9 protein-coding genes (2 of these 9 running past the window's edge) are annotated in these 115,343 nt (G+C 72.3%); all 9 read left to right on the top strand.

What is annotated here, in order from left to right; translation table 11 throughout:
* Positions 1–14,921, top strand: the 3' portion of a protein-coding gene (locus ACT1U9_RS06100; protein ID WP_444537351.1) for a type I polyketide synthase. Its footprint begins 9,550 nt before the window's first position; 14,921 of the gene's 24,471 nt are visible here — the last part of the coding sequence; its start codon lies off the left edge, out of view; the stop codon is at positions 14,919–14,921.
* 89 nt (positions 14,922–15,010) lie between these two features.
* Complete coding sequence (locus ACT1U9_RS06095) at positions 15,011–25,198, top strand: type I polyketide synthase (RefSeq protein ID WP_444537350.1); 10,188 nt, start codon at positions 15,011–15,013, stop codon at positions 25,196–25,198.
* 24 nt (positions 25,199–25,222) lie between these two features.
* Positions 25,223–45,325 (top strand): type I polyketide synthase, encoded by a 20,103-nt coding sequence (locus tag ACT1U9_RS06090; protein WP_444537349.1) that lies wholly within the window; start codon positions 25,223–25,225, stop codon positions 45,323–45,325.
* 98 nt (positions 45,326–45,423) lie between these two features.
* Positions 45,424–50,367 (top strand): type I polyketide synthase, encoded by a 4,944-nt coding sequence (locus ACT1U9_RS06085; RefSeq protein WP_444537348.1) that lies wholly within the window; start codon positions 45,424–45,426, stop codon positions 50,365–50,367.
* Between the two features lie 331 nt (positions 50,368–50,698).
* Positions 50,699–66,169, top strand: a complete 15,471-nt coding sequence (locus ACT1U9_RS06080) for a type I polyketide synthase (protein WP_444537347.1) — start codon at positions 50,699–50,701, stop codon at positions 66,167–66,169.
* Between the two features lie 79 nt (positions 66,170–66,248).
* The gene (locus ACT1U9_RS06075) at positions 66,249–82,406 is read left to right on the top strand and encodes a type I polyketide synthase (RefSeq protein WP_444537346.1); all 16,158 of its coding nucleotides are present in this window, start codon (positions 66,249–66,251) and stop codon (positions 82,404–82,406) included.
* Between the two features lie 199 nt (positions 82,407–82,605).
* Entirely contained in the window at positions 82,606–92,232 is a 9,627-nt protein-coding gene (locus ACT1U9_RS06070; protein WP_444539021.1) for a type I polyketide synthase, read from the top strand.
* 64 nt (positions 92,233–92,296) lie between these two features.
* Positions 92,297–114,640, top strand: a complete 22,344-nt coding sequence (locus ACT1U9_RS06065) for an SDR family NAD(P)-dependent oxidoreductase (protein WP_444537345.1) — start codon at positions 92,297–92,299, stop codon at positions 114,638–114,640.
* A 78-nt stretch (positions 114,641–114,718) separates the two neighbouring features.
* Positions 114,719–115,343, top strand: partial view of a type I polyketide synthase gene (locus tag ACT1U9_RS06060; RefSeq protein WP_444537344.1) — the 5' portion only. The gene runs 5,705 nt beyond the window's last position; the window shows 625 of its 6,330 coding nt (coding positions 1–625); it begins with the start codon at positions 114,719–114,721; the stop codon falls past the right edge of the window.

Here is a 115,343-nt window from a genome sequence, read left to right as displayed (position 1 = left end):
CGGCCACGTTGATCTACGACTACCCGACGTCGGCCGCGCTCGCGGAGTACCTGCGCGACGAGTTGGTCGGCAGTGTGCGGGTCGCCGACACCCTGCTGCCCGGTGTGGCCACGGCTGTGGACGACGATCCGATCGCGATTGTGGCGATGAGCTGCCGGTTCCCCGGCGGCGTACGCACCCCGGAAGATCTCTGGCGCCTGCTCTCGACCGGCACGGACGCGGTCGCCGGATTCCCGGCGGACCGTGGCTGGGACCTGGAGCGGCTCTACAGCTCCGACCCGGACCAGCCGGGCACCTCGTACACCCGTGAGGGCGGTTTCTTCGACGGCGTGGCGGAGTTCGACCCGGCGTTCTTCGGAATTTCGCCGCGTGAGGCGCTGGCGATGGACCCGCAGCAGCGGCTGCTGCTCGAAACGTCCTGGGAGGCGTTCGAGCGGGCGGGCATCGACCCCTCGTCGGTGCGCGGCAGCCAGGCCGGTGTGTTCGTCGGCACCAACGGCCAGGACTACCTCTCCCTCGTCACGCGCGAGGCGGACGGCCTCGAAGGCCACGTGGGCACCGGCAACGCGGGCAGCGTCATGTCCGGCCGGGTCTCCTACGCGCTCGGCCTGGAGGGTCCGGCGGTCACGGTCGACACGGCGTGCTCGTCGTCGCTGGTCGCCCTGCACTGGGCCATCCAGGCGCTGCGGCAGGGCGAGTGCTCGATGGCGCTGGCCGGTGGTGTGACCATCATGTCGACGCCCGAGAACTTCATCGACTTCAGCCGACAGCGGGGTCTTGCGGTCGATGGCCGTATCAAGGCGTTCGCGGCGGGTGCGGACGGTACGGGCTGGGGCGAGGGTGTCGGCATGCTGCTCGTCGAGCGGCTGTCCGACGCGCAGCGCAACGGGCACCCGGTGCTCGCCGTGGTCCGTGGTTCCGCGATCAACCAGGATGGTGCGAGCAACGGCCTCACGGCTCCGAACGGCCCCTCCCAGCAGCGGGTGATCCGTGCGGCTCTGGCGAGCGCGGGCCTGTCGGCTGCGGACGTGGACGTGGTGGAGGCGCACGGTACGGGTACGAGGTTGGGTGACCCGATCGAGGCGCAGGCGCTGCTGGCCACGTACGGTCAGGACCGCCCGGCCGATCGGCCGCTGCTGCTCGGCTCGATCAAGTCGAACATCGGCCACACCCAGGCTGCCGCCGGTGTCGCGGGCATCATCAAGATGGTTCTCGCGATGCAGCACGGCGAGTTGCCGCAGACCCTGCACGTGGACGCGCCGACCCCGCACGTGGATTGGACTGCGGGCGACATCGCCCTGCTGACCGAGCAGGTGGCATGGCCGGAGACCGGTCGTCCCCGCCGGGCGGGCATCTCGTCCTTCGGCATCAGCGGTACCAACGCCCACACGATCATCGAGCAGGCCCCCGAGGCGGTGGAGACGGCCCCGGCCGATGACACGGCGCCCGGCGCCTTGCCGTACCTCCTCTCGGGCAGGAGCTCGGAGGCTCTGCGTGCCCAGGCGGCGGCGCTGCGCGCCCACCTGGAGACCCCGCAGGCCGTACCCGGCAACGCCCCCCGAGCCGTCGACCTCGCCTTCTCGCTCGCCACGGCGCGCGCGCACCTCGACCACCGTGCGGTGCTGACCGCCGACGACCAGCAGGAACTCGCCGACGTACTGGCACTACTGGCCGCAGGCGAGCCCGCACCCGGCACCACCACCGGGGTGGTGGGCGACGGCCGCACCGCGTTCCTGTTCACGGGTCAGGGCAGCCAGCGGCTCGGCATGGGCCGTGAGCTGTACGACACCTGCCCGGTGTTCGCGGATGCGCTGGACGAGGTCTGTGCGCACATCGACACGCACCTCGAAGTCCCGCTGGCGGATGTGCTGTTCGGGGACGATGCGGGTCTGGTGGATCGTACGGAGTTCACTCAGCCTGCGTTGTTCGCGGTTGAGGTGGCGTTGTTCCGGCTGGTGGAGTCGTGGGGTGTGAAGCCCGACTTCCTGGCCGGTCACTCCATCGGTGAAATTGCCGCCGCGCATGTGGCGGGTGTGTTCTCGCTCCAGGATGCCTGTGAACTGGTCGCCGCGCGTGGCCGGTTGATGCAAGCGCTGCCGACGGGTGGCGTGATGATCGCGGTGCAGGCGTCGGAGGACGAGGTGCTTCCGTACCTCACCGACGGTGTGTCCATCGCAGCCATCAACGGTCCGCAGTCAGTGGTCATCGCCGGTGACGAGGACGCGGCGCTCAAGATTGTCGCGCAGTTCCCGGACCGTAAGTCGAAGCGGCTGACGGTCAGTCACGCGTTCCACTCGCCTCACATGGACGGCATGTTGGACGCGTTCCGTGAGGTTGTGGCGGGGCTGTCGTACGAGTCGCCCCGCATCCCGGTCGTCTCCAACCTGACCGGTGCTCTGGTCTCCGACGAGATGTCGTCCCCCGACTTCTGGGTACGTCACGTCCGCGAGGCCGTACGGTTCCACGACGGCATCCGAACCCTCGAAGCGGCCGGTGTCACCACCTACCTCGAACTGGGCCCCGACGGAGTTCTCTCCGCCCTCGCGCAGGAGTGCGTGACCGGCGAGGACGGTGTCTTCGCAGCCGCCCTGCGCTCCGGCCGCTCCGAGGCCGAGACCGTCGCCACGGCCCTTGCGCAGGCGCACGTCCGAGGCACCGCCGTGGACTGGCAGGCGTACTTCTCCGGCAGCGGAACCCGTCGGGTCGACCTGCCCACGTATGCCTTCCAGCGGCAGCGCTACTGGCCCAGCGCGTCGGCTCTCGCCTCCGGCGACCCGGAGGCCATCGGGCTCGGCGACGCCGGGCACCCCCTGCTCGGCGCCGCGGTGGCTCTCGCGGACTCCGAAGGGGTGCTCTTCACCGGGCGGCTGTCGCTCGATACGCATCCCTGGCTGGCCGACCACACCATCCTCGGCAGCGTCCTGCTGCCTGGTACAGCCTTCGTCGACCTGGCGATCCGCGCCGGTGACCAGGTCGGCTGCGACACGGTGGAGGAGCTGACGCTCCAGGCGCCGCTCGTGCTGCCCGAGCGGGGCGGCGTACAGCTCCAGTTGGTCGTCGAGGCGCCCAGTGGGCCCGGACAGCGGCCGTTCAGCGTGCACTCGCGCCGACCGGACGCCCTCGCGGAGGAGCCCTGGACGCGTCACGCCTCCGGCGTGCTGGCCTCCGGTGCGCCCGGTGGGGCCGCGCGGCAGGACCTGACCGAATGGCCGCCGTCCGGAGCCGTACCGGTGGACGTGCGGGGGCTGTACGAGGAGCTGGCCGAAGGCGGTGTCGCGTACGGGCCGCTGTTCCAGGGGCTCACCGCGGCCTGGCGCCGGGACGGTGAGCTCTTCACCGAGGTGACGCTCCCCGGCGAGGCACGCCGCGAGGCGGCGCGCTTCGGTCTGCACCCCGCCCTGCTGGACGCGGGTCTGCACGCCATCGGGTACGGCGACGGCGAGCAGACCGATACCGGTGCGCTCCTGCCGTTCGCATGGTCGGGTGTCTCGCTGTACGCGTCGGGAGCGTCGTCGCTCCGGATGCGGCTGACCCCGCACACCCTCGGCGACCCGCACACCGTGGCGCTGCTGGTGGCGGACGAGACCGGGCGTCCGGTGGCCTCGGTGGAGTCCTTGACCCTGCGCACGGCCTCGGCCGACCAGGTGCGCGCGGCCGACGGCGGGCACCTGGAGTCGCTGTTCCGCGTCGAGTGGCTGCCCGTGGTGGGCCCGCGTGCCACCGCGACCGGTCAGCGGTGGGCCGTACTGGGCCGGGACACGCTGGGCCTGGCCGTGACGGGCGCGCAGGTGACGGAGTACGCCGACGTGGCGGCGCTCGGTGCCACCCTGGCGGCCGGCGAGGCGCTGCCCGATGCCGTCTTCGTACCGCCGGCCGGCGCGCCGCAGAAGGACGCCGGCACCGTCGCCTCGGTGCACGCCGCCGTACAGGGCGCGCTGAGTGCCGTGCGGGAATGGACGGCGGACGAGCGGTTCGCCGGGACGCGGCTGGTGTGGCTGACTGCGGGTGCCGTCGCCACGGAAGCCGGTGCGGGTGTGGCGGACCTGGCGGGCGGTGCCGTACGCGGTCTGCTGCGTTCGGCGCAGTCGGAGAACCCGGGGCAGCTGCTCCAGATCGACCTCGATGCCGACAGCGAATCGGCTGCGGCGTCGCTCGCCGTGCTGCCGGCCGCGCTGGCCTGCGGCGAGCCGGAAACCGCCATCCGGCGCGGCGAGATCAGCGCGCCCCGCCTGGTGCGCGTGCCCTCCGCCGACGTGACACGCCAGCCGCTCGGCGACACGCCCGACGGCCTCGGCGTGCTCGGAGCGCTCGCTGATTCGGCCGGCACGGTGCTGGTGACCGGCGCCACCGGGAACCTGGGACGGCTGTTCGCCCGCCACCTGGTGACGGCCCACGGAATCAAGCGCCTGCTGCTCACCAGCCGACGGGGGCCGCAGGCCGACGGTGCCGACGAACTCCTCGCCGAACTGGCGGAGTTGGGCGCCGAGGCCGATCTCGTCGCCTGCGACGCCGCCGACCGTGACGCCCTGGCCGCGCTGCTCGCAGCCGTACCCGCCGAGCATCCGCTGACCGCCGTCGTGCACACGGCCGGTGTGCTGGACGACGGGGTGCTCTCCTCGCTCACCCCGGAACGGGTCGCGGCCGTGCTGCGCCCGAAGGTGGACGCGGCACTCAACCTGCACGAGCTGACCCGGGACCACGGCCTCGCGGCCTTCGTCCTCTTCTCCGGCGCGGCTGCCGCCTTCGGAGCGGCCGGCCAGGCGAACTACGCGGCGGCCAACGCGTTCCTGGAGGCGCTGGCAGAGCAGCGCCGCGCCGAAGGACTTGCGGCGACCTCCCTCGCCTGGGGCCTGTGGGCCCCGCAGGCGGGCGGTATGGCGCAGCAGCTCGACGAGGTCGACCTGCGGCGCATCGCCAGGGACGGCGTCGGCGCGCTCTCCGGTGACGAGGGCCTGGCGCTCTTCGACACCGCCCTCACCGTCGACGCGGCGGTCCTGCTGCCGATGCGGCTCGACCTCGCGGTGCTGCGCGCGCACGCCGTCTCGACGGGCGAGGTCCCGGCACTGCTGCGCGCTCTGGTACGCGTGCCGTCCCGGCGTGCGGTCGAACCGCGTGCGGCGGCGGACGGCGGTTCGCCCCTGACGGCCAGGCTGCTCGCCCTGCCCTCCGCCGAGCGCGAGGGTGCGGTGCTGGACCTGGTGTGCGGGCGGGTGGCCGCGGTTCTCGGCCATGCCGGGGCCGACGCGGTCGACGCGGACCGCGCGTTCAAGGAACTCGGCTTCGACTCCCTCACGGCGGTCGAGCTGCGCAATGTCCTGAAGGCCGAGACCGGTCTGCGGCTGTCGGCGACTCTCGTCTTCGACTACCCGACGCCGACCGCGCTGGCCCGCCATCTCCTGACGGAGCTGGTCGTCGAAGAGACGCACACGGCTGCGGACGCGACCCGAACGGCCGGACGCGGCGCAGTGGTTGCCGCGGGCGCGACCGGTGACGACCCGATCGTCATCGTCGGCATGGGCTGCCGGTTCCCCGGCGGCGTACGGACACCCGAGGACCTCTGGCAGCTCGTCGCGTCGGGTGGCGACGGCATCACCGCCTTCCCGGTCGACCGCGGCTGGGACGTGGAATCCCTCTACCACCCCGACCCCGACCACGCCGGGACCTCGTACACCCGTGAAGGCGGATTCCTGCACGACGCGGCCGACTTCGACCCGGCGTTCTTCGGGATCTCGCCGCGTGAGGCCCTGGCGATGGACCCGCAGCAGCGGCTGCTGCTCGAAACGTCCTGGGAGGCGTTCGAGCGGGCCGGGATCGACCCGGCGACGCTGCGCGGAAGCCGTACGGGCGTCTTCGCGGGCGTCATGTACCACGACTACGTGACCGGTATCGGCGACGGCGGCAGCGAACTGCCCGAGGGCGTCGAGGGCTACATCGGCACCGGCAACGCGGGCAGCATCGCCTCCGGCCGTGTCGCCTACACCTTCGGACTCGAAGGCCCCGCCGTCACGGTCGACACGGCGTGTTCCTCGTCGCTGGTCGCGCTGCACTGGGCGATCCAGGCGCTGCGCAGCGGCGAGTGCACGATGGCGCTGGCCGGCGGTGTCGCGGTTATGGCGACCCCCGAGACCTTCGTCGACTTCAGCCGCCAGCGCGGCCTCTCGGCCGACGGCCGGTGCAAGTCCTTCGCGGCGGCAGCCGACGGTACGGGCTGGGGCGAGGGCGCGGGCATGCTGCTCGTCGAGCGGCTGTCGGACGCGCGGAGGAACGGCCACCCGGTGCTGGCGGTGGTCCGTGGATCGGCGATCAACCAGGACGGTGCGAGCAACGGCCTCACCGCCCCCAACGGCCCCTCGCAGCAGCGGGTGATCCGCGAGGCGCTGGCCGGTGCGGGCCTGTCGGCCGCCGAGGTCGACGCGGTCGAGGCCCACGGCACGGGAACCCGTCTCGGTGACCCGATCGAGGCCCAGGCCCTGCTCGCCACGTACGGGCAGGAGAAGTCGGCGGACCGGCCGCTGTGGCTCGGTTCGATCAAGTCGAACATCGGTCATACGCAGGCGGCGGCGGGTGTCGCGGGCATCATCAAGATGGTCATGGCGATGCGCCACGGTGTGCTGCCCCGGACCCTGCATGTCGACGCTCCCTCGCCGCAGATCGATTGGGAGGACGGCGCGGTCTCGCTGCTGACGGACGCGGTGGAGTGGCCGGAGACGGGCCGTCCGCGCCGCGCGGGCGTGTCGTCCTTCGGTATCAGCGGCACCAACGCCCACACGATCATCGAGCAGCCGCCGACGGCTGAACAGACCGCGGCAGAGCGGCTTCCCGAGGCCCCGGACGCGACTCCGGTGACGTTGCCGGTGGTGCCGTGGGTGCTCTCGGCGAGGGGACAGGACGCCCTGCGCGCACAGGCGCGTCAGCTCCAGTCGTATGTACTCGCCGCGCCGGAACTGCGCCCGGTGGACGTTGCTCGTTCGCTGGTGGTGGGGCGTGCGTCGTTCGAGGACCGTGGGGCTGTGGTGGCCGGGGACCGGGATGGTTTGCTGGCGGGTCTTGGGGTGTTGGCGGAGGGTGGTTCTGCTGCTGGTGTGGTGGCGGGTTCGCCGGTTGGTGGGAAGCTGGCGTTCCTGTTCACGGGTCAGGGGAGTCAGCGGCTGGGGATGGGGCGTGAGCTGTATGACGCCTACCCGGTGTTCGCGGAGGCGTTGGACACGGTCGCCGCTCACCTCGAAGTCCCGCTGAAGGATGTGCTGTTCGGCTCGGACGCGGAGGCGTTGGATCGTACGGAGTTCACTCAGCCTGCGTTGTTCGCCGTTGAGGTGGCGTTGTTCCGTCTGGTGGAGTCGTGGGGTGTGAAGCCGGACTTCCTGGCGGGTCACTCCATCGGTGAGATTGCCGCCGCGCATGTGGCCGGGGTGTTCTCGCTGGAGGACGCGTGTGCGCTGGTTTCCGCTCGTGGTCGGTTGATGCAGGCGCTTCCCGCCGGTGGTGTGATGATCGCGGTGCAGGCGTCGGAGGACGAGGTGCTTCCGTACCTCACCGACGGTGTGTCCATCGCGGCCGTCAATGGTCCGCGGTCGGTGGTCGTCGCGGGTGACGAGGATGCGGCGAACGCGGTCCTCGCGCACTTCGAAGGCCGTAAGTCGAAGCGGCTGACGGTCAGTCATGCGTTCCACTCGCCGCACATGGACGGGATGTTGGACGCCTTCCGCGAGGTGGTGGCGGGGCTGTCGTATGGCACCCCGAGCATCCCGGTCGTTTCCAACCTGACCGGTGCTCTGGTCTCGGACGAGATGGCCTCGGCCGACTTCTGGGTGCGACATGTCCGTGAGGCTGTACGGTTCCTCGACGGCATCCGCGCCCTCGAAGCCGCTGGCGTGACCACCTACCTCGAACTCGGTCCCGACGGAGTTCTCTCCGCCATGGCGCAGGAGTGCGTCACCGAGGACGCGGTCTTCGTACCGGTGCTCCGCAAGAGCCGTCCCGAGGCCGAGACGCTCACCACCGCGCTCGCCCGCGCCCACACGCACGGCGTCACGGTCGACTGGCAGGCGTACTACGCGGGCACCGGCGCCCAGCGCGTCGATCTGCCGACGTATGCCTTCCAGCGCTCGCGCTACTGGCTCCAACTGCCTGGTGCCGTACGGGGAGGTGGCGTCACTGATGAGGTGGACGCACGCTTCTGGGACGCGGTCGAGCGGGAGGACCTGGAGTCGCTCGCCGCGACTCTGGGCGTCGAGGACGAGAACGCGTGGGGCAGCGTGCTGCCGGCTCTGTCTGCGTGGCGTCGTCGTCGGCGTGTGCAGTCGGAGGTGGACGGCTGGTGCTATCGGGCGGTCTGGAAGCCGGTGGGTGTCGAGGCCAGTGCCGGGGTGCGGTTGTCGGGTTCGTGGCTGGTGGTTGTTCCCGCTGGTTTCGAGGATGACGACTGGGTCGCGGATGTGGTCGGTGGTTTGACCGTTCGTGGTGCTGGGGTTCGCCGTGTTGTGGTGGAGCCGGGTGCGGATCGTGTCGCGTTGGCTGGTCTGCTGACCGGTTTCGGTGCTGTTGCTGGTGTGGTGTCGCTCCTCGCTTTGGATGAGGGTTCTGGGCTTGTTCTGACGGCTGGTGTGGTTCAGGCGTTGGGCGATGCCGAGATCCCCGCACCGTTGTGGTGTGTGACGCGTGGTGCTGTGTCGATGGGGCGTTCGGATCGTCTTGTGTCTGCGGTCCAGGCGCAGGTGTGGGGTCTGGGCCGGGTCGCTGCTTTGGAGGTTCCGGAGCGTTGGGGCGGTCTGGTTGATCTGCCTTCGGTGCTGGATGAGCGTGCCCTGTCGCGGTTGACCGCGGTGCTGGTGTCTGGTTCGGATGAGGACCAGGTTGCGGTGCGGTCGTCGGGTGTCTTCGGGCGCCGTCTGGTGCGTGCTGCGGGTGCGGAGGGTGCCTCGGGTTGGTCTCCTCGTGGCACGGTGTTGGTGACGGGTGGTACGGGCGCCCTGGGTGGCCGTGTTGCTCGTTGGCTGGCGGTTTCCGGTGGGGTGGAGCGCATTGTTCTGACGAGCCGTCGTGGTCTGGAAGCTCCTGGTGCGGCTGAGCTGGTGGACGAGCTGACCGGCATGGGTGTTGAGGCATCCGTGGTGGCGTGTGACGCGGCCGACCGTGACGCGCTGTGTGTTCTGTTGTCGTCCGTCGCCGAGTCGCTGACTGCCGTTGTTCATACGGCGGGTGTGCTGGATGACGGTGTGCTCGACGCTCTGACTCCTGACCGCATCGAAAGCGTGCTGCGGGCCAAGGCGGTGTCCGCCCGGCACCTGCACGAGCTGACCGGCGAGCTCGGCATCGAACTCGACGCCTTCGTCCTCTTCTCGTCGATGAGTGGCAGCATCGGTGCGGCCGGGCAGGCCAACTACGCTGCCGCGAATGCCTATTTGGATGCTCTGGCCGAGCAGCGTCGTGCTGATGGTCTTGCGGCGACGTCTCTGGCTTGGGGTCCGTGGGCCGAGGGCGGCATGGCGGCCGACGAGGCCATGGAAGCCCGTATGCGTCGGGGTGGTGTGCCGCCGATGGACGCGGATCTCGCCCTTGAGGCGCTGGGGCGTGCGGTGGGTTCTTCCGATGCGGCTCTGACGATTGTGGATGTGGAGTGGGACCTGTTCGCGCCCGGCTTCACCGCTGTGCGGGCGAGCGGCCTCCTCGCCGAACTCCCCGAGGCCCAGCGCGCGCTCGCCACGAGCGGCGGCGCGGACGACCGTACGCAGCATGCTGGTTCGTCCCTGACGCAGCTGCTCCAGGGCTTGGCCGAGGCGGATCGTGAGCCGTACCTCCTGGATCTGGTCCGTACGCAGGTTGCCGAGGTGCTGGGGCATTCGGGTGCCGGGGATATCGAGGCGGGGCGTGCGTTCCGTGAGATCGGTTTTGATTCGCTGACGGCTGTCGAGCTGCGTAACCGCCTGGGTGCGGTCACGGAGTTGAAGCTTCCGGCCACGTTGGTCTACGACTACCCGACGTCGGCCGCGCTGGCGGAGTATCTGCGCGGTGAGTTGGTGGGTACGCAGTCGGCGGTGGCCGGTCCGGTGGTCGCGGCCACGGTCGTGGACGACGATCCGATCGCGATCGTGGCGATGAGCTGCCGGTTCCCCGGTGGCGTACGCACCCCGGAAGACCTCTGGCAGCTTCTTTCGACCGGCGGTGACGCCATTGGCGACTTCCCCGCCGACCGTGGCTGGGACCTGGAACGGCTCTACAGCCCCGACCCCGACAAGCAGGGCACCTTCTACGCCCGCGAGGGCGGGTTCCTCTACGACGCGGCCGACTTCGATGCCGATTTCTTCGGGATCTCGCCGCGTGAGGCCCTGGCGATGGACCCGCAGCAGCGTCTCCTCCTTGAGACCTCGTGGGAGGCGTTCGAGCGGGCGGGCATCGACCCCTCGTCGGTGCGCGGCAGTCAGGCCGGTGTGTTCGTCGGCACCAACGGCCAGGACTACGGAGCGACGCTCCGGACCGTTCCGGACGGCATCGAGGGCTTCCTCGGCACGGGCAACGCGGCGAGCGTGGTGTCCGGCCGGCTCTCGTACGCCTTCGGCCTCGAAGGCCCGGCCGTCACCGTCGACACCGCCTGCTCCGCCTCGCTGGTCGCGCTGCACTGGGCCGTCCAGGCGCTGCGCAGCGGTGAGTGCTCGATGGCGCTGGCCGGCGGTGTGACGGTCATGTCGTCGCCGGGCGCGTATATCGACTTCAGTCGTCAGCGGGGTCTTGCGGAGGATGGCCGTATCAAGGCGTTCGCGGCGGGTGCGGACGGTACGGGCTGGGGCGAGGGTGTCGGCATGCTGCTCGTGGAGCGGCTTTCCGACGCGCAGCGCAACGGTCACCCCGTCCTTGCGATCGTGCGCGGCTCGGCCATCAACCAGGACGGCGCCAGCAACGGGCTCACCGCCCCCAACGGCCCCTCCCAGCAGCGGGTGATCCGCGCGGCTCTGGCGAGCGCGGGCCTGTCGGCTGCGGACGTGGACGCGGTGGAGGCGCACGGCACCGGCACCACCCTCGGCGACCCGATCGAGGCGCAGGCCCTGCTGGCCACGTACGGCCAGGACCGGCCGACTGACCAGCCGCTGCTGGTCGGTTCGATCAAATCGAACATCGGTCACACGCAGGCTGCCGCCGGTGTCGCCGGTGTGATCAAGATGGTGCTGGCCATGCAGCACGGCGAGTTGCCGCAGACCCTGCACGTGGATGCGCCGACCCCGCACGTGGACTGGACGGCTGGCGACATCGCGCTGCTGACCGAACAGCGCGCGTGGCCGGAGACCGGCCGTCCCCGCCGGGCGGGCATCTCGTCCTTCGGGTTCAGCGGTACGAACGCCCACACCGTCCTGGAGCAGGCGCCGCAGGACCAGGGCGGCGAAGCGGGCGGCGAGCGATACCGGCCCGCCATCGTCCCTTGGGCGCTGTCGGCCAAGAGCGACGAGGCCCTGCGCGTGCAGGCCGGGCGGCTGCGCGCACGTATCGCCGCCGATCCGCTCCTGGAGCCCGCCGACGTGGCCTACTCGCTGGCGATGTCGAGGGCTTCCCTCGAACGGCGCGCCGTGGTCGTCGCCCAGGAGCGCGACGAGTTCCTGAGCGCTCTGAAGGCACTGGAGGAGGGCTCGCCCGCACCGGGTCTGGTGCAGGGTGCAGCTGCCGGCGGCGGTCTGGCGTTCCTGTTCACGGGTCAGGGCAGCCAGCGGCTGGGGATGGGCCGTGAGCTGTACGACACGTACCCGGTGTTCGCGGATGCGCTGGACGAGGTCTGCGCGCACATGGACACACACCTTGAAGTCCCGCTGCATGGCGTGCTGTTCGGCGACGACCGTGATCTTCTCGACCGTACGGAGTTCACGCAGCCTGCGTTGTTCGCGGTTGAGGTGGCGTTGTTCCGGCTGGTGGAGTCGTGGGGTGTGAAGCCGGACTTCCTGGCGGGTCATTCGATCGGTGAGATCGCTGCGGCGCACGTCGCCGGGGTGTTCTCGCTCCAGGACGCATGTGAACTGGTCGCCTCGCGTGGCCGGTTGATGCAGGCGCTGCCCGCCGGTGGTGTGATGATCGCGGTGCAGGCGTCGGAGGACGAGGTGCTTCCGTACCTCACCGACGGTGTGTCCATCGCGGCCATCAACGGTCCGCAGTCGGTGGTCATCGCGGGTGACGAGGACGCCGCGCAGGAGATCGTGGCGCACTTCGAAGGCCGCAAGTCGAAGCGGCTGACGGTCAGTCATGCGTTCCACTCGCCGCACATGGACGGGATGCTCGCCGACTTCCGCAAGGTTGCCGAGGGGCTGTCGTACGGCACCCCGCGTATACCGGTCGTCTCCAACCTCACCGGTTCCGTGGTCTCCGACGAGATGGCGGACGCCGACTTCTGGGTACGCCACGTCCGTGAGGCCGTACGGTTCCTCGACGGCATTCGCGCCCTCGAAGCGGCCGGTGCCACCTCCTACATCGAGCTCGGCCCGGACGGTGTCCTCTCCGCCCTCGCGCAGGAGTGCGTGACCGGCGACGGTGCCGCGTTCCTGTCGGCCCTGCGTACCGGACGCGACGAGGCCGGGACACTGCTCTCGGCGCTCGGCGCGGCCCATGTACGCGGTGTCGCCGTCGACTGGCAGGCGTTCTACGCGGGGACCGGCGCCCAGCGCGTCGACCTGCCGACCTACGCCTTCCAGCGCGAGCGCTACTGGCTGGAGGAGGCGGGCTCCGGCGCGGCGGCCGACGGGGCCACCGGAGGATCCTTCGGGGCGGCGGACGCGCAGTTCTGGGAGGCCGTCGACAACGCCGACCTCTCCACGCTCACCGCCACCCTCGACATCGACGCCGACCAACCGCTCAGCGCCCTGCTGCCCGCCCTGTCCGCCTGGCGGCGGCAGCGGCAGGAGCAGTCGCGCGTCGACGGCTGGCGCTACGGGGTCACGTGGCGGCCGATGGCCGAGCCCGCCGTGGCACGGCCGTCCGGGACCTGGCTCCTGGTGAAGCCCGCACCCACGTCGGGGGCCACGGAAAGCCGTGCCGTCGTCGCCGCTCTGACGGCGCACGGTGTGGACGTACGCGAAGTGGCCGTTGAAGACACGCAGTTGGATCGCCACGCACTCGCTGCGCGGCTCCGGGAGGCCCTCGCCGGCGACAAGGTCGCCGGAGTGCTTTCCCTGCTGGCGCTCGCCGACGGTCCGCACCCCGCCCACCCGGCCGCACCGGCCGGGCTGCTCCTGACGGGAACGCTCGTACAGGCACTGGGTGACGCGGAGATCGACGCCCCCCTGTGGTGCGTCACCGCCGGAGCCGTGGCGGCCACCCCGTCCGACCGGGTCGGGAGCGCCGCGCAGGCACAGGTCTGGGGGCTCGGCCGGGTCGTCGCCCTGGAGCACCCCGAGCGCTGGGGCGGTCTGGTGGACATGCCCGCCTCTTGGGACGAGCGGGCCGTGGACACGCTGCTCGCCGTCCTCGCGGGTGCCGGTGACGAGGACCAGATCGCCATCCGGTCCGCGGGCCTGCTCGCCCGCCGCATCGGGCACGCCGCACCGGTACTCGGCGGCGCGGCGGACCGCGGTGCCTGGCGGCCCCGGGGCACCGTCCTGGTCACCGGAGGCACGGGCGCACTCGGCAGCCATGTCGCGCGCTGGCTCGCCGCGCACGGCGCAGAACACCTGGTCCTGGTCAGCAGGCGTGGGCCGCAGGCGCCCGGCGCGGACGCCCTCGTCGCGGAGCTCCGCGCGCTGGGCGCACACGCCACGGCCGTCGCCTGCGATGTGACCGACCGGACCGCCGTTCGTGAACTGCTCGCGAACCTGTGGACGGATACCGTCGGGAGCACCGCCGGGAATCCCGACGGCACGCCCGGCGCCCTCACCGCTGTCTTCCACACGGCGGGCGCCGGCCAGTTCGCGCCGGTCGACGCGACCGGGCCCGGCGAGGTCGCCGATGTCGTCGCCGCCAAGGTGGCCGGCGCCGCGCACCTCGACGAACTGCTCGGCGACACCGAGCTGGACGCCTTCGTCCTCTTCTCCTCCATCGCCGGAGTGTGGGGCAGCGGCGGCCAGGGTGCCTACGCGGCGGCCAACGCCCACCTGGACGCCCTGGCCCAGCAGCGCCGCGCACGCGGACTGACGGCCACCTCCGTGGCCTGGGGCCCGTGGGGCGAGGGCGGCCTCGTCGCCGACGACGAGGCGGCCGAGCAGCTGCGTCGCCGTGGACTGCCCGTCATGGCACCGGAGTTGTCGATCGCCGCTCTGCAGCAGGCGCTGGACGGGGACGAGACCACGGTCACGGTCGCCGACGTCGACTGGGACCTGTTCGTCCCGGCCTTCACCGCCGCCCGGCCGCGCCCGCTGATCGCCGACCTCCCCGAGGTGCGCGACGCGTTCGCCGCCCAGCGGGAGGCGCAGGGCGGCGCGGCCGAGGAGGCCGCCGGTCTGGAGGCCGAGTTGCGGGGCCTGGCGGGTCCGGAGGCGGAGCGGGTCGTGCTCGACCTGGTCCGCGCGCAGGTCGCCGTGGTCCTGGGGCACGACGGGTCCGCGAAGGTCGAGGCCGGCCGTGCCTTCAAGGAGCTGGGGTTCGACTCGCTCACCGCCGTCGAACTGCGCAACCGGCTCGGCTCCGCCACCGGCCTGCGCCTCCCGGCCAGTCTCGTCTTCGACCACCCCACCCCCGCCGCGCTGGCCGCCCACATCCGGGCGGAACTCCTCGGCGAGGACGCCACGCCGCAACTCCCCGCCCTCGCGGAGATCGACAAGTTGGAATTCCTTCTGTCGTCGGTCCCCGAGGACACCACGGAACGCGCCCGCGTCACCGCACGGCTCGAATCGCTCCTGGCCAACTGGAACAAGGCGGAGCGAGCGGCCATCGGAGAGGACGAGGAATTCGAAATCGATTCGGCTTCCGCCGACGACCTCTTCGACATCATCAACAATGAATTCGGAAAATCCTGACCTGATGATCGCCCCGATGACCGGTCCGCCGACCGATCCGAAGCCGATGTCCGCACGTATTCCGCAGTTCCCCAGGGGGTGACGTTTCAGTGGCCAGCGCGAACGAAGAAAAGCTTCTCGAAAATCTGAAGTGGATGACCACGGAGCTGCGGCGTGCCCGCCGCCGCCTCCAAGAGGTCGAGTCGGACGCCCAGGAACCCATCGCCATCGTCGCGATGAGCTGCCGGTTCCCGAACGGTGTGCGCTCTCCCGAGGAATTGTGGAAACTGGTCGACGAGGGCGGTGACGCCATTACCGCATTCCCCGCCGACCGAGGCTGGGACATCGCGTCGCTCGCCGACCCCGACCCCGACCGCAAGGGCACCTTCTACAACACCGGCGGCGGATTCCTCGACGGCGCCACCGAATTCGACCCGGGATTCTTCGGGATCTCGCCGCGCGAGGCGCTGGCGATGGACCCGCAGCAGCGCCTCCTCCTGGAGACCTCCTGGGAGGTGTTCGAGCGCGCGGGCATCGCCCCGTCGGCGGTACGCGGCAGCCGCACCGGCGTCTACGTCGGCGCGGGCGCCATGGGATACGGCGCCGATCTCAAGGAGGCCCCGGAAGGGCTCGAAGGGCTCCTGCTGACGGGCGGCGCCACCAGCGTCCTGTCCGGCCGGATCAGTTATGTCTTCGGCCTGGAGGGCCCCGCGGCCACCGTCGACACCGCCTGCTCCTCCTCCCTCGTCGCCCTGCACCTCGCCACCCAGGCGCTGCGCCAGCGTGAGTGCTCGCTCGCTCTCGTCGGCGGCGTCTGCGTGATGCCCACCCCCGATGTGTTCGTCGAGTTCAGCCGCCAGCGCGGCCTGTCGCCCGACGGCCGCTGCAAGTCCTTCGCCGCCTCCGCCGACGGCACCGGCTGGTCCGAGGGTGTCGGCGTCCTGCTGGTCGAGCGCCTCTCCGACGCCCGCCGCAACGGTCACCAGGTGCTCGCGGTCGTCCGCGGCTCCGCCGTCAACCAGGACGGCGCCAGCAACGGCCTCACGGCTCCCAACGGCCCCGCCCAGCAGCGCGTCATCCGCCAGGCCCTGGAGAACGCCCGGCTCTCGGCCGTCGAGATCGACGCGGTCGAGGCGCACGGCACCGGCACCACCCTCGGCGACCCGATCGAGGCCCAGGCCCTGCTCGCCACGTACGGACAGGACCGCCCCGAAGGCCGCCCCCTGCGCCTCGGTTCACTGAAGTCCAACCTCGGCCACACGCAGGCCGCCGCCGGTGTCGCGGGCATCATCAAGATGGTCATGGCCATGCGCCACGGCGTGCTGCCCAAGACCCTCCACGTCGACGAGCCGACGCCCGACGTCGACTGGTCGGCCGGCGACGTCGCCCTGCTCACCGAGCCGATGCCGTGGCCGCAGACCGGCGCACCGCGCCGCGCGGCCGTCTCCGCGTTCGGCGTGAGCGGCACCAACGCCCACACCATCATCGAGCAGGCACCCGCCCACGAGGCCGGCGAGCCCACCGAGGAAGCCGCAGCCCCCACCGTCGCTCCGGCAGTCCTGCCGTGGACGCTCTCCGGCAGGAGCGCCGCCGCCCTGCGCGACCAGGCCGCCCGGCTGCTCACGCACCTGGAGACGCACCCGGAGCACTCCCCGGCGGACATCGGCTACTCCCTCGCCACCACCCGAGCCGCTCTGGAGCACCGCGCCGTGCTGCTCGGCGGCGTCGGGGACGACTTCCGTACGCGCCTGACCGCACTCGCCGAGGGCGGCGAGGCCGCCGGCCTGGTCACGGGCACGGCCACCGAGGGCAAGACGGCGTTCCTGTTCACGGGTCAGGGGAGTCAGCGGCTGGGGATGGGGCGTGAGTTGTATGACGCGTATCCCGTCTTCGCGGAGGCGTTGGACGCGGTCGCCGCTCACCTTGAAGTCCCGCTGAGGGATGTGCTGTTCGGCAACGACGGTGATCTTCTTGACCGTACGGAGTTCACGCAGCCTGCGTTGTTCGCGGTTGAGGTGGCGTTGTTCCGGCTGGTGGAGTCGTGGGGTGTGAAGCCCGACTTCCTGGCGGGTCACTCCATCGGTGAGATCGCTGCGGCGCATGTGGCGGGTGTGTTCTCGCTGGAGGACGCGTGTGAACTGGTCGCCGCCCGGGGCCGGTTGATGCAGGCGCTGCCCGCCGGTGGTGTCATGATCGCGGTGCAGGCGTCGGAGGACGAGGTCCTGCCGTACCTCACCGACCGAGTCAGCATCGCGGCCATCAATGGTCCGAAGTCAGTCGTCATCGCGGGTGACGAGGACGCGGCGCTTGAGGTCCTCGCGCAGTTCCCGGACCGTAAGTCGAAGCGGCTGACGGTCAGTCACGCCTTCCACTCCCCGCACATGGACGGCATGTTGGACGCCTTCCGCAAGGTTGCCGAGGGGCTGTCGTACGAGTCCCCGCGTATCCCGGTCGTCTCCAACCTGACCGGTGCGCTGGTCTCGGACGAGATGGCGTCGGCCGACTTCTGGGTACGCCACGTCCGCGAGGCGGTTCGCTTCCTCGACGGTGTTCGCGCCCTCGAAACCGCCGGTGTCACCACGTACGTCGAACTCGGCCCCGACGGAGTCCTCTCCGCCATGGCCCAGGAGTGCGTGACCGGCGAGAACACCGTCTTCGTGTCCGCTCTGCGTTCCGGCCGCCCCGAAGCCGAGACGCTGACGTCGGCCGTGGCCCACGCCCATGTCCGGGGTGTGCCCTTGGACTGGGAGGCGTACTTCGGCGGTACCGGCGCCCGGCGCGTCGAGCTGCCCACGTACGCCTTCCAGCGCGAGCGCTACTGGCTGGAACCCGGCGCGGCCGGTGCCGGTGACATGAGCGGGGCGGGGCTCGACCCGGCCGCGCATCCGCTGCTCGGCGCGGCCGTCACGCTGGCCGATTCCGGCACCGTGCTGTTCACCGGCAGGCTCTCGCTGCGGGACCAGCCGTGGCTGGCCGGCCACACCGTGGCGGGTACGGCTGTGCTGCCCGGAGCCGCCTTCGTCGAACTGGCCGTACGCGCCGGGGACCAGGCCGGCGGCGCGCACCTCGAAGCGCTGACGCTCGACGCCCCCCTGGCCCTGCCCGCCGAAGGCGCCGTACGACTCCAACTGCTCGTCGAAGGGCCCGACGCCACCGGCCGACGCCCCTTCACGGTCTCCTCCCGGACGGAGACCGCGCCGACGGACGCGCCCTGGGCCCGGCACGCACACGGCGTCCTCGCGCCCGCCGCGCCCGCGGCGTCGTTCGAGCCGGCGCAGTGGCCGCCTGCCTCGGCCGAGGCCGTGGACATCACCGAGCTGTACGCACAGGCCGCGGCGGCACCCGAGCGCGGCGCGCCGTTCCGGGCCGTGCAGGCGGTCTGGCGGCGCGACGGCGAACTGTTCGCCGAGGTGCGCCTGCCCGAAGGAAGCCCGCAGGCCGAGGAGTTCGGGCTGCACCCGGTGCTGCTCGACGCCGCGGCCCACGCCGCCGCACTCGCCGGACCTGACACCGGTTCGGGTGCCGGGCTCGGCTCCTGGTCGGACGTGACCCTGTACGCGGTGGGCGCCGGTGCCCTGCGGATACGGGCGTTCCCCGGTGCCGACGGATCCCTCGCGCTCGAACTCGCCGACGACCTCGGCGAGCCCGTGGCCACCGTCGGCGCTCTGACCCCGCGCCCCTTCGAGACGGGCGGGCCCGAGGCGGTACGGGACGATCAGGCCGGCCGGCACGACTCGCTGTTCCAGCTCGACTGGGTGCCGCTGCCGACCGGCGACGGCACGGCCGCGTCCACCGACGGCTGGGCGGTCCTCGGAGCCACGGAATCCGGCCCGGCGGCGCGATACGCCGACCTGGCCGCGCTGGGTGCGGCCGTCGAGGCGGGTGCGCCCGTACCCGCCCACGTCTTCGCGCCCTTCACGGAACACGGCGCCGGGAACGCACCACAGGCCCTGCGAGAGGCCGCACACCGGGCGCTCGCCCTGGTGACGGCCTGGCTGGCCGACGAGCGGTTCGCGGACGCGAAGCTGGTCGTCGTGACCCGGGGCGCGGTCGCCGCGCCCGGCGAGGACGTCGACGACCTGACGCATGCCGCGGTGTGGGGCCTGGTGCGCTCGGCGGAGACCGAGAACCCCGGACGGTTCGTCCTCGCGGACCTGGACGCCCCCGTCGCGGACGTCCTTGAGGGGCCGCTGGCCGCCGCCCTCGCCACCGGCGAACCCGAGCTGCTGCTGCGCGCCGCCGCCGTACGCGTGCCCCGGCTGACCCGCAGCCGCCCCGCCGCCCCCGCGGCCCCCACCACCGCGCTCGACCCGAACGGCACCGTCCTCGTCACCGGAGGATCCGGCACCCTCGCCGGCATCGTCGCCCGGCACCTGGTCACCGTCCACGGCGCCCGCCACCTGCTGCTCCTGAGCCGCCGGGGCGCCGACGCCCCGGGGGCCGCCGAACGCGGCGCCGAACTCGCCGAGTTGGGCGCCGAGGTCACCTGGGCCGCCTGCGACGCGGCGGACCGGGACGCCCTGGCCGCCGTCCTGGCCGCCGTTCCCGCCGAGCACCCGCTGACCGCGGTCGTCCACACGGCGGGCGTCCTCGACGACGGCATGATCGCCTCCCTCACCCCGGATCGCCTCGACGCCGTCCTGCGGCCGAAGGCCGACGCGGCCCTGCACCTGCACGAACTGACCCGAGAGCTGCCGCTGAGCGCCTTCGTGCTCTTCTCCGCGATCGCCGGCACCCTCGGCAGTGCGGGCCAGGCCAACTACGCCGCCGCCAACGTCACGCTGGACGCCCTCGCCCAGCACCGCCACGCCCGGGGCCTGCCCGCCACCTCCCTCGCCTGGGGACTGTGGGCCGACGCCAGCGGCATGACCGGCGGACTCGACGCGGCCCAGCTGCGCCGCATGGAACAGCACGGCATGGGCGCCCTCCCGGCCGCCGAGGGCATGGCCCTGCTCGACACGGCCCTCGCCGCCGGCCGGCCCCTGCTCGTCCCGGCCCGCCTCGACCTCGCCGGGCTGCGCACCGCCGCGGGCCCCGGCCCGGTCGCCCCCGTCTTGCGGGCGCTCCTCGGAGCGGGCGGCCGGCGGACCGCGCACACCCGCACGGACGGCGGCACCCCGCTGGCCGAGCGGCTGCACCGCCTCGCCGCCCCCGAGCAGGACCGGGCGCTCCTCGACCTCGTACGCACCCAGGTCGCGTCCGTACTCGGCCACGCCTCGGCCGAACGCGTCGATCCCGAGCGGGCGTTCAAGGATCTCGGATTCGACTCGCTGACCGCCGTCGAACTGCGCAACCGCCTCGGCGCCGTCACCGGGCTGCGGCTGGCGACGGCCCTGGTCTTCGACCACCCCTCGCCCGCCGCGCTCGTACGGCATCTGCGCGCCGAACTCCTCGGCGACCCACGGGAGGTGGCCGAGGACGCGCACGCCGTGCCCGCAGGCGTCGTCCCGGCCGACGACCCGATCGCGATCGTGGCCATGAGCTGCCGCTACCCCGGCGGTGTCCGCACCCCCGAGGAGCTGTGGCGGCTAGTCGTGAACGGCGGCGACGCGATCTCCGGCCTGCCCGGCAACCGGGGCTGGGACACCGACGAGCTGTACGCCGACGGTGACGGCCCGGCCTTCGAGGGCGGCTTCCTCTACGACGCCGACGCCTTCGACGCCGACTTCTTCGGGATCTCGCCCCGTGAGGCCCTGGCGATGGACCCGCAGCAGCGCCTCCTGCTCGAAACCTCCTGGGAGGTGATCGAGCGCGCGGGCATCGCCCCGTCCGCCCTGCGCGGCAGTCGGGCCGGTGTGTTCGTCGGCGCCTCCTACAGTGGCTACGACGCCCAGTTGGAGCAGGCCGGCGCGGACGGCGTCCTCGGCCATGTGATGACCGGCAACGCGGGCAGCGTCCTCTCCGGCCGGGTCTCCTACGCCCTGGGCCTGGAGGGTCCGGCGGTCACGGTCGACACGGCCTGCTCGTCCTCGCTGGTCGCGCTGCACTGGGCGATCCAGGCGCTGCGCAGCGGTGAGTGCTCGATGGCGCTCGCGGGCGGTGTGACCGTGATGTCGACCCCGGGCACCTTCAGCGAGTTCAGCCACCAGGGCGGTCTCTCACCCGACGGACGCTGCAAGGCGTTTGCCGCTTCGGCGGACGGTACGGGCTGGGGCGAGGGTGTCGGCATGCTGCTTGTCGAGCGGCTGTCGGACGCGCGGAAGAACGGCCATCCGGTGTTGGCGGTGGTCCGTGGTTCGGCGATTAACCAGGATGGTGCGAGTAATGGTCTGACGGCTCCGAATGGTCCGTCGCAGCAGCGGGTGATCCGTGCGGCTCTGGCGAGTGCGGGTTTGTCGGCTGCTGAGGTGGATGTGGTGGAGGCGCACGGTACGGGTACGAGGTTGGGTGACCCGATCGAGGCGCAGGCCCTGCTGGCCACGTACGGCCAGGACCGCGAGGCGGACCGGCCGCTGCTGCTCGGTTCGATCAAGTCGAACATCGGCCACACGCAGGCCGCCGCGGGCGTGGCGGGCATCATCAAGATGGTTCTCGCGATGCGGCACGGGGTGCTCCCGCAGACCCTGCACGTCGACGCGCCGTCGCCGCACGTCGACTGGTCGGCCGGCGAGGTGGCCCTCCTGACGGACGCGGCGCCGTGGCCGGTCACCGAGCGGCCGTGGCGAGCGGGCGTGTCGTCCTTCGGCATCAGCGGTACCAACGCCCACACGATCATCGAGCAGGCCCCGCAGGCCACCGACGGGATGCGGGCCCCGGCCGCCACCGTGGCGCACGGCGCCCTCCCGTACGTCCTCTCGGCGAAGACCCCCGAGGCTCTTCGCGCCCAGGCCGGGCAGCTCCTGTCCGTGCTCGAAGCCGAGGACGGCCCCCGGCCGGTCGACCTGGCGTACTCGTTGGCGACCGGTCGTACGGGTCTCGGCCACCGCGCCACGATCGTCGCCGACGGGCACCAGGGAGACGGCGACTTCGAGGGCCTGAAGCGTGCCCTCGCGGCACTGGCGGCCGGTGCGGAGGCACCGGGCCTGACACAGGGGACGGCGGCCAACGGCGGTCTGGCGTTCCTGTTCACGGGTCAGGGGAGTCAGCGGCTGGGGATGGGCCGTGAGTTGTATGACGCCTTCCCGGTGTTCGCGGAGGCGTTGGACGCGGTCGCCGCTCACCTTGAACTCCCGCTGAGGGATGTGCTGTTCGGCTCGGACGCGGAGGCGCTGGATCGTACGGAGTTCACTCAGCCTGCGTTGTTCGCGGTTGAGGTGGCGTTGTTCCGTCTGGTGGAGTCGTGGGGTGTGAAGCCGGACTTCCTGGCGGGTCATTCGATCGGTGAGATTGCTGCTGCGCATGTGGCGGGTGTGTTCTCGCTCCAGGATGCCTGTGAACTGGTCGCTGCCCGGGGCAGGTTGATGCAGGCGTTGCCCGGTGGCGGTGTGATGATCGCTGTGCAGGCGTCGGAGGACGAGGTGCTTCCGTACCTCACCGACGGTGTGTCCATCGCCGCCATCAATGGTCCGCAGTCGGTGGTCATCGCCGGTGACGAGGACGCGGCGGTCAAGATTGTCGCGCAGTTCCCGGACCGTAAGTCGAAGCGGCTGACGGTCAGTCACGCGTTCCACTCGCCGCACATGGACGGCATGTTGGAAGCCTTCCGCGAGGTGGTGTCGGGGCTCTCGTACGAGTTGCCCCGTATCCCGGTCGTCTCCAACCTGACCGGCGCTCTGGTCTCCGACGAGATGGCTTCGGCCGACTTCTGGGTACGTCACGTCCGCGAGGCGGTTCGCTTCCTCGACGGCATCCGATCCCTCGAAGCGGCCGGTGTCACCACCTACCTCGAACTGGGCCCCGACGGGGTTCTCTCGGCGCTGGCCCAGGAGTGCGTCACCGAGGACGCGGCCTTCGTGCCCGTGCTCCGCAAGAACCGTCCCGAGGCCGAGACCGTGACCACCGCGCTCGCCCAGGCTCACACGCACGGGGGCACGGTCGACTGGCAGGCGTACTTCACCGGCACCGGCGCCCAGCGCGTCGATCTGCCGACGTACGCCTTCCAGCGCCGGCGCTACTGGCCCGAGGCCTCCGCCGCCCCGCGCACCGCCGGGGCCGAGCTCGGCGGCAGTGAGGTGGACGCCCGGTTCTGGGACGCGGTCGAGCGCGAGGATCTCGCGTCGCTGGACGGCGGGCCGGAGCTGGACGGTGATCAGCCGCTCAGCGCCGTGCTGCCCGCCCTGTCGCTGTGGCGGAACAACCAGCGGTCGCGGTCGCAGGCGGACGCCCGGCGCTACCGGATCGCCTGGCAGCCGTGGACCGGGGCCGACCGGGGTACGCCGCCGGGCACCTGGCTGGTGGCCCTGTCGGCGCCGTACGCGGACGACCCCTGGGTCCGTACGCTGACCGCACGTCTGGAGGCGGGCGGCGCCCGGCTCGTACTGCTCGTCCTCGACACCGCCGACAGCGATCCGGCGGTGCTGGGCGCACGCCTGGCCGAGCGCGTGGACGAGGCGACGCGCGCGTCGACGGCCGGCGTCCTGTCGCTGCTGGCGCTGGACGAACGCGCGCACCCCGAGCACCCCGGCGTCCCCGTCGGCCTCGCCCTCGGCTCGGCCCTGACCTCCGTGCTCGCCGAGGCGGGCAGGGGCATCGAGGCACCGCTGTGGTGTGTCACCCGTGACGCCGTCGCAGCCGTCGCGTCCGACGAACTGGACGGGGCCGCGCAGGCACAGACCTGGGGCCTGGGCCGGACGTTCGCGCTGGAGCACCCCGATCGCTGGGGCGGACTCGTCGACCTGCCCGGCTCCGCCGACGAGCGGGCCGTGGACCGGCTGCTCGCCGTGCTCGCCGGAACCGGCGACGAGGACCAGCTGGCGATCCGTGCCTCGGGCACGCTCGTACGGCGCTTGGTGCGCGTCGCTCCTCAGGGGGCACGTACCGCGGCCTGGACCCCGCGCGGCACCGTACTCGTCACCGGCGGCACGGGCGCGCTCGGCGGGCATGTCGCCCGCTGGCTCGCCACGCACGGCGCGGAGCACGTGGTCCTGGTCAGCCGACGCGGGCCGGACGCGCCCGGCGCGGCCGAGACCGAGGCGGAGCTGTCCGCGCTGGGCACCACCGTGACCTTCGCGGCCTGCGACGTCGCCGACCGGACGGCGCTTGAGGCACTTGTCGCGCGGCTAGCCGCCGACGGCACCCCGGTACGCGCCGTGGTGCACGCGGCCGGCGTTTCGCAGCCGCCCGGCACCGGCACGGACCTGCCCGGATTCGCCCACGTCGTGGCCGCGAAGACCGCCGGGGCCGTCCACCTCGACGCGCTGTTCGACGCGCCCGACTCCCTCGACGCGTTCGTCCTCTTCTCCTCCATCGCCGGTGTCTGGGGCAGCGGCGGCCAGGGCGCCTACGCGGCGGCCAACGCCTTCCTCGACGCCCTCGCCGAACGGCGCAGGGCCCGCGGCCTCACCGCCACGGCCCTCGCCTGGGGCCCCTGGGCGGACGGCGGGATGGCAACCGAAGGAGACGCGGAGGAGCAACTGCGCCGCCGCGGGCTGCCGCCCATGGACCCGGCGACGAACCTGCTGGCCCTCGGGCGCGCGGTGGCGGGGAGGGACGCGGCACTGACCGTCGCCGACGTCGACTGGGCCCGGTTCGCGCCCGTGTTCGCCGCCGCCCGGCCCCGCCCGCTCATCGGTGATCTGCCGGAGGTGCGGGACGCCCTGCGCGGCGACGCGCCCGCCGCCCAGGGACCGGCCGCCGACGGCTCCCCGGCCGCGCTCCAACGGCTCACGGAGCTGACCGGCGACGACCGCCAGGCCGCCCTGCTCGACCTCGTACGCGAACACGCGGCAGCCGCCCTCGGCCACACCTCGGCCGACGCGGTCGCCGCCGACCGGGCCTTCAAGGACCTCGGCTTCGACTCGCTGACCGCCGTCGAGCTGCGCAACCGCCTGGGTGCGGCGTGCGGCCTGCGACTCGCCTCCAGCCTGGTCTTCGACTACCCCAACCCGACCGCACTGGCCCGGCACTTGGCGCACATCCTCTTCCCCGCGGGCACCGGAGCCCCCACCGCCCCCGGTGTGGACACCGACCCACAGGACGCCGAGCTGCGCCGCACCCTCGCGACCATCCCGCTGGGCCGGATCCGCGAGGCCGGGCTGCTGGACACCCTGCTCCGGCTCGCCGATCCCGATTCCCCCACGGCCCCCACAGGCCCCGCCGACGAAGGGGAGTCCATCGACACGATGGACCTCCAGGACCTTCTCGACCTGGCGCTCGACGGCGCCGACAGCAACGACCTCGACGACAGCAACCGATCCTGACGTGCCCGAAGTGCGGAGTAAGTGATGACAACCCCCAACGAAAAAGTCGTTGAAGCGCTGCGGGCCTCCCTCAAGGAAACCGAGCGGCTGCGCCGCCGGAACCAGGAGCTCACCGACGCCTCGCGCGAACCGATCGCGATCGTCGGCATGAGCTGCCGCTTCCCGGGCGGCGTCCGGTCGCCCGAGGAGCTGTGGGGACTCGTCGAGAGCGGTGGCGACGCCATAGCGGGCTTCCCGACCGACCGCGGCTGGGACATCGAGTCGCTGTACGACCCCGACCCGGACCACGAGGGCACCACGTACGCCCGCGACGGCGGCTTCCTGCACGACGCGCCCGACTTCGACGCGGGCTTCTTCGGGATCTCACCGCGTGAGGCCCTGGCGATGGACCCGCAGCAGCGCCTCCTCCTGGAGACCACCTGGGAGGCCTTCGAACGCGCCGGGATCGACGCCGCGTCGCTGCGCGGCAGCCGGGCCGGCGTCTTCGTCGGCGCGTCCGCCAACGCCTACGGGGCCGGTTCGCACGACCTGCCGGACGGTGTGGAGGGCCACCTCCTCACCGGCACCGCCTCCAGTGTGACCTCCGGCCGCCTCGCCTACGTCTTCGGTCTGGAGGGGCCCGCCGCCACCATCGACACGGCCTGCTCGTCCTCCTCCGTCGCTCTGCACATGGCCGTCCAGGCGCTGCGCCAGGGCGAGTGCTCGCTCGCGCTGGCCGCGGGCGTCACCGTGCTCGCCGGTCCGGACGTCTTCGTCGAGTTCAGCCGCCAGCGCGGCCTGTCGCCCGACGGCCGCTGCAAGTCCTTCGCCGAGGCGGCGGACGGCACCGGCTGGGGCGAGGGTGTCGGCGTCCTGCTGGTCGAGCGCCTCTCCGACGCCCGCCGCAACGGTCACCAGGTCCTCGCGGTCGTCCGCGGCTCCGCCGTCAACCAGGACGGCGCCAGCAACGGCCTCACGGCTCCCAACGGCCCCGCCCAGCAGCGCGTCATCCGCCAGGCCCTGGAGAACGCCCGCCTCACCCCGGCCGACATCGACGCGGTCGAGGCGCACGGCACCGGCACCACCCTCGGCGACCCGATCGAGGCCCAGGCCCTGCTCGCCACGTACGGGCAGGACCGACCGGCCGACCGCCCGCTGTGGCTGGGCTCGCTCAAGTCGAACATCGGCCACACCCAGAACGCGGCCGGTGTCGCGGGCATCATCAAGATGGTCATGGCCATGCGCCACGGCGTGCTGCCCAAAACCCTCCATGTCGACGAGCCGACCTCGCACGTCGACTGGTCGGCGGGCGGTGTCTCCCTGCTGACCGAACCAGTGGAGTGGCCCCGGGCCGACCGCCCGCGCCGGGTCGGCGTCTCCGCCTTCGGCGTCAGCGGCACCAATGTCCACACGATCATCGAGCAGGCCCCGGAGCCGGAGGAGACGACGTCCAACGCGCCGGAACCGGCTCCGGCGGTCCCGGCGGTGCTGCCGTGGGTGCTCTCGGCGAAGGGCCGGGACGCCCTGCGCGACCAGGCCCGCCGCCTGCACGCGCACATCGAGGAGAACCCCGGCCTGCGCCCGGTGGACGTTGCTCGTTCGCTGGTGGTGGGGCGTGCGTCGTTCGAGGACCGTGGGGCTGTGGTGGCCGGGGACCGGGATGGTCTGTTGGCGGGTCTTGCGGTGTTGGCGGAGGGCGGTTCTGCTGCTGGTGTGGTGGCGGGTTCGCCGGTTGGTGGGAAGTTGGCGTTCCTGTTCACGGGTCAGGGGAGTCAGCGGCTGGGGATGGGCCGTGAGCTGTACGACGCCTACCCGGTGTTCGCGGAGGCGTTGGACGCGGTGTGTTCGCGTCTGGAACTGCCGTTGAAGGATGTGCTGTTCGGCTCGGACGCTGAGGCGCTGGATCGTACGGAGTTCACTCAGCCTGCGTTGTTCGCGGTTGAGGTGGCGTTGTTCCGGCTGGTGGAGTCGTGGGGTGTGAAGCCCGACTTCGTGGCGGGTCACTCCATCGGCGAGATAGCCGCCGCGCACGTTGCCGGGGTGTTCTCGCTCCAGGACGCCTGCGAACTGGTCGCCGCCCGGGGCAGGTTGATGCAGGCGCTGCCTGGTGGCGGTGTCATGATCGCCGTTCAGGCGTCGGAGGACGAGGTCCTGCCGTACCTCACCGACGGTGTGTCCATCGCGGCCATCAACGGCCCGCAGTCAGTCGTCATCGCCGGTGACGAGGACGCCGCGCTCAAGGTCCTCGCGCACTTCGAAGGCCGTAAGTCCAAGCAGCTGACGGTCAGTCACGCCTTCCATTCCCCGCACATGGACGGCATGTTGGAAGCCTTCCGTGAGGTGGTGGCGGGGCTGTCGTACGGCACCCCGAGCATCCCGGTCGTCTCGAACCTGACCGGTGCCCTGGTCTCCGACGAGATGGCGTCGGCCGACTTCTGGGTACGCCACGTCCGCGAGGCCGTACGGTTCCTCGACGGCATCCGCGCGCTCGAAGCCGCAGGCGTGACCAATTACCTCGAACTCGGCCCCGACGGAGTCCTCTCCGCCATGGCGCAGGAGTGCGTCACCGAGGACGCGACCTTCGTACCCGTACTCCGCAAGGGCCGTCCCGAGGCCGAGACGGTGACCACCGCGCTCGCCCGGGCCCACACGCAGGGCATCGCCGTCGACTGGCAGGCGTACTACGAGGGGACCGGCGCCCAGCGCGTCGACCTGCCCACCTACGCCTTCCAGCACCAGCGTTACTGGATCGAGCCGACTTCCGGTGCCGGGGACGTCTCCGCCGCCGGACTGGAGGCGGCCGGGCACCCGTTGCTGGGTGCGACCGTGGCGCTCGCGGACTCGGAGGGCTTCCTCTTCACCGGGCGGCTCGGCCTCGACACCCATGGCTGGCTCGCGGACCACGCGATCATGGACACCGTGCTCCTGCCCGGCACGGCCTTCGTGGAACTGGCGGTGCGCGCCGGTGACCAGGTCGGCTGCGACACGGTGGAGGAGCTGACGCTCGAAGCGCCGCTGGTGCTGCCCGAGCGCGGTGCCGTACAGGTGCAGATCCAGGTGGGCCCGCCGGACGCGGACGGCTCCGGGCGGCGGACGTTCACGCTCTCCTCCCGTTCGCAGGGCGGTGTCTTCGACGAGCCGTGGACGCGGCACGCGAGCGGTGTGCTCGCCCAGGGCGCGGCCCGTCCCGGTTTCGAACTGGCCCAGTGGCCCCCGGCGGGCGCAGAGACGATCGGGACGGAGGCTCTGTACGCGGACCTCGCCGAGGTCGGCATGGGCTACGGACCGGTGTTCCGGGGCCTGACGGCCGCGTGGCGGCAGGGCGAGAGCGTCTACGTCGAGGTGGCCCTCCCCGAGGAGCACTCCTCCGCCGCGAAGGACTTCGGCCTCCACCCCGCCCTGCTGGACGCCGCACTGCACGCCCTGGGCCTCGGCATGCCCGGCGGCGCCGAGGGCGAAGGGCGGCTCCCGTTCTCCTGGAGCGGAGTGACCCTGCACGCGGCCGGCGCCGAGGCGCTGCGCGTGCGCCTCGCCCCGGCGGGCGCCAGCGGGGTCCGCCTGGAGATCGCGGACGCGGTCGGCGCACCGGTCGCCACCGTCGACTCGCTGGTGCTGCGCCCCGTCTCGGCCGAGCAGGTGCAGGCGGCGCGTACCGCGTACCACGAGTCGGTGTTCCGGGCGGAGTGGACCGCCCTGCCGGGATCGCACGACTCCGTTGCCCAGGGGCGCTGGGCGGTACTGGGTGACGCGGACGCCGTCGCGGCCCTGCCGGGCACGCTGCCCGGCGAGGTCGCCGCCTACGCGGACCTGGCCGACCTTGCCGCGGCCGTCGAAGCCGGAGCGGCCGTACCGGACGCCGTGTTCGTCGGCTACGGCCCCGCCACCGCGACGACACCCCAGGCCGTGCACGACGCCACCCACCACGCTCTGGCCCTCGCTCAGGCGTGGTGCGGCGACGAGCCTTTCGCGGGCGACTCCTTCGCCGCCTCCCGCCTGGTCGTCCTCACCCGGGGCACCGTCGCCGCGGTCGCGGCCGACACGGTCACCGACCCCGTGCACGCCGCCGTCCTGGGCCTGCTGCGCTCCGCGCAGTCGGAACACCCCGACCGGCTGCTTCTCGTCGACACCGACGGCCTCGACATCTCGGCCCAGACCCTGCCCGTCGCGCTGTCTGTGGACGAACCCCAACTTGCGCTTCGCGAGGGCCGCTTGTACGCCCTTCGGCTCGCCCGGGTGGCTGTGCGAGAGGATGCTCCGGTCGCGGAGTACGCCCCCGGGTCGACCGTTCTGGTCACCGGCGCCGGCGGCATGCTGGGCGGTCTGATCGCACGGCGGCTCGTCGCCGAGCACGGTGTACGCCACCTCCTGCTGGTCGGACGCCGGGGCGGTACCACTCCCGAGGCCGAGCTGCTCGGTGCCGAACTCGCCTCCGCCGGCGCCTCGGTGAGCTGGGCGGCGTGCGATGTGGCCGACCGGGACGCGCTCGCCGCAGTCCTGGCGGCCATCCCCGCCGAGCACCCGCTCGGCGCGGTCGTCCACACCGCCGGTGTGCTGGACGACGGCGTGCTGGCCTCCCTCACCCCCGAGCGGCTCTCGGCCGTACTGCGCCCGAAGGTGGACGCGGCACTCAACCTGCACGAGCTGACCCGGGATCTCGACCTCTCGGCCTTCGTTCTCTTCTCCTCCATCGGCGGCGTCTTCGGCGGCCCGGGGCAGGGCAACTACGCGGCGGCGAACGTCTTCCTCGACTCCCTCGCCCAGTACCGCAGGGACCAGGGCCTCGTCGCCACCTCGCCGGCCTGGGCACTGTGGGCCGACAGCGCGGGCATGGCCGGAAGCCTCGACGAGGCCGACATCAACCGCATGCGGCGCAACGGGCTGCCCCCGCTCACCACGGCGGAGGGCCTCGACCTCTTCGGCCTCCTGCACCGCATCGACGAGGCCGCACCGGTCCTGATGCACGCCGACCTCGCCGCCCTGCGCACCCAGGCCCAGGCCGGGGCCATGTCGCCACTGCTGCGCGGACTCGTACGGGTTCCCGCGCGCCGCACGGCCGGCGGCGTGGCCGGAGCGGGCGGCGAAGCGGGACTGCGCGAGCGCCTGGCCGGGCTCTCCGCGGCCGAACGGGACCGCGCGCTGCTCGACATCGTCCGCAAGCAGGTCGCCACGGCACTCGGCTACCCCGGGCCGTCCGCCGTCGAGCCGGGCCGCTCCTTCAAGGAGCTGGGCTTCGACTCGCTCACCGCCGTCGAACTGCGCAACCTCCTCGGTGACGCCACCGGCCGACGCCTGCCCGCCACCCTCGTCTTCGACTACCCGACCGCGACGGCGCTCGCCGGATACCTGCGCGAGGAGCTGATCGGCGACCTGACGGACGGCGCGTTTTCGGCTGCGCGGCTCGTACCGGCCGGCGCCCCGGCCGCGGCCGACGACGACCCGATCGCCATCGTGGCGATGAGCTGCCGCTTCCCCGGCGGGATCACCTCCCCCGAGGAGCTGTGGCAACTCCTCGCCGCCGGTCGTGACGGCATCACCGGCTTCCCCGCCGACCGAGGCTGGGACCTCGACACCCTCTACAGCGACGATCCGGACCGCGAAGGCACCAGCTACGCCCGCGAGGGCGGATTCCTGCACGACGCACCCGACTTCGACGCCGCCTTCTTCGGGATCTCGCCGCGTGAGGCCCTGGCGATGGACCCGCAGCAGCGCCTCCTGCTCGAAGCCTCCTGGGAGGCGTTCGAGCGGGCCGGGATCGACCCGGCGACGCTGCGCGGCAGCCGTACGGGCGTCTTCATCGGCTCCAACGCCCAGGACTACCTCCAGCTCTGGCTGAACGACTCCGACGGGCTCGAAGGCCACCTCGGCACGGGCAACGCGGCGAGCGTGGTGTCCGGCCGCCTCTCCTACACTTTCGGCCTGGAGGGCCCGGCGGTCACCGTCGACACCGCCTGCTCCTCCTCGCTCGTCACCCTCCACCTCGCGGCCCAGGCGCTGCGGCGCGGCGAGTGCTCGATGGCGCTCGCGGGCGCGGTGACCATCATGTCCACACCGGGCGCGTTCACCGAGTTCAGCCGCCAGCGCGGGCTCGCCGCCGACGGCCGGATCAAGGCGTTCGCGGCGGGCGCCGACGGGACGAGCTGGTCCGAGGGTGTCGGCCTGCTCCTCGTCGAGCGCCTCTCCGACGCCCGTCGCAACGGCCACCAGGTGCTCGCGGTGCTCCGCGGCACCGCCGTCAACCAGGACGGCGCCAGCAACGGGCTCACGGCCCCCAACGGCCCCTCCCAGCAGCGCGTGATCCGTGAGGCCCTCGCGAGCGCCGGGCTGTCGGCCACCGAGGTCGACGCGGTCGAGGCGCACGGCACCGGTACCACCCTCGGCGACCCGATCGAGGCGCAGGCGCTGCTGGCCACCTACGGCCAGGGGCGCTCGGCGGACCGGCCGCTGTGGCTCGGTTCCGTGAAGTCGAACATCGGCCACACCCAGGCCGTGGCCGGCGCGGCCGGTGTCATCAAGATGGTCATGGCGATGCGCCACGGCGTGCTGCCCCGGACGCTGCACATCGACGAACCCACTCCGTACGTGGACTGGTCGGCCGGCGACATCGCCCTGCTGACCGAGCAGGTGGCATGGCCGGAGACGGGCCGCCCGCGCCGCGCGGGCATCTCCTCGTTCGGCTACAGCGGCACCAACGCGCACGCCATCATCGAGCAGGCCCCGGCCGACCGGCCCGAGCGCACGCCCGCGACCCGCGCCCTGCCGGTGCTCCCGTGGCTCGTCTCCGGCCGCACGGCTACAGCCCTGCGAGCCCAGGCGGAGCGCCTGCGCCAGGCGGCGCACGGCATCGTGACCGCCTCCGGCGCCCTCGACCTCGGCTACTCCCTGGCCACGAGCCGCGCGGCGCTGGAGCACCGCGCGGTCCTGATCGGGGACTCCTCCGACGGCGACGCGCCGGCTTCCCGGTTGCTCTCACAACTGGACGCCCTGGCCGCCGGCGAGCAGTCGGCGGGCCTGGTCCGCGGGACGGTGACCGGTGGCGGTCTGGCGTTCCTGTTCACGGGCCAGGGCAGCCAGCGGCTCGGCATGGGCCGTGAGCTGTACGAGGTGTACCCGGTGTTCGCGGACGCGCTGGACGAGGTGTGCGCGCGTCTGGAACTGCCCCTGAAGGGCGTGCTGTTCGGCTCGGACGCGGAGGCGCTGGACCGTACGGAGTTCACCCAGCCCGCGCTGTTCGCCATCGAGGTGGCGCTGTTCCGCCTGGTCGAGTCGTGGGGGCTGCGGCCCGACTTCGTCGCCGGTCATTCGATCGGTGAGATCGCTGCGGCGCATGTGGCGGGTGTGTTCTCGCTGGAGGACGCGTGTGAACTGGTCGCCGCGCGTGGTCGGTTGATGCAGGCGTTGCCTGCCGGTGGTGTGATGGTTGCGGTGCAGGCGTCGGAGGGGGAGGTGCTTCCGTACCTCACGGACCGGGTCAGCATCGCAGCGATCAATGGTCCGCGGTCGGTGGTCGTCGCGGGTGACGAGGATGCGGCGAACGCGGTCCTCGCGCACTTCGAAGGCCGTAAGTCGAAGCGGCTGACGGTGAGTCATGCGTTCCACTCGCCGCACATGGACGGCATGTTGGACGCGTTCCGTGAGGTTGTGGCGGGGCTGTCGTACGAGTCGCCCCGTATCCCGGTCGTCTCGAACCTGACGGGTGCCCTGGTCTCCGACGAGATGGCCTCGGCCGACTTCTGGGTACGCCATGTCCGCGAGGCCGTACGGTTCCTCGACGGCGTCCGTGCTCTGGAAGCGGCCGGTGTCACCACGTTCGTGGAGCTCGGTCCGGACGGGGTTCTCTCGGCGCTGGCCCAGGAGTGCGTGACCGGTGAGGGTGCAGCCTTCGTACCGGTGCTCCGTAACGGCCGCTCCGAGGCCGAGACGGTCACGACGGCTCTCGCGCAGGCGCACGTCCGGGGCATTGCCGTGGACTGGCAGGCGTTCTTCGCGGGGACCGGTGCGCGCCGGATCGAGCTGCCCACGTACGCCTTCCAGCGGCAGCGCTACTGGCCGGAGACCGTCCTGTCGACGACCGGTCCGGTCGCCGAGGGCCGCGTCGACGCCGTGGACGCCCGTTTCTGGGAGGCGGTTGAGGACGAGGATGTCGCTTCGCTGGCTGCTGCTCTGGAGTTGGAGCTCGATGGTGACCAGCCGCTGAGTGAGGTGGTTCCGGCTCTGTCTGCGTGGCGTCGTCGTCGGCGTACGCAGTCGGAGGTGGATGGCTGGCGTTACCGGGTGAGCTGGAAGCCGGTGGTGTCTTCCGGTGTGGTGGGTGGGGCGTGGTTGGTGCTCCTGCCTGCTGGGTTCGAGGAGGACGCTTGGGTTGCGGATGTGGTTCGTGGTCTGGGTGATGGTGGGGCTGGGGTTCGGCGGGTCGTGGTGGCGGCGGGTGCGGATCGTGTTGCGCTGGCCGGCCTGCTGACCGGCTCCGGTGCTGCTGCTGGTGTGGTGTCTTTGCTGGCGTTGGACGAGGTGTCTGGTGTTGTTCTGACGGCTGGTGTGGTTGCGGCGTTGGGTGATGCCGAGATCCCCGCACCGTTGTGGTGTGTGACGCGTGGTGCGGTGTCGGTGGGGCGTTCGGATCGTCTTGTGTCTGCGGTGCAGGCGCAGGTGTGGGGTCTGGGCCGGGTTGCTGCTTTGGAGGTTCCTGAGCGGTGGGGTGGTCTGGTTGATCTGCCCGGTGTGTTGGACGGGCGTGTGTTGTCGCGTCTGGTGGGTGTGCTGGGGTCTGGTTCTGGTGAGGATCAGGTTGCGGTGCGGTCGTCGGGTGTGTTCGGGCGTCGTCTGGTGCGTGCCCCGCGTGCGGAGGGTGCTGCGGGTTGGGCTCCGAGCGGCACGGTGTTGGTGACGGGTGGTACGGGTGCTCTGGGCGGCCGGGTGGCCCGCTGGCTGGCTGGCTCTGGTGCACGGCGTGTGGTTCTGACGAGCCGTCGTGGTCTGGAAGCGCCTGGTGCGGCTGGGCTGGTGGACGAGCTGAACGGCATGGGTGTTGAGGCATCGGTGGTGGCCTGTGACGCGGCCGACCGTGACGCGTTGCGTGATCTGCTGGCGTCCGTTGCCGACTCTTTGACGGCTGTCGTGCATACGGCGGGTGTGCTGGATGACGGTGTGGTCGACTCCCTGACTCCGGACCGCATCGAGAGTGTGCTGCGGGCCAAGGCGGTCTCCGCGCTGAACTTGCATGAGCTGACCGTTGAGCTCGGTATCGAGCTTGATGCGTTTGTTCTCTTCTCATCGGTGAGTGGCACGTTGGGTGCTGCTGGTCAGGCCAATTACGCGGCTGCGAATGCCTATTTGGATGCTCTGGCTGAGCAGCGTCGTGCTGATGGTCTTGCCGCGACGTCTCTGGCCTGGGGCCCGTGGGCCGAGGGGGGCATGGCGGCCGACGAGGCACTGGACGCCCGCATGCGCCGCGGTGGCGTGCCGCCCATGGACGCGGATCTCGCGATCACGGCCCTGGAGCAGGCGGTGGGTTCCCCCGACGCGGCCCTGACGATCGTGGACTTCGACTGGGACCTGTTCGCGCCCGGCTTCACCGCCGTGCGGGCGAGTAACCTCCTGGCCGAACTGCCCGAGGTGCAGTTCCTCGTCAAGACTCCGCAGGACGCGACTGGCTCTGCGCAGATGACGGGCTCGTCCCTGGTGCAGCTGCTCCGAGGGCTGGCCGACGCGGACCGTGAGCCGTACCTCCTGGATCTCGTCCGTACGCAGGTTGCCGAGGTGCTGGGGCATTCGGGTGCCGAGGACGTCGAGGCGGGGCGTGCGTTCCGTGAGATCGGTTTTGATTCGCTGACGGCTGTCGAGCTGCGTAACCGCCTGGGTGCGGTCACGGAGTTGAAGCTTCCGGCCACGTTGGTCTACGACTACCCGACGTCGGCCGCGCTGGCGGAGTATCTGCGCGGTGAGTTGGTGGGTACGCAGTCGGCGGTGGCCGGTCCGGTGGTCGCGGCCACGGTCGTGGACGACGATCCGATCGCGATCGTGGCGATGAGTTGCCGGTTCCCCGGTGGCGTACGCACCCCGGAAGACCTCTGGCGCCTGCTCGCGAACGGTGACGACGCGATATCGCATCTTCCGCAGGACCGTGGCTGGGACGTCGATTCGCTGTACGACGCCGACGCCTCCGTGCAGGGCGCGTCGTACGTCCGTGAGGGTGGATTCATTTACGACGCGGCCGACTTCGATGCCGATTTCTTCGGGATCTCGCCGCGTGAGGCCCTGGCGATGGACCCGCAGCAGCGTCTCCTGCTTGAGACCTCGTGGGAGGCGTTCGAGCGGGCCGGGATCGACCCGTCGTCCCTGCGCGGCAGCCAGGCCGGTGTATTCGTCGGCACCAACGGCCAGGACTACCTCTCGGTGCTCCTGGAGGAGCCCGAGGGCCTTGAGGGCCACTTGGGTACGGGCAACGCGGCGAGCGTCGTGTCCGGCCGGCTCTCCTACGTCTTCGGCCTGGAGGGCCCGGCGGTCACGGTCGACACGGCCTGCTCGTCCTCGCTGGTCGCGTTGCACTGGGCGATCCAGGCGCTGCGCAACGGTGAGTGCTCGCTGGCGCTGGCCGGTGGTGTGACGGTGATGTCGACTCCGGGCACGTTCATCGAGTTCAGCCGACAGCGTGGCCTGGCGGAGGACGGCCGTATCAAGGCGTTCGCGGCGGGTGCGGACGGTACGGGCTGGGGCGAGGGTGTCGGCATGCTGCTTGTCGAGCGGCTGTCCGACGCGCAGCGCAACGGGCACCCGGTGCTGGCCGTGGTCCGTGGTTCGGCGATCAACCAGGATGGTGCGAGCAACGGTCTGACGGCTCCGAATGGTCCGTCGCAGCAGCGGGTGATCCGTGCGGCTCTGGCGAGTGCGGGTCTGTCGGCTGAGGATGTGGATGTGGTGGAGGCGCACGGTACGGGTACGAGGTTGGGTGACCCGATCGAGGCGCAGGCCCTGCTGGCCACGTACGGCCAGGACCGCGAGGCGGACCGGCCGCTGCTGCTCGGCTCGATCAAGTCGAACATCGGCCACACCCAGGCTGCCGCCGGTGTCGCGGGCGTGATCAAGATGGTGCTGGCCATGCAACACGGCCTCCTCCCGCAGAGCCTGCACATCGACGCTCCGACCCCCCAGGTCGATTGGGAGGCCGGGGACATCGCGCTGCTGACCGAGGCGATGGAGTGGCCGGAGACGGGCCGCCCGCGCCGGGCCGGTGTGTCCTCGTTCGGCTTCAGCGGCACCAACGCCCACACGATCATCGAGCAGGCCCCGGAGGCGGTGGAGACGACCCGGGCCGACGACACAGCCCCGGAGCCGGCCTCCCTGCCGCTGGTCCTCTCGGCCAAGAACGACACCGCGCTCCGCGAGCAGGCCGTCAACCTGCACGCCCGGCTTCTCGCAGCCCCCGAGCTGCGTATGGCTGACGTTGCTCGTTCGCTGGTGGTGGGGCGTGCGTCGTTCGAGGACCGTGCGGTTGTGGTGGCCGGGGACCGTGATGGTCTGTTGGCGGGTCTTGGGGTGTTGGCGGAGGGTGGTTCTGCTGCTGGTGTGGTGGCGGGTTCGCCGGTCGGTGGGAAGGTTGCCTTCCTGTTTACGGGTCAGGGGAGTCAGCGGCTGGGGATGGGGCGTGAGTTGTATGACGCGTATCCCGTCTTCGCGGAGGCGTTGGACGCGGTGTGCGCCGAGCTGGATCTCGAAGTCCCGCTGAAGGATGTGCTGTTCGGCTCGGACGCGGAGGCGCTGGACCGTACGGAGTTCACTCAGCCTGCGTTGTTCGCCGTTGAGGTGGCGTTGTTCCGGCTGGTGGAGTCCTGGGGCTTGAAGCCTGACTTCCTGGCGGGGCATTCGATCGGTGAGATCGCGGCCGCGCATGTGGCCGGGGTGTTCTCGCTGGAGGACGCGTGTGCGCTGGTTTCGGCGCGTGGCCGTCTGATGCAGGCGTTGCCCGCCGGCGGCGTGATGATTGCGGTGCAGGCGTCGGAGGACGAGGTCCTTCCTTACCTCACCGACCGGGTCAGCATTGCAGCGGTCAATGGTCCGCGGTCAGTCGTCATCGCGGGTGACGAGGACGCCGCGCAGGAGATCGTGGCGCAGTTCCCGGACCGCAAGTCGAAGCGGCTGACGGTCAGTCACGCCTTCCACTCGCCGCACATGGACGGCATGTTGGAAGCCTTCCGTGAGGTAGTCGCGGGGCTGTCGTACGAGTCGCCGCGTATCCCGGTTGTCTCCAACCTGACCGGTGCCCTGGTCTCGGACGAGATGGCTTCGGCCGACTTCTGGGTGCGCCACGTCCGCGAGGCGGTTCGTTTCCTCGACGGCATCCGATCCCTCGAAGCGGCCGGTGTCACCACGTACGTCGAACTGGGCCCCGACGGAGTCCTTTCCGCGATGGCCCAGGCATGTGTGACCGGTGACGGTGCCGCGTTCGTGCCCGTTCTGCGGGCCCGGCGTGATCAGGCCGGGACGTTGCTCTCGGCTCTTGGTGCGGCTCATGTGCGCGGTGTCACCGTGGACTGGGAGGCGTTCTTCGCGGGTACCGGCGCCCAGCGCGTCGACCTGCCCACGTACGCCTTCCAGCGCCAGCGCTACTGGCCCGAGAACACACCGGCGGAGAGTGCACCCGTCAGTGGAACTGTCGACGCCGCGGATGCCCGTTTGTGGGATGTGATCGAGCGTGAGGATCAGGAGTCCCTGGCGGCCATGCTGGGTCTTGATGACCCCAGTGCGTGGGGCAGCGTGCTTCCCGCGCTGGCGGCCTGGCGCAAGCAGGGCCAGGAGCAGGTGCTGCTTGACGGCTGGCGTTATCGGGTGAGCTGGAGGCCGGTGGGTGTCGAGGCCGGTGCCGGGGTGGGGTTGTCGGGTTCGTGGCTGGTGGTTGTTCCCGCTGGCTTTGAGGACGATGACTGGGTCGCGGATGTGGTCGGTGGTTTGACCGTTCGTGGTGCTGGGGTTCGCCGGGTTGTGGTGGAGCCGGGTGCGGATCGTGCGGGGCTGGCTGGTCTGTTTGCTGGGGCTGGTGAGTGTGCCGGTGTGGTGTCGCTCCTCGGGCTGGATGAGGTGTCTGGTGTTGTTCTGACGGCTGGTGTGGTTCAGGCGTTGGGTGATGCCGAGATCCCCGCGCCGTTGTGGTGTGTGACGCGTGGTGCTGTGTCGGTGGGGCGTTGGGATCGTGTTGGGTCGCCGGTGCAGGCGCAGGTGTGGGGTTTGGGCCGGGTTGCGGCGCTTGAGGTTCCTGAGCGTTGGGGCGGTCTGGTTGATCTGCCCGGAGTGTTGGATGACCGTGCGTTGTCGCGTTTGAGCGCGGTGTTGGTGTCTGGTTCTGGTGAGGACCAGGTCGCGGTGCGTTCGTCGGGTGTGTTCGGGCGTCGTCTGGTGCGTGCTGCGGGTGCGGAGGGCGGCTCGGGTTGGTCTCCTCGTGGCACGGTGTTGGTGACGGGTGGTACGGGTGCTCTGGGTGGCCGGGTGGCCCGCTGGCTGGCTGGCTCTGGTGCACGGCGTGTGGTTCTGACGAGCCGTCGTGGTCTGGAAGCGCCTGGTGCTGCTGAGCTGGTTGACGAGCTGACCGGCATGGGTGTTGAGGCATCCGTGGTGGCGTGTGACATGGCCGACCGTGATGCGCTGCGTGATCTGCTGTCGTCCGTCGCCGACTCGCTGACGGCTGTCGTTCACACGGCAGGTGTTCTGGACGACGGTGTGCTCGACGCTCTGACTCCTGACCGCATCGAAAGCGTGCTGCGGGCCAAGGCGGTCTCCGCCCGGCACCTGCACGAGCTGACCGGCGAGCTGGGTATCGAACTCGACGCCTTCGTCCTTTTCTCCTCCGTCACCGGTACCTGGGGTACCGCCGGTCAGGCCAACTACGCGGCTGCGAACGCCTACCTGGACGCTCTCGCCGAGCAGCGTCGTGCCGATGGTCTCGCCGCGACGTCTGTGGCCTGGGGCCCGTGGGCCGAGGGTGGCATGGCGGCCGATGAGGCACTGGACGCCCGCATGCGCCGCGGCGGTGTACCGCCCATGGACGGTGCCGCGGCCATCAACGCGTTGCAGCGGGTGCTCGAAGCGAACGACACGGTCGTCGCCGTCGTGGACGTGGAGTGGGACCTGTTCGCGCCCGGCTTCACCGCCGTGCGGGCGAGCAACCTCCTCGCCGAACTCCCCGAGGCCCGGCGCGCACTCGCCGCGACCGGGGGCGAGGCGCGTCGGGCCGACGGTGCCGACCGCGATCGCCAGTCGCCGGCACAGCAGTTGGCGGAGCTGACCGCCGCCGAGCGGGACCGGCTGCTGCTGGATCTCGTACGCAAGGAGGTGGCTGCCGTACTCGGTCACGCCGGTACGGACACCGTGGGTGCGGGGCGGGCGTTCAAGGAGTTGGGATTCGACTCGCTCACCGCGGTCGAGCTGCGCAACCGGCTGGGTGCGGTCACGGAGTTGAAGCTTCCGGCCACGTTGGTCTACGACTACCCGACGTCGGCCGCGCTCGCGGAGTATCTGCGCGGTGAACTGCTCGGCACCGAGGCGGCCGTGGCCGGCCCGGTGGTCGCTGCCACTGCTGTGGACGACGACCCCATCGCGATCGTGGCGATGAGCTGCCGGTTCCCCGGCGGCGTACGCACCCCGGAAGACCTCTGGCAGCTTCTCTCGACCGGCGGTGACGCCATCGGCGACTTCCCCGCCGACCGTGGCTGGGACGCGGAGTCGCTGTTCGGCCCGCAGTCCGAGCAGGAGGACGCGTACGCCCGTGAGGGTGGCTTCCTGTACGACGTGGCGGAGTTCGACCCGGCGTTCTTCGGGATCTCGCCGCGTGAGGCCCTGGCGATGGACCCGCAGCAGCGGCTGCTGCTTGAGACCTCGTGGGAGGCGTTCGAGCGGGCGGGCATCGACCCCTCGTCGGTGCGTGGCAGTCAGGCCGGTGTGTTCGTCGGCACCAACGGCCAGGACTACCTCTCCCTCGTGCTGAACTCCGCCGACGGAGGTGACGGCTTCATGAGCACCGGCAACTCCGCGAGCGTCGTCTCCGGCCGGCTCTCCTACGTCTTCGGCCTGGAGGGTCCGGCGGTCACGGTCGACACGGCGTGCTCGTCGTCGCTGGTCGCCCTGCACTTGGCTGTGCAGGCGCTGCGGCAGGGCGAGTGCTCGCTCGCGCTGGCCGGTGGTGTGACGGTGATGTCGACTCCGGGCGCGTTCGTCGAGTTCAGTCGTCAGCGGGGTCTTGCGGCGGATGGCCGTATCAAGGCGTTCGCTGCTTCGGCGGACGGTACGGGCTGGGGTGAGGGTGTCGGCATGCTGCTTGTCGAGCGGCTGTCGGACGCGCAGGCCAAGGGCCATCCGGTGCTTGCCGTGGTCCGTGGTTCCGCCGTCAATCAGGATGGTGCGAGTAATGGTCTGACGGCTCCGAATGGTCCGTCGCAGCAGCGGGTGATTCGTCAGGCGTTGGCCAGCGCGGGTCTGTCGGCTGCTGAGGTGGATGTGGTGGAGGCGCACGGTACGGGTACGAAGCTCGGTGACCCGATCGAGGCGCAGGCCCTGCTGGCCACGTACGGCCAGGACCGCCCGGCCGATCGGCCGCTGCTGCTCGGCTCGATCAAGTCGAACATCGGTCACACCCAGGCTGCCGCCGGTGTCGCGGGCATCATCAAGATGGTTCTCGCGATGCAGCACGGCGAGTTGCCGCAGACCCTGCACGTGGATGCGCCGACCCCGCACGTGGACTGGTCGGCGGGCGACATCGCGCTGCTGACCGAACAGCGCGCGTGGCCGGAGACCGGCCGTCCCCGCCGGGCGGGCATCTCGTCCTTCGGCGTGAGCGGCACCAACGCGCACACCGTCCTGGAACAGGCGCCGCAGGACCCGGAGGCGGCCGGAACCGACTCCGACCGGCCGGAGGACGGCCCCGCAACATCGGCGTGGCCGTTGTCCGGCAGGACCGAGGCCGCTCTGCGCGATCAGGCCCAGCGCCTGCGCTCCCACCTCGTCGCCCACGACGAGCTGCGTCCCGTGGACGTCGGCCACTCCCTCGCGACAGGTCGGGCGGCCCTCGACCACCGTGCCGTACTCGTCGCCGGAGAGCGCGAGGAGTTCCTTCAGGCGCTCACAGCACTGGCCACGGGGGACTCCACGGCGCAGGTGATCCAGGGCGTCGCCGCTGCCGAGCAGCAGACGGCGTTCCTGTTCACGGGCCAGGGCAGCCAGCGGCTGGGGATGGGCCGTGAGCTGTACGACACCTACCCCGTCTTCGCGAAGGCGCTGGACGAGGTCTGTGCGCACATCGACACGCACCTCGAAGTCCCGCTGGCGGACGTGCTGTTCGGGGACGATGCGGCTCTGGTGGACCGTACGGAGTTCACTCAGCCTGCGTTGTTCGCGGTTGAGGTGGCGTTGTTCCGGCTGGTGGAGTCGTGGGGTGTGAAGCCGGACTTCCTGGCGGGTCATTCGATCGGTGAGATCGCTGCGGCGCACGTCGCCGGGGTGTTCTCGCTCCAGGACGCATGTGAACTGGTCGCCTCGCGTGGCCGGTTGATGCAGGCGCTGCCCGCCGGTGGCGTGATGATCGCGGTGCAGGCGTCGGAGGACGAGGTGCTTCCGTACCTCACCGACGGTGTGTCCATCGCGGCCATCAACGGTCCGCAGTCGGTGGTCATCGCCGGTGACGAGGACGCGGCGCTCAAGGTCGTCGCGCACTTCGAAGGCCGCAAGTCGAAGCGGCTGACGGTCAGTCACGCGTTCCACTCCCCGCACATGGACGGGATGCTCGCCGACTTCCGCAAGGTTGCCGAGGGGCTGTCGTACGGCACCCCGCGTATACCGGTCGTCTCCAACCTCACCGGTTCCGTGGTCTCCGACGAGATGGCGGACGCCGACTTCTGGGTACGCCACGTCCGTGAGGCCGTACGGTTCCTCGACGGCATTCGCGCCCTCGAAGCGGCCGGTGCCACCTCCTACATCGAGCTCGGCCCGGACGGTGTCCTCTCCGCCATGGCGCAGGAGTGCGTCACCGAGGACGCGGTCTTCGTACCCGTGCTCCGCAAGAACCGCCCCGAGGCCGAGACCGTCACCACCGCGCTCGCCCGCGCCCACACGCACGGCGTCACGGTCGACTGGCAGGCGTACTACGCGGGCACCGGCGCCCAGCGCGTCGACCTGCCCACCTACGCCTTCCAGCGCCAGCGCTACTGGATCGACTCCTTCGCCGAGACCGATGACGTCACCTCGGTCGGGATCGGCGCGGCGGGGCACCCGCTGCTGGGGGCGGCGGTCGAGCTGCCCGACTCGGACGGGTTCCTCCTCACCGGGCGGCTGTCGCTCCGCACGCACCCCTGGCTTGCCGACCACGTGGTGGCGGACACCGTCGTGGTGCCCGGTGCGGCCTTCGTCGAGCTGGCCGTGCGCGCCGGTGACGAGGTGGGGTGCGACGTGGTGGAGGAGCTGACGCTCGAAGCGCCGCTCGTTCTTCCCGAGCACGGGGCCGTACAACTGCGCGTGACCGTCGGCGGGTTGGACGAGAGCTCGTGCCGTTCGGTGCAGGTGCACAGCCGTATCGAGGCGTCGGACGGGGCCTGGTCCCGTAACGCCGTCGGAGTCCTGTCCTGCGGCGGAGGTTCCTCGGCGGTCGAGACCGCCGTCGCCGACGGGTCGGCGCAGTGGCCGCCCGCCGGGGCCGAACCGGTCGCCGTCGACACGCTGCGCGATCGGCTGACTGCCGCCGGGCTCTTCCACGGGCCCGCGTTCCGGACGCTGACCCAGGTGTGGGCACGGGGCGAGGAGGTGTTCGCCGAGGCGCGGCTGTCCGATGATGCCGGCATGTCCGGCACCCGGTTCGCCCTGCACCCGGCGTTGCTCGACGCCGCCTCGCAGGCACTCGCGGCCGGCGCCACCGGATCCACTGCGGGAGGCAGGCTGCCGCTCGCCTGGCGCGGGGTGCGGCTGCACGCGGTCGGCGCGGACGTCCTTCGTCTGCGGATCACCCCGGTCGGCGACACCGGCACCGACAGCACCGACACCGTGTCCGTCGTCCTGGCGGACGAGCAGGGCGCTCCGGTCGCCTCGGTCGAGGCGCTGGTGATGCAGCCGGTCGACACGGAACGGTTCGCCGTGGTTCCCACCGGAGTCCACGAGTCGCTGTTCCGGCTCGACTGGGTACAGACACCGACGCCGACGCCGTCCGCCGCGACCCTCGCGGTCGTACGGGCCCCCGGCCTCGCCGCCGACGACCCGCTCGTCGCCTCGCTGGCGGCCGCGGGCACCACCGCCGAGTCCTACGACGACCTGGCCGCCCTGGACGCGGCCGTCGCGGCCGGGCGCCCGGTACCGGACACGTTGCTCGTGCCGTTCGTCGTGGCTCCGGACGCGCCGTCCACAACGGCCGACTCGGCACAGGACGTCGCGCACCTCGCCCAGCAGGTACGCGAGGCCACGCACCGTGCGCTCGCGACCGTACAGGGCTGGCTGGACGGCGGCCGGTCCACCGGAACCCGGCTGGTGTTCGTCACGCGGGGCGCGGTGGCCGCGGGCGACGACGCCGAGGTCGCCGACCTGGTGCACGCACCGGTGTGGGGTCTGGTGCGCGCCGCGCAGACCGAGAACCCCGACCGGTTCGTCCTCGTCGACGTCGACGGATCCGATGCGTCCTACCGGGCGCTGACGGGTGCTCTCGCCTCCGCCGAGCCCGAACTGGCCGTACGCAGGGGAGCGGTGTACGCGCCCCGGCTGGCCGAGGCGGGCACGGAGCGGGCGACGGGCGACACCGGCCGCCGTATCGACCCGCGGGGCACCGTCCTGATCACCGGGGCGAGCGGCGGACTGGCCGGGCTCTTCGCCCGGCACCTGGTCGCCGAGCACGGTGTACGTCACCTGCTGCTCACCAGCCGCCGGGGAGCCGACGCGGAGGGCGCGGCACAACTCACCGAAGAGCTCGGTGCGTTGGGCGCGACGGCGGTGTGGGCGGCCTGCGACGTGGCCGACCGGGACGCGCTCGCCGCGCTCCTGGCAGCCATCCCCGCCGAGCGTCCGCTGACGGCCGTCGTGCACACCGCGGCCGTCCTGGACGACGGAGTCGTGGACCTGCTCACCCCGGAGCGGGTGGACCGGGTGCTGCGTCCCAAGGCCGAGGCGGCGCTCCACCTGCACGAGCTGACCCGTGAGCTGGATCTGTCGGCGTTCATCCTGTTCTCCGCCGCGGCCGGTACGCTCGGTGGCGCGGGGCAGGCCAACTACGCCGCCGCCAACGTCTTCCTCGACGCGCTCGCCCGGTACCGCAGGGCGCGCGGACTCAGCGCGCTGTCCCTGGTCTGGGGCATGTGGGCCGAGGAGCGCGGCATGGCGGGCCGGCTGACGGAGGCGGAGCGGGGCCGCGCCGCGCGCGGCGGTGTCGTACCGCTGTCACAGGCCGACGGGCTCGCGCTCTTCGACGCGGCGCTCACCGCCGATGAGCCCGTCCTCCTGCCGGTCGGGACCGACCCGGCGACCCTGCGGGCACGGGCCGCGGACGGCGGGCTCCTGCCGATGTTCCGCGGTCTGGTGCGGACGCCGGTACGCAGGTCCGTGCAGAGCGCGGGCCGCACACCGGACGCCGTGGCCACGGACGGCGCGGGAGAGCGGACGCTCGCCGACCGGCTCGCCGAGCTGTCGGCGGCGGAGCGGGAGCGGACCGTACTGGACCTGGTGCGCGGCCAGGTGGCCGCCGTACTCGGGTACAAGTCGGCCGAACTCGTCGGCGGCGGGCAGCCGTTCAAGGAGCTGGGCTTCGACTCGCTGACCGCGGTCGAGCTGCGCAACCGTCTCGGTGCCGCCGGCGGCCTGCGCCTCCCGGCGACGCTGATCTACGACTACCCGAACCCGGCCGCCCTCGCCGAGTACCTGCTGAGCGAGGTGGCCCCGGAGACGGCGGAGCGCAAGCTCTCCGTACTGGAGGAACTCGACCGGCTGGAGAGCACCTTCTCCTCACTGGATCCGGAGGAACTGTCCGCGGCGGCCGGCGACGAGGCCGCGCACGCCCGGGTGGCGGTGCGTCTGCAGACCCTGCTGGCGCAGTGGAACGACGCCCGCCGGACGGATGGCGAATCCGGAGCCAACGAGATCGAAGAGGCGGACGACGACGAGCTGTTCGCCCTCATCGACAAGAAGTTCGGCCAGGGCTGAGCCGATCCGGCACCCCGGCCCCAGAGTTCTGAGACCCGAGACATTCCGAGTACGTGCGAATACCTCCACGATCTCGATCAGGCGAATAGGAAGCGTCAGTGGCGAACGAAGCAAAGCTCCGCGAGTACCTCAAGAAGGTCACGACGGATCTCGACGAGGCATACGGACGGCTGCGGGAAATCGAGAGCCAGGCCCATGAGCCCATCGCCATCACGGCGATGAGCTGCCGCTTCCCCGGAGGCGTGCGGTCGCCCGAAGAGCTCTGGGAACTGCTGCGCTCGGGCGGTGACGCGCTCACCGAATTCCCCGCCGACCGTGGCTGGGACCTCGACAACCTCTTCTCGGACGACCCCGACGACCACGGCACATCGGTGACCCGGGAAGGCGGATTCCTCGACGGGGCGGCCGCGTTCGATGCCGGGTTCTTCGGGATCTCGCCGCGTGAGGCGATGGCGATGGACCCGCAGCAGCGTGTGCTGCTTGAGACGTCGTGGGAGGCGTTCGAGCGGGCCGGGATCGACCCGTCGTCCCTGCGCGGCAGCCAGGCCGGTGTCTTCGTCGGCATCAACGGTTCGGACTACCTCACCCCGCTCCTGGAGGCGGCCGAGGACTACGCCGGGCACCTGGGCACGGGCAACGCGGCCAGTGTCATGTCCGGCCGCCTGTCCTACACCTTCGGCCTGGAGGGTCCGGCGGTCACCGTCGACACCGCGTGCTCGGCCTCGCTGGTCGCCCTGCACCTCGCGGCGCAGGCCCTGCGCGCCGGCGAGTGCTCACTCGCGCTCGCGGGCGGCGTGCACGTGATGTCGACGCCGGGCCTCTTCGTCGAGTTCAGCAAGCAGCGGGGCCTGTCCGCCGACGGGCGCTGCAAGGCGTTCGCGGCCGACGCCGACGGGTTCGGCCCTGCGGAGGGTGTCGGCGTCCTCCTCCTGGAGCGGCTCTCCGACGCCCGCAAGAACGGGCACCCGGTGCTGGCCGTGCTCCGCGGCTCGGCGATCAACCAGGACGGTGCGAGCAACGGCCTCACCGCCCCCAACGGCCCCGCCCAGCAGCGCGTCATCCGCCAGGCCCTCGCCAACGCGCGGCTCTCGGCCGACCAGGTGGACGTCGTCGAGGCCCACGGCACCGGCACCAGCCTCGGCGACCCCATCGAGGCCCAGGCACTCATCGCCACCTATGGCCAGGACCGCCCGGCCGACCGGCCGCTGCTGCTCGGCTCGGTCAAGTCGAACATCGGCCACACGCAGGCCGCCGCCGGTGTCGCCGGCGTGATCAAGATGGTGCTCGCCATGCAGCACGGCGTGCTGCCGCAGAGCCTCCACATCAACGAGCCGTCGCCGCACATCGATTGGGAGTCCGGCACCGTCTCGCTGCTCACCGAGCAGACCGCGTGGCCTGAGGTGGGTCGGGTGCGTCGTGCGGGTGTGTCGTCGTTCGGGTTCAGTGGGACGAATGCGCATGTGATTGTGGAGCAGGCGCCGGGGGCGGAGGCCGTTGAGGCTGCGGAGGCCGTTGAGGTGTCCGTGGCTCCGGTGGTGCCGTGGGTGTTGTCGGGTAAGAGTGCGGGTGCGTTGCGGGCGCAGGCGGGGCGGTTGTCGGGGTGGCTGGCGGGCGCGGGGGGTGTGCGTGCGCTGGATGTGGGTTGGTCGTTGGCGTCGTCGCGGTCTGCTTTGGATCATCGTGCGGTTGTTTTTGGTGATCATGTGGCGGGTGTGGAGGCGGTGGCTTCGGGCGGGCTCGCTGCGGGTGTGGTGAGTGGTTCGGTGGTTGGTGGGAAGACGGTTTTTGTGTTCCCGGGGCAGGGTTCGCAGTGGGTGGGGATGGCGGAGGAGCTGCTGGTTTCTTCTCCGGTGTTCGCTGCGCGGGTGGATGAGTGTGGGAAGGCGCTTGAGCCGTTTACCGGCTGGTCTTTGCGGGATGTGCTGTGCGGTGTTGAGGGTGCGCCGTCGTTGGAGCGGGTCGATGTGGTGCAGCCTGCTCTGTTCGCGGTGATGGTGTCGTTGGCCGAGGTGTGGCGTGCTGCGGGTGTGGTGCCGGGTGCGGTGATCGGGCATTCGCAGGGGGAGATTGCTGCTGCGTGTGTGGCGGGGGTTTTGTCGTTGGAGGATGCGGCGCGTGTGGTGGCGTTGCGTTCGCAGGCGATCGGCCGTGTGCTGGCGGGTCTGGGCGGGATGGTGTCGGTTCCGCTTCCTGCTGCTGCGGTGCGGGAGCGGATTGCTCCGTGGGGTGAGGACCGGATTTCTGTTGCCGCGGTGAATGGTCCTTCGTCGGTGGTGGTGTCGGGTGAGGTTGAGGCGCTTGATGAGTTCTTCGCCGGGTGTGAGGCGGAGGGTGTGCGGGCGCGGCGTATCGCGGTGGACTATGCCTCGCATTCGGCTCAGGTGGAGTTGTTGCGTGAGGAACTGCTGGACCTGCTCGCTCCGGTGGAGCCGGGTGCGGGTGAGGTGCCGTTCTTGTCGACGGTGACGGGGGAGTGGGTTAAGGGTCCGGAGCTGGATGCGGGGTATTGGTTCCGGAATCTGCGGCAGACGGTGGAGTTGGAGCAGGCGACCCGGACTTTGCTGGAGCAGGGTTTCGGGGTGTTCATCGAGTCCAGCCCGCATCCGGTGCTGACGGTGGGTGTGGCGGAGACGGTTGAGGATGCGGGCCGTGAGGCTGCTGTGCTGGGGTCGTTGCGCCGTGGCGAGGGTGGTCTGGAGCGTTTCTGGTTGTCGTTGGGTGAGGCGTGGGCCCGTGGTGTGAAGGTCGACTGGGACGCCGTGTACTCCGGCACGGGTGCCCAGCGTGTGGACCTGCCCACCTACGCCTTCCAGTCGCAGCGTTTCTGGCCGGAGGCTGCCGCGGCTGAGCCGGTGGTGTTCGCGGCGGGGGATGCGATCGACGCACGTTTCTGGGAGGCCGTCGAGCGTGAGGATCTTGAGGCGCTGACCGCTGAGCTCGACATCGAGGACGAGCGGCCGCTGACCGCGCTGCTGCCCGCGCTGTCGTCCTGGCGTAAGCAGAGCCGGGAGCAGTCCACCGTCGACGGCTGGCGCTACCGCGTCACCTGGAAGAAGCTCGCCGAGCCGGCCACCGCGCGTCTCACCGGCACGTGGCTGGCCGTTGTGCCCGAGCCCGTGAACGGCTCCGCCGATGACGAGTGGATCGGAACCCTCCTCCGTACCCTCGGTGAGCGCGGCGCTGACGTCCGTACGATCCTGGTCCCCGTCGGCGCCGACCGCGACAGCCTCGCCGCCGCGCTCAAGGCCGAGACGGCCGAGGCCGCTCCCGGCGGCGTCCTCTCCCTCCTCGCCCTCGGCGGCGAGGGGGCCTTCGCCCGCGAACTCGCGTTGTCCCAGGCCCTCGGGGACGCCGACGTCGCCGCACCGCTGTGGTGTGTCACGCGGGGCGCGGTCGCCACCGGCCGCACCGAGCGGGTGACGGACCCCGCCCAGGCGCTCGTCTGGGGCCTCGGGCGCGTCGCGTCCATGGAACAGGGGGGCCGCTGGGGCGGCCTGCTCGACCTGCCCACCGACCTCGACGACCGGGCGCTGACCCGGCTCGCCGGCGTCCTCGCCGGTGACGCCGTCGAGGACCAGGTCGCGGTCCGCGCCTCCGGCCTCCTCGGCCGCCGACTGTCCCGTGCGCGCCTCGCGGACACCGCCGCCGTACGGGAATGGCGCCCGTCCGGCACGACCCTGGTGACCGGTGGTACGGGTACGCTCGGTGCCCACGTGGCCCGTTGGCTGGCGGAGAAGGGCGCCGAGCACCTGCTGCTCACCAGCCGCCGCGGCCCGGACGCCCCCGGCGCCGCCGAGCTCCGTGATGAACTGACCGCCCTCGGCGCCCAGGTCACCATCGCCGCCTGCGACATGGCCGCCCGCGACGCGGTGGCCGGGCTCATCGCGTCCGTGCCCGCCGAACGCCCGCTGACCGCCGTGGTCCACGCGGCGGCGGTCGTGGACGACGGTGTGATCGAGACGCTCACCCCGCAGCAGGCGGCGGCCGTGCTGCGCCTCAAGGTCGACGCGACGCTCCACCTGCACGAGCTGACGCGGGAGTTGGACCTGTCCGCGTTCGTCCTCTTCTCCTCGTTCTCCGCCACCTTCGGCGCCCCGGGCCAGGGAAACCAGGCCCCGGGCAACGCCTTCCTGGACGCTTTCGCCGAGTACCGCCGTGCCGAAGGGCTGCCCGCCACCTCCCTCGCCTGGGGCCCCTGGGGCAGCGCGGACGGCGACGACAGTGCGGCGGGCGACCGGATGCGTCGCCACGGCATCCTCACGATGTCGCCCGAGCGCGCCCTCGCCTCGCTCCAGCACGCGCTGGACCGCGACGAGACGGCCCTGACGATCGTCGACATGGACTGGAAGCGGTTCACGCTCGCCTTCACCGCCGACCGTGACCGGCCGCTGCTGCTCGGACTGCCGGAGGCCCGGCAGATCATCGAGAGCGCGGAGCGGGAGTCCGCCGACGACCTGGCCGGCGGGGTGCCCCTCACGCAACAGCTCGCCGGGCTGCCCGAGGTCGAGCAGGAGCGGCTGCTCCTGGAACTGGTCCGTACCGCCGTCGCGGCCGTCCTCGGCCACGCGGACCTCGCGGCCGTCGAGGCGGGGCGGGCGTTCAAGGAGCTGGGCTTCGACTCGCTCACCTCGGTCGAACTGCGCAACCGCCTCGGTGCGGTGAGCGGGCTGAAGCTGCCCGCCAGCCTGGTCTTCGACCACCCGACGCCGGCTGCCGTCGCCGCCTACCTGCGCGCCGGGATCGTGCCCGACGCGGCCGCGGGCGGGGCGCCCCTGCTGGAGGAACTGGACAAGCTGGAGACCGTGCTGGACCGGGGTACCAGCGACAACGTCGTACGCGCCCGGGTGACCATGCGGCTCCAGTCGCTGCTCGCCAAGTGGAACGAGAGCGGGGACCCGGCGGGCGCGGGGGAGCGGACGGCCCTCGCGGACGGCACCGGAGCCGGCTCGGCCGGCGACGTGCTCGACGACGTCGACCAGCTCCAGGAGGCGAGCGACGAGGAACTCTTCGCCTTCATCAACAAGGGGCTCGGCCGCGCCTGAACCACGGTCGGCCCCCGCGGGGTCCGGCCACGGCCGTCACCAATTCCCGTATCCGTACGCGTGAATGAGGTTATTGACGGCGTACTGGTTATCGACCACGATGGTCTGTCCCCCGATATTTTCGCGTAGGGCCACTGCCCCCTATGCGCCCCGTCAGTCAGGGGTGCGTAGGGGGCAGTTAGGGGTTGTCGGGGAGATTGGGCGGCGAATAGCCTGCCGCTGGGCCAACGATTCCGTCGGGAAATCGAACCGGCTGTAGACCCGATGTATTTCTCGGTTTTTTGCAAACAGTTTTCCGGTGCCGTCTGCTGCAAATGGGTGGTTGCGTTAAATGGCGAATGAAGAGACGCTGCGGGACTACCTGAAGCTGGTGACAGCGGATCTGCATCAGACGCGCCAGCGGCTGCGCGACGTGGAGGCGAAGAACCAGGACCCGATCGCCATCGTCGGCATGGGCTGCCGCTACCCCGGCGGGATCAGTTCGCCGGAAGAGCTCTGGCAGCTGGTCGCCGACGGTGGCGACGCCATCTCCGGCTTCCCCGCCGACCGTGGCTGGGACATGGAGAAGGTCTACCACCCGGACCCGGAGAACCCCGGCACCAGTTACGCGAACCAGGGCGGCTTCGTCCAGGACTTCGCGCGGTTCGACCCCTCGCTCTTCGGCATCTCGCCGCGCGAGGCCCTCTCCATGGACCCGCAGCAGCGACTCCTGCTCGAAACCTCCTGGGAGGCGTTCGAGCGGGCCGGTATCGACCCGACCTCGATGCGGGGCAAGCAGGTCGGCGTCTTCGTCGGCACCAGCAACCACGACTATCTGACGGCGCTGCTGAGCTCGTCCGAGAACGTGGAGGGCTACCTCGGCACCGGCAACGCGGCGAGCGTCGCCTCCGGTCGGCTGTCGTACACCTTCGGCCTCGAAGGCCCCGCCGTCACCGTCGACACCGCCTGCTCCTCCTCCTCGGTCGCCCTGCACCTCGCGGTGCAGGCGCTGCGCAACGGCGAGTGCTCGCTCGCCCTCGCGGGCGGCGCGACGCTGATGTCCGCGCCCGGCACCTTCATCGACTACAGCAAGCAGCGGGGCCTGGCCACCGACGGCCGCTGCAAGGCGTTCTCGCCGGACGCCGACGGCTTCAGCCTCGCCGAAGGCGTCGGCATCCTGCTCGTCGAGCGGCTGTCGGACGCCCGCCGCAAGGGGCATCCCGTGCTCGCCGTCGTGCGGGGCACCGCCGTCAACCAGGACGGTGCGAGCAACGGCCTCACGGCCCCCAACGGCCCTTCCCAGCAGCGCGTCATCCTCCAGGCGCTCTCCAACGCCCGCCTCACCCCCGACCAGGTCGACGCGGTCGAGGCACACGGCACCGGCACGGGCCTCGGTGACCCGATCGAGGCGCAGGCCCTGATCGCCACCTACGGCCAGGACCGCCCCGAGGGCCGCCCGCTGTGGCTCGGCTCCCTCAAGACCAACATCGGTCACGCGCAGGCGGCGGCCGGCGTCGCGGGTGTCATCAAGAGCGTCATGGCGATGCGTCATGGCGTGCTGCCGCGCACCCTGCACGTGGACGAGCCGACCCCGGAGGTCGACTGGAGCGCGGGTGACGTGGCCCTGCTCACCGAGGCGCGCCCCTGGCCGCAGGGCGACCAGCCGCGCCGTATCGGTGTCTCCTCGTTCGGCATGAGCGGCACCAACGCCCACATCATCCTGGAAGCCGCCGCGGATCCCGCGGCCGAGCCGCAGACCGACGCCGTCCAGGAAGCCGGGGCGACCGTCGTGCCCGTCGTGCTGTCCGGCAGGACCGAGGCCGCCCTGCGCGCCCAGGCCGCCGCGCTGCACGCCCATGTCACCGCCCACCCCGGCCTCGCGCTCGCCGACCTCGCCCTCTCGCAGTCCCTCACCCGGGCCGCCCTGGACCGCCGTGCGGCCGTCGTCGCCGACGACCGTGGCGGCCTCCTGACCGGACTCGCCGCACTGGCGCAGGGGAACCCCGGCGGCGATGTGATCGAGGGCAGCGCCACGGAAGGCAAGCTCGCCTTCCTGTTCACGGGTCAGGGCAGCCAGCGGCTGGGGATGGGGCGTGAGCTGTACGACACGTACCCGGTGTTCGCGGAGGCGTTGGACGCGGTGTGCGCGCACGTGGACACGCACCTCGAAGTCCCGCTCAAGGATGTGCTGTTCGGCAACGACGGTGATCTTCTTGACCGTACGGAGTTCACTCAGCCTGCTCTGTTCGCGGTTGAGGTGGCGTTGTTCCGGCTGGTGGAGTCGTGGGGCCTGAAGCCCGACTTCCTGGCGGGTCATTCGATCGGTGAGATCGCTGCGGCGCATGTGGCGGGTGTGTTCTCACTGGAGGACGCCTGTGAACTGGTCGCCGCCCGGGGCCGGTTGATGCAGGCGCTGCCCGCCGGTGGAGTCATGATCGCTGTTCAGGCGTCGGAGGACGAGGTCCTTCCGCACCTCACGGACCGGGTCAGCATCGCGGCGATCAACGGCCCGCAGTCAGTCGTCATCGCCGGTGACGAGGATGCGGCGCTCAAGGTCCACGCGCACTTCGAAGGCCGCAAGTCCAAGCGGCTGACGGTCAGTCATGCGTTCCACTCGCCGCACATGGACGGCATGTTGGACGCGTTCCGTGAGGTGGTGGCGGGGCTGTCGTACGAGTCGCCGCGTATCCCGGTCGTCTCCAACCTGACGGGTGCCCTTGTCTCCGACGAGATGGCGTCCCCTGACTTCTGGGTACGCCACGTCCGCGAGGCCGTACGGTTCCTCGACGGCATCCGCTGGCTGGAGAGCCGCGGTGTCACCACGTACGTCGAACTCGGCCCCGGCGGCGTCCTGTCCGCCCTCGGCCAGGACTGCCAGACCGCCACCGGCCCCCGCGCCGCCGCTTTCCTTCCCGCGCTGCGCACCGGCCGCCCCGAGGCGTGGTCGGTGAACGCCGCCGTCGCCGGCGCCCATGTGCGCGGCCTCTCCCCGGACTGGGCCGCCCGTTTCGCCGGGACCGGCGCGCGCCGCGTCGACCTGCCCACGTACGCCTTCCAGCGCGAGCTGTACTGGCCCCGCGACCCCTTCACGGACCTGGCGGATGTCGCCGAGGGCGGCGAACTCGGCGCCACCGACGCGAAGTTCTGGGAGGTCGTCGACAGCGAGGACCTCGCCGCGCTCGCCGAGACGCTCGGGGTCGACGGGGACCAGCCGCTCAGCAGTGTGCTGCCCGCGCTCTCCGCGTGGCACCGCCGCCACCGCGACCGCGACACCGTCGACGGCTGGCGCTACCGCGTCACCTGGAAGCCGCTCACCGACACCGCGCCCGCGCCCCTCACCGGCCGCTGGCTGCTGGTCGTACCCGCCGCGCACGCCGAGGACCCCTGGGTGCCCGCCGCCGAGCGGGTTCTGACGGCACGCGGCGTCACCGTGGGCACCCTCGTGCTCGACGCGGCCCTCGACGACCGCGCCGCCGTCACTCGACGGATCGGCGAAGCCCTCGCGGACGCCGAGGCGCCCGCCGGGGTGCTCTCCCTGCTCGCGCTCGACGAGCGGCCCCACCCGGAGGACCCGGCCCTGTCCGCCGGGCTCGCCGCCACCGCCGCCCTCGTGCAGGCGCTCGGCGACGCCGGCGTCGACGCCCCGCTGTGGAACGCCACCCGGGGCGCGGTCTCCACCGGCCGCTCCGACCGCCTCACCGCCGCCACCCAGGCCCAGGTCTGGGGCCTCGGCCGCACCGCCGCCCTCGAACTGCCGGGCCGCTGGGGCGGTCTCGTCGACCTGCCCCAGGCTCCTGACGAGCGGGCCGCGGGCCGGCTCGCCGACATCCTGGGCGGCCTCGGCGGCGAGGACCACCTCGCCGTCCGCTCCACCGGTGTCTTCGTCCGCAGGCTCACCCGTGCCACCCAGGACGAGCGCCCCGCCACCGAGTGGACGCCCGGCGGTACGGCGCTGGTCACCGGCGGCACGGGCGCGCTCGGCCGGCACGTCGCCCGCTGGCTCGCCCGCACCGGCGCCGACCACCTGCTGCTGGTCAGCAGGAGCGGCCCGGGCGCCGAGGGCACCGACGAACTCGCCGCGGAACTGCGCGCTCTGGGCGCCGAGGTCACCTTCGCGGCCTGTGACGTCGCAGACCGCGACGCGGTCGCGGCACTGCTCGCCGCCATCCCCGCCGAGCATCCGCTGACCACCGTCGTCCACGCCGCGGGAACCCTCGACGACGGTGTCCTGGACAGCCTGACGCCGCAGCGGTTCGCCGGTGTCCTGCGCCCCAAGGCCCACGCGGCACAGGTGCTGCACGAGCTGACCCGCGACCTAGACCTGTCGGCGTTCGTGCTCTTCTCCTCCGTCGCCGCCGTCTTCGGCGCCGCCGGACAGGCCAACTACGCGGCTGCCAACGCCTTCTTGGACGCCCTGGCCGAGCAGCGCCGCGCCGAAGGGCTGCCCGCCACCGTCCTGTCCTGGGGTGCCTGGGGAGACGGCGGCATGGCCACCGACGAACTCGTCGCCGAGCGCCTGCGCCAGGCGGGACTGCCCGCCCTCGCTCCGGAACTGGCCCTGTCCGCCCTCCACTTGGCACTCACCCAGGACGAGACGGCGTCCGTGGTCGCCGACATCGACTGGGAGAAGCTGGCCCCCGGCCTCACCGCCGTACGCCCCTGCCCGCTGGTCGCCGATCTTCCCGAGGCCGCGCACGCGCTCGCCGCGGCCGCCGCGGCCACCACGCCCGGCGCCGCCGCCGACAGCTTCGGGCACCGGCTGGCCGCCGCCCCGGCGGACGAACGCGAGCAGCTCGCCCTGGAATTCGTCCGTACCCAGGTCGCCGCCGTCCTCGGGCACGCGGGACCGGAGTCCGTCGACCCGGCCAGTGCCTTCCGCGACCTCGGCTTCGACTCGCTCACGGCCGTGGAGATCCGCAATCTCCTCACCTCCCGTACGGGCCTGCGGCTGCCCGCCACACTGATCTTCGACTACCCCAACTCCCTGGCCCTGGCCGCCCATCTCCAGGACGAACTCCTGGGCTCCCGGGCGACGGACACGGCCCTGCCCGCCCTCGCGCCGGCCGGGCGGGACGCCGACGACGACCCCATCGCGATCGTCTCGATGAGCTGCCGCTTCCCCGGCGGCGTACAGACCCCGGAAGACCTCTGGCAGCTCCTGGTCACCGGTCGCGACGCGATCGCGGGCTTCCCCGCCGACCGCGGCTGGGACCTCGACGGGCTGTACGACCCCGAGTCCGCCGCCGAGAACACCAGTTACGTCCGGGACGGCGGCTTCCTGGACGGCGCCGCCGACTTCGACCCCGCGTTCTTCGGGATCTCGCCGCGTGAGGCCCTGGCGATGGACCCGCAGCAGCGGCTGCTCCTTGAGACCTCGTGGGAGGCGTTCGAGCGCGCCGGGATCGACCCCGCCGTCGTGCGCGGCGAGCAGATCGGTGTGTTCACCGGTACCAACGGCCAGGATTACCTCGACGTCATCCTGGCCGCCCCCGACGGCGTCGAGGGCTTCCTGGGCACCGGCAACGCCGCGAGCGTCGTCTCCGGCCGCGTCAGCTACGTGCTCGGGCTTGAGGGCCCGGCCGTGACGGTCGACACCGCCTGCTCCTCGTCGCTCGTGGCCCTGCACTGGGCGATCCAGGCGCTGCGCAGCGGCGAGTGCACGATGGCCCTGGCCGGTGGCGTGACCGTGATGTCCACACCCGCCTCCTTCATCGACTTCAGCCGTCAGCGCGGGCTCGCGGAGGACGGCCGGATCAAGGCGTTCGCGGCGGGCGCGGACGGTACGGGCTGGGGCGAGGGCGTCGGCATGCTGCTCGTGGAGCGGCTCTCCGACGCCCGCAGGAACGGTCACCCCGTCCTCGCGCTCGTGCGCGGCTCGGCCATCAACCAGGACGGCGCCAGCAACGGCCTCACCGCCCCCAACGGCCCCTCCCAGCAGCGCGTCATCCGCCAGGCCCTCGCCAGCGGCGGCCTGACCACCGCGGACGTCGACGCCGTCGAGGCGCACGGCACGGGCACGAAGCTCGGCGACCCGATCGAGGCCCAGGCCCTCCTGGCCACGTACGGTCAGGACCGCGAGGCCGACCGGCCGCTGCTGCTCGGCTCCATCAAGTCCAACCTCGGCCACACGCAGGCCGCCGCCGGTGTCGCCGGCGTGATGAAGATGGTCCTCGCCATGCGGCACGGGATCCTTCCCCCCACGCTGCACGTCGACGAGCCGACCCCGCACGTCGACTGGACGGCCGGCGAGGTGACCCTGCTGACCGAAGCGGTGTCGTGGCCCGAGACCGGCCGCCCGCGCCGGGCCGGTGTCTCCTCCTTCGGAATCAGCGGCACCAACGCCCACACCATCATCGAGCAGGCCCCCGACGAGCCCGAGCCCGTACGGAACACCGAGCCGGCCGGAACGCAGGCCGACCGCCCCCTGCCGTGGCTGCTGTCCGCCAAGACCGACGACGCCCTGCGCGACCAGGCCCGCCGCCTGCTCGCCCACACCAAGCTGCACCCCGAACTGCGCCCCGCCGACCTGGGCCTCTCGCTGGCCGACGGCCGCTCGGCCTTCGAGCGCCGCGCGGCCGTGGTCGCCGACGGCCGAGAAGGCCTGCTGGCCGGGCTGGAAGCCCTGGCCGAGGGCGGCTCGGCGGCAGGTCTGGTGGAAGGCGCCGTGAACGCCGGGAAGCTCGCCTTCCTGTTCACGGGTCAGGGCAGCCAGCGGCTGGGGATGGGGCGTGAGCTGTACGACGCCTACCCGGTGTTCGCGGATGCGCTGGACGCGGTGTGCGCGCACGTGGACACGCACCTCGAAGTCCCGCTGAAGGATGTGCTGTTGGGGGACGATGCGGGTCTGGTGGACCGTACGGAGTTCACGCAGCCTGCTCTGTTCGCGGTCGAGGTCGCGCTGTTCCGTCTGGTGGAGTCGTGGGGCCTGAAGCCCGATTTCCTGGCGGGTCACTCCATCGGTGAGATTGCTGCTGCGCATGTGGCGGGTGTGTTCTCGCTCCAGGACGCCTGTGAACTGGTCGCTGCCCGGGGTCGGTTGATGCAGGCGCTGCCGACGGGCGGCGTGATGATTGCGGTGCAGGCGTCGGAGGACGAGGTACTTCCGTACCTCACCGACGGTGTGTCCATCGCGGCCATCAACGGTCCGCAGTCAGTCGTCATCGCGGGGGACGAGGACGCGGCGCTCAAGGTCCTCGCGCACTTCGAAGGCCGTAAGTCGAAGCGGCTGACGGTCAGTCACGCGTTCCACTCGCCGCACATGGACGGCATGTTGGACGCGTTCGGTGAGGTTGTTGCGGGGCTGTCGTACGAGTCCCCGCGTATCCCGGTCGTCTCGAACCTGACCGGCGCGCTGGTCTCCGACGAGATGGCGTCCCCTGACTTCTGGGTACGCCACGTCCGCGAGGCGGTTCGCTTCCTCGACGGTGTTCGCGCCCTCGAAGCGGCCGGTGTCACGACGTATCTGGAGCTTGGCCCGGACGGAACTCTGTCCGCCCTCGCGCAGGAGTGCGTCACCGAGGACGCGGCCTTCGTGCCCCTGCTCCGCAAGAACCGTCCCGAGGCCGAGACGGCGACGGTCGCCCTTGCGCAGGCGCACGTCCGGGGCACTGCCGTCGACTGGCAGGCGTACTACGGGGGAACCGGCGCCCAGCGCGTCGACCTGCCCACGTACGCCTTCCAGCGCTCGCGCTACTGGCCCGCCGCCTCCTCGCTCTATCTCGGCGATGTCGAGGCCATCGGCCTGGACGACACCGCCCACCCGCTGCTCAGTGCCGGTGTCGCGCTGCCCGAGTCCGACGGCATGGTCTTCGCCGGACGACTCGCGCTCTCCACGCACCCCTGGCTCGCCGACCACGCCATCCTCGGCAGCGTCCTGCTGCCCGGTACGGCCTTTGTGGAGCTCGCGACCCGCGCCGGGGACCAGCTCGGCTGCGACTACCTGGAGGAGCTGACCCTCGAAGCGCCGCTCGTCCTGCCCGAACACGGCGGCGTACAGCTGCGGGTGTGGGCCGGCGCCGCCGACGAGGCCGGGCGCCGCCCCCTCGCCGTGCACTCCCGCGCCGAAGGGCTGGCCGCCGAGGAGCCGTGGACCCGGCACGCCAGCGGTGTGCTCGCCGAGGGCGGGCGGCCGCCGGCCGCGTTCGACCTGACGGCCTGGCCCCCGGCCGATGCCACCGAGGTGACGCTGGACGGGCGCTACGACGGGCTCGCCGACATCGGATTCGCCTACGGGCCCACCTTCCGCGGTCTGCGCACCGCCTGGCAGCGCGCCGGCGAGGTCTTCGCCGAGGTCCGGCTGCCCGAGGGAACCGAGGACCAGGCCGGACGGTTCGGCCTGCACCCGGCGCTGCTCGACGCGGCCCTGCACGCCATCGGACTCGGCGGCATAGGCGCCGACGACGGCCAGGGACGGCTGCCCTTCGCGTGGACCGGCGTGTCCCTACACGCGGCCGGCGCCGCCGCCCTGCGCGTCCGGCTCGCCCCGGCGGGTGCCGAAGGCGTCCGGCTGGAGATCGCCGATTCCTCGGGCGCCCCCGTCGCCGCCGTGGAGTCGCTCGGCCTGCGCCCGGTGACGGCCGATCAGCTCCGTGCGGCGCGCACCACGTATCACGAGTCCGTCTTCCGCCAGCAGTGGACCGAGCTGCCGGGCCTCGCCGCTCCGGCCGCCGCCGACGTCCGGTACGCGCTCCTCGGCGGCGGCGACGGCGACGGCGACACCGTCGCCGACGCCGACCGCTACCCCGACCTGCCGGCGCTGACCGCCGCCGTGGACGCGGGAGCGGCGGTGCCCGACGAGGTCGTCGTCGCCCTCGCCCCCGTCGCCGGCACCGCACCCGCCGTCCACGGTGCCGCGCACGATGCGCTGGCGCTCGTCCAGACCTGGCTGGCGGAGGACCGGTTCGCCGCCTCCCGCCTGGTGGTCGTCACCCGGGGCGCGCTCGCCGCGGGCCCGGACGACGAGGTGAGCGACCTCGCCGCCGCCACCGTCTGGGGTCTGCTGCGGTCCGCGCAGTCGGAGAACCCCGGCCGCGTCGCGCTCGTCGACACCGACGGACACGCCCGCGCCGAGCAGGCCCTGCGCGCCGCGCTCAGCTCCGACGAGGAGCGGTTCGCGCTGCGCGCCGGGACCGTGCTCGTGCCCCGGCTCGCCCGCGTGGCGAAGGGGCAGGACGAGCCCGGCACCACCGCCGGCGCCTTCCGGCCCGGCGGCACGGTCCTGATCACCGGTGCCACGGGTGCGCTGGGCGGCCTCGTGGCCCGCCACCTTGTCACCGAGCACGGCGTGGAGCGGCTGCTCCTCGTCGGCCGGCGCGGGGCCGCGGCGCCCGGCGCCGCCGAACTCGTCGCCGAACTGGCCGAGTTGGGCGCCGAGGCGACCTGGGCCGCGTGCGACGTGGCGGACCGGGACGCGCTCGCCGCGCTCCTGGCGGCCGTACCGTCCGCGCACCCGCTGACAGCGGTCGTGCACACCGCCGGTGTGCTGGACGACGGGATCATCTCCTCGCTGACCCCCGAGCGACTCTCCAAGGTCCTGCGCCCCAAGGTGGACGCGGCCCTGAACCTGCACGAGCTGACCCGGGATCTGGACCTGGCCGCGTTCGTGCTCTTCTCCTCCACCTCCGGCCTCTTCGGTGGTCCCGGACAGGGCAACTACGCCGCCGCCAACTCCTTCCTGGACGCCCTCGCCGACTACCGGCACGCCCACGGACTGCCGGCGACCTCGACGGCCTGGGGCCTGTGGTCCGTGGCCGACGGCATGGCGGGCGCCCTGGACGCGGCCGATGTCAACCGGATGCGCCGCGCCGGACTGCCCCCGCTCACGGCGGCGGACGGCCTGGGGCTTTTCGACGCGGCACTCGCCCTCCCCGACCCGGCCGTCGCCCTGATGCGGGTCGACACCGAGGCCCTGCGCGCCCAGGCGGCCGCGGGGACCGTCGCGCCGCTCCTGCGCTCTCTCGTACGGGGTGTGGCCCGGCGGTCGGTGGACGCGTCGGCCGCATCCGGTGCGGCCCAGTCGCAGCGGCGCGACCGGCTCGCCGCCCTCTCCGCGCCCGAGCAGGACCGTGCGCTCCTTGACCTGGTCCGTACCGAGGTCGCGGCCGTCCTCGGCCACGCGGGGCCCTCGGCCGTCGAATCGGCCCGGGCCTTCAAGGAGCTGGGCTTCGACTCGCTCACCGCGGTCGAGCTGCGCAACCGGCTGAACGCGGCCACCGCGCTGCGCCTGCCCGCGACCTTGATCTTCGACTACCCGGACCCGACGGTCCTCGCCCGCCATCTGCGCTCCGAGCTGATCGGCGACGACACGACGGCCGCCGTGGCCGAACCGGTGACGGTGACGGCCGACGGCGACCCCATCGCCATCGTCTCCATGAGCTGCCGCTACCCCGGCGGTGTCCGCACCCCCGAGGACCTGTGGCAGCTCCTGACGGCGGGCGCCGACGGCATCACCCGCCTGCCGGAGAACCGCGGCTGGGACACCGAGGCGCTGTACGACCCCGACCCGGAGAGCCAGGGCACCAGCTACGCCCGGGACGGCGGCTTCCTGCACGACGCCGCCGGGTTCGACGCGGCCTTCTTCGGGATCTCGCCGCGCGAGGCCCTCGCCATGGACCCGCAGCAGCGCCTCCTCCTGGAGACCACGTGGGAGGCCTTCGAGCGGGCCGGCATCGCGCCGTCCGCCGTGCGCGGCAGCCGTACGGGCGTCTTCGCCGGCGTCATGTACCACGACTACGGCGCGCGCCTGCACGCCGTGCCCGAGGGCGTCGAGGGCTACCTCGGCACCGGCAGCTCCAGCAGCATCGTGTCGGGCCGCGTCGCCTACACCTTCGGTCTGGAGGGCCCGGCGGTCACCGTCGACACGGCGTGCTCGTCCTCGCTCGTCGCCCTGCACCTCGCCGCGCAGGCGCTGCGCAACGGCGAGTGCGATCTCGCGCTGGCGGGCGGTGTCACCGTGATGTTCACGCCCGGCACCTTCATCGAGTTCAGCCGCCAGCGGGGTCTCGCCGCGGACGGCCGCTGCAAGTCCTTCGCGGCCGCCGCCGACGGCACCGGCTGGGGCGAGGGCGCGGGCGTGCTCCTCCTGGAGCGCCTTTCCGACGCCCGCCGCAACGGCCACCACGTCCACGCGGTCCTGCGGGGCTCCGCCGTCAACCAGGACGGTGCGAGCAACGGCCTGACCGCTCCCAACGGCCCGTCCCAGCAGCGCGTCATCCGCCAGGCACTCGCCAACGCCGGTCTGCCCGCCGGGCAGGTCGACGCGGTCGAGGCGCACGGCACCGGCACCACCCTCGGCGACCCCATCGAGGCCCAGGCCCTCCTGGCCACCTACGGCCAGGAGCACACCGACGACCGGCCCCTGCTGCTCGGCTCGGTGAAGTCCAACCTCGGTCACACCCAGGCCGCCTCCGGTGTCGCCGGAGTCATCAAGATGGTCATGTCGATGCAGCACGGCGTCCTGCCGAAGACCCTGCACGTCGACGAGCCCACCCCGCACGTCGACTGGTCGGCGGGCGCGGTGTCCCTTCTCACCGAGCAGGTGCGGTGGCCCGAGACGGGCCGCCCGCGCCGCGCGGGCGTCTCGTCCTTCGGCATCAGCGGTACCAACGCGCACGCCATCATCGAGCAGGCCCCCGACGCGGCGGAGCCCGCCGCCCGGGAAGGTGAGCCGGAGCCCGCAGGCCCGGCGCTCGTGCCGCTGGTCGTCTCGGCCCGCAGCGAGGAGGCCCTGCGCGCCCAGGCCCGGCGTCTGCACGCCCATGTGCACGCCGACCCCGCGCTGCGCACCGCCGACCTGGGCCTGTCGCTGGCGACCACCCGCTCGGCCCTGGAACAGCGGGCCGCGCTGGTCGCCGGGGGCCGGGAGGAGCTGCTGCGCGGCCTGGACGCCCTGGCGCGCGGCGAGGAGACGGCGGGAGTGCTGCGCGGCTCGGCCCGCGACAGCCAGACCGCGTTCCTGTTCACCGGTCAGGGCAGCCAGCGCCTCGGCATGGGCCGCGAGCTGTACGACATGTACCCGGCCTTCGCCGGGGCCCTGGACGAGATCTGCGCCGAGCTGGACCGGCACCTCGAACGTCCCCTGAAGGACGTGCTGTTCGGCGACGACCGTGATCTTCTCGACCGTACGGAGTTCACCCAGCCCGCCCTCTTCGCCGTCGAGGTCGCGCTGTTCCGTCTGGTGGAGTCCCTGGGCCTGAAGCCGGACTTCCTGGCGGGCCACTCCATCGGCGAGATCGCCGCCGCGCATGTGGCCGGGGTGTTCTCGCTCCAGGACGCATGTGAACTGGTCGCCGCGCGTGGCAGGTTGATGCAGGCTCTGCCTGCTGGCGGTGTCATGATCGCCGTCCAGGCGTCGGAGGACGAGGTGCTTCCGTACCTCACCGACGGTGTGTCCATCGCCGCCATCAACGGCCCGCAGTCGGTGGTCGTCGCCGGTGACGAGGACGCCGCGCAGGAGATCGTGGCGCACTTCGGGGACCGTAAGTCCAAGCAGCTGACGGTCAGTCACGCGTTCCACTCCCCGCACATGGACGGCATGCTCGCCGACTTCCGCAAGGTCGCCGAAGGGCTCGTCTACGCGTCCCCGCGGATCCCGGTCGTCTCCAACCTCACCGGTTCCCTGGTCTCCGACGAGATGACCGACGCCGACTTCTGGGTACGCCACGTCCGTGAGGCCGTACGGTTCCTCGACGGCATCCGGGCCTTGGAAACCGCGGGCGTCACCACGTACGTCGAGCTCGGCCCCGACGGCATCCTCTCCGCCCTCGCGCAGGACTGCGTGAGCGGCGAGGACGCCGCCTTCGTGCCGGTCCTGCGCGACGGCCGCCCCGAGGCGGAGACGGTCACCACCGCCCTCGCACGGGCCCACGTCCAGGGCGTGCCCGTGGACTGGGAGGCGTTCTTCGCGGGGACCGGCGCCCGGCGCGTCGACCTGCCCACCTACGCCTTCCAGCGCAAGCGCTACTGGCTCGACGTCGGCGTCTCCGTCGAGGACGTGCTGGCCGCCGGCCTCGACTCGGCCGCCCACCCGCTGCTCGGCGCCACCGTCGAACTGCCCGCGTCCGACGGGTACGTCCTCACCGGACGTCTCGCGCTCTCCACCCACCCCTGGCTCACCGACCACACGGTCATGGACACCGTCCTGCTGCCCGGCACGGCCTTCGTCGAACTGGCCCTGCGCGCCGGTGAACAGTGCGGCTGCGACACGGTCGAGGAGCTGGCCATCGAGGCCCCGCTCACCCTGCCCGAACAGGGCGCCGTCCAGCTCCAGGTGAGCGTCGACGCGGCCGACGGGGCCGGGCGCCGCAACCTGACCCTGCACTCCCGCCGCGCCGAGGCACCCACCGACGAGCCGTGGACCCGCCACGCCACCGGTGTCCTCACCCCCGCCGCGCAACTGCCCGCGTTCGACCTGGCCCAGTGGCCGCCGGCCGACGCGGTGCCTGTGCCCACCGACGGCTTCTACCCGGCCGCGGCATCGGCCGGACTCGGCTACGGTCCGGTGTTCCGGGGCCTGCGCGCCGCCTGGCGGCGCGGCGAGGAGCTGTTCGCCGAGGTCGCGCTCGACGAGGAGTACGAGGGTGACGCCGCCGACTACGGCGTGCACCCCGCCCTGCTCGACGCCGCCCTGCACGCGATCGGTCTCGGCGCCCCCGGTGCCGAGGACGAGCCCGAGGGCGCACGGCTGCCCTTCGCCTGGACCGGTGTGCGGCTGTACGCGGCCGGCGCCGCGGGCATCCGGGTCCGGCTGACCGCCGCCGCGTCCGGGGGAGTGGCCCTCGACGTGGCCGACTCCACCGGCGCCCCGGTGGCCTCCGTCGACTCCCTGGTCCTGCGTCCGGTCTCGGCACAGCAGCTCGGCGGTGACCGGGCCGCGCACCACGAGTCCCTGTTCGGCGTCGAGTGGGCCAAGCTGCCCGTCGCGGCGGGCGCGGTGCCCTCCGGCGAGCGCTGGACGGTCCTCGGCGACGACGGGCCGGACCTGCGGATCGCCGGCGAGCGGCTGGACGCGTACGCCGGTCTGACCGCGCTGCGCGGCGCGCTCACGGCCGGGGCGCCGACGCCGGACGTGGTCTTCGTCCCGCTGTCCTCCACCGCTTCCGACAGCGGCCGGGCCGCCACCGCCCGGGCCGCAGCCCACCACGCGCTCGCCCTCCTCAAGGAGTGGCTGGCCGATGAACGCCTGGAGGACGCGCGCCTGGTGTTCGTGACCCGGGGCGCGGTGGCGGCCGGGCCGGACGAGCCGGTCACGGACCTGGCGCACAGCCCGGTTTGGGGCCTGGTGCGCTCCGCGCAGTCGGAGAACCCCGGCCGGTTCGTCCTGGCGGACACCGACGGTACCGACGCCTCCCTCGGGGCGCTGGCCGCCGCGCTCGCCACCGACGAGCCGCAGCTCGCGCTGCGGTCGGGCGAGGCACACGCCTTCCGGCTGCGCCGCGTCGCCCGCGACGCGTCGGAGACAGCCCTGCGGGGCATCGACGCCGGCGGCACCGTCCTGATCACGGGCGCCGGCGGCACCCTCGGCAGGCTCTTCGCCCGCCACCTGGTCGCCGCCCACGGCGCCCGGCACCTGCTGCTGCTCAGCCGTCGTGGCGAGCGGTCGCCGGGTGCGGCCGAACTGGTGGCGGAACTGGCCGAGTTGGGTGCGCGGGCGGAGTGGGTGGCGTGCGACGCGGCCGACCGGGACGCGCTGGCCGCGGTCCTGGCCGCCGTACCGCAGGACCGTCCGCTGACGGCGGTCGTGCACACGGCCGGTGTGCTGGACGACGGGATCATCGACTCGCTGACCCCCGAACGCCTGGACACCGTCCTGCGGCCCAAGGTCGACGCGGCCTGGAACCTGCACGAACTGACCGAGGGCAGCGAGCTCTCCGCCTTCGTGCTCTTCTCCTCCGTCGCCGGCTCGTTCGGCGCGGCGGGCCAGGGCAACTACGCGGCGGCCAACAGCTTCCTGGACGCCCTCGCCCAGCACCGCACGGCCCGCGGTCTGAGGGCCAGTTCCCTCGCCTGGGGCCTGTGGGCCACCACCGACGGCATGGCGGGCGCCCTCGACGACGCCGACCTGACCAGGATGGCCCGCTCCGGCGTGGCGGCGCTCGCACCCGAGGAGGGGCTGGCGCTGTTCGACGCCTCCCGCACCCTGGACGACGCGGTCCTCGTGCCCATGCGGGTCGAGCTGGGCGCGCTGCGCGCCCAGGCCGCGGACGGCACCCTGCCTCCGCTGCTGCGCCAACTGGTCCGTACCCCCGCGCGGCGGGCCGTCGACTCCGGCACCCGGGCCGGGGCGCGCCCCGGTACCGGGAGCGCCGAGCCGCTCGAAGCACGGCTCGCGGGTCTCCCGTCCGCCGAACGCGCCCAGCTGATCATGGAGTTGGTCCGCACCCAGGTCGCCGCGGTCCTCGGCTATGGCGGACCGGACGACGTGGAGGCCGCACGCGGCTTCCTCGACCTGGGCTTCGACTCCCTGACCGCGGTCGACCTGCGCAACCGGCTCACGGCGAGCTCCGGACTCCGGCTGCCCGTCACGCTGATCTTCGACTACCCGTCGCCCGCCGCGCTCGCCGCCTACCTCGGCGAGAAGCTCGGCCAGGGCGACCCGGCCCGCAAGTCCGTCCACGCGGAACTCGACAAGCTCGAATCGATCCTCTCGACGGTCGGCTCCGACGACGTCGAACGCGCGGGCATCACCGCTCGGCTGCGAGACCTTCTGGCGAAGTGGAATGAAACGCACAGTGCACAGGACAGCGCCGCACAAGAGCGGGAAATCCAGTCCGCCACGGCCGACGAGATCTTCGATCTCCTCGACGACGAGCTGGGCCTGTCCTGAGCCGCACCGGTCCGGTGCCCACTTTCCGACCCACAGGCTCCGCGCGAGCTTTCCGACTCTGATCACGGGGATGGCGTAAATGGTGAACGAGGAGAAGTACCTCGATTACCTCAAGCGGGCGACGACCGATCTCCGCGAGGCCCGACGGCGGCTGCGCGAGGTCGAGGAGCGGGAGCAGGAGCCCATCGCCATCGTGGCGATGAGCTGCCGCTACCCCGGGGGCGTCGACACCCCGGAGCAGTTGTGGGAGCTCGTGGCCCGCGGCGGCGACGCGGCCTCCCCGTACCCGGTGAACCGGGGCTGGGATGCCGACGTCCTGTTCGACCCCGACCCCGAGAGCGGCATCGAGGAGTACGAGCAGGTCGGCGGCTTCCTGCACGACGCGGCCGAGTTCGACGCCGCGTTCTTCGGGATCTCGCCGCGCGAGGCCCTGGCGATGGACCCGCAGCAGCGGCTGCTCCTTGAGACCTCCTGGGAGGCGTTCGAGCGGGCGGGCATCGCCCCCTCGTCGCTGCGCGGCAGCCGCACGGGCGTCTTCGCCGGCCTCATGTACCACGACTACGCCGCCCGGTTGTTCAGCGTCCCCGAGGAGATCGAGGGCTTCCTCGGCAACGGCAGCTCCGGCAGCATCGCCTCGGGCCGGATCGCCTACACCCTGGGCCTTGAGGGCCCGGCCGTCACCATCGACACCGCCTGTTCGTCCTCGCTGGTCGCGGTCCACCTGGCCGCCCAGGCGCTGCGCAACGGCGAGTGCACGCTGGCCCTGGCCGGTGGTGTCACCGTGATGTCGACGCCCGGCACCTTCACCGAGTTCAGCCGCCAGCGGGGTCTCGCCGGTGACGGCCGCTGCAAGTCCTTCGCGGGCGCCGCCGACGGCACCGGCTGGGGCGAGGGCGCTGGCATGCTCGTCCTGGAGCGGCTGTCCGACGCCCGCAAGAACGGCCACCCCGTCCTCGCGCTCGTCCGCGGCTCCGCCGTCAACCAGGACGGTGCCAGCAGTGGCCTCACGGCCCCGAACGGTCCGTCCCAGCAGCGCGTCATCCGCCAGGCACTGGCCGGCGCCCGCCTGTCGGCCACCCAGGTCGACGCGGTCGAGGCGCACGGCACCGGCACCACCCTCGGCGACCCCATCGAGGCCCAGGCCCTCCTCGCCACCTACGGCCAGGACCGCCCCGAGGGCCGCCCGCTGTGGCTCGGCTCCATCAAGTCGAACATGGGCCACACCCAGGCCGCCGCCGGTGTCGCGGGCATCATCAAGATGGTCATGGCCATGCGCCACGGCGTGCTGCCCAAGACCCTGCACGTCGACGAGCCGACCCCGAACGTCGACTGGACCGACGGCGCCGTCTCCCTCCTCACCAGCAGCATCCCGTGGCCCGAGACCGGCAACCCGCGCCGCGCGGGTGTCTCCTCGTTCGGCATCAGCGGCACCAACGCCCACACCATCCTCGAACAGGCCCCCGAGGCCACCCCCGGTACCGAGGACGAGATCCCCGCCGCCGTCGCCCCGGCCGTGCCGCCGCTGTGGAACCTCTCGGCCAGGACCCCGGCCGCCCTGCGCGCCCAGGCGGACAAGCTCCACACCCACCTGGCCGCCCACCCCGGCCTGCGCGCCGGGGACGTCGCCCACTCGCTCGCGGCCGGGCGCACCGACTTCGACCACCGCGCCGTCCTCACCGCCGACGACGACGCCGGACTCCTCCAGGCACTCCGGAACCTTGCCGCACTCGGCACCGACGCGACGGGACCGGGCATCACCCAGGGCCGCCCGGTCGCCGGAAAGACGGCGTTCCTGTTCACCGGTCAGGGCAGCCAGCGCCTCGGCATGGGACGTGAGCTGTACGACACGTACCCGGCCTTCGCCGGGGCCCTGGACGAGACCTGCGCCGAGCTGGACCGGCACCTCGAACGTCCTCTGAAGGACGTGCTGTTCGGTTCGGATGCTGAGGCGTTGGATCGTACGGAGTTCACTCAGCCTGCGTTGTTCGCGGTTGAGGTGGCGTTGTTCCGCCTGGTGGAGTCGTGGGGCCTGAAGCCCGACTTCCTTACGGGCCACTCGATAGGTGAGATAGCTGCTGCGCATGTGGCGGGTGTGTTCTCGCTTCAGGACGCCTGTGAACTGGTTGCCGCGCGTGGCCGGTTGATGCAGGCGTTGCCTGGTGGCGGTGTCATGATCGCCGTTCAGGCGTCGGAGGACGAGGTACTTCCGTACCTCACCGACCAGGTCAGCATCGCAGCCATCAATGGTCCGCAGTCGGTGGTCATCGCCGGTGACGAGGACGCGGCGCTTAAGATCCTCGCGCAGTTCCCGGACCGCAAGTCCAAGCGGCTGACGGTCAGTCACGCGTTCCACTCGCCTCACATGGACGGCATGTTGGACGCCTTCCGTGAAGTAGTCGCGGGGCTTTCGTACGAGTCGCCCCGCATCCCGGTCGTCTCCAACCTGACCGGTGCCCTGGTCTCCGACGAGATGGTGTCCCCCGACTTCTGGGTACGCCACGTCCGCGAGACCGTGCGGTTCTTCGACGGCATCCGCGCCCTCGCCGACCGCAATGTCGCGCACTTCGTGGAACTCGGCCCGGACGCGGTGCTCTCCGCCCTGGCCCAGGAGTGCGCCACCGGTGACAACGCCGCCTTCGTGCCGGTCCTGCGCAAGGGCCGGACCGAGACCGAGACCCTGACCGGCGCCCTCGCCCGGCTGCATGTCCGTGGTCTGAGCGCCGACTGGCAGGCGTACTATGCCGGTTCCGGCGCCCGGCGCGTCGACCTGCCCACCTACGCCTTCCAGCGCGACACCTACTGGCTCGACGCCGGGCGGCCCAGCGGGGACGTCTCGTCGGCCGGCCTCGGCGCGGCCGGCCATCCGCTCCTCGGTGCGGCCGTCGAGCTCGCCGACATCGACGGCTTTCTTCTTACGGGCCGTCTCTCGCTCGACACCCACCCCTGGCTCGCCGACCACGCCGTCATGGGATCGGCCGTGCTGCCCGGCACCGCCTTCGTCGAACTGGCGATCCGCGCGGGCGACCAGGTCGGCTGCGACCTGCTCGAAGAGCTCACCCTCCACGCGCCGCTGGTCCTGCCCGAACAGGGCGGCGTGCAGCTCCAGTTGTGGGTCGGCGCCCCCGACGCCACCGGCCGTCGCACCCTGGGCGTCCACTCCCGCCCGGAGCCCACGACCCAGGACGCCACCGCCGACGAGCCGTGGACGCGGCACGCCGACGGCGTCCTCGCCGCCGGAGCCCCGCAGCCTCTCTTCGCCCCGGACGTCTGGCCCCCGGCCGACACCACCCCGCTGCCCGTGGAGACGCTGTACGCGGGACTCGCCGAGGCGGGGCTGGCGTACGGACCCGCCTTCCAGGGCGTCCGCGCGGCCTGGCGGCACGTGGACGGCACGACGTACGCCGAGGTCGAACTCGACGCTGGACAGCAGGACGAGGCCCGGCGGTTCGGGCTGCATCCCGCGCTGCTCGACGCGGCCCTGCACGCCATCGGCCTCGCCGGACTGGTCGAGGACACCGGCCGGGGCAGGCTGCCGTTCTCCTGGAACGGGGTCGCCCTGCACGCCGTGGGCGCTTCGGTGCTGCGCGTGCGCCTGACCCAGGCCGGGCCGGACGCGGTCTCCCTGGCCCTGGCCGACGGCGAGGGCAGGCCCGTGGCCGACATCGCCCGGCTCGCGCTGCGCACCGTCGCCGAGCGGCTCGACGCCGGCCGGACCGGGCACCACGACGCGCTGTTCCAGGTGGAGTGGGCCCCGCTCGCCCTGCCCGACGCGGCCGAGGTGCGCTGGGCGGTGCTCGGCGACCCCGCCGGCCCGGACCGGGCGGCAGCGTCCGCCGTCGACCCGGCCGCCGCGCTGATCGCGGCGCTCGACGCGGGCGAGCCCGCGCCCGACGTCGTGCTTGTACACCACCCCGAGGCACCCCTGCTCACCGCGGAAGCGGTCCACGAGGCCGCCCACCGCACGCTCGCCCTGCTGCGGCAGTGCACGGCCGACCCGCGACTCGACGACACCCGCCTGGTGTTCCTGACCCGGGGGGCGGTCGCCACGGCACCCGGGGAGCCGGTGCCCGACCCCGTCCACGCGGTCGTCCGGGGACTGGTGCGCTCCGCGCAGTCCGAGCACCCGGGCCGCTTCGTCCTCGTCGACACCGACGAGCCCCACGACACCGAGGACCGCCTCCGGGTACTCACCGCCGCACTCGGAACCGGCGAACCCGAACTCGCCCTGCGCTCCGGCACCGCCCGTGCGCCGCGCCTGGCGAAGGCCCCCGCCGGAGGCCCGGCCGGCACCCCGTCGTACGACCCGGACGGCACCGTCCTGATCACGGGCGCCGGCGGCACCCTGGGCGGACTCCTCGCCCGCCATCTCGTCGCCGAGCGCGGCGCCCGGCACCTGTTGCTGCTCAGCCGTCGTGGCGAGCGGTCGCCGGGTGCGGCCGAACTGGTGGCGGAACTGTCCGAGTTGGGCGCTCAGGCGGCGTGGGCGGCGTGCGACGCGGCCGACCGGGACGCGCTGGCCGCGGTCCTGGCCGCCGTGCCCGCCGCGCACCCGCTGACGGCGGTCGTGCACACGGCCGGTGTGCTGGACGACGGGATCATCGACTCGCTGACCCCCGAACGCCTGGACACCGTACTGCGGCCCAAGGCCGACGCCGCCCTCCACCTCCATGAGCTGACCCGCGGCCTCGATCTGTCCGCCTTCGTCCTGTTCTCCTCGGCCGCCGGCGTCTTCGGCGCTCCCGGCCAGGGCAACTACGCGGCGGCCAACACGTTCCTGGACGCCCTCGCCCAGCACCGCCGCGCCCAGGGGCTCCCCGCCCAGTCGCTGGCCTGGGGCCTGTGGGAGGACGCCGACGGAATGGCGGGCACCCTCGGCGCCGCCGACATCGACCGGATGAAGCGCGGCGGCGTACACGGGCTCACCGCCGCCGAAGGCCTCGCACTGTTCGACCTCGCCGACGCCCTCTCCGGCCAAGGGGACGGCGAGTCGGCAGGCCACGCCCTGTTCGTACCGATGCGGCTCACGCTGCCCGCCCCGGGCGCGGAAGTCACCCCGCTGCTGCGCGGGCTGGTGCGCACCCCCGCGCGTCGCGTCGCCTCCGTCGGGCGCGGCACCACGGACCCCACCGCGCTCTCGGCCCTCGAACAGCGGCTCCTGGGCCTTGACGCGCCCGAGCGTGAGCGGTTGCTCGTGGACCTCGTCCGCGGCCATGTCGCCGAGGTGCTCGGCCACGGGTCACCGGACGCCATCGACCCCGAACACGCCTTCAACGAGCTGGGCTTCGATTCCCTCACGGCCGTCGAACTGCGCAACCGGCTGGGCGCCTCGGTCGGCAGACGCCTGCCCGCCACGCTCGTCTTCGACTACCCGACCTCGCTCGTCCTCGCCCGCCACCTGGCCGGCGAACTCACGGCCGGGACAGCCGAGGCCGCATCCGGCGGCCCCGTCTCCGCCCTCGCCGGGGACCCGATCGCCATCGTGGCGATGAGCTGCCGCTACCCCGGCGGTGTGACCACCCCCGAGGAGCTGTGGCGGCTCCTGGAGAGCGGCACCGACGCGATCTCCGCCTTCCCCGGCGACCGGGGCTGGGACGTCGAGTCGCTGTACGACCCCGACCCGGACAACCGGGGGACCTCGTACACCCGCCACGGTGGATTCCTGCACGACGCCGCCGCGTTCGACCCGACCTTCTTCGGGATCAGCCCGCGCGAGGCCGTCGGCACCGATCCTCAGCAGCGGCTCCTTCTGGAGACCACCTGGGAGGCGTTCGAGCGGGCGGGCATCGACCCGGCCACCGTGCGCGGCAGCCGCACCGGCGTGTTCGCCGGTGTCATGTACCACGACTACGCCGCCCTGCTGGAGAACTCCTCCGACGGCGCGGACGGCTCACTCGGCTCCGGCAGCACCGGCAGTATCGCCTCCGGCCGGGTCTCGTACGCCTTCGGCCTCGAAGGCCCCGCCGTCACCATCGACACCGCCTGCTCCTCGTCGCTGGTCGCCCTGCACATGGCGGTCCAGGCACTGCGCACGGGCGAGTGCGACATGGCCCTGGCGGGCGGTGTCACCGTCATGGCGACCCCCGGCACTTTCGTCGGCTTCAGCCGTCAGCGCGGCCTGTCGGCCGACGGCCGCTGCCGCGCCTTCTCGGCGGATGCCGACGGTACGGGCTGGGGCGAGGGCGCGGGCATGCTGCTCGTGGAACGCCTGTCGGACGCGCGGAAGAACGGCCACCCGGTGCTGGCGATCGTGCGTGGTTCGGCGGTCAACCAGGACGGCGCGAGCAACGGCCTCACGGCTCCGAACGGTCCTTCCCAGCAGCGCGTGATCCGTGCCGCTCTCGCGAGCGCCGGGCTCACCGCCGCCGACGTGGACGCGGTCGAGGCGCACGGCACCGGCACGACCCTCGGTGACCCGATCGAGGCGCAGGCGTTGCTGGCCACGTATGGCCAGGAGCATGCGGACGAGAACCCGTTGTGGTTGGGTTCGGTGAAGTCGAACTTCGGTCATACGCAGGCGGCGGCGGGTGTCGCGGGCATCATCAAGATGGTCATGGCCATGCGCCACGGCGTGCTGCCCAAGACCCTGCACGCCGACGAGCCGTCGCCCCACGTCGACTGGTCGCAGGGCGCGGTCTCGCTGCTGACGGACGCGGTGGAGTGGCCGGAGACGGGCCGCCCGCGCCGCGCGGGCGTGTCGTCCTTCGGCATCAGCGGCACCAACGCCCACACCATCATCGAGCAGGCGCCGGAGCTGTCCCAGGCGGCCGGCACCGCCCCCGGGTCCGCGCCGGGCGTGCTGCCCCTGCGGCTCTCCGGCCGCAGCGCGGACGCCCTCGCCGCCCAGGCCCGCACCCTGCGGGAACACCTGACGGCCCACCCCGACACCGCTCTCCTGGACCTGGCGTACTCCCTGGCCACTGGCCGCGCCGCGTTCGACCACCGTGCCGTCGTCCTCGCGACGGACGACGACTCGGTCACCACCGCACTGGACGCGCTGGCGGACCGCCGCCCGACCTCCGGCCTGGTGACGGGCACGGTCGACAGGGGTGGTCGGACCGCCGTTCTGTTTACGGGTCAGGGGAGTCAGCGGCTGGGGATGGGGCGTGAGTTGTATGACGCCTTCCCGGTGTTCGCGGAGGCGTTGGACGCGGTCGCCGCGCACCTTGAACTCCCGCTGAAGGATGTGCTGTTCGGCTCGGACGCGGAGGCGTTGGATCGTACGGAGTTCACTCAGCCTGCGTTGTTCGCGGTTGAGGTGGCGTTGTTCCGGCTGGTGGAGTCGTGGGGTGTGAAGCCCGACTTCCTGGCCGGTCACTCCATCGGCGAGATCGCCGCCGCCCATGTCGCCGGGGTGTTTTCGCTGGAGGACGCCTGTGAACTGGTCGCCGCGCGTGGCCGGTTGATGCAGGCGCTGCCTGCCGGTGGTGTGATGGTTGCGGTGCAGGCGTCGGAGGACGAGGTCCTTCCGCACCTGACCGACGGTGTGTCCATCGCCGCGATCAATGGCCCGCAGTCGGTGGTCATCGCCGGTGACGGGGACGCGGCGCAGGAGATCGTCGCGCAGTTCCCGGACCGCAAGTCCAAGGAGCTGACGGTCAGTCACGCCTTCCACTCCCCGCACATGGACGGCATGCTGGACGCTTTCCGCGAGGTGGTGGCGGGGCTTTCGTACGAGTCGCCCCGCATCCCGGTCGTCTCCAACCTGACCGGTGCCCTGGTCTCCGACGAGATGACCAACGCTGACTTCTGGGTACGCCACGTCCGCGAGGCCGTACGGTTCCTCGACGGCATCCGAACCCTCGAAGCCGCCGGTGTCACCACCTACCTCGAACTCGGCCCCGACGGGGTTCTCTCCGCCATGGCCCAGGAGTGCGTCACCGAGGACGCGGTCTTCGTGCCGGTGCTCCGCAAGGACCGCTCCGAGGTCGAAGCGGTCACCAAGGCCCTGGCACAGGGCCACGTGCGGGGCCTCGCTGCCGACTGGCAGGCGTTCTTCGCGGGGACCGGCGCGCGCCGCGTCGACCTGCCGACGTACGCCTTCCAGCGCGAGCGCTACTGGCCGGCGACCGGCATCCCCCTGCCCGGCGACGCCGCCGGGCTCGGACTGGCCGCCGCCGGGCACCCGCTGCTCGGCGCGGCGGTTGCGCTGGCGGACGCCGACGGTCACGTCTTCACCGGCCGCCTCTCGCTGCGGACACACCCCTGGCTGGCGGACCACGTCGTCATGGGGTCCGTGCTCCTTCCCGGCGCGGCCCTCGTCGAACTGGCCCTGCACGCGGGCGAGCACGTCGGCTGCCGGGCCTTGGACGACCTGACGCTCCAGGCGCCGCTGATCCTGCCCGAGCAGGGCGCCGTCCAGCTGCAACTGGCCGTCGGAGCACCCGACGCCTCCGGCCGCCGCCCGCTGGCCGTCCACTCCCGCCCGGACGACGACGCGCCCTGGCTCCAGCATGCCGACGGCCTGCTGTCGGACGAGGTGCGGAGCACCGAAGCCGACCTCACCGTGTGGCCGCCGGCCGGCGCGACCGCCGTGCCGGTGGACAGCGCGTACGAGACCCTCGGCGCGTCCGGGCTCGCGTACGGCCCGGTGTTCCAGGGCCTGCGCGCGGCCTGGCGGCGCGACGGCGAGCTCTTCGCCGAGCTGGCCCTGCCGATGGACGTGCGGACGGACGCGGAGGCGTTCGGGCTGCACCCCGCGCTGCTCGACTCGGTGCTGCACACCTTGGCGCTCGGCGACATCCTCACCGGTTCCGACGGTGATGAGGGCGGCGCCAGGTTGCCGTTCGCCTGGGGTGGTGTGCGGTTGCATGCGGTGGGTGCGTCGGTGGTTCGGGTGCGGTTGGCTCGGGCTGGTCGGGATGCGGTGTCGTTGGAGTTGGCTGATGTGGCCGGTGCACCGGTTGCTTCGGTTGATTCGCTTGTTCTGCGGTCGGTTTCGCCGGAGCAGATCGGTGCGGCGCGTGGTGGTCAGCAGGAATCGCTGTTCCAGATCGACTGGACGGAGCTTCCGACCGACCGTACGGCCGGATCGGCCGGTCTCCGCCACGCCGTGGTCGGCACCGCGGTGAAGGGGACGGATGTCCCGGTCCACGCCGGCCTCGCCGCCCTGGCGGCCACGGACGACGGCGTGCCCGAGCTGGTGTTCCTCACAGTGGACGACGCCACGGACGACGCCCTGCCGGGCGCGGTGCACGCACGTGCCGCCGACGCCCTCGCTCTCGTACACGACTGGCTGGCCGAGGAGCGGTTCGCCTCGTCCCGGCTGGTGTTCGTCACCCGGGGCGCGGTGTCGACCGGCCCCGCCGAGGCTGTCCGTGATCTCGCGGGTGCGGCGGTATGGGGGCTGGTCCGGTCCGCCGGCACCGAGCACCCCGGCCGGTTCGCCCTCCTCGACATCGACGACCACGGTCTGCCGGAGCAGGCGGTGACGGCGGCCCTGGCTGCCGGAGAGCCCGAGCTCCTGGCGCGCGACGGCGCTGTTCTCGCCCCGAGGCTGACCCGTGCCGTGGCGGAGGAGAGCGCGGGCATCGAACTCGCTTCTGGCGGGACGGTGTTGGTGACGGGTGCGGGTGGGGCGTTGGGTGGTTTGTTTGCGCGTCATCTTGTGTCGGTGTGGGGTGTGCGGCATTTGTTGTTGGTGAGTCGTCGGGGTGGTGCGGCTGAGGGTGCTGCCGAGTTGTCGGCGGAGCTTGCTGAGTTGGGTGCTGTGGTGTCGTGGGCGGCGTGTGATGTGGCCGACCGGGATGCGCTGACTGTAGTCCTGGACTCTGTGCCTGCGGCGCATCCGCTGACGGCGGTCGTGCACACGGCCGGTGTGCTGGATGACGGTGTGGTGGGGTCGTTGTCGGCGGAGCGGGTGTCGGCGGTGTTGCGTCCGAAGGTGGATGCGGCGTGGAACCTGCATGAGCTGACGCGTGACTTGGATCTGTCGGCGTTTGTGTTGTTCTCTTCGGCTGCTGGTGTGTTCGGTGGTGCGGGGCAGGCCAACTACGCGGCGGCGAACGTGTTCCTGGACGCGCTGGCGCAGCACCGTCGGGCGCTGGGTCTTGCGGCGACGTCTTTGGCCTGGGGGTTGTGGGCTGAGGCGTCGGCGATGACGGGTGAGCTGGGTGAGGCCGACCGTTCGCGGATGGGCCGTGGTGGTGTGAGTGCGCTGTCGGCTGGGGAGGGTGTGGCGCTGTTTGATGCCGCGTCGGGTTCGGGTCGGGCGTTGTTGGTGCCGGTGCGGTTGGACTTGGTGGCGTTGCGGGCGCAGGCCGCTGCTGGTGGTGTGCTGCCGCCGATGTTGAGCGGGTTGGTGAGGACCACCACCCGACGCACCGCCGGAACAACCGCCGCTGCCGGCACGACACCTGCGGAGCACCTGGCCGGTCTCCCCGCCGCCGAGCGGACCGCGTACGTCCTCCAACTGGTCCGTACACAGGTCGCCACCGTCCTCGGATACCCCGGGCCCGACGCGGTCGCGGCGGACAGCTCGTTCCGGGAGCTGGGCTTCGACTCGCTCACCGCCGTCGAGCTGCGCAATCTGCTCGGTGCGGCGACCGGGCTGCGGCTGCCCGCCACGCTCGTCTTCGACTATCCGACGTCGGTGGTCCTGGCCGACCACCTGCGCGACGAACTCCTCGGTGCCGTGCCCGCGGTGGCCGCCCCGGTCACCGTCGCGGCACGGGACGACGAACCGATCGCGATCGTGGGCCTGGGCTGCCGCTACCCCGGCGGCGTGGAGAGCCCCGAGGACCTGTGGCGACTCGTCATGGAGGGCCGCGACGCCATCTCGGAGTTCCCCGAGGACCGTGGCTGGGACGTGGACTCGCTGTTCGACGCGGACCCCGACCAGCAGGGCACGAGCTATGCCCGCGAAGGCGGATTCGTCCGCGACGCGGGCCACTTCGACCCGGCGTTCTTCGGGATCTCGCCGCGCGAGGCCGTCGCGATGGACCCGCAGCAGCGGCTGCTCCTGGAGACCTCGTGGGAGGCGTTCGAGCGGGCCGGGATCGACCCGGCGACGATGCGCGGCAGCCGTACGGGCGTCTTCGCGGGCGTCATGTACCACGACTACGCCTCACGCCTCACCGCGCTCCCCGAAGGCGTGGAGGGCTTCCTCGGCACCGGCAACGCGGCCAGTGTCATCTCCGGCCGCCTCTCGTACGCCTTCGGGCTCGAAGGCCCGGCCGTCACGGTCGACACCGCCTGCTCGTCGTCGCTGGTGGCCCTGCACCTCGCGGTGCAGGCGCTGCGCAACGGCGAGTGCTCGCTCGCCCTCGCGGGCGGTGTGACGGTCATGGCGACCCCGGCGGCGTTCGTGGAGTTCAGCCGTCAGCGCGGCCTCGCGGCCGACGGCCGGTGCAAGGCGTTCTCCGCCGACGCGGACGGGACGGGCTGGTCCGAGGGCGCGGGCGTGCTGCTCGTGGAACGCCTGTCGGATGCGCGGGCGAAGGGCCACCCGGTGCTGGCGATCGTGCGTGGTTCGGCGGTCAACCAGGATGGTGCGAGCAACGGCCTCACGGCTCCGAATGGTCCGTCTCAGCAGCGCGTGATCCGCGCCGCTCTGGCGAGCGCCGGGCTGTCGGCCGCCGATGTGGACGCGGTCGAGGCGCATGGCACGGGCACGACTCTCGGTGACCCGATCGAGGCGCAGGCGTTGTTGGCCACGTATGGCCGGGAGCGTTCGGATGAGAGTCCGTTGTGGTTGGGTTCGGTGAAGTCGAACTTCGGTCATACGCAGGCGGCGGCGGGTGTCGCGGGCATCATCAAGATGGTCATGGCCATGCGCCACGGCGTTCTTCCCCGAACGTTGCATGCGGGTGAGCCGACTCCGCATGTGGACTGGTCGGCGGGTGCGGTCTCGCTTCTCACCGACTCGATGCCGTGGCCGGAGACGGGCCGTCCGCGTCGTGCGGGTGTGTCGTCCTTCGGGTTCAGCGGCACCAATGCGCACACGATCATCGAGCAGGCCCCCGACGTGGTGGAGCCCGTCCTCGGGCAGGAGCCCGCACGGGCCCCGGGCAGCCTGCCGTGGTTGCTCTCCGGCAAGACCGCCGAGGCCCTGCGCGAGCAGGCCGTGCGGCTGCGGAAGCACGTGGCCGACTGCCCGGAACTCGGGCTCGCCGACATTGGCTACTCCCTGGCCACGAGCAGGACGGCGCTCGCCCGGCGGGCAGCCGTCGTCGCCACCGACCGCGAGGAATTCCTCACCGCGCTCACGGCACTGACCGAGGGCGGCCTGGCGACGGGCCTGGTGGAGGGCGAGGTGAGCGCCGGGAAGCTGGCGTTCCTGTTCACGGGTCAGGGGAGTCAGCGGCTGGGGATGGGGCGTGAGCTGTACGACGCGTATCCCGTCTTCGCGGAGGCGTTGGATGCGGTGTGTTCGCGTCTGGAACTGCCTTTGAAGGATGTGCTGTTCGGCTCGGACGCGGAGGCACTGGATCGTACGGAGTTCACCCAGCCCGCCCTCTTCGCCGTCGAGGTCGCGCTGTTCCGTCTGGTGGAGTCCCTGGGCCTGAAGCCGGACTTCCTGGCGGGTCATTCCATTGGTGAGATTGCCGCTGCGCATGTGGCGGGGGTGTTCTCGCTCCAGGACGCGTGTGAACTGGTCGCTGCCCGGGGCCGGTTGATGCAGGCGTTGCCCGGTGACGGTGTGATGATCGCGGTGCAGGCGTCGGAGGACGAGGTGCTTCCGTACCTCACCGACGGTGTGTCCATCGCGGCCATCAATGGTCCGCGGTCGGTGGTCATCGCGGGTGACGAGGACGCGGCGCTTGAGGTCCTCGCGCACTTCGAAGGCCGTAAGTCGAAGCGGCTGACGGTCAGTCACGCCTTCCATTCCCCGCACATGGACGGCATGTTGGACGCGTTCCGTGAGGTTGTGGCGGGGCTGTCGTACGAGTCGCCGCGTATCCCGGTCGTCTCCAACCTGACCGGTGCTCTGGTCTCGGACGAGATGTCGTCCCCCGACTTCTGGGTACGTCATGTCCGCGAGGCCGTACGGTTCCTCGACGGCATCCGGGCCCTCGAAGCGGCCGGTGTCACCACGTACGTCGAACTCGGCCCCGACGGAGTCCTCTCCGCCATGGCCCAGGAGTGCCTGACCGTCGACGGTGCCGCGTTCCTGCCCGTTCTGCGGGCCGGGCGCGACGAGGCCGAGACGGTCACCACGGCCCTCGCCCAGGCGCACCTGCGGGGTATCGCCGTGGACTGGGAGGCGTTCTTCGCGGGGACCGGCGCCCGGCGCGTCGACCTGCCCACGTACGCCTTCCAGCGCCAGCGCTACTGGCTGGAGGCGCCCGCCCACGCGCTGAGCGGGGACGTGGCGTCCGCCGGTCTCGGCGCCGCCGGGCATCCGCTGCTGGGGGCGGCGGTCGAACTGCCCGACTCGGACGGCTTCTTGTTCACCGGGCGGCTGTCGCTGCGCACGCACCCCTGGCTGGCCGATCACACCGTGGCGGGCACGGTCCTGCTGCCGGGCGCCGCACTGGTCGAACTGGCCGTGCGCGCCGGTGACCACGCGGGCTGCGACCTGCTGGAGGACCTCACGCTGGAGGCACCGCTGGTGCTGCCCGCCACGGGCGGGGTGCAGCTGCGGCTCGCCGTGGCGGAGCCGGACGCGGCGGGACGGCGGGTCTTCCACGTCTACTCGCGCCCGGAGGACGCCGCGTCCGAGGAGCCGTGGACCCGGCACGCGAGCGGTGTGCTGGCCGTCGAGGGACAGGCCGTCACCGAGGCGGAGGCCGAATGGCCCCCGGCCGGGGCCGAGCCCTGCGACATCGAGGACCTGTATCCGTCGTTCGACGCGATCGGGCTTGGCTACGGCCCGGCGTTCCGCAACCTGCGGCTCGCCTGGCGGCGCGGCGACGAAGTGTTCGCCGAGGTCGCCCTGGCCGAGGACCGTAGGCTGGAGGGCTCCCTGTACGGGCTCCACCCGGCGCTGCTCGACGCCGCCCTGCACGCGGTCGGCCTCGGGGAGTTCTTCCCCGGCGCCGAGGAGGGCGCCCGGCTGCCGTTCTCGTGGGACGGCGTGCGGCTGCACGCCGTGGGCGCCTGCGCGCTGCGGGTGCGGATGGCCCCGGCCGGCCGGGACGCGGTCGCGCTGAGCCTCGCGGACGAGTCAGGACAGCCGGTCCTGACCATCGACTCGCTCGTGCTGCGCCCGCTCGCCGTCGACGCGCTCGGCGCCGGTGGACCGGGAGCGACGCGCGACGCGCTGTTCCGGGTCGACTGGCCCGTACTGGCCCTGCCCGAGGCCGAGTCGCCCGCCGACGGACGCTGGGCCCTGCTGGGCGGCGACCCGCTGAAGCTGGGTGCCGCACTGGAGCGGACCGGGGTCCTGACGCCGGGTGCCGCCTTCGGCGCGGACGCCGACGGCACGGCGGAAGGCGGCGGCCTCCACCCCGGCCTGCCGGCCCTCGCCGAAGCGGTCGATCTGGCCGACGCACTGGGGGAGAGCGCACCGGAGGTGGTGCTCCTTCCGCTGGCCTGCGACCTCGGCACGGCGGGCGGCCTCGCGTCGGCCGCGCGCACCGCCACCGCGGAAGCGCTGGAGCTGATCCGGTCCTGGCTGGCGGACGAGCGGTTCGCCGCTTCCCGGCTGGTGATCGTCACCCGCGGCGCCGTCGGCACGGACGACGCCGAGGGCGTGGCGGACCTGGCCCACGCGGCCGTATGGGGCCTGGTGCGCTCCGCGCAGGCCGAGCACCCGGACCGCCTGGTCCTGGTCGACCTCGACGACGAGGACGCCTCGTACCGGGCGCTGCCCGCGGCGCTCGACACCGACGAGACCCAGTTCGCGGTGCGCGGCGGAACCGTACGGGCCCCGCGCCTGGCGCGGGCCGCCCTCCGGGAGAGCGCCGACGGACCCGCCGCGCTGGACCCCGAGGGCACCGTCCTCGTCACCGGCGCCGGCGGCACCCTGGGCGGGCTCTTCGCCCGGCACCTGGTCACCGCGTACGGTGTGCGGCATCTGCTGCTCGCCGGCCGTCGCGGAGCCGCTGCGGACGGAGCCGTACAACTGGCCGACGAGCTGGGCGCTCTGGGTGCCGAGGTGACGTGGGCGGCGTGCGACGTGGCCGACCGGGACGCCCTCGCCGGGCTCCTGGAGTCCGTACCCGACGCGCATCCGCTGACCGCCGTCGTGCACACCGCCGGTGTGCTGGACGACGGCACGGTGGAGTCGCTGACCCCCGAGCGGGTGGAGCGGGTGCTGCGGCCCAAGGTCGACGCGGCGTGGAACCTGCACGAACTGACCCGCGGCCTGGACCTGGCGGCCTTCGTGCTGTTCTCCTCCGCTGCCGGCGTGTTCGGCAACGCGGGACAGGCCAACTACGCGGCGGGCAACACGTTCCTCGACGCACTCGCCCAGCACCGGCGCGCGGCGGGCCTGCCCGCCGTGTCGCTGGCCTGGGGCCTGTGGGACGACGAGGCGGGCATGGCCGTGACCCTCGACGACAACGACCGGCGGCGTCTGAGCCGGGGCAGCATGAACCCGCTCTCCGCGGCCGAGGGGCTCGCGCTCTTCGACGCGGCGCTGACGGAGCCGGCTTCCCCGGGCGTCACGGCCGCCGGTACGGAAACGGAACGGGCCGCGGCCGTACTGGTGCCCGCCCGGCTCGACCTGGCCGTGCTGCACGCCCAAGTCGGCGATGCCGTACCGCCGTTGCTGCGCGGACTGCTCCGTACCCCGGTACGGAGCAGGGCCGGCGGCCAGGCGGCGGGCGCCGCTCCGGACTCGCTCGCACAGCGGCTCGCCCAGCTGCCGGCCGCCGAACGGGACCGGGTGCTCCTGGACCTGGTCTGCACCCATGTGGCGCAGGTCCTCGGTCACAGCGGGGCCGGGGCCATCGAACCCGGCAGTGCCTTCAAGGAGTTGGGCTTCGACTCGCTGACCGCGGTCGAGCTGCGCAACCGGCTCGGCGCCGCCACCGGCCTGCGGCTGCCCGCCACGCTGATCTTCGACTATCCGACCCCCGAGGCGCTGAGCGGATATCTGCGCTCCGCGCTGCCCCTCGACGACGGACCGTCCGTCTTCGGTGAACTCGACCGGCTGGAGGCGTCCTTGGCCGCGGCGGACGCGGACAGCGTCACACGCTCGCGGATCACGATGCGCCTCCAGGCACTCATGGCCAAGTGGAACGACGCCCAGGAAACGGGTGGCGCCACCGATGACGGGGACGACGGCGACCTCGAATCGGTGACGGACGACGAGCTCTTCGATCTGCTCGACGACGAGCTCGGGGCGTCCTGAGCCGCCCGGAACACAGCCCCGGGGCGCGCCCTTCGCAGGGCGCGCCCCACCTCAACACCGGACCCCGGCCCCTGCCCAGGCAGTGACCGGCCGGGGCCCCGCGACACGACAACAGGCCACGGGACCCGCACACCGGGCCCCGGCCACCCTGACGACCGACCGGCACAACCGCCCCTGAGGCATGGAGCTCACGCAAATGGTGAACGAGGACAAGCTTCGCGACTACCTCAAGCGGGCGACCGCCGATCTGCGCCAGGCCCGCAAGCGGCTGCGCGAGGTCGAGGAGAAGAGCCAGGAGCCCATCGCCATCGTCGCGATGAGCTGCCGCTACCCCGGCGGGGTGCGAACCCCCGAAGACCTGTGGCGGCTCGTCGAGAACGGCGACGACGCCGTCTCCGGCTTCCCGGTCGACCGGGGCTGGGACGTGGAGTCGCTCTACGACGCCGACCCCGACAGCCCCGGGTCCAGCTACGTCAGCGAGGGCGCGTTCCTCTACGACGCCGCCCGCTTCGACCCCGCCCCCTTCGGGATCTCGCCGCGTGAGGCGATGGCGATGGACCCGCAGCAGCGGCTGCTGTTGGAGGCCTCCTGGGAGGCGTTCGAGCGGGCGGGTATCGACCCGTCGTCCGTACGCGGCAGCCGCACGGCCGTCTTCGCCGGTGTGATGTACCACGACTACACCGCACGCCTCGACTCGGTGCCTGAGGGCGTCGAGGGCTTCCTCGGCACCGGAAGCTCCGGCAGCATCGCCTCGGGCCGCGTCGCCTACACCTTCGGTCTCGAAGGCCCGGCGGTCACCGTCGACACCGCGTGCTCGTCCTCCCTGGTCACCCTGCACCTCGCGGTCCAGGCCCTGCGTGCCGGCGAGTGCTCGCTGGCCCTGGCCGGCGGTGTCACCGTGATGGCGACCCCCGCGACCTTCACCGAGTTCAGCCGCCAGCGCGGCCTGGCCGCCGACGGCCGCTGCAAGCCCTTCGCGGCCGCCGCCGACGGTACGGGCTGGGGCGAGGGCGTCGGCATGCTGCTCGTCGAGCGGCTGTCCGACGCGCAGCGCAACGGGCACCCCGTCCTCGCGATCGTGCGCGGCTCGGCCATCAACCAGGACGGCGCCAGCAACGGCCTCACCGCTCCCAACGGCCCTTCCCAGCAGCGCGTCATCCACCAGGCCCTGACCAACGCCCGCCTGTCGGCGGTGGACGTCGACGTCGTGGAGGCGCACGGCACCGGCACCACCCTCGGTGACCCGATCGAGGCCCAGGCCCTCCTGGCCACGTACGGCCAGGACCGACCGGCCGACCGGCCGCTGCTGCTCGGCTCGGTCAAGTCGAACATCGGCCACACGCAGGCCGCCGCCGGTGTCGCCGGCATCATCAAGATGGTCGAGGCGATGCGGCACGGCGTCGTACCGAAGACGCTCCACCTCGACGAGCCCACCCCGCACGTCGACTGGGAGGCGGGCGCCGTCTCCCTCATCGGGGAAAAGATGCCGTGGCCTGAGGTGGGTCGGGTGCGTCGTGCGGGTGTGTCGTCGTTCGGGTTCAGTGGGACGAATGCGCATGTGATTGTGGAGCAGGCGCCGGGGGCGGAGGCCGTTGAGGCTGCGGAGGCCGTTGAGGTGTCCGTGGCTCCGGTGGTGCCGTGGGTGTTGTCGGGTAAGAGTGCGGGTGCGTTGCGGGCGCAGGCGGGGCGGTTGTCGGGGTGGCTGGCGGGCGCGGGGGGTGTGCGTGCGCTGGATGTGGGTTGGTCGTTGGCGTCGTCGCGGTCTGCTTTGGATCATCGTGCGGTTGTTTTTGGTGATCATGTGGCGGGTGTGGAGGCGGTGGCTTCGGGCGGGCTCGCTGCGGGTGTGGTGAGTGGTTCGGTTGTTGGTGGGAAGACGGTTTTTGTGTTCCCGGGGCAGGGTTCGCAGTGGGTGGGGATGGCGGAGGAGCTGCTGGTTTCTTCTCCGGTGTTCGCTGCGCGGGTGGATGAGTGTGGGAAGGCGCTTGAGCCGTTTACCGGCTGGTCTTTGCGTGATGTGTTGTGTGGTGTTGAGGGTGCGCCGTCGTTGGAGCGGGTCGATGTGGTGCAGCCTGCTCTGTTTGCGGTGATGGTGTCGTTGGCCGAGGTGTGGCGTGCTGCGGGTGTGGTGCCGGGTGCGGTGATCGGGCATTCGCAGGGGGAGATTGCTGCTGCGTGTGTGGCGGGGATCTTGTCGTTGGAGGATGCGGCGCGTGTGGTGGCGTTGCGTTCGCAGGCGATCGGCCGTGTGCTGGCGGGTCTGGGCGGGATGGTGTCGGTCCCGCTTCCGGCCGCTGACGTACGGGAGCGGATCGCCGCGTGGGATGGCCGGATTTCTGTTGCCGCGGTGAATGGTCCTTCGTCGGTGGTGGTTTCCGGTGAGGTTGAGGCGCTGGATGAGTTCTTCGCCGCCTGTGAAGGTGAGGGTGTGCGGGCGCGGCGTATCGCGGTGGATTACGCCTCGCATTCGGCTCAGGTGGAGTTGTTGCGTGAGGAACTGCTGGACCTGCTCGCTCCGGTGGAGCCGCAGGCCGGCGAGGTGCCGTTCTTGTCGACGGTGACGGGGGAGTGGGTTAAGGGTCCGGAGCTGGATGCGGGGTATTGGTTCCGGAATCTGCGGCAGACGGTGGAGTTGGAGCAGGCGACCCGGACTTTGCTGGAGCAGGGTTTCGGGGTGTTCATCGAGTCCAGCCCGCATCCGGTGCTGACGGTGGGTGTGGCGGAGACGGTTGAGGATGCGGGCCGTGAGGCTGCTGTGCTGGGGTCGTTGCGCCGTGGCGAGGGTGGTCTGGAGCGTTTCTGGCTGTCGTTGGGCGAGGCGTGGGCCCGCGGTGTGAAGGTCGACTGGGACGCCGTGTACTCCGGCACGGGTGCCCAGCGTGTGGACCTGCCCACCTACGCCTTCCAGCAGGAGCACTACTGGCTCGAAAGCGGCACCGCCAAGGACGCCACTGCCACCGCGTACCCCGTCGACACCGTCGAGGCCCGCTTCTGGGAAGCCGTCGAGCGCCAGGACGTCGCCGCGCTCACCGCCGAACTGGACGTCGACGAGGACGAGACGCTGACCGCGCTGCTGCCGGCCCTCTCCTCCTGGCGCAAGCAGAGCCGCGAGCAGTCCACGGTCGACGGCTGGCGCTACCGCGTCACCTGGAAGCCCGCCCCCGAGCCCACCACCGCCCGTCTGTCGGGCACTTGGCTGGTCGCCGTGCCCGAGGCCCGGACCGGGGCCGCCGCCGAGTGGACCGACGCCGTGCTGCGCACCCTCGGCGAACACGGAGCCGACGTACGGCAGGTCGAGGTCGCCCGCACCGACGACACCCGCGCCGAACTCACCGGCCGGATCAGTGCCGCCCTCGCCGACGGGCCCGCCGTCTCGGGCGTCCTGTCCCTGGTGTCGTCCACGGGAACCGATGAGCCGTTCGGTGTCACCGCGCCCGCCGGCGTGATCGCCACGCTCTCCCTCGTCCAGGCCCTCGGTGACGCCTCCGTCACCGCGCCCCTGTGGTGCGTCACCCGTGGTGCCGTCGCCACCGGCCGCTCCGAGCAGTTGGTGGACCCGGCGCAGGCACCGGTCTGGGGCCTCGGCAGGGTGGCCGCACTGGAGCACGGCGAGCGCTGGGGCGGTCTGATCGACCTGCCCGGCGCGGACACCGTCGACGACCGGGCCCTGGCCCGGCTCGCGGGCGTGCTCGCCGGTGATGCCGCCGAGGACCAGGTGGCGGTCCGCACCTCCGGCCTCTTCGTACGCCGGCTCGTCCGCGCCCGTCTCACCGAGACCCCGGCGGTACGGGAGTGGCGTCCCGCCGGTACGACTCTGGTGACCGGTGGTACGGGTGCGCTGGGTGCGCATGTCGCCCGCTGGCTGGCGGAGAACGGCGCCGAGCACCTGCTGCTCACCAGCCGCCGCGGCCCGGACGCCCCCGGCGCCACAGAACTCGCCGCCGAACTACGTGAGTTGGGCGCCGACGTCACCATCGCCGCCTGCGACGTCGGCGACCGCGACGCGGTGGCCGGCCTCATCGCGTCCGTACCCGCCGACCGGCCGCTCACCGCCGTCGTGCACACGGCCGCCGTCCTGGACGACGGTGTCATCGAGGCGCTCGCCCCCGAGCAGATCGAGCGGGTGCTCCGGGTGAAGGTCGACGCGACCCTCCACCTGCATGAGCTGACGCGCGACCTGGACCTGTCCGCGTTCGTCTTCTTCTCGTCCTTCGCCGCCACGTTCGGCGCCCCGGGCCAGGGCAACTACGCGCCCGGCAACGCCTTCCTGGACGCCTTCGCCGAGTACCGCCGCGCCGAAGGGCTGCCCGCCACCTCCCTCGCCTGGGGCCCCTGGGGCGACGGCGGCATGGCCGAAGGCGCGGTGGGCGACCGCATGCGCCGCCACGGCGTCATGGAGATGTCGCCCGAGCGTGCCGTCTCCGCCCTCCAGCACGCGCTGGACCGCGACGAGACCACCCTCACCGTCGCCGACATGGAATGGCGCCGCTTCGTCCTCGCCTTCACCTCCGGTCGCACCCGGCCGCTGCTGCACGACCTGCCCGAGGCACGGGAGGTCATGGAGAGCACCCGTGCGGATGCCGCCGAGGAGACGGGCGGCGCCGCCGCGCTCGCCCAGAAGCTCGCCGGACAGCCCGAGCCCGAGCAGGAACGGCTGCTCCTCGACCTGGTCCGTACGGCCGTGGCCTCCGTCCTCGGCTACGCGGGGCCCGACGCGGTCGAACCGGCCCGGGCGTTCAAGGAGTTGGGCTTCGACTCGCTCACCTCGGTCGAACTGCGCAACCGGCTGAACGCGGTCAGCGGCCTCAAGCTGCCGCCCACCCTCGTCTTCGACTACCCGACGCCCACGGTCCTCGCCCGGCACCTGCGCGCGGAGTTCTTCGGCCGGGATGCGGCGTCCGCCGCCCTCGTGCCCGTCGCCGCGGTCTCCGACGCCGAGCCGATCGCCATCGTCGCGATGAGCTGCCGTTTCCCCGGCGGGGTCCGCAACCCCGAGGAGCTGTGGCAGCTGCTCACCACCGACGGCGATGCGCTGTCGACGTTCCCCCTGGACCGCGGCTGGAACGTCGAGGCGCTGTACGACCCCGACCCCGACGCGCAGGGCACCTCGTACACCCGCGAGGGCGGCTTCCTCTCCGACGTCGCCGCGTTCGATGCCGGGTTCTTCGGGATCTCGCCGCGTGAGGCGATGGCGATGGACCCGCAGCAGCGTCTGCTGCTGGAGACCTCGTGGGAGGCGTTCGAGCGGGCCGGGATCGACCCGTCGTCCCTGCACGGCAGCCAGTCCGGTGTCTTCGTCGGCACCAACGGCTCCGACTACTCCAACCTCGTACGCGCCGCCACGGACGGCCTCGAAGGCCACCTGGCCACCGGCAGCGCGGGCAGCGTCGTCTCCGGCCGCCTGTCGTACACCTTCGGTCTCGAAGGCCCGGCGGTCACCGTCGACACCGCGTGCTCGTCGTCGCTGGTCGCCCTGCACCTGGCCGTACAGGCCCTGCGGAGCGGCGAGTGCTCGCTCGCCCTGGCGGGCGGTGTGACGGTCATGTCGACGCCGGGCACCTTCATCGAGTTCAGCCGCCAGCGCGGACTGTCCACGGACGGGCGCTGCAAGGCGTTCTCCTCGGACGCCGACGGCTTCAGCCCCGCCGAGGGCGTCGGCATGCTGCTCGTGGAGCGGCTGTCCGACGCGCAGCGCAACGGGCACCCCGTCCTCGCGATCGTGCGCGGCTCGGCCGTCAACCAGGACGGTGCGAGCAACGGCCTCACCGCTCCCAACGGCCCTTCCCAGCAGCGCGTCATCCGCCAGGCTCTCGCCAACGCCCGCCTCACCGCGGCCGAGGTGGACGTCGTGGAGGCGCACGGTACGGGTACGACGCTCGGTGACCCGATCGAGGCGCAGGCCCTGCTCGCCACGTACGGCCAGGACCGACCGGCCGATCGGCCGCTGCTGCTCGGCTCGGTCAAGTCGAACATCGGCCACGCTCAGGCGGCGGCCGGTGTCGCGGGTGTCATGAAGATGGTGCTCGCCATGCAGCACGGCGTCGTGCCGAAGAGCCTGCACATCGACGAGCCCACCCCGCACGTCGACTGGAGCGCGGGCGAGGTCACCCTGCTGACCGAACAGCGGGAGTGGCCGCAGAGCGACGGCCCCTGGCGCGCGGGCGTCTCGTCCTTCGGCTTCAGCGGCACCAACGCGCACGCCATCATCGAGCAGGCGCCGGCCGAGCAGGGGTCCGACGGCCAGGAGACCCCTGTGTCGCCGGCCGAACCCCTATCGACCGCTACCCTCTCCGGCGGCAGCGCGTCCGACCGTCCCGCCGCCCTGCCCTGGACGCTGACGGCCAAGAGCGAGAAGGCCCTGCGCGGCCAGGCCGAACGCCTCCTTGCGCACCTGGCAAACCGCTCTGACCTGCGGCTTGCCGATGTCGGCCACTCCCTGGCGACCACCCGTTCCGCCCTTGACCGGCGTGCCGTGCTGATCGGCCGGGAGCATGCCGACTTCGTCACCGCACTGACCGCACTGGCGGAAGGGGAGACCTCACCCCTGCTCGTTCAGGGGGAGGCAGTCGGGGGCAAGACGGTTTTCGTGTTCCCGGGTCAGGGGTCGCAATGGGTGGGCATGGCCCAGTCGTTGTTGGACGCTTCACCGGTGTTCGCTGCGCGGGTGGATGAGTGTGGGAAGGCGCTTGAGCCGTTTACCGGCTGGTCGCTGCGCGATGTGCTGTGCGGTGCTGAAGATGCGCCGTCGTTGGAGCGCGTCGATGTGGTGCAGCCTGCTCTGTTTGCGGTGATGGTGTCGTTGGCCGAGGTGTGGCGTGCTGCGGGTGTGGTGCCGGGTGCGGTGATCGGGCATTCGCAGGGGGAGATTGCTGCTGCGTGTGTGGCGGGGATCTTGTCGTTGGAGGATGCGGCGCGTGTGGTGGCGTTGCGTTCGCAGGCGATCGGCCGTGTGCTGGCGGGTCTGGGCGGGATGGTGTCGGTTCCGCTTCCTGCTGCTGCGGTGCGGGAGCGGATTGCTCCGTGGGGTGAGGACCGGATTTCTGTTGCCGCGGTGAATGGTCCTTCGTCGGTGGTGGTGTCGGGTGAGGTGGCCGCGCTGGATGAGTTCTTCGCCACCTGCGAGAGCGAGGGTGTGCGGGCGCGGCGTATCGCGGTGGATTATGCCTCGCATTCGGCTCAGGTGGAGTTGTTGCGTGAGGAACTGCTGGAACTGCTCGCTCCGGTGAAGCCGGGTGCGGGTGAGGTGCCGTTCTTGTCGACGGTGACGGGGGAGTGGGTTAAGGGTCCGGAGCTGGATGCGGGGTATTGGTTCCGGAATCTGCGGCAGACGGTGGAGTTGGAGCAGGCGACCCGGACTTTGCTTGAGCAGGGTTTCGGGGTGTTCATCGAGTCCAGCCCGCATCCGGTGCTGACGGTGGGTGTGGCGGAGACGGTTGAGGATGCGGGCCGTGAGGCTGCTGTGCTGGGGTCGTTGCGCCGTGGCGAGGGTGGTCTGGAGCGTTTCTGGCTGTCGTTGGGTGAGGCGTGGGCCCGTGGTGTGTCGGTGGACTGGGACGCGGTCTTCGCGGGCACGGGTGCCCAGCGTGTGGACCTGCCCACCTACGCCTTCCAGTCGCAGCGTTTCTGGCCGGAGGCCGCGGCGGTCGAAACTGTGGCGGTGTCGGCGGGGGATGCGATCGACGCACGTTTCTGGGAGGCCGTCGAGCGCGAGGATCTTGAGGCGCTGACCGCTGAGCTCGACATCGAGGACGAGCGGCCGCTGACCGCGCTGCTGCCCGCGCTGTCGTCCTGGCGTAAGCAGAGCCGGGAGCAGTCCACGGTGGATGGCTGGCGCTACCGCGTCACCTGGAAGCCGTTGGCCGAGGCCACGACCGCGCGTCTGTCGGGCAGTTGGCTGGTTGTCACCCCCGAGGCGCCGACCGGTCCCGCCGCGGAGTGGGCCGAGGCCGTGGTCCGTACGCTCGGTGAGCGCGGTGCTGACGTCCGTACGATCGTGGTCCCCGCCGACGCCGGTCGTGACGCTCTCGCCGCCGTGCTCAAGGCCGAGACGGCCGGGACCGCTCCCGGCGGCGTCCTCTCCCTCCTCGCCCTCGGCGACGAGGGGGCTGCCACGGAATCCGCGCTGCGCGCCCACGCCGGACTCGGCGGGACCGCCGCGCTCGTGCAGGCCCTCGGTGATGCCGACGTCGCCGCACCGCTGTGGTGCGTCACGCGGGGCGCGGTCTCCGTGGCCCGTTCCGAGCGGCTCCAGGACCCGGCGCAGGCGCTGGTGTGGGGCTTCGGCCGGACCGTCGCGCTGGAGTACCCGGACCGCTGGGGCGGCCTGATCGACCTGCCGCAGGACGCGGACGAGCGGGCGTTGACCCGGCTCGTGGGCGTGCTGGCCGGTGACGGGGCAGAGGACCAGGTGGCGCTGCGCGCCTCCGGGCTCTTCGGCCGCCGACTGACCCATGCGCCCCTCGCCGACGCGCCCGGCACGACCTGGAAGCCGCAGGGTACGACTCTGGTGACCGGTGGTACGGGTGCGCTGGGTGCGCATGTCGCCCGCTGGCTGGCGGAGAACGGTGCCGAGCACCTGCTGCTCACCAGCCGCCGTGGCGCGGATGCGCCCGGTGCCGCCGAACTCGCCGCCGAACTGCGTGAGTTGGGCGCCGACGTCACCGTCGCCGCCTGCGACGCCGCCGACCGCGACGCCGTCACCGCGCTGCTCGCGGCAGTCCCCGCCGAGCACCCGCTGACCGCCGTCGTGCACACAGCCGGCGTCCTCGACGACGGTGTCATCGACGCGCTCACCCCCGAGCGGTTCGCGACCGTACTCGCCCCCAAGGCGGATGCGGCGCTCACCCTGCACGAGCTGACCCGCGACCTGGACCTGTCCGCGTTCGTCCTCTTCTCCGGTGTCGCCGGCACGCTCGGCGACGCCGGACAGGGCAACTATGCCGCCGCGAACGCCTACTTGGACGCCCTGGCCGAGCAGCGCAGCGCCGACGGCCTGGCCGCGACCTCCGTGGCCTGGGGCCGCTGGGGCGACAGCGGACTCGCCGCGGGCGGCGCGATCGGGGAACGGCTCGACCGGGGCGGTGTGCCCGCGATGGCGCCCCGCTCCGCGATCCGCGCCCTCCAGCAGGCCCTCGACCACGCGGAGGCGGCCGTGGCCGTCGCCGACATCCAGTGGGAACGGTTCACGCCCGGCTACACCGCCGTACGGCCCAGCCCGTTCCTGGCCGACCTGCCCGAGGTGCGGCAGCTGGCCGAGTCCGCCCCGGCCGGCGAAGCGGCCGGAGAGGCATCCCCGGCCGAGGCACTGCGCCGCCGGCTCGCGGTCATGCCGCAGGCCGAACAGACCCTGGCCGTACTCGCGCTGGTCCGCTCGCACGCGGCCACCGCGCTCGGCCACCCGACCACAGACGAGGTGGGCGCAGGCCGCGCCTTCAAGGAGCTCGGCTTCGACTCCTTGATCGCGCTGGAGCTGCGCAACCGGCTCAACGCGGCCACCGGCCTGCGGCTCCCGGCCACCCTCGTCTTCGACCACCCGACCCCGGCGGCCCTGGCCGACTTCCTGCGTGGCGAGATCACCCAGGACGGCAGCGCCGGGGCGGCTCCCGGAATCGCGGAACTCGAAAAGCTGGAGTCCGCGCTGTCCGTGCTCGACCCGGACGGCGAAACCGCCGAAACACGTACCGACATCGCGCTGCGTCTGCAGGCCCTCCTGGCGAAGTGGGGTGAACCGCACACCGAATCCAGTGGCGAGGCCGTGACCGAGAAGCTCCAAGAGGCCACGCCCGACGAGCTCTTCGACTTCATCGAGAACGAGCTCGGTATTTAGCACAGCGGACAGCAGGCAGTAGCAGGCGCAAGGGTTTGTGACGAGAAGCATGGGTGAGGTTCCAATGGCAGATGCAGATCAGGACAAGATCCTCGGCTACCTGAAGCGGGTGACGGCCGATCTGCACCAGACCCGTCAGCGGCTTCGCGAGGTCGAGGCCCAGGAGCCTGAGCCGATCGCGATCACCGGCATGAGCTGCCGGTTCCCCGGCGGCATCGAGACGCCCGAGGCCCTGTGGGACCTGGTGGCGCAGGGCCGGGACGCGATCACGGACTTCCCGACCGACCGTGGCTGGGACATCGAGTCGCTGTACGACGCCGATCCCGACCAGCAGGGCACCTCGTACACCCGCGAGGGCGGATTCCTCGACGGCGCCGGGGAGTTCGACGCCGCGTTCTTCGGCATCAGCCCGCGCGAAACCCTCGGCATGGATCCGCAGCAGCGCCTGCTGCTCGAAACGTCCTGGGAGACCTTCGAAAGGGCCGGCATAGACCCGGCCACCCTGCGCGGCTCCAAGGCCGGTGTGTTCATCGGCACCAACGGCCAGGACTACCCGGAACTGCTGCGCGAGGTGCCCAAGGGCGTCGAGGGGTATCTCCTCACCGGAAACGCGGCCAGCGTCGTCTCCGGCCGCATCTCCTACACCTTCGGCCTGGAGGGGCCGGCGGTCACCGTCGACACCGCCTGCTCCTCCTCGCTGGTCGCCCTGCACCTCGCGGTGCAGGCGCTGCGCAACGGCGAGTGCACGATGGCGCTCGCGGGCGGTGTCACCGTCATGTCGAGCCCGCGCGCCTTCGTCCAGTTCAGCCGGCAGCGGGGCCTGGCCCCCGACGGCCGCTGCAAGCCGTTCGCCGACGGCGCGGACGGTACGGGCTGGGGCGAGGGCGTCGGCATGCTGCTCGTGGAGCGGCTGTCCGACGCCCGTAAGAACGGTCACCCCGTCCTCGCGATCGTGCGCGGCTCGGCCATCAACCAGGACGGCGCCAGCAACGGCCTCACCGCCCCCAACGGCCCCTCCCAGCAGCGCGTCATCCGCCAGGCCCTCACCAATGCCGGGCTCACCCCGGCGCAGGTCGACGTCGTCGAGGCGCACGGCACCGGCACCACCCTCGGCGACCCGATCGAGGCGCAGGCCCTGATCGCCACGTACGGCCAGAACCGGCCCGAGGGCCGCCCGCTGTGGCTCGGCTCCATCAAGTCGAACATCGGCCACACGCAGGCCGCGGCCGGTGTCGCGGGCATCATCAAGATGGTCCACGCGATCCAGCACGGCGTCCTGCCCGAGTCGCTCCACATCGACGAGCCGTCGTCCAACGTCGACTGGACCGCCGGTGACGTCAAGCTGCTCAGCCAGGCCGTGCCGTGGCCCGAGACCGGCCAGCCGCGCCGTGCGGGCATCTCCTCCTTCGGCGTCAGCGGCACCAACGCCCACACCGTCATCGAGCAGGCCCCGCCCGCCGACGACTCCCAGGCTCCCGCGACCGGCTCCACCGGGCCCGCCGCCGAAGCCGCCAAGGGCGCCACCGGACCCGTCCCGCTGCTGGTGTCCGGCCGGGACGAGCCCGCCCTGCACGCCCAGGCCGAGCGGCTCGCCGCCCACCTGCGCGAGCACCCCGAACTCGCCGCGGACACCGCGGGTTTGACCGACCTCGGTTTCTCGCTGGCCACCAGCCGTTCCTCGCTCGACCGCAGGGCCGTGCTGTTCAGCGCCGACCGTGAGGGCCTGCTCGCCGACCTCGCCGCGCTCGCCCGCGACGAGCAGCCCGCCGGCCTCGTCCAGGGCGTACCGGGCGAGGGCAAGACCGCCTTCCTCTTCGCCGGGCAGGGCAGCCAGCGCCCGGGCATGGGCCGCGAGCTGTACGCCGCCCACCCCGGCTTCGCCCGCGCCCTCGACGAGGTCCGCGCCGAGCTGGACCAGTACCTCGAACGCCCCCTGCTGGAGGTGCTGTTCGCCGCCGAGGGCACCCCCGAGGCCGCCCTCCTCGACGAGACCGCCTACACCCAGACCGCCCTGTTCGCCGTCGAGGTCGCCCTCTACCGGCAGCTCGAACAGTGGGGTGTCACCCCCGACTTCCTCATCGGCCACTCCATCGGCGAACTCGCCGCCGCCCACGTCTCCGGCGTGCTCACCCTCGCCGACGCGGCCAAGCTGGTCGCCGCCCGCGGCCGGCTCATGCAGGCGCTGCCCGCCGGCGGCGCGATGATCGCCGTCGAGGCCGCCGAGGACGAGGTCGCGCCGCTGCTCACCGACCGGGTGGGCATCGCCGCCGTCAACGGCCCCACCGCCGTCGTCGTCTCCGGCGACGAGGACGCCGCCACGGCCCTCGCCGAAACCCTGCGCGCCCGGGGCCGGCGCACCAAGCGGCTCACCGTCAGCCACGCCTTCCACTCCCCGCTGATGGACGCCATGCTCGACGACTTCCGCGAGGTCGCCGAGTCCGTCGCGTACGCCGCGCCCGTCATCCCGATCGTCTCCGACCTCACCGGTGCCTCCGTCACCGCCGAGGAGATCTGCGCCGCCGACTACTGGGTCCGGCACGTCCGCGAGGCCGTCCGCTTCCTCGACGGGATGCGCACACTCGCCGCGCAGGGTGTCACCACCTTCGTCGAGATCGGCCCCGGGGGAGTGCTCACCGCGCTCGCGCAGGAGTGCGTCACCGCCGAGGACGCCGTCTTCGTGCCCGTGCTGCGCGCCGACCGCCCCGAGGCGTCCGCGTTCGCCACGGCCGTGGCGCAGGCCCATGTCAGCGGGGTCGCCGTCGACTGGAGCGCCGTCTTCACCGGACGCGGCGCCACCCGCCTGGAGCTGCCCACCTACGCCTTCCAGCGCGAGCTGTACTGGCCCGAGCAGCCCACTGCCTGGGCCGGCGACGTCACCGCCGCCGGCATCGGTTCCGCCGACCACCCGCTGCTCGGCGCGGCCATCACGCTGGCCGACGGCGACGGCCACCTCTTCACCGGCCGGCTCTCGCTGGCCACGCACCCCTGGCTCGCCGACCACACGGTGATGGACACCGTGCTGCTGCCCGGCACCGCCTTCGTCGAACTCGCCCTCCAGGCCGGCGACCACACCGGCTGCGACCTGCTGGACGAACTCACCCTCGAAGCGCCGCTGGTACTGCCCCCGCACGGCGGAGTGCAGATCCAGCTGGCCGTCGGCGCCCCCGACACCCACGGCCGCCGCTCGCTGACCCTGCACTCCCGGCCCGAGGACGCCGCCGACGACACCTGGGGCGAGGGCGCCTGGACCCGGCACGCCACCGGCTTCCTGGCCACCTCCGCCCCCGGCGCGGACAAGCCCCTCGCCGACCTCACCAGCTGGCCGCCGAAGGACGCCACCGAGGTGGACGTCGAGGGCCTGTACGACTACCTCACCGAGTCCGGCTTCGCGTACGGACCGGTCTTCCAGGGCCTGCGGGGCGCCTGGCAGCGCGGCGAGGAGGTCTTCGCCGAGGTGCGGCTTCCCCAGCAGGCGCACGCCGAGGCCGCACTGTTCGGCCTGCACCCCGCGCTCCTGGACGCGGCCCTGCACGCCGTCGGCATCGGCTCCCTCCTGGAGGAGACCGAGCACGGCAGACTGCCGTTCTCCTGGAGCGGTGTGGCCCTGAAGGCCGTCGGCGCCCGAGCCCTGCGGGTCCGGCTCGCTCCCGCGGGCCAGGACACCGTGTCGGTGACCCTCGCCGACGAGACGGGCGCGCCCGTCGCCTCCGTCGACGCCCTGCTGCTGCGGCCCGTCTCCCCGGACCAGGTGCACGCCGCGCGCACCGCGTTCCACGACTCGCTCTTCCGCGTCGAGTGGACCGTCGTGCCCACCCCTGCCACCACCACCGTCGCCGCGGGCCAGTGGGGACTGCTGGGTGACGCCGGGGCGGAGTTCTCCGCCGCGCTGCCCACCGCCGCCGCCCACACCGGCCTCGCGGCCCTCGGCGCGGCTCTCCAGGCCGGGGCACCGCTCCCGCAGGCCGTGGTCGTACCCGTCGGCGCCCCGGGCGGGCCCTCGGCCGTCCCGGTCGACGGCGCCCTGCCCGGCTCCGTGCGCGACGCGCTGCACCACGCCCTCGGGCTCGCCCAGGAGTGGCTTGCCGACGACCGCTTCGCCGGCTCACGGCTGGTCTTCGTCACCCGCGGCGCCGTCGCCACCACCGCGGACGCCGACGTCGACGACCTGACCCACGCCCCGCTGTGGGGCCTGCTGCGCTCCGCGCAGTCCGAGCACCCCGACCGCTTCGTCCTGCTCGACCTGGACGGACGCGAGGAGTCCTGGCGTGCCCTGCCCGCCGCGCTCGCCACCGGTGAGCCGCAACTGGCCCTGCGCGAGGGCACGGTCGTCGTGCCCCGGCTCGCCCGCGTCGCCGCCGCCCCCGGCCAGGAGGCACCCGCTCTCGACCCGGACGGCACCGCGCTGGTCACCGGCGCCACCGGCACCCTCGGCGCGCTGGTCGCCCGGCACCTGGTCACCGCGCACGGCGTACGCCGCCTGCTGCTGACCAGCCGCCGCGGCCAGGCCGCCGCGGGCGCCGGCGAACTCCTCGCCGAACTGCGCGAGCTGGGCGCCGAGGCGACCCTGGCCGCCTGCGACGTGGCGGACCGCGACGCGCTCGCCGCGCTCCTGCGGACCGTGCCGGCCGCGCATCCGCTGACCGCTGTCGTACACACCGCCGGCGTCCTCGACGACGGCATCCTCGAAGCGCTCACGCCCGAGCGGATCGACCACGTACTGCCCGCCAAGGTCGACGCCGCCGTGCACCTGCACGAGCTGACCCAGGACCTGGACCTGGCCGCCTTCGTCCTGTTCTCCGCCGCCGCAGGCACCCTCGGCGGCCCCGGACAGGCCAACTACGCCGCCGCCAACACCTTCCTCGACGCGCTCGCCCAGCGCCGCCGCGCCGCGGGACTGCCCGCCACCGCGCTCGCCTGGGGCCTGTGGGCCGAGCGCAGCGGCATGACCGGCGAGCTCGCCGACGCCGACCTGGAACGGATCTCGCGCGCCGGCGTCGCCGCGCTCTCCTCCGCTCAGGGACTGGCGCTGCTGGACACCGCCCGCGCCGTCGGCGATCCCACCGCCGTCCCCATGCACCTGGACCTGTCGGCCCTGCGGCACGCCGACGCGAGCATGGTCCCCGCCCTGCTGCGCGGCCTGGTCCGCGCCCCGGCCCGCCGGGCCGCCGAGGCCCCGGACGCCGTCCCGGCCGGCGGCTTCGCCGAGCGGCTGCTGCCGCTGACCGCCGTGGAACGCGACCGGCTGCTCCTGAACACCGTCCGCGTCCAGGTCGCCGCCGTCCTCGGCTACCCCGGCCCCGAGGCCGTCGACCCGACCCGCGCCTTCAAGGAGCTGGGCTTCGACTCGCTGACCGCCGTCGAGCTGCGCAACCGCCTCGGCTCCGCCACCGGCGTCCGGCTGCCCGCCACCCTCGTCTTCGACTACCCGACCCCGAACGCGCTGACCGCGTTCCTGCGCGCCGAACTCCTCGGCGACGCGCCCGAGCAGGCCCCGGCGGCGGTCGCGGCCGCGCTCGACGACGACCCCATCGCCATCGTCGGCATGAGCTGCCGCTACCCCGGCGGCGTGACCACCCCCGAGGAGCTGTGGCAGCTCGTCACGGGTTCCGTCGACGCGATCTCGCCGTTCCCCACCGACCGTGGCTGGAACCTCGAAGCGCTGTACGACACCGATCCCGGCCGGGCCGGGACCTCGTACACCCGCGAGGGCGGCTTCCTGCACGACGCCGCCGACTTCGACCCGGACCTCTTCGGCATCAACCCGCGCGAGGCCCTGGCCATGGACCCGCACCAGCGGCTCCTGCTTGAGACCTCGTGGGAGGCGTTCGAGCGGGCCGGTATCGACCCGGCCTCGGTACGCGGCAGCCGGACCGGCGTGTTCGCCGGTGTCATGTACCACGACTACCTCACCCGGCTCCCGGCCGTGCCCGAGGGCCTGGAGGGCTACCTCGGCACCGGTACGGCGGGCAGCGTCGCCTCCGGCCGTATCTCCTACACCTTCGGTCTGGAGGGTCCGGCGGTCACGGTCGACACGGCGTGCTCGTCGTCGCTGGTGGCCCTGCACCTCGCCGCGCAGGCACTGCGCAGCGGCGAGTGCGACATGGCCCTGGCCGGCGGTGTCACCGTGATGTCCACCCCCGACACCTTCATCGACTTCAGCCGCCAGCGGGGCCTGGCCACCAACGGCCGCTGCAAGTCCTTCTCCGCCGACGCCGACGGCACCGGCTGGGCCGAAGGCGCGGGCATGATCCTCGTCGAGCGGCTTTCCGATGCCCGTCGCAACGGTCACCAGGTTCTCGCGGTCGTACGGGGTACGGCGGTCAACCAGGACGGTGCGAGCAACGGGCTCACCGCTCCTAATGGTCCGTCGCAGCAGCGGGTGATCCGTCAGGCGCTGTCCAACGCGGGGTTGACCACGGCCGATGTCGACGCCGTCGAGGCGCACGGCACCGGCACCACCCTCGGTGACCCGATCGAGGCCCAGGCCCTCCTCGCCACCTACGGCCAGAACCGGTCCGACGACACCCCGCTGCGGCTCGGCTCCATCAAGTCGAACATCGGCCACACGCAGGCCGCCGCGGGCGCCGCGGGCATCATCAAGATGGTCCTCGCGATGCGGCACGGGGTGCTCCCGCAGACCCTGCACGTCGACGAGCCCTCGCCGCACATCGACTGGGCGGCCGGCGCGGTCTCCCTGCTGACCGAGACCGCCCAGTGGCCCGAGACGGGCCGCCCCCGCCGCGCGGGCATCTCCTCGTTCGGCGTCAGCGGCACCAACGCGCACGTCATCATCGAGCAGCCGCCCGCCGACGAGCCCGCCACCACCGGCGGCGACAGCGCACCGGCCCTCCCGGCGGGCACCCCCCTGCCGTTCGCGCTCTCCGGCCGGACCCCCGCCGCGCTCCGCGCCCAGGCACTCCGGCTCATCGACCACCTCGCCGAACGGCCCGACGCGGCCCCGGCCGACCTGGCGCTCTCCCTCGCCACCACACGTACCGCCCTGGACCGGCGGGCCGTCGTCGTCGCCGCCGACCGCGCGGGCCTCCTCGCCGGGCTCACCGACCTCGCCGAGGACCGCGACAGCGCCCGGCTCGTCCGGCACGCCGTCGCCGACGGCCGTACGGCCGTCCTGTTCACCGGCCAGGGCAGCCAGCGCTCCGGCATGGGCCGCGAGCTGTACGCCACCTACCCCGCCTTCGCCCAGGCGCTCGACGAGGTCTGCGCCGCACTGGACCCGCACCTCGAACAGCCGCTGAAGGACGTCCTGTTCGCGGACGACAGCGACCTGCTGGACCGGACCGGATACACCCAGCCCGCCCTGTTCGCGCTGGAGACCGCCCTCTACCGGCTCGTCGCCTCGTGGGGCGTGCGGCCCGACTACGTCGCCGGTCACTCCATCGGCGAGATCACGGCCGCGCATGTCGCCGGCGTGCTCACCCTGCCCGACGCGGCCAGGCTCATCGCCGCCCGCGGCCGTCTCATGGAGGCGCTGCCCACCGACGGCGCCATGGTCGCTCTGAGCGCCACCGAGGAGGAGGTGCTGCCGCTGCTCACCGACCGGGTGGGCATCGCCGCCGTCAACGGCCCCAACTCCGTCGTCATCTCCGGCGAGGAGTCCCTCGTCCTGGAGATCGCCGCCGAGTTCGAGCGGCGCGGCCGGCGCACCAAGCGGCTCAAGGTCAGCCACGCCTTCCACTCCCCGCTGATGGACGGCATGCTCGACGACTTCCGCGAGGTCGCCGCCGACCTGACGTACCACGCGGCCACCATCCCGGTCGTCACCCACCTCACCGGACGTATCGCGGGCGACGAACTGCGCACCGCCGACCACTGGGTGGCCCACGTCCGTGAGGCGGTCCGCTTCCTCGACGGCATCCGTACCCTGGACGCCGAACACGTCACCACCTACCTCGAAATCGGCCCCCAGGGCGTGCTGTCCGGCCTCGGCCGCGACTGCCTCGCCGACGCCGCCGAAGCGGCCGTGTTCCTGCCGGCCCTGCGCCGCGGCCGGGGCGAGGCCGAGGCCCTGGTCGCCGCGATCGGCGCCGCCCACACCCGTGGCGTGGCACTGGAGTGGACCGCCTGCCTCGCCGGCACCGGTGCCCGCGTCGTCGAACTGCCCACCTACGCCTTCCAGCGCGAGCGGTTCTGGATCGAGGCCCCCGCCGGTTACGTCGGTGACGTGGAGTCGGCGGGTCTGGGCGCCGCCCACCACCCGCTGCTCGGCGCCGCCGTCGCCCTCGCCGACGGCGACGGGTTCCTCTTCACCGGCAGGCTCTCCCTCGACACCCACCCCTGGCTCGCCGACCACGCCGTCATGGGCAACGTCCTGCTGCCGGGCACGGCCTTCGTCGAACTGGCGATCCGCGCGGGCGACCAGGTCGGCTGCGACCTCCTTGAGGAACTCACCCTCGAAGCACCGCTGATCCTCGCCCCGCACGCGGCCGTCCGCCTGCAGATCGTGGTGGGCGCCCCCGACGCGGCGGGCCGTCGCACCCTGGAGGTGTACTCCAGCGACCAGGACGCCACCGCCGACGAGCCGTGGACCCGGCACGCCGGCGGCGTCCTCGCCGCCGGAGCCCCGGCCCCGGCCTTCGACCTCGCCGCCTGGCCCCCGCCCGGCGCCGAAGCCGTCGGCGTCGACGGCCTCTACGAGCACCTCGGCCTGGGAGGCTTCTCCTACGGGCCGGTCTTCCAGGGGCTGCGCGCCGCCTGGCTGCACGGCGACGACGTCTACGCCGAGGTCGCGCTGCCCGACGACCGGCAGTCCGAGGCCGCCCTGTTCGGCCTGCACCCGGCGCTCCTCGACGCCGCCCTGCACGCCACGTTCGTCCAGCCGTCCCCGGACGGCGACCAGCAGGGCCGGCTGCCCTTCTCCTGGCGCGGTGTGTCCCTGCACGCCGTCGGCGCGGGCGCGCTGCGCGTCCGCCTCACCCGGGACGGCCAGGACTCCCTCTCCCTCCAGCTCGCCGACGCCGCCGGCGTGCCCGTCGCCGCCGTCGACCACCTGACGGTGCGGCCCGTCTCCGCCGACCAGCTCGGCAGCGCGCGCTCCGCCCACCACGAGTCGCTGTTCCGCGTCGACTGGGCCACCCTGCCGGTGCCCGCCGACAGCACCGCCGCCACCGACCAGTGGGCTGTCGTCGGGACGCAGGACACCGCTCTGCCCGGCGTGGCCTTCGACGGCCTCGCCGCCCTGCGCGCGGCCCTCGACACGGGTGCCCCGGCCCCGGCGTACGTACTCGTCGACCACACCCCGGTCACGGCCACCGGAGCCGGCGACCTCGCCGGCTCCGTGCACACCGCGACGCACGAAGTGCTCTCCCTGGTCAAGACCTGGCTCGCCGATGACCGGTTCGCCGCCTCCCGCCTGGTGTTCGTCACCCGGGGCGCGGTCGCCGCACAGGCCGACTGGGACCTGGCCGACCTCACCCACGCGCCGGTATGGGGCCTGGTGCGCACCGCACAGGCGGAGAACCCCGACCGGTTCGTCCTCGCCGACCTCGACGCCGACGCGGCCTCGGCGGACGTCCTCGCCGCGGCCCTGGCCGCCGGCGAGCCGCAGTTCGCCATCCGCCGCGGCACCGTCCTGGCGCCCCGGCTGGCCCGGGTCCCCGCCACCACCCCGCTGACCCCGCCCCCGGGCGAGTCCGCCTGGCGCATGGACATCCAGGACAAGGGCACCCTCGACAACCTCACCCTCGTCCCCAGCCCGGAGTCCGAGGCACCCCTGGAGCCCGGCCAGGTCCGCGTCGCGGTCCGCGCCGCGGGTCTGAACTTCCGCGACGTCCTCAACGCCCTCGGCATGTACCCCGGCGACCCGGGCCTGATGGGCAGCGAAGGCGCCGGTCTCGTCCTGGAGACCGGCCCCGGCGTCACCGACCTCGCGGTCGGCGACCGCGTCATGGGCATGCTGCCCGGCGCGTTCGGGCCGCTCACCGTCGTCGACCGCCGCATGATCGCGCCGATGCCCGACGGCTGGACCTTCGCCGAGGCCGCGTCCGTACCGATCGTCTTCATGACGGCGTACTACGCGCTGCACGACCTCGCCGGACTGCGCGACGGCGAGTCGGTCCTGGTGCACGCCGCCGCCGGCGGCGTCGGTATGGCCGCCGTCCAGCTCGCACGCCACTGGGGTGCCGACGTCTACGCGACGGCCGGTCCCGGCAAGTGGGACACCCTGCGCGGACTCGGTCTGACCGACGACCGCATCGCCTCCTCGCGGACCCTGGACTTCGAGGACACCTTCCGCGCCGCCACCGAAGGACGCGGCGTCGACGTCGTCCTCGACTCCCTCGCCCGCGAGTTCGTGGACGCCTCGCTGCGGTTGCTGCCGCGCGGCGGACGGTTCGTCGAGATGGGCAAGACCGACGTCCGCGCCCCCGAGGACGTCGCCGCCGCCCACCCGGGCGTCGTCTACCAGGCGTTCGACCTGACCGAGGCCGGCCTGGACCGCATCCAGGAGATGCTCACCGAGCTGCTCGCCCTCTTCCGGGCGGGTGCGCTGCACCCCGTCCCGGTCTCCGCCTGGGACCTGCGGCGGGCGCCCGAGGCGTTCCGCTACCTCAGCCAGGCCCGCCACGTGGGCAAGATCGTGCTCACTCTGCCCGCCGGCTGGAACCCCGACGGCACCGTCCTGATCACCGGCGGAACCGGCACCCTCGGCGCTCTCGTCGCCCGGCACGCGGTCACCGTCCGCGGTGCCCGCCGCCTGCTGCTGACCAGCCGCCGCGGCGAAGCCGCCGCGGGCGCCGCCGAACTCGCCGCCGAACTGCGCGAGTTGGGCGCCGACGTCACCGTCGCCGCCTGCGACGCCGCCGACCGCACCGCGCTCGCCGCGCTCCTGGCAGCCGTACCGGCCGCACACCCCCTGACGGCGGTCGTGCACACGGCCGGTGTCCTCGACGACGGCGTCATCGACGCCCTCACGCCCGAGCGGCTCGACAAGGTCCTGCGTCCCAAGGTCGACGCGGCCCTCAACCTCCATGAGCTGACCCGCGCGCTGGACCTGGCCGACTTCGTCCTGTTCTCCTCCGCCGCCGGCACCTTCGGCGGCGCCGGACAGGCCAACTACGCCGCCGCGAACGTCTTCCTGGACGCCCTCGCCCGCCACCGGCAGGCCCACGGCCTCGCCGGCACCTCCCTGGCCTGGGGACTGTGGGCCGAGGCCAGCGGCATGACCGGCGAGCTGGAGGCCGCCGACAAGGACCGGATGACCCGCTCCGGCGTCCTCGGCCTCTCCTCCGAAGAGGCCCTGGCGCTGCTGGACACCGCCCACGACACCGGCGACGCCCTCCTCGTCCCCATGCAGCTCGACCTCGCGCCGCTGCGCCAGGCCGACGCGAGCATGGTCCCCGCCCTGCTGCGCGGCCTGGTCCGCGCCCGTGCCCGCCGGACCGTCGAGGCCACCGCCGCGGGCGGCGGGACCCCGCTGGTGGAGCAGCTCGTAAGGCTCCCCGAGAACGAGCGCGACCCGCTCCTGCTCGACCTCGTCCGCGACCAGGTCGCCGCTGTCCTCGGCCACGCCTCGTCCGAAGCCGTGGAACCCACCCGCGCCTTCAAGGACATCGGCTTCGACTCGCTGACCGCCGTGGAGTTCCGCAACCGGCTCGGCGCGACCGCCGGCATCCGGCTGCCCGCCACACTGGTCTTCGACTACCCGACGCCCCTGATCCTGGCCGGCTACCTCAAGGACGAACTCCTCGGCTCCGAGGCCGCCGCCGCGGTGCCGCGCCACACGACGGCCATGGCCGAGGCCGACGACCCCATCGCGATCGTCGCCATGAGCTGCCGCTTCCCCGGCGACGTCCGTACCCCCGAGGACCTGTGGCAGCTGCTCGCCGAAGGCCGGGACGGCATCGCCCACCTGCCCGAGGACCGCGGCTGGGACACCGAGGCGCTGTACGACCCCGACCCCGAGAGCGCCGGTACCTCCTACGCACGCGAAGGCGGCTTCTTCTACGACGCCCACCGCTTCGACCCCGCGTTCTTCAACATCAACCCGCGCGAGGCCCTGGCGATGGACCCGCAGCAGCGGCTCCTGCTTGAGACCTCGTGGGAGGCGTTCGAGCGCGCCGGGATCGACCCGACGGGCCTGCGCGGCAAGCAGGTCGGCGTATTCGTCGGCCAGATGCACAACGACTACGTGTCCCGCCTGAACGCCGTCCCCGAGGGCGTCGAGGGCTACCTCGGCACCGGCGGCTCCAGCAGCATCGCCTCCGGCCGCGTCTCCTACACCTTCGGTCTGGAGGGTCCGGCGGTCACGGTCGACACGGCGTGCTCGTCGTCGCTGGTGGCCCTGCACCTCGCCGCGCAGGCACTGCGCAACGGCGAGTGCTCGCTCGCCCTGGCGGGCGGTGTCACCATCATCACCACCCCCGACGTCTTCACCGAGTTCAGCCGTCAGCGCGGTCTGGCCGCCGACGGCCGCTGCAAGCCCTTCGCCGCCGCCGCCGACGGCACGGCCTGGGGCGAGGGCGTCGGCATGCTGCTCGTCGAGCGGCTTTCCGATGCCCGTCGCAACGGTCACCAGGTTCTCGCGGTCGTACGGGGTACGGCGGTCAACCAGGACGGTGCGAGCAACGGGCTCACCGCTCCCAATGGTCCGTCGCAGCAGCGGGTGATCCGTCAGGCGCTGTCCAACGCGGGGTTGACCACGGCCGATGTCGACGCGGTCGAGGCGCACGGCACCGGCACCACCCTCGGTGACCCGATCGAGGCCCAGGCCCTCCTGGCCACGTACGGCCAGGACCGGTCCGATGACACTCCGCTCTGGCTGGGCTCGATCAAGTCCAACTTCGGCCACACCCAGGCCGCCGCGGGTGTCGCGGGCATCATCAAGATGGTCCTCGCGATGCGGCACGGGGTGCTCCCGCAGACCCTGCACGTGGATGCGCCGTCGCCGCACGTGGACTGGTCGGCCGGTGCCGTCTCGCTGCTCACCGAGCAGATCGCCTGGCCGGAGACGGGCCGTCCGCGCCGCGCCGGTGTCTCCTCGTTCGGCATGAGCGGCACCAACGCGCACGCCATCATCGAGCAGGCCCCGGACACCGCCGAGCGCCCGTCGGTGCCCACCGCCCCGGCGGCCCTCCCCTGGCACCTCTCCGCCCGCACCCCGGACGCGCTGCGCGCACAGGGTGAGCAGTTGTTGTCCCACCTGGAAGCGCACCCCGAGACGTCCCTCGCCGACATCGGCCACTCCCTGGTGACCGGCCGGGCCCTCTTCGACGAGCGCGCCAGCGTGGTGGCCTCCGACCGTGACGGCTTCCGCGCCGCACTGACGGCCCTCGCCGAGGGACGCGGAGCCACCGGCCTGGCCGTGGGCTCCTCCTCGACGACGCAGAAGACCGCCTTCCTGTTCACGGGTCAGGGGAGTCAGCGGCTGGGGATGGGGCGTGAGCTGTATGACGCTTTCCCGGTGTTCGCGGAGGCGTTGGACGCGGTGTGTTCGCGTCTGGAACTGCCTTTGAAGGATGTGCTGTTCGGCAACGACGGTGATCTTCTCGACCGTACGGAGTTCACGCAGCCTGCGTTGTTCGCGGTTGAGGTGGCGTTGTTCCGGCTGGTGGAGTCGTGGGGCCTCAAGCCCGACTTCCTGGCCGGTCATTCGATCGGTGAGATCGCTGCGGCGCATGTGGCCGGGGTGTTCTCGCTGGAGGACGCGTGTGAACTGGTCGCCGCCCGTGGCCGGTTGATGCAGGCGCTGCCTGCCGGTGGTGTGATGGTTGCGGTGCAGGCGTCGGAGGACGAGGTCCTGCCGTACCTCACCGACCGGGTCAGCATTGCAGCGGTCAATGGTCCGCGGTCGGTGGTCATCGCGGGTGACGAGGATGCGGCGCTTGAGATCGTCGCGCAGTTCCCGGATCGTAAGTCGAAGCGGCTGACGGTCAGTCATGCGTTCCACTCGCCGCACATGGACGGCATGTTGGACGCGTTCCGTGAGGTGGTGGCGGGGCTGTCGTACGAGTCTCCGCGTATCCCGGTGGTCTCGAACCTGACCGGTGCTCTGGTCTCGGACGAGATGGCGTCGGCCGACTTCTGGGTGCGTCATGTCCGTGAGGCGGTTCGTTTCCTCGACGGCATCCGCGCGCTCGAAGCGGCCGGTGTCACCACCTATCTCGAACTGGGTCCCGATGGGGTTCTGTCGGCGATGGCTCAGGCGTGTGTGACCGGTGACGGTGCCGCGTTCGTGCCCGTTCTGCGGGCCCGGCGTGATGAGGCCGGGACGTTGCTCTCGGCTCTTGGCGCGGCTCATGTGCGTGGTGTGACCGTGGACTGGGAGGCGTTCTACGCGGGGACCGGCGCCCAGCGCGTCGACCTGCCCACGTACGCCTTCCAGCGCAAGCGCTACTGGCTGGACGTGAGCCGCCCGCAGGGTGATGTCATGTCGGCCGGCATCGGTTCGACGGATCACCCGCTGCTCGGTGCGGCGGTCGAACTGCCCGACTCCGACGGCTTCCTGTTCACCGGGCGGCTCTCACTCGCCACCCACCCCTGGCTCGCGGACCACGCGGTCATGGGCTCCGTACTCCTGCCGGGCACGGCCTTCGTGGAACTGGCGATCCGTGCCGGTGACCAGGTCGGCTGCGACATGGTGGAGGAGCTGACGCTCCAGGCGCCGCTGGTGCTGCCCGAGCAGGGCGGCGTGCAGCTGCGGCTCTCCGTCGGTGCCGCCGACGCGGCGGGCCGGCGCACACTGGCGCTGCACTCGCGGCCCGAGGACGCGGCCGGCGACACCCTGTGGACCAGGCACGCCGCCGGTGTGCTCGCGGCCGGTGGCGAGCGGACCCCGCAGGGTCTGACCGAATGGCCGCCGACCGGGGCGGAGTCCGTCCCCGTGGAGGGGCTGTACGAGGGCCTCGCGGCCTCCGGCTTCGGCTACGGCCCGGTCTTCCAGGGCCTGCGCGCGGCCTGGCGGCGCGACGGCGAGTACTTCGCCGAGGTACGGCTGCCGGAGTCGGCCGAGGCCGACGCGGGCGTCTTCGCGCTCCACCCGGCCCTGCTCGACGCGGCCCTGCACGCCCTCGGCCTGGGCGGCTCCGCCGACGCGAGCGGCGAGGGACGACTGCCCTTCTCCTGGTCCGGCGTGACCCTGCACGCCGTCGGCGCGTCCGCGCTGCGCGTGCGCCTCACCCCGGGCCGGGGCGGCGAGGTCGCCCTGACGATCGCCGACGCGGCCGGCGAGCCGGTCGCCTCGGTGGCCGGTCTGGCACTGCGGGCCGTCTCCCGCGAGCAGTTGAGCGCGGCTCCGGACGTCACCCGCGACGCGCTGTTCCGGGTGGACTGGGCGGTGCTGCCCTCGGGCGCTGCGACCGGCGCGGCCGACGACTGGATACTGCTCGGTGCCGGCTCGCAGATGTTCGCGGACCTCGCCGCGCTGGGCGCGGCCGTCGCCGAGGGCGGCGCGGCCCCGAAGTCGCTCGTGGTGCCGTGGGACGAGCCGGTCACGCAGGACGTACCCGGCGCGGTGCACGCACGTACCGCCGACGCTCTCGCTCTCGTACAGGAGTGGCTGGCGGACGAGCGGTTCACGGATTCGCGCCTGGTGTTCCTGACCCGGGGTGCGGTCGCGGTGGGCGCCGATGAGGCGGTGCCCGGACTCGCACAGGCCGCCGTCTGGGGTCTGCTGCGCTCCGCGCAGGCGGAGAACCCCGGCCGTCTCGCCCTGATCGATGCCGACGTCGAGCCGGACACCCTGTCCGCGGAGTCGCTGTCGGCGGCCCTGGAGACCGGAGAAGCCCAGCTGGCGATACGCGGCGAAGCCTTCCGGGTGCCGAGGCTGGCCCGTGCCGTGGTCGAGGAGACCGCGGGCCGCGAGCTGGATGCTGATGGCACGGTGTTGGTGACGGGTGCGGGTGGGGCGTTGGGTGGTTTGTTTGCGCGTCATCTTGTGTCGGTGTGGGGTGTGCGGCATTTGTTGTTGGTGAGTCGTCGGGGTGGTGCGGCTGAGGGTGCTGCGGAGCTGTCGGCGGAGCTTGCTGAGTTGGGTGCTGTGGTGTCGTGGGCGGCGTGTGATGTGGCTGACCGGGATGCGCTGGCTGTAGTCCTGGAGTCCGTACCCGACGCGCATCCGTTGACGGCGGTCGTGCACACGGCCGGTGTGCTGGATGACGGTGTGGTGGGGTCGTTGTCGGCGGAGCGGGTGTCGGCGGTGTTGCGTCCGAAGGTGGATGCTGCGTGGCATCTGCATGAGCTGACGCGTGACCTCGACTTGTCGGCGTTTGTGTTGTTCTCTTCGGCTGCTGGTGTGTTCGGTGGTGCGGGGCAGGCCAACTATGCGGCGGCGAACGTGTTCCTGGACGCGCTGGCCCAGCACCGTAAGGCACTGGGTCTCCCGGCGACCTCTCTGGCCTGGGGACTGTGGAGCGGCGTCGTCGGTATGGGTGGCGGCCTGGCGGAGGCCGACCGCGAGCGCATCAACCGCGGCGGCATCACCGTGCTCACGCCCGAGACCGGCCTCGCCCTCTTCGACGCGGCCCGGCACACCACGGACGCCCTGCTCGTCCCGCTCCCGCTAGACCTGACCGCCCTGCGGGCCCAGGCCCACTCCGGGATGCTGCCCGACCTGCTGCGCGGCCTGGTCCGCGTGCCGGTGCGCCGGGCCGCCTGCGCGGGCACCGCGGCCGGCGCGACCGCGCTCCGCGAGCGACTGGCGGCGCTGCCCGCCGCCGAGCGCGACGCGGCTCTCCTCGACCTCGTCCGGGCCGAGGTGGCCGCCGTACTCGGCCACGCCTCCACCGACGAGGTACCGGCCGACCGGGCGTTCAAGGAGCTCGGCTTCGACTCGCTGACCTCCGTCGAGCTCCGCAACCGCCTCGGTGCCGCGACCGGCGTGCGCCTCTCCGCCACGCTCGTCTTCGACTACCCGACGCCGGGCGCGCTCGCGGACTTCCTGCGGACCGAGGCGCTGGACCTGGACGAACCGGCGGACACGGCCCCGGCCGTGCCCGTGCGGTCCGGCACGGTCCTCGACGACGAACCGATCGCGATCGTCGGCATGGCCTGCCGCTACCCGGGCGGGGTGGAGACCCCCGAGGACCTGTGGCGTCTGGTGGTGGGCGGCGTCGACGCCATCTCGGAGTTCCCGCAGGGCCGTGGCTGGGACCTGGAGTCCCTGTACGACCCGGACCCGGACGGCAAGGGCACCAGCTACACCCGCTCCGGCGGCTTCCTGCACGACGCGGGCCGGTTCGACCCGGCGTTCTTCGGGATCTCGCCGCGCGAGGCCGTCGCGATGGACCCGCAGCAGCGCCTCCTCCTGGAGACCTCGTGGGAGGCGTTCGAGCGGGCGGGCATCGACCCGGCCGCTATGCGCGGCAGCCGTACGGGCGTCTTCGCCGGCATCATGTACCACGACTACGCGACCCGGATCACCTCCGTCCCGGACGGGGTCGAGGGCTACCTCGGCACCGGAAACTCCGGCAGCATCGCCTCCGGCCGCGTCTCGTACGCCTTCGGTCTGGAGGGTCCGGCCGTCACCGTCGACACCGCGTGCTCCTCGTCCCTGGTCGCACTGCACTGGGCGATCCAGGCGCTGCGCAACGGCGAGTGCACGATGGCGCTGGCCGGTGGTGTCACGGTGATGTCGACGCCCGGCACCTTCACCGAGTTCAGCCGTCAGCGCGGACTGGCGGCCGACGGCCGCATCAAGTCCTTCGCCGCCGCCGCCGACGGCACCAGCTGGGCCGAGGGCGCGGGCATGCTGCTCGTCGAGCGACTGTCCGACGCGCGGGCGAAGGGCCACCCGGTCCTGGCCATCGTCCGGGGCTCGGCCGTCAACCAGGATGGTGCGAGCAATGGTCTTACGGCCCCGAACGGTCCGTCCCAGCAGCGCGTCATCCGCCAGGCCCTCGCCGGGGCCGGACTGACGAGCGATCAGATCGACGTGGTCGAGGCGCACGGTACGGGCACGACCCTGGGCGACCCGATCGAGGCCCAGGCCCTCCTCGCCACCTACGGCCGGGAGCGCGAGGCCGACCAGCCGCTGTGGCTGGGCTCCATCAAGTCGAACATGGGCCACACCCAGGCTGCGGCCGGTGTCGCGGGCATCATCAAGATGATCATGGCGATCCGGCACGGTGTACTGCCGAAGACCCTGCACGTCGACGAGCCGACTCCGCACGTGGAGTGGGAGGACGGTGCGGTTTCGCTTCTCACCGATTCGATGCCGTGGCCGGAGACGGGTCGTCCGCGTCGTGCGGGTGTGTCGTCGTTCGGTATCAGTGGTACGAACGCGCACACGATCATCGAGCAGGCTCCGGAGGAGCTTGCTGGTGTTGTGGGTGATGGGCCTGTTGGTTGTTGGCCGTTCGTGTTGTCGGCGAAGTCGGCGGGTGCGTTGCGTGGGCAGGCGGCGCGGTTGCGGTCGCGTGTGGAGGGTGTTTCTGGGCTGCGTCCGGTGGATGTGGCGTTCTCGTTGGCTGCCAGGCGGGCTTCGTTCGATCATCGTGCGGTGGTCGTGGCGGGGGACCGGGAGGAACTGCTGCGGGGTCTGTCCGCGCTGGAGGTGGAGGGAGCCGCCTCGGGTGTGGCGCGGGGTGTGGTGAGCGCTGGGAAGCTGGCGTTCCTGTTCACGGGTCAGGGCAGTCAGCGGCTGGGGATGGGGCGTGAGTTGTATGACGCGTATCCCGTGTTCGCGGAGGCGTTGGATGCGGTGTGTTCGCGTCTGGAACTGCCGTTGAAGGATGTGCTGTTCGGCTCGGACGCTGAGGCGTTGGATCGGACGGAGTTCACGCAGCCTGCGTTGTTCGCGGTTGAGGTGGCGTTGTTCCGGCTGGTGGAGTCGTGGGGTGTGAAGCCCGACTTCCTGGCGGGTCACTCGATAGGTGAGATCGCGGCGGCGCACGTGGCGGGGGTGTTCTCGCTCCAGGACGCCTGCGAACTGGTCGCTGCCCGGGGCAGGTTGATGCAGGCGTTGCCCGGTGACGGTGTCATGATCGCGGTGCAGGCGTCGGAGGACGAGGTGCTTCCGTACCTCACCGACCGGGTCAGCATCGCGGCCATCAACGGCCCGCAGTCGGTGGTCATCGCGGGTGACGAGGACGCCGCGCAGGAGATCGTGGCGCACTTCGAAGGCCGCAAGTCCAAGCAGCTGACGGTCAGTCACGCCTTCCACTCCCCGCACATGGACGGGATGCTCGCCGACTTCCGCAAGGTTGCCGAGGGGCTGTCCTACGAGTCCCCGCGTATCCCGGTCGTCTCCAACCTGACCGGCGCTCTGGTCTCGGACGAGATGGCGTCAGCCGACTTCTGGGTACGCCACGTCCGCGAGGCGGTTCGTTTCCTCGACGGCATCCGATCCCTCGAAGCGGCCGGTGTCACCACCTACCTCGAACTCGGCCCCGACGGAGTCCTCTCCGCCATGGCCCAGGAGTGCCTGGCCGGAGAGGACGCGGTCTTCGCGCCCGCGCTCCGCGCCGGGCGCGACGAGGCCGAGACGGTCACCACGGCCCTCGCCCAGGCGCATGCCCACGGCGTGCGCGTGGACTGGGACGCGTACTTCACCGGCACCGGCGCCCGCCAGGTCGAGCTGCCCACCTACGCCTTCCAGCGCGACTGGTACTGGCTCGACAACGCCGCCACGCAGACGGGCCCCGGCGACGCGACCGGCTTCGGTCTCGGGGTGACGGATCACCCGCTGCTCGGTGCGGCGGTCGAACTGCCCGACTCCGACGGCTTCTTGTTCACCGGGCGGCTCTCACTCGCCACCCACCCCTGGCTTGCGGACCACGCGGTCATGGGCTCCGTACTCCTGCCAGGCACGGCCTTCGTGGAACTCGCCGTCAGGGCGGGCGACCAGGTCGGCTGCGACGTGCTGGAGGAGCTGACGCTCGAAGCGCCGCTGGTGCTGCCCGAGCGCGGCGGCATCCAGCTGCGGCTCACCGTGGCCGGTGCCGATGAGTCCGGGCGGCGCGCCCTGTCGCTGTACTCCCGGAACGAGGACGCCACCACCGACGAGCCGTGGGTGCGGCACGCCGGCGGTGTCCTCGCCACCACCGGGGCCCCGGCCCCGGCCGCCGACCCGGCCGCCTGGCCCCCGGCCGGCGCCGAACCGGTCGACATCGACGGGCTGTACGAGGGCATGGCCGCGGCCGGGTTCGACTACGGACCGGTCTTCCAGGGCCTGCGGGCCGCCTGGCTGCACGGCGACGCGGTGTACGCCGAGGTCGGCCTCGACGAGGAGTTCCGGGAGTCGGCCGAGTGGTTCGGTCTGCACCCCGCACTCCTGGACGCGACGCTGCACGCGGCGGGTCTCGGCAACCTCGTCGAGAGCACCGGCCAGGGCAGGTTGCCGTTCGCCTGGGGTGGTGTGCGGTTGCATGCGGTGGGTGCGTCGGTGGTTCGGGTGCGGTTGGCTCGGGCTGGTCGGGATGCGGTGTCGTTGGAGCTGGCTGATGTGGCCGGTGCACCGGTTGCTTCGGTTGATTCGCTTGTTCTGCGGTCGGTTTCGCCGGAGCAGATCGGTGCGGCGCGTGGTGGTCAGCAGGAATCGCTGTTCCAGATCGACTGGACCGCGCTGCCGCTCAACCCGGTGTCCGTCGCCGAGCAGCGCCCCTGGGCCCTGCTCACGGCGGCGGGCGACACCCACTCCGGCCTCGACTCCGTCAGGGTGCGCCACGAGGCGTACGACGGTCTCGCGGCGCTCGCCGACGCCGGTCCGGCCGTACCGGAGCTGGTGTGCGTCCCGCTGCCCGACACGCTCGGGGACGACGTGCCGGGTGCGGTGCACACGGCGACCGGCCGGGCGCTGGAGCTCGTACAGGAGTGGCTGACGGACGACCGGTTCGCCGATTCCCGCCTGGTGTTCCTGACCCGGGGCGCGGTCTGTGCCGTACCGGGCGAGGATGTGACGGACCTGGCGCACGCGCCGGTGTGGGGCCTGGTCCGCTCCGCGCAGTCGGAGAACCCGGGACGCTTCGCTCTCGCCGACGTCGACGGCACCGACGCCTCCTACCGCGCGCTGCCCGCCGCGCTCGCCTCGGGCGAGCCGGAGGTCGCGGTACGGGGTGGTGCGGTACGGGTTCCCAAGCTGGCGCGCTCCGGTGACGCTGTCGGCAGCACCCCGGAACTCGCTTCTGGTGGGACGGTGTTGGTGACGGGTGCGGGTGGGGCGTTGGGTGGTTTGTTTGCGCGTCATCTTGTGTCGGTGTGGGGTGTGCGGCATTTGTTGTTGGTGAGTCGTCGGGGTGGTGCGGCTGAGGGTGCTGCCGAGTTGTCGGCGGAGCTTGCTGAGTTGGGTGCTGTGGTGTCGTGGGCGGCGTGTGATGTGGCTGACCGGGATGCGCTGGCCGCAGTTCTGGAGTCCGTACCCGACGCGCATCCGTTGACGGCGGTCGTGCACACGGCCGGTGTGCTGGATGACGGTGTGGTGGGGTCGTTGTCGGCGGAGCGGGTGTCGGCGGTGTTGCGTCCGAAGGTGGATGCTGCGTGGCATCTGCATGAGCTGACGCGTGACCTCGACTTGTCGGCGTTTGTGTTGTTCTCTTCGGCTGCTGGTGTGTTCGGTGGTGCGGGGCAGGCCAACTATGCGGCGGCGAATGTGTTCCTGGACGCGCTGGCGCAGCACCGTCGGGCGCTGGGTCTGGCGGCGACGTCTTTGGCCTGGGGGTTGTGGGCTGAGGCGTCGGCGATGACGGGTGAGCTGGGTGAGGCCGATCGTGAGCGGATGGGCCGTGGTGGTGTGAGTGCGCTGTCGGCCGACGAGGGTGTGGCGCTGTTCGATGCCGCGTCGGGTTCGGGTCGGGCGTTGTTGGTGCCGGTGCGGTTGGACTTGGTGGCGTTGCGGGCGCAGGCCGCTGCTGGTGGTGTGCTGCCGCCGCTGTTGAGCGGGTTGGTGAGGACCACCACCCGACGCACCGCCGGAACGGACGACAGCGGTACGGAAGGCGGCACCGCGCTGCGGGAGCGCCTGTCCGGCCTCTCGCCGGCCGCACGCGACGAGGCACTGCTGGAGCTGGTCAGCACACACGTGGCGGCCGTGCTCGGCTTCGCCGGGCCCGACGCGGTCGACCCGGCACGCTCGTTCAGCGAGGTCGGCTTCGACTCGCTGACGGCCGTCGAGCTGCGCAACCGGCTCGGCGGGGCGACGGGCGTACGACTGCCCGCCACGCTCGTCTTCGACTACCCCACGCCGAACGCGCTGGTGGAGTTCCTGCGCGACGAACTCTGGCAGGAAGGCGCCGCGGCGGTTCCCCCGCTGCTCGCCGAACTGGACCGGCTGGAGAGGACGCTCGTGGCGGCCGTGCCCGACGGCGACGGCCGTGACCGGATCACCGAACGGCTCCAGGCACTGCTGGCCGCCTGGAGCGAGGCCGGGGAAGCCGAGGACAACGACGTGGCCGAGGTCCTTGAGACCGCGACCGACGACGACCTCTTCGACTTCATCGGCAAGGAGTTCGGGATCTCCTGACGGAAACCCCGACGTGACGGCTCGGCTCCGCCTTGCCGACGGCTCTGCCTTTCTGGCTTCTGTACGAGGGATGCACGCATGAATGAGGAAAAGCTCCGGTACTTCCTGAAGCGGGTGACGGCCGATCTCCACGAGACGCGCCGCCGTCTCCAGGAGGTCGAGTCGGAGGAGCGGGAGCCGATCGCGATCGTCGGGATGGCCTGCCGGTACCCGGGCGGCGTCGAGTCGCCCGAGGACCTGTGGCGACTGGTCTCCGAGGAGACGGACGCCATCACCCCCTTCCCCGCCGACCGGGGCTGGGACATCGGGCGGCTGTTCGACGAGGACCCCGACGGGCAGGGCACGAGCTATGTGCAGGAAGGCGGCTTCCTGCACGAGGCCAACCGGTTCGACCCGACCTTCTTCGGGATCTCACCGCGCGAGGCCCTGGCCATGGACCCGCAGCAGCGTCTCCTTCTGGAAACGTCCTGGGAGGCGTTCGAGCGGGCGGGCATCGACCCGGCCGCCGTGCGCGGCAGTCGTACGGGCGTCTTCGCGGGCGTCATGTACAACGACTACGGCACGCTGCTGCACCGCGCCCCCGACGGGCTGGAGGGCTATATGGGCACCTCCAGCTCGGGCAGTGTCGCCTCGGGCCGGGTCTCGTACACCTTCGGCCTCGAAGGGCCCGCGGTCACGGTCGACACGGCCTGCTCGTCCTCCC

The organism is Streptomyces sp. BR1, assembly GCF_052373795.1.
Classification (GTDB): Bacteria; Actinomycetota; Actinomycetes; order Streptomycetales; family Streptomycetaceae; genus Streptomyces.
This window is presented reverse-complemented; position numbering and strand designations above follow the sequence as displayed.

Excerpts from the sequence above, each read along its gene's own strand:
- ACT1U9_RS06090 (WP_444537349.1), top strand. The coding sequence starts at position 25,223 with ATGACAACCCCCAACGAAAAAGTCGTTGAAGCGCTGCGGGCCTCCCTC.
- ACT1U9_RS06080 (WP_444537347.1), top strand. The coding sequence starts at position 50,699 with ATGGCGAATGAAGAGACGCTGCGGGACTACCTGAAGCTGGTGACAGCG.
- ACT1U9_RS06075 (WP_444537346.1), top strand. The coding sequence starts at position 66,249 with ATGGTGAACGAGGAGAAGTACCTCGATTACCTCAAGCGGGCGACGACC.
- ACT1U9_RS06065 (WP_444537345.1), top strand. The coding sequence starts at position 92,297 with ATGGCAGATGCAGATCAGGACAAGATCCTCGGCTACCTGAAGCGGGTG.